Consider the following 115343-nt stretch of genomic DNA (forward strand, 5'->3'; position numbering starts at 1 on the left):
CTGGCGTTGACTTTTGGCACGCTGTTGAGTTCTCAAGGAACGGTCGCTTCCTTTGTACTCACCCTCTCGGGCTTTCCTCCGGGCGCTTCCCTTCGATGTCCCAAACTCTATCAGTGTTTTTCCGGCCCCCTGACCACCGTCCTGCAGGCATGCAGAAGGCGACCCAGAGATAGGATCTGACAAGTTGGTTGCTGCCCGGCCGAGACGCAAGGTTGCGTCGCTCAGCCCCAAGCAGGAGTACGACTGTACACGCGGCCGCGGAGCAGGTGCAAATCGATTTGGGGTATGGTCTAGACCACTTCGGAGTGCTCACGCGGAACCGGCACTTCAGGTGACATACGCTGCTGGACAGTGTGCCGCCCGGTACCTACAGGGACGGCCATTTCGATCTCCACCCCTGGGAGGCTTCCCATGACCACCGTGACGTCCCCGCTCGCAGGACGCGCCATCGGACTGGCAGCCGTGCCGGATCCGGTCTTCTCCGGGGCCATGGTCGGCCCGGGCACAGCGATCGACCCCGTACGTGAGCCTTCCGAGGCCGTCTCGCCCGTGGACGGCGTCATCGTCTCCCTGCACCCGCACGCGTTCGTCGTCGTGGACGAGAGCGGCCACGGCGTGCTCACCCACCTCGGTATCGACACCGTGCAGCTCAACGGCGAGGGTTTCGAGTTGCTCGTGAACAAGGGCGACACCGTCACGCGCGGTCAGGGTGTCGTGCGCTGGAACCCGGCCGCCGTCGAGGCCGCCGGCAAGTCCGCGGTCTGCCCGGTCGTGGCACTCGAAGCCACGGCCGAAGCTCTCTCCGATCTTCGCATCGACGGCGAAGTGAAGGCCGGCGACAGTCTCTTCCTCTGGAAGTGACGTCAGTGCCGTCGTATGACGGCTAGTACGACAACCAACGCGGCGGCGGGGCCCGCCGCTCTATCGGAGACGGGTGAGATGGAGACAACGCTGCGAGGCGTCGGCGTGAGCCACGGTGTGGCCATCGGCGAGGTTCGGCACATGGGAACGGCGGTGCTCGAGCCGCCCGCGAAGCAGATCCCGGCGGAAGAGGCGGGGCGGGAACAGGGGCGCGCCCGCAAGGCCGTGGAGGCGGTGGCGGCGGACCTGATGGCGCGCGGCAACCTGGCCGGTGGCGAAGCCCAGGCGGTGCTCGAGGCGCAGGCCATGATGGCCCAGGACCCCGAGCTGATGGCCGATGTGGAACGGCGGATCGCCGTCGGCAGCACGGCGGAGCGCGGGGTGTACGACGCGTTCGCCTCCTACCGCGAGTTGCTGGCGGGGGCCGGTGAGTACCTCGCAGGTCGCGTGGCCGACCTCGACGACGTGCGGAATCGTATTGTCGCCCGTCTGCTGGGGGTGCCCATGCCGGGCGTCCCCGACAGCGACGAGCCCTACGTCCTGGTGGCCCGGGATCTCGCGCCGGCCGACACCGCGCTGCTGGACCCGACTCTGGTGCTCGGCTTCGTCACTGAAGAGGGCGGTCCGACCAGCCACAGCGCGATTCTGGCGCGGGCGCTCGGTGTGCCGGCCGTGGTGGCGCTGCCGGGTGCCGGTGAGCTCGCCGAGGGCACGATGATCGCCGTCGACGGGAGCACGGGAGAGATCTTCGTGGACCCGAGTGACGAGAAGAAGGCTCAGCTCGAGGCCGCGGCCGCCGAGCGGAAGGCTGCGCTGGCGGCCTCGACCGGGCCCGGTGCGACCGCGGACGGTCACAAGGTGCCGCTGCTCGCGAACATCGGTGGCCCCGCTGATGTGGCGGCCGCCGTCGAGGCCGGCGCCGAGGGAGTCGGTCTCTTCCGTACCGAGTTCCTCTTCCTGGACGACAGCAAGCAGGCGCCGTCCGAGGAGAAGCAGATCGCCGCGTACCGGCAGGTGCTCGAGGCGTTCCCCGAGGGGCGTGTCGTGGTGCGGGTGCTGGACGCGGGTGCGGACAAGCCGCTCGACTTCCTCACTCCGTCCGACGAGCCGAACCCGGCGCTCGGCGTGCGCGGTCTGCGGACGCTGCTCGACCACCCGGAAGTCCTGCGCACCCAGCTGACGGCGCTCGCGAAGGCCGCGGAGGGGCTGCCGGTCTACCTCGAGGTCATGGCCCCCATGGTTGCGGACCGTACGGATGCCCGGGCCTTCGCGGACGCCTGCCGTGAGGCTGGGTTGCGGGCGAAGTTCGGCGCGATGGTCGAGATCCCGTCGGCCGCTCTGCGCGCTCGCTCGATCCTGCAGGAGGTCGAGTTCCTGTCGCTGGGGACGAACGACCTCGCCCAGTACACCTTCGCCGCCGACCGTCAGGTGGGTGCGGTGTCCCGTCTGCAGGACCCGTGGCAGCCCGCCCTGCTCGACCTGGTGGAGCTGTCCGCCGAGGCGGCGAAGGCCGAGGGCAAGAGCTGTGGTGTCTGTGGCGAGGCCGCGTCCGACCCGCTGCTCGCGTGTGTGCTGACCGGTCTGGGCGTCACCTCTCTCTCGATGGGTGCCGCGTCGATTCCCTATGTCCGTGCGACGCTGGCGAAGTACACGCTGGCCCAGTGCGAGCGGGCCGCAGCGGCGGCCCGGGCGACGGACAGTGCCGAGGACGCGCGCAGCGCGGCGCAGGCGGTCTTGTCGGGCGAGTAGGCCGGGCCAGGCCGCCGACGGCTTCGCGCGAGGGGTGCCCCACTGAGGTGGGGCACCCCTCCGGCATTTCAGTGCTGGTGCCCCTGGGCGGGTTTCTCCTCCCCCAGGTCGGGCGGCGCGCAGTAGTCGACGTTGGACTCCGGGGAGATCAGGTCGCCGGATTCGACATCGGTGCAGTAGGCGTCGAAGACCTCTCCTGCGGTGAGGGGTTCGAGTCCGTATGCGCGCATGCGCCAGCCGTAGACGCGGTCCGGTGTGTCCGGGGCACTGGCGCGGATGACGAGTCCGCCAGGGCTCTCGGTGGCAAGGCCGAGGGCCAGGACCGTGGTGAACTCGAGGGCTTCGCTCTCGTCCAGTTCCAGGGCGGCCCCGTCGTCGGTGATGTGGAGGGCGGCGATGAGGGTTTCGGGCGGTCCGGTGACGCTGCAGACGAGGTGGCGGTTGCCGGGCGGGGCCGTGTCGAGGATGCGGACGAGGAGGTCCGCTGCTCGGGCGAAAGCGGCGCGTCCGATGTCCTCGCCGCAGGAGGTGCAGGCGCCCAGGCGGGCGAGGAGGGTGGTCGCGTACTCCCAGGTGGCCTGCCGGACGGCCTCGTCGACGAGGGCGGGGAGCAGGTCGGCCAGCGGTCGGCCGTCATAGGGAAGGGTCGGACCTGTCTCCGCGATCTGCGCGGTGAAGCGGGTGCGGCTCGACGGGGTGTCGGGGTCCAGGCCCTTCTGTGTGCAGAACTCGGCGTACTCCTCGGGGTCGAAGAGGGCCACAGTGGTGTGGCTGCCCTGCAGGGCCCGGGCCCTGAGGAGGGCCTCCACCTGTTTCAGGTAGGTGGCGTGGTCGTCGAAAGTGAAGCTGCGGTACCGCCGCATGGCCCGGAAGTCGTGCTCGTCGGTCAGCAGGCCGATGGTGCCGGCGATCTCGCGGTGCAGGACGCGTCGCATGGTCCGGTTGTCCGTGTGCGCCATTGTTTCCCCCTGTGCGCGATCGATCAATGCTCACTCACAGTAATCGGCGGCACTGACAATGGGGTCGGCTCGGCGATCGGGCGCTCGACGGATGACGAAAGGCGCAGGTCACAGCGGATGTCCGGTGTGACCTGCGCCCTGAACCATGGTGACGGGGAGTGTGCGGTGGAGGTCAGGCGCGTTTGCGGGCCAGCTCCTCGTAGAAGTTCAGCAGGTCGAGGTTGTCGATGGAGCCCGGGTTGACCGCCTTCTCCAGCGGGGTGCCTTGGAGGAGGCGCTTGACGGGGACCTCGATGCGCTTGCCGGTGAGGGTGTGCGGGACGCCGGGCACTTCGATGATCTCGTCGGGGACGTGGCGCGGTGACAGTTGCTCGCGGATCGTCTGCTTGATGCGGTTCAGCAGGGCCTCGTCGAGGGCGGCTCCGGGGGCCAGGTGCACGAAGAGAGGCATCCAGTAGCCGCCGTCGGGCTGTTCGATGCCGATGACGAGGGATTCCTTGATCTCCGGCAGGCGTTCCACGGCTTCGTAGATGTCGGCGGATCCCATGCGGACGCCCTGGCGGTTGAGCGTGGAGTCGGAGCGGCCGTGGATGACGACGGACCCGCGGGAGGTGAGGGTGATCCAGTCGCCGTGCCGCCATACGCCGGGGTAGGTGTCGAAGTAGCTGTCGTGGTAGCGGCTGCCGTCGGGGTCGTTCCAGAAGTGGATGGGCATCGACGGCATGGGGTTGGTGACGACGAGTTCGCCGACCTCGTCGACGAGGGGGCTGCCGCTGGGGTCCCAGGACTGCAGGTCGGTGCCGAGGCACGGGGCCTGGAGCTCGCCGACGTGGACCGGGAGGGTCGGTACGGCTCCGGCGAAGCAGGAGCACACGTCGGTGCCGCCGCTGACGGAGGCGATCCACAGGTCGTCGCGGACCTCGTCGTGGAGCCAGCGGAAGCCGTCGGGCGGCAAGGGCGAGCCGGTGGTGGCGACGCACTGGACGGACGAGAGGTCGAAGTCGCGGGACGGGTGCACGTCGGCCTTGCGGCAGGCCATGACGTAGGCGGCGGAGGTGCCGTAGAGGGTGGCCTTCGTGCGTTCGGCGATCCGCCACTGGGCGCCGGTGTCGGGGTAGCCGGGGCTGCCGTCGTAGAGGACGATCGTGGTGCCGGTGAGCAGGCCGGAGACGAGGAAGTTCCACATCATCCAGCCGGTCGAGGTGTACCAGAAGAAGCGGTCCTCGGGGCCCAGGTCGCAGTGCAGGCCGAGTTGCTTGAGGTGCTCGACCAGGATGCCGCCCTGGGACTGGACGATGGCCTTGGGCAGGCCGGTCGTACCGGAGGAATAGAGCACCCACAGGGGGTGGTCGAAGGGCACCTGCTCGAAGACGGGGTCCGTGTCGGCCGAGGTGAGGGCCGACCAGTCCAGGGCGCCCTCGGGTGCCTCGGTGCCGAGGAGCGGGATGTGGATCACGGCTCGCAGGGTGGGCAGTTCGCGGCGCAGTTCGGCGACGACCTCGCGTCGGTCGTGCTCCTTGCCGCCGTAGCGGTAGCCGTCGACCGTGAAGAGCACGACGGGTTCGATCTGCTGGAAGCGGTCGAGGACGCTGCGGGAGCCGAAGTCGGGCGCGCAGGATGTCCAGACCGCGCCGACGGCGGCTGTGGCGAGGAGGGCGACCACCGCCTGCGGGACGTTCGGGAGGTAGCCGCTGACGCGGTCGCCGGGGTGTACGCCGAGGGCGCGCAGTTCGGCGGCCAGGGAGCCGACCTGGCGGCGCAGCTCGGCCCAGGTGACGGGGCGCGGTTCATGTGTCTCGTCGACGTGCAGGAGGGCCGGTTGGTCGGCGCGGGTGTCGGCCGCGCGCAGGGCGTGTTCGGCGTAGTTGAGGGTCGCTCCGGGGAACCACTGGGCGCCCGGCATCGAGCGGTCGCCGAGCACGCGCGCGTAGGGGTGCGAGAAGCGGACGTCGAACCACTCGGTGACGGCTTTCCAGAAGGTGTCCAGCTCGTCGACGGACCAGCGCTGCAGGGCCGCGTAACCGCCGTCGGCGGGGGCGCCGTGATGTTCGGCGGCCCAGGCCTGGAACCTGGTGATCCGTGCCCGGGCGATGCGCTCGGGATCGGGCTGCCAGAGCGGCTGGAAACTGTCGGTCGACATGGTCGGCTCCCGGACTGTGCGCGTCGTGTGCGTCCTCCGCGCACGGGCTGGGGTGTGCGCGTGAGCGGCTGGCACGGACAATGCCATGTGATCGACTTCGGCACCAGGGTGCGCCCCACATAGTCCGTGTCGTGAAGATGTGGCCCTGGCACGGGTGAACGGCAGTTGAACGATGCCCGTGCGCGGAGCGGTCAGTGGCAGGGTGAGCAGCATGAACGGTCGTGACCTGGTGCGTTCGGTGAAAGCGGTGGCTTCGGTGGGGGCGGCGCAGGGTGTGCGTACCGTACGAGCAGCGTGGCGCAGGCGTCGGGCCGACGCCACCGGGCTGCCGACGCGGGGAGTCGAGCGTGCGCGGGTGCCCGGGCCCGTGGAGGACGCGGAGCCGGGGCCGGGGGGCGGTGTGATCCGCTTCAGCCGGTCGGAGCTGCGGATTCTGGTCGCCGTGAACGGGGCCGTGTTCTGGGGCTGGGACGGGGCGGAGCCCGAGCCGTCGTACGCGCTGGCCGGCCGGTGCCCGGAGCCGGACCCCAGGGCGGTCCTGGAGCCGGACAAGGACGGCGGCTGGCGTGTCGTGGCCGAGCGGGTGACGGTCGTGGTCTCGCGGCACGGCGCGGTGGAGGTGCGTACTCCGGGTGGTGTGACCCTGCGGCGTGATCTGCCGCCGCGGTGGTGGGAGCCGGTGGGCGGCGGCCCGGCGCGGTGGATGCAGCGGTCGGAGGTGGGCGCCGACGCCCGGTTCTTCGGGCTCGGGGGGCGTACCTCGGGTCCTCGGCTGCCGGACGGGGCGTACCGGCTGTGGAACACCGATCCAGGCCGCGCCTTCGCGCCCGGGGACGACCCGTTGTACATCACGATGCCGGTGCAGCTGGTGGTGTCCGACGGCGGTACGCATCTGGCGTTCCACGACAGCTCGTGGGACGGCACCGTGACGCTGCGGGAGGGCGAGGAGGGAGCCGGTTCCGGGCACGACCGTGTCGGGACGAGCGAGCTGCGGATGGACGGCGGTCCGCTGCGCTGCTGGGTGATGGTGGGTACCCCCGCGCGCGTGCTGCTCGCCTGGGCGTCGCTCACCGGGGCGCCCGCGCTGCCGCCGGCGTGGGCGCTCGGGCACCATCACGCGCGGTGGGGGTTCGGCAGCGAGCAGGAGGTGCGGCGGATCGTCGCGGGCTACCTGGAGCACGGTCTGCCGCTGGACGCCGTGCACCTGGACATCGACCACCTCGACACACATCAGGTGTTCACCGTCGACCAGGATCGCTTCCCCAAGCTGCCCGTCCTGGCCGAGGAACTCCGCCGGGACGGCATCAGGCTGGTGTCGATCGTCGATCCGGCCGTGAAGGCCCTGCCCGGCCGGGCGGTGTACGACGGCGGGGCGGCCGCGGACGCGTTCGTGCGGGGCGCCTCGGGGGAGGTGGTGGAGGGTGTCGTGTGGCCTGGGGAGGCAGTTTTTCCCGATTTCACGCACGCGCGTGTGCGGGAGTGGTGGGGCGGTCTCTACGAGGAGCGGCTCGCCCAGGGCTTCTCGGGTTTCTGGCACGACATGAACGAGCCCACGTCGTTCACCGCCTTCGGGGAGTCGACGCTGCCGCGTTCTGCCCGGCACTTTCTGGAGGGGCGGGGCGGTGACCATCGTGAGGCGCACAACGTCTACGCCCTGTGCATGGCCAGGGCAGGCTTCGAAGGGCTGCGGAAGCTCGCGCCCGAGGACCGGCCGTTCCTGTTCTCCCGCTCCGGGTGGGCCGGCATGCAGCGCTACGGGGGGACGTGGTCGGGGGACGTGGCCACCGGCTGGCCGGGGCTGCGGGCGTCTTTGGCACTGGTGATGGGGCTCGGGCTGTGCGGTGTCCCGTACTCGGGGCCGGATGTCGGGGGCTTCGACGGTGATCCGTCTCCCGAGCTGTATCTGCGGTGGTTCCAGCTGGGCGCGTATCTGCCGCTGTTCCGTACGCACGCGAGTCGGCGGGCGGGGCGCAGGGAGCCGTGGGAGTTCGGTGGCGAGGTGCTGGAGCACGCGCGCGTGGCGCTCGTCGAACGCCGGCGGCTGCTGCCGTACTTCATGACGCTGGCGCATCTGGCGCGGCGTACCGGAGCGCCCTATGTGCGGCCTCTGTGGTGGGCGGCTCCTGAGGAGCGGGCGCTGCGGGACTGCGAGGACGTCTTTCTGCTGGGTGACAGCCTGCTGGTGGCGCCGGTGTTGGGCCCGGGCGTCGACCGGCGAGCCGTGCAGCTGCCGCGGGGGCGCTGGTACGACACCGTGACAGGGCAGGCGTACGAGGGGCCGGGGCAGGTGCTCGTCGACGCGCCCCTGTCGCGGATACCGGTGTTGGCACGCGCGGGTGCGGTGCTTCCGGTACGTGGGGAGGACGGCGGGCTGGAGTTGGAGGTGTGGGCGCCCGCCCGGGGAGCGACCGGGGGCGGGCTGGTCGTGCCGGACGGGGGCGAGGGGTGGGACGAGCCGGAGATCGAGCGCTACACCGCTCGGTGGATGGGCTCGCGGGTGGTCGTCGAGCGGGAGGGGGAGGACGGCGGGGGCCCGCCGCCCCACCCGGTGCGCGTCCGCGGGGCCGCAGAGCGCTGAGCTCAGATGTAGCGGCCCTCGAACCAGGCCCGTACGGCCAGGGTGTGCAGGGGGAAGGCGAGTTCCTCGGGCCTGCGCAGGAGGTGCCAGCCCTCCGTTTCGTCCGTGGCGGCGGAGCACGGCAGGCCCTCGGCCGGGCGCTCGGGGAGCAGACCGAACAGCAGCAGGTGTCCGTCGGGTGAGCTCATCGCGTCGACGAGCCGTACGTCACGGCCGGCCGCGTCGATGCCGGTTTCCTCCCGGAGTTCGCGTATGACGGCCTGCCGCCAGTCCTCCCGGTCGTCGATGTAGCCGCCGGGCAGGGCGATGCCCCCGCGCGCGGGGGCGATGGTTCGGGTGATGACGACCAGGGCGGTGCCCTCGGTGTCGTACACGGGCTGGAGGGCCACCGCGACCGGGAGCGGATTGCGGTAGGCCACGGCCCCGCACACCGGGCAGGTGCGGGGCCAGCCGGTGACGCCCTCTCCGTAGGGCGCGCCGCAGCTCGAACAGTGGGAGTTCGGCGCGGAGTTGGAAGCGGAGTGCTGAGTTTCGGACACGCGGCGGACTGTAGCCGATCACGGAGAGGGCGCCTCGGGCAGGCTGCTCAGTGAGCGCTGGTGAGCGACTTCCTGGCCACGGGGAAGTCGAAGTACGTGTCCGGATGGGCCTCGGGCTTGAAGGTGTAGTGCCACCACTCCTCCGGCAGGTTCACGAAGCCGAGGCCTTCCAGGGTGCTCTTGAGCAGCAGCCGGTTGGCGCGCTGTCGGCCCTGGATGCGTGGGTCGAGCGTGTGCGAGAGGGTGTCGAAGCAGTCGAAGCCGGTCCCCATGTCGATCGAGTTGTCTGGGAACCTCTCGCCCTTGGGCGCGAAGCACGGCACCAGGGGCTCCCCGGGGTGGTAGGGCCTGGTCGGCTTCGCCGGGAGTCTGACGAGGGTGACGTCCAGGGTCGAGCCGCGGCTGTGGCCGGATTTCGCCGCGATGTAACCGTCGGCGAACAGCCGGGTCTTGTCGACGTTCGGGTAGAACTCGCCCTTCATCGCCTCGTCGTCGAGGTCCTCGGCCCAGCGGACGAAGTGGTCCACAGCGCGCTGCGGCCGGTAACAGTCGTACACCTTCAGCGTGTAGCCCTGGCGCAGGAGCTTGCGCTGGGCCTTGTGGAGGGCTTCGGCGGCGGGGCGGGTGAGGATGCAGAGGGGCTGTTCGTAACCGTCGATGCGCTCGCCCACGAAGTTGTGCGGGGTGAGGTAGCGCATCTCCTGGATGATCGTCGGGTCCACGCTTCTCAGCGCCACGAAGTCCTTGGGCGCCTTGGGATCGGTGCCGGCCTGGGCGGTCGCGGTGGGGGCGGTCGATGCCAGCAAGGCGGCGAACGTGGTGATCAGGGCACGTGCCACGGTGGTGAGTCGTGTCATGCCCCTGCGTCTATCAGGAGTGGGGGCGCCGTGGAAAGGGGACGCAGGCGGAGCGGCGACTGCCCGCCGGTTTCCGGCTCATGGACTGCCGATCTCCGACCGGCCGTGACACACTTCTGACGTTCCGTCAGATTCAGTCTGCGGGGAGGATGCTGTGGCACGCGCACGAACACCTGTGGTGCCGGGGTGGTTCGCCGGGGCCGGGGACGACTTCCGGCTCCTCGGCACACGCTGCTCGGCGTGCGCCTCGGTCTTCTTCCCCCGCGAGGACCATCACTGCCGCAACCCCGCCTGCACCGGCGGCGAGTTGGCGGAGATCTCGCTGTCGCGGCGTGGGCGCATCTGGTCGTTCACGGACAGCCGGTATCGACCGCCGTCACCCTACGTGACCGATCCGGAACTTTCGTGGGAGCCGTGCGCGTTCATCGCTGTGGAGCTGGAGGCCGAGCGGATCGTGGTGCTGGGACAGGCGGCTCCCGGGATCACCGTCGCCGACCTGGCGGTGGGCCTGGAGGTGGAGGTCGTACCCGGCGTGCTCCATGAGGACGCCGAGACGACTTGGACGACATGGCACTGGCGGCCGACGGGGGTGACGGCATGACGGAAGAGGTGGCGGTGCTCGGCGCGGGCATGCACCCGTGGGGCAAGTGGGGGCGCAACTTCGCGGAGTACGGCGTCGCAGCGGCCCGCGCGGCCCTCGCCGATGCGGGGCTGGAGTGGCGGGACATCGGCGCGATCATCGGCGCGGACACGGTGCGGGGTGGCTATCCCGGGTATGTCGCGGGGGCGACGTTCGCGAAAGCACTGGGTTGGCAGGGGGCCCGGGTCGTCAGCGTGTACGCGGCGTGCGCGTCCGGGGCGCAGGCCATCGACGCGGCGCGGGCCCAGATCCTCGCCGGGCTCGCCGATGTGGCGCTCGTCGTGGGAGCCGATGCCGCTCCCAAGGGATTCTTCCGCCCTGCCGGCGGGGACCGGCCGGACGATCCCGACTGGCTGCGGTTCCGGATTCTCGGGGCGACCAACCCCGTGTACTTCGGGCTGTACGCCCGCAGACGGATGGCTCTGTACGGCGACACATCGGACGACTTCGCCCTGGTGAAGGTGAAGAACGCGGCGATGGGAGCGCTGAACCCCCACGCGCGCTACCGCAGCCGTGTCACCGCCGAGGAGGTCGCCGCCTCCGCCGTCGTCGCCGACCCGCTGCGGCTGCTCGACATCTGCGCGACGTCCGACGGCGGCGCGGCGGTGGTGCTCTCCAGCATGGAGTTCGCCCGCCTGCATGGGCATGCTGAGCCGGTGCGGATCCGGGCCGTGTCGACGGTGACGCCGCGTTACCCGAACACCGTGCTGGACCTGCCTGACATCGCCACGGACTCCGCGACGGCAGTGGATCCGCCGGAGGAGACGTTCCGGAGATCGATCGCCCGCACGGCCTACGAGGAGGCCGGTATCGGGCCGGAGGACCTGTCGCTGGCCGAGGTCTACGACCTGTCCACCGCCCTCGAGTTGCAGTGGTACGAGGACTTGGCGCTGTGCGGTGAGAGCGAAGGCGCGAAGCTGCTCAAAGACGGGGCGACGGCCCTGGGCGGTCGTATACCGGTGAACGTCAGCGGTGGCCTGGCCTCCTTCGGTGAGGCCGTCCCGGCACAGGCGATCGCCCAGGTGTGCGAGCTGACCTGGCAGTTGAGGGGCGAGGCGGGTGATCGACAGGTCGTGGGCGCGCGCGTGGGCATCACAGCGAACCAGGGGCTGTTCGGGCATGGGTCGGCGGTGATCGCGGTGCGGTGAGCCACAGTGGCCCTGGACCGGCACCACTGCTGATGCTGGTCGCACCGCCGCATCGGGCCATGGGTCATACGCTGTGTGATCGCGCCGGAATCCTGCGTGAACGTCTCATGAACTGCGCTTGGGCGTGCTCCGGCGGCGTCAATCATGCTCCCGTGCACTCCTGGACGGACACTCTCCGCTTCGCCTTCCAACCGGTGGTCAATCTGACGACCGGCGCGGTCGCGGGGCTGGAGATACTCGCCCGCCCGGAGACCGGCGACATCCTGGCCGAGGCCCGCCGGAATCCCGGGCTCGACGGCCGGCTTGCGGTGTCGGCGGTCCGCGCGGCGGTGCGCAGGGAGACCCTGCTTCCGCTGTTCGTCAACGTGTTCGCCGGGACCCTCGCGGACCTCGGCGGGCTCCCCTCACTGCACGACGCCGTGCGCGAGGCGGGGCGACTTCCCTGGGAGGTGACGGTCGACGTCTGCCCGCCGTACACGCATGTGCCGCAGCAGGCTCTGCTGGAGGCGGTGGCCGCGTTGCGCGGTCAGGGCTTCCGGATCTGCGCGGACGGTGTCGGGGACGGGGATGTGCCTTTGCGGCTGCTCTCGGACCTCTCGCCCGGCCTGGTGAAGCTGGATGCGTCGCTGCTGGCGCGACCGGCCGTGGTGCGGTCGATGCGGACGCTGTGCGACGAGCTGGGGGCTCTCCTGGCCGTGGAGGGCGTGGAGACCGAAGGGCAGTGCGCGGCGGCTCTGTCGGCCGGGGCGCAGCTGGCGCAGGGCGAGCTGTTCGCGCCCCCGGCGCGCCTGCCCGCCGCGGACGTCTATGTCCCGCCCCGCTCCCCCGCCGAGGTGGCGGCACCGAGGTCCGGGCCGTCGGTGAGGGAGTTCGTCCGACCAGCCGCTCTGCTGCCCGCCACTGCGTCCGCAGGGCAGGTGCGAGCCCTGCTGACCGGGTCACCGGACGTGTCCGGGGTGCTGCTCGTGGACACCGCGGGTGTGCCGGTCCGGTCGGTGCACCGCTCCCGTTTCCTGCTGTCGATGTCGGGGCGCTACGGACATGCCCTGTACGCCGACCGGCCCGCGGCCAAGCTCGGTGACCCGCCGCGGACGGTGGGCGTCGACGCCACCGCCTGGGAGGTGCTGGACGTGGTGGCGGTCGGCGGACGGGACCGCACCTCGGACGACGTGGCCGTGGTGGACGAGTACGAGCGGTGCGTCGGGGTCGTGCGGCTCGCGGACCTCGTGCGAGCGCTGGCCGAGACGCGGGTGGAGGAGGCGGCGGGTCTCAATCCGCTGACGCGGCTGCCCGGCTCGGACGCGATCACCGGCGAGGTGGACCGGCGGATCGCGGCCGGTCGGGCGTTCGCCTTGAGCTGGCTGGACGTCGACCACTTCAAGCAGGTCAACGACGGGGCCGGGTTCGCGGCGGGCGACGAGCTGATCCGGGCGGTGGGCCGGGCTCTGCAACAGGCCGCGACGGACGGTGCGCGTGTGGGGCATATCGGTGGGGACGACTTCCTGGTGCTCGCCGATCCGGACGGTCTCGATCGGCTGGCCGCCTCGGTGCTGGACGCTCCCTGGTCGGCCGGGGGCCGGCCGGTCACGCTGTCGCTGGCGACGGTGCTGTGCACGCCGGGCAGCGTGGCCGACCACCGGCAGGCCGCGGCCTGCCTGGCGCCGTTGAAGAAGGCGGCGAAGGCGCTGCACGGGGCGAGTTGGGTGCTGGGCCGGGCGGGCATGCCGGGCCATGAGACCCGCCGGGGCTCGCAACCGACGCCGATGCCTTCGTCCGCATCCGCGTCCGCGTCGGTGCCTTCGTCGGCACCGGCTTCGGCTTCGGCTTCGGCTTCGGCTTCGGCTTCGGCTTCGGCTTCGGCAGGGTGCGGTATGGCGGTCGAGAGTGGCGCGCAGGGCGTCTGAGGCGCGTGGGAGACGGCTGAACCGCCGTGACCCGACCGGGCTCGCGGGCCGGGCGCCGGGCCCCTGGTCGGCGGTTTCCTGCCGCGGATTCCGGTCGACGGCGACCGGCCGCCCAGGCCCCTCCGCAGCACCCATAGCACCGCGAAACTCCTGCGGTTGAGAAACCGCCAGGTCAGGTGGATCCTGGACAATAGCAAGCGAGGAGTCGGATGCGGCTGGGCTTTCGCCCTTGGACGGAGCCCGGCTGAGGCCGGACACCATCAGCCAAGCCTCGCGCGGAGCACCGATGCCCGCGCGGGTCCGTACAGATCTGAACAACGACCCGACCGGGCGCCGCCAGGCCGAGCAACCGGCCCGTCGGCCCGGCGCGAACCCGGTGGCCGTCGAATGGCCGTCAACCGTTGCGGTCGGCGACCTTGACGCCCTTTGGGTGCCGGTGAACACTTCCGGTGTCAGTCGACATCGCCGTACATACTCGGCGTATTCCGGCACTGCGGCGCGTGGATGCGCCTGCGCCAAGGCCCATTCCCCCACGGGCGATTCGGCTGCGACGGCACGCTCGTCACGGATGCCGGGCGGGGCGCGGGATCTCCCTGCCTTCGGCTGAAGTAGCCACGGGAAACGCACCCTGCAGGTGAGGACCGGGGCGAATCGCCCCGGGCCAGGGCTGAGGAGCCGCCATGACTAACGGAGACATTTTCGTCGGCGAGATGATCGGCACGGCGATCTTGATCCTGTTCGGTGCCGGCGTGTGTGCTGCCGTCACCCTCAGATTCTCGAAAGCGCGAGCCGCTGGGTGGGTGGTGATCGCGTTCGGCTGGGGCTTCGGCGTACTGGCGGGCGCATACACCGCCGCTCCCCTTTCCGGAGGGCACCTCAACCCGGCTGTCACCTTCGGCCTCGCCGTCGACACCGGCGTGTGGGACAAGGTCTGGATCTACGTGCTGGGCCAGATGGCCGGCGCCATGCTCGGGGCCGTACTGGCCTACCTCGTGTACTTCGCCCAGTTCCAGGCCAACGTGCGGAAGACGGGCACCACGGAGGGAACGGAGGACGAACCGGTTCCGACGCTGGGCATCTTCTCCACGATCCCCGAGATCCGGAACCCGGTGGCCAACCTGATCACCGAGATCCTCGCGACCATCGCCCTGGTGTTGCCCCTCCTCGCCCTGGTCGGCAACAACAGGCACGTCGAGGGCATCGGCATCGGCCTGGTCCCGGGCGCCGACGGCATCTACGGATCCGGCATCGTGATCCTCCTGGTCGCCCTCCTGGTCGTCGGCATCGGCCTGTCCCTGGGTGGTCCCACGGGCTACGCCATCAACCCGGCGCGTGACCTCGGCCCGCGCATCATCCACTCCTTCCTTCCGATCCCGAACAAGGGAACGTCCGACTGGGGCTACTCGTGGATCCCTGTCGTCGGCCCACTGATCGGCGGACTGCTGGGTGGCGTCATCTACAACGCAGCCTTCTGAACCAGCCCAAGGGGTAGCCATGACGGAAAACGCCGAAAAGTACGTCGCCGCAATCGACCAGGGCACCACATCGAGCCGCTGCATCGTCTTCAACCAGGCCGGCGCGATCGTCGCCGTGGACCAGCGCGAACACCGCCAGATCTTCCCGAAGCCCGGCTGGGTGGAGCACGACGCCACCGAGATCTGGTCCAAGGTGCAGGCGGTGGTGGCGGGGGCGATCGCCAAGGCCGGTCTGAGAGCCGACCAGCTGAGCGCGATGGGGATCACCAACCAGCGTGAGACGACCCTCCTGTGGGACCGCGCCACGGGCAAGCCGGTGCACAACGCCATCGTCTGGCAGGACACGCGGACGGCGTCGCTGTGCAACCAGCTGGGCGGCTCGGACGGGCAGGACCGCTTCCGTGAGCAGACGGGTCTGCCGCTGGCGACCTACTTCTCCGGGCCCAAGGCGGCCTGGCTGCTCGACAACGTGCCCGACCTCCGGGCGCGTGCCGAACGCGGCGAGATCGCCTTCGGCACGATGGACTCCTGGCTGATCTGGAACCTCACCGGCGGCACGGACGGCGGGCAGCACGTCACCGACGTGACCAACGCCGGGCGCACCATGCTGATGAACCTGGAGACCCTCCAGTGGGACCCCTCGATCCTCTCGGCGATGAACATCCCCGAGGCCATGCTGCCCGAGATCCGCTCGTCCTCCGAGGTGTACGGCACCGCCATCGGCCAGCTCGCCGGCGTGCCTGTGGCCTCCGCGCTGGGCGACCAGCAGGCGGCCGTGTTCGGTCAGGCCTGCTACGACGTGGGCACTGCCAAGAACACCTACGGCACGGGAAGCTTCCTGCTGCTCAACACGGGCAACCGCCCGGTGGCGTCGAAGAGCGGCCTGCTGACGACGATGGGGTACAAGATCGGCAGTGAGGCTCCGGTCTACTGCCTTGAGGGGGCGATAGCGATAACGGGCGCGCTGGTCCAGTGGTTCCGCGACCAGCTCGGCATCATCCGTACCGCCGACGAGATCGAGCCCCTGGCAGCGAGCGTGGAGGACAACGGCGGCTCGTACATCGTGCCCGCGTTCTCGGGCCTGTTCGCACCGTACTGGCGCTCCGATGCGCGCGGTGTCATCACCGGCCTGACCCGGTACGTCACGAAGGCGCACCTCGCACGCGCCGTGCTGGAGGCGACGAGCTGGCAGACGCGCGAGGTCGTGGACGCCATGTACCAGGACTCCGGGGTGCACATCACCACCCTCAAGGTCGACGGCGGCATGACGAAGAACAACCTGCTCATGCAGCACCAGTCGGACGTCCTCGACGTGCCGGTGGTGCGGCCCAAGGTCTCCGAGACGACCTGTCTGGGCGCCGCGTACGCGGCCGGTCTGGCCACCGGTGTGTGGAACGACCTGGACGAGCTCAAGGCGCACTGGCAGAAGGACGTCGAGTGGACGCCGAGCATGGAGGCGTCGGTGCGGGATCGCGAGTACCACAACTGGCGCAAGGCCGTGGAGAAGAGCTTCGGCTGGGAGGAGGGCGACGACAGCTGACCACGCGCGCGTGGAGCGTCGTCTCCGACTGCGGCCCGTACCCCGGTCGGCGGGGGTACGGGCCGCGTTCGCCTGCCGGGCGACGTCAGCCGGTCGCGGCCTCGCGGCGGTCGGCCGCGTACGCCATGGCGTGCTGGACGACGCCGATGAGTGCTTCCTTGACCGACTCGCGGTCGCGGGCGTCGCACATCAGGAGCGGCACGTCCTCGTCGAGGTCAAGGGCCTGGCGGACGTCCTCGATCGGGTAACGGGGAGCGCCTTCGAAGCAGTTGACGCCGACGAGGAACGGGATCGAGCGCCGTTCGAAGTAGTCGATGGCGGCGAAGCAGTCCTCCAGACGGCGGGTGTCGGCCAGCACGACGGCACCGAGCGCCCCCTCGGAGAGCTCGTCCCACATGAACCAGAACCGCTCCTGGCCGGGCGTACCGAAGAGGTACAGCACCAGGTCCTCGCGCAGGGTGATGCGGCCGAAGTCCATGGCCACCGTCGTGGTGTTCTTGCCTTCCACGCCGCTGGTGTCGTCGACCGGGCGCCCGGCCTCGGTGAGCAGTTCCTCGGTGCGCAGCGGCCTGATCTCGCTGACCGCGCCGACGAGCGTGGTCTTGCCCACGCCGAAGCCGCCGGCCACCAGGATCTTGAGCGTGACGGGCTCGACCGGAGGCTTGCCGCGCTCAGAACGCCCGAAGATCATCGATCTCTTCTCCTGCTTGATGGGGGTCGGGCGACGGCGGGCCGTAGCCTCCGCCGCCGGGGGTTTCGATGACGAGTACGTCGCCGGTGACGAGGTCCGCGGAGTCGCTGCCGCCGAGTGCGGTCACCGTTCCGTCGGCGTGCTCCACCCGGTTGGCGCCGAGAGCGCCCGGCTCGCCGCCCGCCATGCCGTACGGGGGGACTCGGCGGTGCTGGGACAGAGTGGAGACGGTCATGGGCTCGAGGAAGCGGATGCGGCGTACGGCGCCGTCCCCGCCGTGCCACCGGCCGGCACCGCCGCTGCCGCGCCGGACCGCGAACTCCTCGAGGCGCACGGGCAGTCGCCACTCCAGGACCTCGGGGTCGGTGAGGCGGGAGTTGGTCATGTGGGTCTGGACGACGGGTGCGCCGGGGAAGCCGTCGCCCGCGCCGGAGCCGGAGGCGACGGTCTCGTAGTACTGGTGGTGTTCGTTGCCGAAGGTGACGTTGTTCATGGTCCCGGAGCCCTCGGCCTGGACGCCGAGCGCCGCGTAGAGGGCGCCGGTGACGGCCTGGGAGGTCTCCACGTTGCCGGCGACCACGGCGGCGGGCGGTTCCGGAGCGAGCAGCGAGCCGGGCGGGACGACGATGGTCAACGGGCGCAGACAGCCGTCGTTGAGGGGGATGTCGTCGGCGACGAGAGTGCGGAAGACGTACAGGACGGCCGCGTTGACGACCGAGAACGGGGCGTTGAAGTTGGTGGGGAGCTGCGCGGACGTGCCGGTGAAGTCGATGGTCGCGGCCCGGTTCTCGCGGTCGACGCGCACGGCCACGCGGATGACGGCTCCCGCGTCGGTCTCGTAGGCGTAGTCGCCCTCGTCCAGGGCGTCGATGACGCGGCGTACGGCCTCTTCGGCGTTGTCCTGGACGTGCCTCATGTAGGCCTGGACGACGTCCAGGCCGTAGTCCTCGATCATGCGGCCGACCTCGTCGACGCCCTTCCGGTTGGCGGCGATCTGGGCGCGCAGGTCGGCGAGGTTGGTCTTCGGGTTGCGGGAGGGGTAGGGCGCTTCGGTGAGGAGGCGCAGGGTTTCGGCCTCGCGGAATCGACCGTTCTCGGCGAGCAGCCAGTTGTCGAAGAGAACGCCCTCTTCCTCGATGGTGCGGCTGCCCGCGGGCATGGAGCCGGGGGCGATGCCGCCGATCTCGGCATGGTGGCCGCGTGAAGCGACGTAGAAGAGGATCGCCGGGTCGCTGTCCGGGTCACTCCCCGTATCACTCTCCGTGTCGATCGACGGTGTCGTGTCGAAGACCGGGGTGATCACGGTGACGTCGGGCAGGTGGGTGCCGCCGTGGTACGGATCGTTGACGGCGTAGGTGTCGCCCGGGCGCATGCCGGGGCCCCGCCGACGGATGACCTCCTTGACGCTCGTGCCCATCGAGCCCAGGTGGACGGGGATGTGCGGGGCGTTGGCCACCAGGTTCCCGTCCGGGTCGAAGAGGGCGCAGGAGAAGTCCAGACGCTCCTTGATGTTGACGGACTGGGCGGTGGACTCGAGGCGGGCGCCCATTTGCTCGGCGATCGACATGAAGAGGTTGTTGAAGACCTCAAGCAGAACCGGGTCGACTTTCGTATCGAGATCGGAACTCTGCGTAATCGCGGCGCGTTCCATGACCAGATGCCCGTCGTCGGTCGCCGCGGCCCGCCAGCCGTCGTCGACGACGGTCGTGGAACCGGCTTCGGCGATGATCGCCGGTCCGGTGACGGTCTCGCCGGGGGGAAGGTCCTCGCGGCGGTGGAGGGGCACGTCGCGCCAGGCGCCACCCGTGTGAAGGCGGACGGTCCGGGGCGCTGCGGAGCCGCGGCCGGGGCTGCCGTCGGGGGCGGCTTCATAGGGAGCGAGAGCGGACAGATCGGGGGGTTCGGTGATGCCGGTGGCTTCGACGGAGAGGGCTTCGACGACGATCGGGCGGTCGAGCGTGAAGGAGTACGTGGCGCGATGACGTTCTTCGAAGGCGTGCCGCATCGTGCCGGGCTCGGTCAGCTCGACGGTGAGGGTGGTGTCGGTGCCGTCGTAGCGGAGTTCCGCGCGGCGGGTGACCTCGATGTGCTCCTCGGGGACGTCCTCGGCGAGGAGTTCGGCGCGGGCCGCCGCTTCCAGATCTTCGGCGGTCTTGCGGACCCCGGGCATCGAGGCGGGTTCCAGGGTGGCCTCGACGGACTGCTCGCGCATGGCGGTGGTGTCGGCGAGGCCGATGCCGAGTGCGGAGAGCACTCCGGCCATGGGCGGTACGAGGACGGTGCGGATACCGAGGGAGTCGGCGACCATGCAGGCGTGCTGACCACCGGCGCCGCCGAACGTGGTGAGGGCGTAACGAGTGACGTCGTGGCCCTTCTGGACCGAGATCCGCTTCACGGCGGACGCGATGTTGGCGACAGCGATCTGCAGGTAGCCCTCGGCGACCTGCTCCGGCGTCCGGTCGTCGCCCGTCTGCTCGCCGATCTCGCGGGCGAGGGCGGTGAAGCGGTCCCGGACGAGCGCCTCGTCGAGCGGCTCGTCGCCGTCCGGTCCGAACACCTTCGGGAAGTGTGCGGGCTGGATCCGGCCGAGCATGACGTTGGCGTCGGTGACGGCGAGCGGCCCCCCGCCTCGGTAGCAGGCAGGCCCCGGGTCCGCGCCAGCCGAGTCCGGCCCTACGCGGTAGCGGGAGCCGTCGAAGTGCAGCACCGACCCGCCGCCGGCGGCGACCGTGTGGATGTCGAGCATGGGGGCGCGCAGCCGGACGCCGGCGATCCGGCTGGTGAAGACGCGCTCGTACGCGCCGGCGAAGTGGGACACGTCGGTGGAGGTGCCGCCCATGTCGAAGCCGATGACCCGGTCGAAGCCGGCGAGCTGCGACATGCGGGCCATGCCGACGATGCCGCCTGCCGGCCCGGACAGAATGGCGTCCTTCCCGCGGAACTGCCCGGCCTCGGTGAGGCCGCCGTTGGACTGCATGAACATCAGCCGTACGCCCTCGAGCTCGTCGGCGACGTGCCGGACGTAGCGGCGCAGCACAGGCGAGAGGTAGGCGTCGACGACGGCGGTGTCCCCGCGCGGGACGAGCTTCATCAGGGGGCTGGCCTCGCTGGAGAGCGAGATCTGAGGAAAGCCGATGCGGGTGGCGAGCTCCCCGACGGCCTGTTCGTGGGCGGGGTGGAGATGGCTGTGCATGCAGACCACCGCGACGGCCCGGATCCCGTCGTCGTACGCCTCCTGGAGCGGCCCGGCGAGGGCGTCCAGATCGGGGGCGCGCAGGACGGTGCCGTCGGCGGCGATGCGCTCGTCGACCTCGACGACCCGTTCGTACAGCAGCTCGGGCAGGTCGATACGGCGCGCGAAGATGCTCGGGCGGTTCTGGTAGGCGATGCGCAGGGCGTCGCGGAAGCCGCGGGTGATGAGCAGGAGGGTGCGCTCGCCCTTGCGCTCCAGGAGGGCGTTGGTCGCGACCGTGGTCCCCATGCGGACGCTCTCGACGGGGTCGCCGGAGCCGGCCAGCAGGGTGCGGACGCCCTCGACCGCGGCGTCTGCGTAGCGTGCCGGGCTGTCCGAGAGCAGCTTGTGCGTGAGCAGCCGGCCGTCCGGGCGCCGGGCGACGACGTCGGTGAAGGTGCCGCCTCGGTCCACCCAGAACTGCCAGCCAGTCACGTCAGTACCCCGCTTCCGCGCTGCTCACAGCGCCCGGAGGCCGTTGATCACGTCGCGCAGAATACTCTCGTCCGGCAGCTCGGCCGGGGGTACGGGCCGGTTCACATGGACGAATTCCGCATCCACGAGATCTCCGACGAGGACCCGTACGACGCCGATCGGCAGGTCGAGTTCCGCTGCGAGTTCGGCGACCGACTGCGGGATGTCGCGGCACAGCTCGACGATGTCCACATGCTCCGGGGAGAGCATGTGGTCCGCTTCCGGATCGTCCGCGTGCGGCTCCGCGACCACGACCGCGATCAGGTCCAGGCGGTGCTGGCCCTGGCTGCTGGTGCGGCCGCGGGTCATGGCGTACGGACGGACGACCGGTCCGGCCTCGTCGTCGAACCAGTGGCTTCTTCCCTGACCGTCAGCGCTCATGTCATCCCACTACCCGCCTGCGGGCAGATCGGTGCGCGGAGCGGCGGCCAGATGCACACCCACACGCTTCACGAGGAGTGTCATCTCGTAGGCGACCTGGCCGACGTCCGAGTCGGCGTCCGAGAGGACGGCGAGGCAGCTGCCGTCGCCTGCGGCCGTGACGAACAGGAAGGCGTCGTCGAGCTCGACGACCGTCTGGCGGACGTTGCCGGCCTCGAAGTGGCGCCCCACGCCCTTGGCGAGGCTGTGGAAGCCGGAGGCGACGGCGGCCAGGTGCTCGCTGTCCTCCCTGGTCAGGTCCTTGGAGACGCCCGTCGGCAAACCGTCGCCGGAGAGCACGAGGGCCTTGCGGATGCTCGCGACACGGTCCACCAGGTCGTCGAGGAGCCAGTTCAGCTCCCCCTTGATGGTCGTGGTGTGGCCGGTCGTCTTCGGTGCGGTCATCGACCGTCCCCCTCTGTCGTTCCTTGTGGTGCTGCGCCGCTGTGGGCGGCATCACCCGCGGCGTTCTCCTCGCGGCCGCGCTGCCAGCCACGCTGGAGCGATGCCATGCGGCTGCGTACTTCCTCGGCGTCGCGCTCGACGGGCTCGGCCCGGTCCTCGATACGCGGCTCCGAGCTCCGCTTCAGCTGCGGGGCCAGGCTGGCCTGCCGGACACGCCGGGGCAGTGGCGCGGTGCCGGAACCGGGCTGTGGTGCGGAGCCGGTCACCTGGGGCGCTGCGCCGGAGCCTGTCTCGTGGCGCGCGGGCCCTCCGGTGGTCTCCGGCGTGGAGCCGGTGCCGTGGTCCGGTCCGGCCGGGCCGCTCGCGGCGATCTCCGCGCGGCGGGTCCGCCTGGGAAGGGCGGACGCCTCCGACCGGTCGCCGGCGGCGCCGCCCGGCGAGGCCGGGGACTCGGTGTGGTCCTCGGTGCGGCCGACCGCGCCGATGCCACGGCGGGTCGAGTCCGTCCCGCGGCGGCGGGCGGGCAGCGGCGGCGGTGCGTCCGGCAGGGCGTCGCCCCGGCGGCTGCCGGTCGAGGAGCTCTCGGTGCGGCGCCGGGCCGGAAGGGCGGACGCGGGTTCGGGTCCCGACCGGCCGATGGATCGGCCGCCCGCGGGCTCCTCGCCCCGGCGGCGTGACGGGAGCGCGGAGCTGGGGCTCGACTCCGTTCGGCCGGTGGCGGTGGTCTCCTCGTCCGTCTTCCCCCGCCGCGGACGCTGCTCGGTGACCGGGCGCCCGTGCGAGCTGACCAACTTGGGGGTGTGGCGGCGGGGCAGCGGGACCGGAGCGCTCAGCTCGTCGTCGCTGTCGGTCCGGTCCCCCGCGCTGGGGGCGTCGGCGCCCTGGTGGCGCGGATCGGTGCTGCGGCCCGCGGTCTCGTCCGGGGCACGGGTGAGGGAGTGACGGGGGCGGAACAGGCCGCCGTGTTCGCTGTCCACGTCCTCGATGGCGCCGGGGAAGTCTCCGATGGCGTCCAGGTCGACCGGGGCCTCCAGCTCGACCGGTCCGTCCAGCAGGGAGGCGGGCAGGCCGGGACGCTGCGCAGACGCCTGGGACAGCGCGGCGCGGCGGCCCTCCTGCGGTTCGCTCTCCGGGGCCAGCTGGGGGCGGTCGAGCCGGAACCCGATGCCGTTGGTGTCCGGGACGTCGTCGGTGAGCAGCGCGTCGGGGATGAAGACCACCGCGGTCGTGCCGCCGTACGGGGAGGGCTGCAGGGAGACCCGGACGTTCTGGCGCTGGGCGAGTCGGCTGACCACGAACAGGCCGAGCCGGTCGGTGTCGGAGAGCTCGAACTCCGGCGTCTCGGCGAGCCGGAGGTTGGCGTCCAGGAGCGCCTCGGCGGCCATGCCGAGGCCACGGTCGTGGATCTCCAGGGTGAAGCCGTTGGCGACGCGCTCGCCCAGGACCTGCACGGCGGTGTGCGGCGGCGAGAACACCGTGGCGTTCTCGAGGAGTTCGGCCACGAGATGCGTGAGGTCGGCGACGGCCGGGCCGCTGATGGCGATCCGCGGCAGGCGGCGGACCTCGATGCGCTCGTAGTCCTCGACCTCGGCGACGGCGGCGCGTACGACGTCCATGAGCTGGACGGGCTTGCGCCACTGACGGGAGGGCGCGGCGCCGGAGAGGATCACGAGGCCCTCGGCGTGCCGGCGCATGCGCGTGGTCAAGTGGTCGAGGCGGAACAGGTCGGCGAGTTCCTCGGTGTCCTCGGTCCGGCGCTCCATGGCGTCGAGCAGGGTGAGCTGCTTGTGGAGCAGGACCTGGCTGCGGCGCGCGAGGTTGACGAAGACCTCGGAGACGCCGGCGCGCAGCTCGGCCTGCTTGACGGCGGCTTCGACGGCGGCGCGCTGCAGGGTGTTGAGAGCCTGGCCGACCTCTCCCATCTCGTTCTTGTCGTATTCGAGGCGCGGGACCTCGGTCTCGACGTCGACCTGCTCGCCCGCGGAGAGACGGCGCATGACGCTGGGCAGCCGCACTCCGGACGCCTCGTGGGCCTCCAGACGCAGCTGCCGCAGATCGCGGATGAGGGTCCGGCCGACGCGTACGGACAGGAAGAGGGAGAGCAGGAGCGCGATCAGGCCGAGTGCGCCGGCGATGACCGCCTTGGCGATGACGCCGACGGCCACGGGGTGGACGCGGTCCTGGTAGCGGTCGTTGGCCTGGTCGTTGAGGGTGCCGAGCTCGTCGAGCACGTTACCGGCGGCGCTGTCCCAGCTCTTCGCGGAGACACCGCGGGGGGTTCCGGCCCCGGAGGAGACGGCGGCTTCCTCGGCCACGCGCAAGGGAGCGGAGGAGGCGTTCTTCCAGAAGCTCTGGTAGCGGTCGCGCTCCGCCACGGGCAGCAGCGGCAGGTTGACGTCGTACATCAAGGTGCGCTGGGCCACGAGGTCGGAGATGTCCCGCTCTTCGGAGTGGGAGATCCTGCCGACGATCAGGGCCGAGCCGAGGAGGGCGTCCTCGCGGGAGAGCAGCTCGCGGGCGCGGGCGAGGTTGACCAGCGCGCGGTACTGCTTGTCCAGTTCGATGTTGTCGACCACGTGCAGGTTGGCGAGGAGGACGTAGCAGGGGTCGACGAGCCGGTTGTAGAGGTCGAGTGCCTGGGTGCGGTTGACGGTGCCGTCCTCGACGCTGCGACGCAGCGACTCGATGCCGTCGAAGGCGTCCAGGACAGCGGTGAGCCGCTCGTCGGTGTCCGCGCCCATCGCGTCGCGCACGTCCGGGTTCCGGGCGTTCTCGCGGATGCTGCCGACGGCCTCGTCGGTCGCGGTCCGGCTGCGCCGGAGCGCGGCGAGCCCGTCGGAGGCGCGGGGGTCGGCGAGGTAGACGAGGGTCTGGCGGCGTTCCTCCTGGAGGACGCGGACGGTGTCCTCGATGGGGTAGCCGATCTTCTCCACCACGGACGACACGTTGAACAGATCGCCCGCCTCACGTCCCGTGAGCACCGTGGCGAAGGCCCAGATCGCGGTCAGGGACACCAGCGGCACGAGAAGCAGCGCCACGATCTTCCGGCGGATGGACTTCCCGCGAAAGCGCATGGCCTCCCCCAGCTCGGGCCCCCGGCTACCGGGGGTACACATGTGCGTCAACAAACGGCGCGAGCCTACTACCGACCCACAGGGAACTCGAAGACCGGTCCGGAACCTGAACTTCCGCGCCAGCCACAAGGCATGGCGAGTTGTCCGGGCATTGCGGGAGTTGTCTCCCCGAAACCGGTGGTCGCGGCGCGGTCCAATCCCCGAACTTCGCCAGGGCGGTTGGCTGAAACTTTTCGGTTCTCGGGAATCTTCGTGAGGAGTTGTTCGTCCTTCTCTACGGGAAACGGGGGCGGAATCGGCCACAGGAGCCGCGTCCCGCATCTGGGCGGCGTAAAACAGCGCAAGCCGGGCAGCCACTGGGAAGCACGGGTCTTCGGATGCGAGCGAGCGGTCTGCTGGCGGTGGGGAGTGACACGGTGATGGGCACGGCGGAACGGCGCGGTGCGCCCAGGGCTGGTGGGGCGCAGCTGAGGGGGCATCGGGATCCCGATGCGATCGATCGCGACCTTCCCGAGGGCGTGGCGGAGCCCTCGGGGCATGAGACGGGGGTTCCGGCTCATGAGGTGGGGCGCGGCGCTCGGGAGCAGCACTACAGGCCTCTGTGGGTCGAGGAGCCCGCGCGGCGGCGCCGCTTGCCGGATCCGGTGCGGACGGCGGCCGTGCGGGCGGTTCTCCTCATAGCCGTGACGCTGATCCAGGCGATGGTGGCCTTCCTGTGCACGATGGCCGGGTCCTGGCTGGCGTTCCCCATGGTGATCAGCAGTGTGGTCAGCACGATCGCGGCCACCTGGGGAGCGCTCGACGTGTGGGTGACGCGCCAGGTCTGGAACCAGCGCCACGGCGTGGTGTCGGTGCCGAGCAGCACGGCGCGAGCCCTGCGGCGCGAGCGGCGCCGGACCCGGCGGCAGGAGCGTGCCGCCGAGCGGGCGCAGGAGCGGATACGCCGGCGGGGTGGGGCCGGGCAGCTGTCCCACTCGTGAGGCACGGCGACAGAGGCGTGGTGAGGGGACCGGCTTCGAGAGCGGCCGCTGGGCCGACGCCCGAGCCGGAGTCCCCGTCACCGTAGGACCGGCTGCGCCTTCTCCTCCCCCGCGAGGCGTGCGAGTTCGCGTCTCGCCCGCATGAGGACGAGGGCGGTCCACGGCGAGGACGGCCGTCGTACGACCGTCCCGCTCGTACCGGGCGAGGAAGCCGCCCGCGGCCCGTGCGCCGTCGGAGAGCTCACCTTCGGGGACGCGGACGGTGTCGCCGTCTCGGTGCCGTCCGGCGAACTGGATGCGGGCGCAGTACTGGGCTGATCAGAAGTAGGCCAGGCGGTCTCGGCCGTGCGTCCGGCGAGCAGGCTGGTCACGGCGACTTCGGCTGCTGGGTGGCGGACGTCCAGTGCTCGGCGCGGTGGCCGCCGACGTGTGCGACATCTCCGACGGCGACGACCTGCGGCAGGGCTGTCACACAGCCGTCGTCGTACAGGACGCCGTCCTGCAGGGCCAGGGGCGAGCCGACGAGCCAGGCGGTGTCGGGGACGGCGCCGATGCCGACGATCACGACGCCCGCGGGAAGGGTGCGGCCGTCGGTGAGGCCCGCTCCGGTGATGGCGGCGGCACCTCACAGTCCGGCTTCGGTCGCGAACTCGGGCCCGCGAGGCTCGCCGAATATCGCGAGACGAAGCACATATGGCGCAACACCCGTCCCACACTCCAGGGTTGGTCCGACTGATCCATGTCGCCCCGAGGCACACCCTTTGAGGAATCCGCCATGAAAGCAACCGCAGAGTCGACCGACCCACAGGGCCGGGACGACGCCGAACTCACCGAGTTCGGCTACAGACCCGAGCTGAAGCGCACCCTCGGCAACTTCCACACCTTCGCCGCCGGGATCAGCTACATCTCCATCCTGACCGGCACGTTCCAGCTGTTCTACTTCGGCTACGGCAGCGGCGGCCCCGCCTACTGGTGGTCGTGGCCGATGGTCTTCGTCGGCCAGTTCATGGTCGCCCTGTGTTTCGCGGAGCTCGCCGCCCGCTATCCCGTGGCGGGCTCCGTCTACAACTGGTCCAAGAAGATAGGCAATCCGCATCTGGGCTGGCTCGCCGGCTGGATGATGCTGATCGCCTCGATCGTGTCCATATCGGCCGTCGCACTGGCCTACCAGCTGACGCTGCCGCAGATCTCGTCGTTCTTCCAGTTCGTGGGAGACGGCACCGGTACGTACGACGTGGCGTCCAACGCGGTCATCCTGGCCGCGGTGTTGATCCTGTTCACGACCCTGGTGAACGCCTTCGGCGTCAAGTTGATGGCAAGGATCAACACGGCGGGCGTGTTCATCGAGTTGATCGCCACCGTCGTATTGATCATCCTGTTCGCGGTCCACATCACCCGTGGTCCGCAGGTCGTCATGGAGACGCACGGCACCGGCGCGGGGTACGGAAACGGCTACCTGGGCGCCTTCCTGGTGGCCTCGCTGGCCTCGGCGTACGTCATGTACGGCTTCGACACCGCTGCCTCGCTCGGTGAGGAGTCGCTGGACCCGACGCGGAACGCGCCGCGCGCCATCATCCGGGCGATCGTGGCGTCCTTCGTGCTCGGCGGCCTGATCCTGCTGCTCGCGCTGATGAGCGTGTCCAGCCTCCAGGGCGAGAAGCTGTCCACGGACGGCCTGCAGTACATCGTGCTGGACGTGCTCGGTCCGACGGCCGGCAAGGCGATGCTGTGGTGCGTGCTGATCGCGGTGACGGTGTGTGCCCTGGCCGTGCACACGGCGGCGGTCCGGCTGGCGTTCGCGATGGCCCGTGACAACAACCTGCCCGCGTCCTCGAAACTGGCCAAGTGCCACCCGAGGTTCCAGACGCCGGTCCTGCCGACCGTGATCATCGGGATCCTGGCGCTGGCCATCCTGGTGGTCAACATCCGCCAGCCGCAGATCTTCACGGTCGTCACCAGCATCGGCATCATCATGATCTACCTGGCCTACCTGGGCGTCACGGTGCCGTTGCTGGTCGCCCGGCTGCGCGGAAAGTGGCAGCCCGCGGGCGAGGGCCGGTTCTCGCTGGGCCGCTGGGGCCTGCCGGTCAACATCCTGGCCGTCCTGTGGGGCGCGGCCATGACGCTCAACTTGATCTGGCCGCGGGCCGCGGTCTACAACGCCTCGGCCCCCTACCACTGGTACCTGCGCTGGGGCGCGGTGCTGTTCGTCGCCGTCATCGCGGGCGGCGGCTTCGCCTACTACTGGTTCGTCCAGCGGCACCGGACGGGAGTGCTCGCGGAGCACCGCTCGGAGGCCGCGGCCACCGCTCCCCTCGCCGCCCCGACGGCCGACTGAAGGACGACCCATGATGGGGTGGCGGGTCGCCGCCGGGTCGGTCATGCCCGACCTCGTCACCGTCGACCCCTGCGATCACGACCATGATGATCGGCGAGAAGCGCGCACATCACCTGCGGGAGGACGCCACATCGTCATGACACAGGACGCTTGAACATCCTCGTCGCCGTGATCTCGCTGTGTACGGCTTCCCCTGCGGGAGCTTCGCGCGGCAGGCCCGGACGCAGGTGCTCCTCGACGCTGATGTACTTCAGGCCCGCCCTCAGGTCGGCGTCGTTGCGCATGCGGATGACCAGGGGGAACTCGGCCAGCGCGGTGGTGTCGAACAGGCCCGTGGTGTACAGGAGCTGTACGCCCAGGGCGTCCGACACCGCCCGCTGGAGTTCCAGCAGGTACGTGGCGTTGGCGCGGCCGATGGGGTTGTCCAGGAACAGCGTGCCGGCGTGCCGGTGCTTGTCGCGGCCCCGGTCGTTCGAGCGCAGCGCCGCCATCGTGCAGTACAGGGCGATGGCGGCGGTGAGGAGCTGGCCGCCGGAGAAGACGTCGCCCATCTGCCCGACGGGGACGCGCTCGGCGCGCAGCACGGCATCGGGCTTGAGGATCTCGACGGCGACGCCCTTGGGCTGCAGGGCCGCGGCGACGCCCCGCAGCAGCAGGGACATGCCGTCGCGGCGCAGGTCGGAGTTCTTCTTGACGGCGGCGCGGGTCGCCTCGTCGATGACCTCGCCGAGCCGCTCGGTGAGGGTGGCCTGGTCGGGCTCCTCGAAGCGGATGCGCAGGAACTCCTGCCCGGACCACTCGCCGAGGCCCTCGGGCAGCCGGGAGAGCCGCTGGGCGGAGCGCAGGGTGGCCAGGGCCGACTCGACCAGGCCGCGCAGGCGGTCCACGATCGAGTCGCGGTTGCGCTCCAGCTGTTCCAGTTCGTCGGTCAGGACGCGCAGCCGGGGCGCGAAGGCGTCCGCCCACTTCTGGGCGTGGTCGGGCAGCGCGGAGGCGGGCAGCTCGCGGATCTGCTGACGGGCCGGAGTGCGGACCTGCTCGTAGCGCGTGGAGTTGGCGTGCCGGACGAGGATGTCGCTGGCCTCGCGGACGGCGGCCTCTGCGGCGGACAGGTCGGCGGCGCAGCCGCGCAGGGAGCGGCGGGCCTCGGCGGCCGCCTGCCGGGCCTCCTCGGGGCTGCCGGGGTAGGCCTCGGGCTCTTCGTGCTCCTCGTCCGTGGCGTGTTCGCGCAGCAGGTCGCGGAGCATGGCGGCGATCTCGTCGAAGCCGCTCGCCGCGTCCTCTGCGGCGCGGTGGGCGTCGAGGAGCTCGGCGTGCGCCTCGCGTGCCTGGTTCAGCGCCTCGGTGTGGGAGGCCAGTTCGGCCGTGGCGGTGCGCAGCAGGGTCTGCGCGTGCTCGGCGTCGCGCGGCCGGCGGTCCTCGGGCAGGTCGGTGTGCGTCTCGCCGTCGTCGGCGGGGGCGAGGCGTTCGGCCTCGCCGCGCAGCCGGCCGAGCTGCTCGCTCGCGGTCGACATGCGGGTCTCCAGGAGCTGCACCAGCTCCTCGGCCCGGGCGGCGGCGGCCTGGCGGCTGGGGCCGTCGGAGCCGTCGGGGGATTCGAGGAGCTGCTCCGCGCGCGTGCGGACCTTGTTGCTCAGCCGGTCCAGCTCCGCGCGGGCCGCGCTCTCGTCGCTCTCGGCGCGGGCCTGCTCGGCGCGCAGGTCGGCGCCCACGCCGACCTTCTCGTACAGCTGGGACGCGGCCCGGTAGGCCTCGCGCAGGGCGGGCAGGGAGGCCTTCGGGGTCTGGGCGTCGTCCTCGGGTACGTCGTCGGGGGCGCCCGCGATCTCGGAGCGCTCGGCGCGCAGCGTGCGGGCGGTGCGGCGGGTGTCGTCGGCGGCGCGCTGGGCGGCACGCCGGTCCTCGTCGGCGGCCCGGGCCCGCTCCAGGAAGGCCTGGGCGCTCGCCTCGGACTCGGCTGCCTCGTCGGCCAGTTCGCGCAGCTTGACCTGCCAGCCGGCCCGCTCGCGCAGCCGGAAGGCGAGCCCGGCGAGGGCGTCGGCGGAGCGGCGGGCCTTCTGGGCGGCCTCCTGCCGTTCGTCCCGGACGCGCGCGGCCTCGGCGGCGACCTCGTCCGCCTCGGCCCGTACGGTGCGGGCCTCGGCCAGTTCGGCCTCCGTCTCCTCGGCGAACTCGCGGGTGTCGCGCGCCGCTTGCGCCAGTTCGGCGAGCCGGCCGGCGGGGCAGCCGGTGCGCCAGGAGGCGAGCCGGGCGGCCAGCTCGCGGTCCTTGCCGAGCCGGGCGGCCAGTCGGCGGATCTCCTCGTCCCGTTCGGTCGCCCGGGCGCGCAGCGCCTGCCGCTCCTCGTCGGCGGCGTGCTCGTCGTGCATGGCCGGGTTCGGCGGCACGAGGAACACGTCACCGCTGTCGGTGTCCGGGGCCGGGGTCGGGGCGAGCAGGGCGGCGGCGGTGCCGACCGCCACGGCGGAACGGGGCAGCAGCGCCGCGTCGCCCAGGGCCTCGCGGGCGCGGGCGTGGGAGTCGGGGTCGGTGATGATCACGCCGTCGACGAGTTCGGGCCGGGCGGCCAGCACGCGCGCGTGGTCGGCCGGGTCGACGGCCTGGGCGAGATAGCGCCAGCCGGGCAGCGCGGGGATGCCGTGCTCGCCGAGGAACTCGACCGTGGCCAGCACGTCCGGGCCGGGCGGCAGCAGCCCGCCGTCACCGAGCGCGCCGAGGATCCGGGAGTCGTCGGCGGCGGCCGTGCGCAGCTCGAACAGCTGCCGCTCGGCGGAGGAGACGGCGTCGTCGAGCAGGTCGCGCAGGTCGTCGGCGAAGCGGTCGAGTTCCTCGGGGCCGAGCGCCTGTTCGCCGGAGGCCGACTGCGCGATCGGCACGCTGTCCGTGCCGTGGCGGGGCTGCGGGATGCCCGGGCGGATCTCCGGGGTCAGGCTGAGCAGTTCCGCCAGCCGCTCCTCGCCCGCCAGCGCCTCGGCGGTGCGGCGCTCGGCCTCGTACGACCGCTCGGCCGCCGTGGCCGCGTCGGCGGCGCGGGCCGCGGTCAGTTCAGCGCGGGTCTCGGTGGAGGCGGCTTCACGCGCGTGCTCCGTGGCCCGGTGGGATGCCTCGCGGGCCGCGTCCCAGGCCGCGACGGCGGTCTTCTCGGCGTCGCTGGCGGCCAGGGCCGCTCGGGCCGGGTCGGCGTCGGGCGCGGAGTCGTCGAGCCAGCCGGCCCGTACCGCCTCGGCGGTCTCCTGCTCGACCTCGGCGAGGCGCTGCTTGAGGTGACCGACCTCGCTGCGGGCGCGCTGCGCCTGCGTGGCGGCGGCGGTGGAGTCCCGGTAGGCCGCGTCGCTGACCTCTTGCAGGGCGGCGGAGCGCTCCTCCTCCTCGTTGGCGTGGCTCTCGGCCTTCTCCGCGGCCGCGTGCAGGGCCCGTACGAGGTCGACGGCGGCCTTGGAGCGGGCGGCCAGCGCGGGCGCCGCGTCCCGCTCGGCCTCCTGGATCGCGGCGGACACGCGGGCGACACGGTCGGAGGCCGCACGGTGGCGCAGCACGGCCTCGGCGGCCTGCCACGCCGAGTACAGGGTGCGGGCGTCGGCGAGCTCGCGCTTCTGCGCGGCGGCGGACTTCTCGGCCCCGGCGAGCGCCAGCGAGGCGTGCCGGTAGGCGAGTTCGGCGGAGATCAGCGCGCTGCGCTCGCGGGCCGCCTCGGCGTGCGTGACGGCGTACGCGGCGGCGGTGACCCGCTGGGCCAGGTCGGCGGCCCGGACCCGCTCCTGCACTCCCCGTGCGGACAGCCTGCGGGCCAGGGTCCTGGTACGGCGCTCGGCTCCGGCGTGGACGTCACGCGCGCGGGAGCGGGCCTCGGCGGCCTCGACGATCCGGCCGAGGAGGTCGACGGACCCGGCGGTGAAGTCGCGTTCGGCGATCAGCTCGGCGCGCCGGCCCAGTTTGTTGCCGAAGCCGCTGACCAGGTCGGCGAGCCCGTCGGTGTCGCGGGTGTCGGTGACGGCACGCAGCAGCAGGTCGGTGAAGTCGGCGTCCTTCTTGACCGCGAAGAGACCCGCGGCCTCGCCTTCGTCGGCGTTCATCTCCCGCTGGTAGCGGAAGAGTTCGGGGTCGAGGCCGAGGTCGCCGAGGTGCTCGATCCAGCGGTCGTGGATCTCCTCCCAGTGCACCTCCAGGTGCGGGTAGGTCTTGCCCGCCTCCGTCAGGGCGTCCCGGAAGCCCTTCATGGTGCGGCGCCGCCCGCGCGCACTGGACTGGCCCTCGACCGGGGCCCGTACGGCGGTGGCCTCCGCCACGGGGAGGTTGTCGAGGCTCAGTCCGGGCCCGGGGCGGAAGGAGTACCAGGCCTCGGCGAACTTCCGCGGGTCGTTGGAGACCTGGCGCCCGCGCCACTCGCTGACCTTGCCGACGACGACGCACTCGCCGGTCAGCACGTGCTGCCACTCCAGCGCGACGTGCCCGCAGTCGTCGGCGAGCAGGAACTTGCGCAGCACGCCGGAGCTGGCGCCGCCGAGGGTGTTCCGGTGACCCGGCAGCATCACGGAGAAGATCAGCTTGAGCAGCACCGACTTGCCGCCGCCGTTCTCCAGGAAGAGCACGCCCGCGGGGGCAGGCCGGCGCGGTGGGCCGACCGGCTCCTCCTCGAAGAACTCCGCCTGCGTGGGCGCGGGGTCGGGCACGATCTCGCCCACCCCCCGCAGGTCAAGCACGGTGTCGGCGTAGCGCGCACCGGCGGGCCCGATCGAGTAGAGGCGGACCCGGGACAGCTCGTACATGGCGGACTCTCGTAAGTCTTCGTGAGATGGGGAGTTCAGGAGGAGTGGAACGGCAGCCCGGCGTCGGCGACCAGTTCCAGGTCGTCGCTCTCCTCGGCGGGCAGCAGCGTCGGCGTGCCGTCGGTGACCGGGACGACGCCCAGTTCCAGCAGCTCGGCCATGGCGGCGCTGCCGGCCATGTCGCGGACCTGGAGCTGGTAGCGGGCGGTCGTGCGGTACGTGCCGCCGTGGTCGTCGCCGGTGCGCTGCAGGAATCCGGATTCGGTGAGGAACGCGACGGCCTTGGCGACGATGCCGGTGGTCGAACCGGCCAGGCGGCGCGCGTCCTTGGTGGCACCGGTCGCGCTGCGCCGCACCCAGATCCGCCAGGCGGCCTCCAGGCCGGGCGCGTCGGTCGCCGGGTCGGTGTTCTCGCCCTGTTCCTCGGCGCGCTCCTCCAGGCGGCGGCAGGCCTGGCGGACGAAGGCGTCGACGCCGTTGACCGTCACGCGGCCGATGTAGCCGTCGTCGGCGAGGTCCTCGGGGCGCGGGAACGCCATGGCGGCGACGGCGAGATGGGCGAGCCCGTGCAGGAACCGGTCGCCGCCGTCGGCGGACGTACGACGCGCGTAGTCGCCCATGCGGACGGCGAACACCGAGTCCTCGGCGGCGGTCACGGCCATGCCGGCGCGCGGGGACACCTCCAGCACGATCAGCCCCAGGCCGGTCGCCACGGCGTCCGCGAGCCGCGCGAACGGCGGGTCCTCGCGGTACCGCCGCAGCAGGTCCGCGTACTCCTGGTCGCGGGCGGGCTGCAGCTTGGGCTGCAGGCCGAACGACACGAGCCGAGCCGCGTCGGCGGCGTCGGCGGGAGTGACGGCGGCGCCGGCCGCGGGGGCCGGTCCGTCCGGCTCGCTCCACTCGACATGCTCGCTCACGGTCGGGACTCCTTGTGCCACTCGTACTGACTCATGCTGCTTCCGTCCGGTCCGCCGCCATCCCCGCCGCGTCCAGCAGCGCGGTACCGACGATCAGATCCGCCCCGCCGAACTCCGGGTCGTCGAGCTCGGTCCCGTCGTCCACGGCGAACAGCAGCTTCTGCTCGCCCTGGCGATAAGCCGTACCGACCGGCGGGCTGGCGGCGTGCACCGCCAGCAGGGCCACCAGATACGGCAGCTCGGGGTCCTGCCGCCGGGCCTGTGCCAGCAGCCCCGACAACCGGCGCGGCGCGTCCGCCGGCAGGTCGAGCAGTTCCTGCGCCGCCGCCATCTGCTCCTCGCTGAACCGGCTGTCGTCCGGCGTGGCGATCAGGTCGGGCTCCGGCATCTCCGCCCCCAAGTGCTCCCGCTCCACCGGCGGCGTGAGCAGTATGTCGACCAGGTCCCCGACCCGGACGGACACCGGCGTGCGCAGCCCGGTGCCGCGGCCGAAGAAGGCGTCGGTGACGCGGACGGCCTGCTCCAGCGGCAGCGGCAGCACGGGCGAGACGAGATGCCCGTACAGGTCAATGCCCGATGTGGTCATCGGTGTGGCGAAGGCCTGCCGGTCCTGCTCGGCGCGGAACAGCGGTCCGGCCTCCAGCAGCCGGGACTGCAACTGCGTGTGCCGGCGGATGCAGTCCTTGACGATGTCGACGAGCTCGGCGGCGCGGCGCTTGTGCTCGGGCTCCTCGGTCTCGTCCCGCGCCTTGCGGATGTTGGTGAGGATCGCGTTCTCGTGGCGGTAGCGGTCGGCGACGTGCTCCAGCGCCTCGGCGATCATGTCGGGCACGGTGCTGAGCCAGTCCACCGCGCGCACGTTGCGCCGGGTCGCGTCCAGGGCGCGGCGCAGCGTCTCCGAGTACTGCACGGTGCGGTAGCGGGCCTGTTCGGCCGCGAGCTGGGCGTCGGCGAGCCGGCCGCGGCTGATCAGCACCTCCAGCTTGACCTCGGCGGCGATCTGCGCGCTGGTGACGTCCGTGTCGAGGGCCCCGACGAGGACGTTGACCGCCTCGTCCGTCGTGCGGAGGTAGACCGTGCCGCCGGGGCCGGGGACCTCCTCGATCAGCTTGAAGTCGTAGTCGCGGCGCACATAGGTGCCGTCCGCCCCGAAGGTTCCATACACGGCGCGGAAGCCGCGGTCGACGCTGCCGACGTTGATCAGGTTCTCCAGGACCCAACGGGCCACCCGCTCGTGCTCGGCGGCGGGCCGCTGCGCGGCCTGGGCGGCGATGCGCGGGATGAGCCGGGCGACGATCTGGTCGTGATCCGCGCCGGTGTCGAAGTCCATGTTCAGGGTGACCAGGTCGATGGCCGCGAGGGCGACCTCCGCCATGCCGTACACCGAGTACTCGCCGGCCAGGTTGGCCTTGCGCGCGTCCAGGTCGTGCAGCGGCGCGGTGCAGGCGAGCGCGCGCAGGCGCCGCGCCAGGCCCTCGTCGGCGGCCGGCCCCGGCGCGGGGCGCGGCCCCGCGCTGAGCTGGGGCGGAACGCTGTCCGTCGATGCAGGCGAAGTCACGGTGCACAGACTAGGTCCTGGGTCTGACAACGACCCAAACGACGCGGTACGCCCCCTGAGCCGACGGCCTCAGCCGTCCTCGCCGACCCGCCGCCGGTACACCTCGACGACCCGCTCCAGCGAGTCGTCGAGGTAGCCGGCGAGCAGACGCTCGGCCGTCCCGCGATTCCCCGCCTGAAGAGCCTCCAGAATCGCGACATTTCGCGCGATGTACGGCTCGTGCAGCCGCTGCGGCTCGTCCACCACGTGGAACGCCAGCCGCAGTTCGGCGAAGACGCTTCGCATCAGCTCGGCGGTGCGCTCGCTCGCGGCGAGAGCGACCAGCTCCCGGTGGAAGTGGATGTTGGCCGTACCCACGCCCTTCCAGTCGCCCTCCCGGGCCGCGGTCCGCCCCTCCTCGACCGCTCCGGCGAGCCCGTCCAGGCCGTACGGCGGCTCACCGAGACCGCGGACCACGGCGCACTCGACGAGCCGCCGGGTGCGGTAGATGTCCTCGACGTCCTCCACGGTCAGGACCCGGACGAAGACACCCCGGTTCAGCTCGTGGACGAGCAGACGCTCGTGCGTGAGCAGCCGGAACGCCTCGCGCAGCGTGTTGCGCGAGACCCCGAGCGCGCCGCCGATGCTGTCCTCCGACAGGCGGGTCCCGGGCGGGAAGTAGCCCTCGGCGATCCGGCTCCTGAGGATGTCCGAGACCCGTTCCGCGGTGCTGGTCCGCCCCAGGAGAGCCCGGTCGTCGGCGAGGTCCTTCAGCTGCTCTGCCATGCCGGAATTCAATCGCAGATCCCAAGAACGAACCAACATGGGTATTGAGGGATCGTTGAACAATCCCCTACGGTGCTACGCACGACGTCGCTCCCCCACCGCGGCGCCGACTGCTTCCGCACGGCACGGCTCACCCCGAAGCACCCTCCGTCCTCCCTCTGTGAGGTGCCCATGAGCACGACCCCTCCACCGCAGGCCCTGACCGACGACACACGCCCCGCGAGCGCCGAACGCACCTCGGACGACGGGGCGCTCGGCTGGCTGCGCGCCCTGGGCCCGCGCGGCCGCCGCGCCTTCGCCGGTGCCTTCGGCGGCTATGCCCTGGACTCGTACGACTACTTCACGCTGCCGCTGAGCATGGTCGCGCTGTCCGCGTACTTCGGCCTGAACAACGGCCAGACCGGCCTGTTCACCACGGTCACGCTGGTCGTCTCCGCGGTCGGCGGCGCCCTCGCGGGCGTCCTGGCGGACCGCGTCGGCCGGGTGAAGGCGCTGATGGTCACAGTGATCACCTACGCGGTGTTCACCGTCGCCTGCGGCTTCGCGCCCAACTACGAGACCCTGCTGGTCTTCCGCGCCCTCCAGGGCCTGGGTTTCGGCGGCGAGTGGGCGGTCGGCGCGATCCTGGTCGCCGAGTACGCCAGCGCCAAGCACCGGGGGCGCACGCTGGGCGCGATCCAGAGCTCCTGGGCCGTGGGCTGGGGCATGGCCGTGATCGCCTACACCGTCATCTTCTCGGTGGCCGGCGACGACCTGGCCTGGCGCATCATGTTCTGGACCGGGGCGCTGCCCGCTCTGCTCGTCATCTGGCTGCGGCGCAGTGTGCACGACGCCCCCGAAGCGGCCGCCGCGCGTGAACAGAGCGCGGAGAAGGGCTCGTTCACGGCGATCTTCAAGCCCGGCCTGCTGCGCGTCACGATCTTCGCCGGACTGCTGTCGACCGGTGTCCAGGGCGGTTACTACACGCTGGCCACCTGGGTGCCGACGTATCTGAAGTCCGAGCGCGACCTGTCGGTCGTCGGCACCGGCGGCTATCTGACGTTCCTCATATCGGGCGCCTTCATCGGCTACCTGACCGGCGGCTACCTGACCGACAAGCTGGGCCGGCGGCGCAACATCTGGCTCTTCGCCCTCCTGTCCGCGCTCTGCATCCTGGCGTACGCGAACATCCCGAGCGGCGCCAACACCCTGCTCCTGGTGCTCGGTTTCCCGCTCGGGTTCTGCATGTCGGCGATCTTCAGCGGCTTCGGGTCCTACCTGAGCGAGCTGTACCCGACGGCGGTGCGCGGGACGGGGCAGGGCTTCACGTACAACACCGGCCGCGCGGTGGGTGCCGTGTTCCCGACGACGGTCGGGTTCCTGGCCGACAGCTGGGGCGTCGGCGGCGCGCTGGTCTTCGGCGCGATCGGGTACGGCATCGCGGCGCTGGCGCTGCTGGGTCTGCCGGAGACGCGCGGGAAGGAGCTCGCGTGAACCGCACGAGCACCGAGGACCGCCCCTTGCTCGTTCTCGACGAGCACGCGCACGCGTGGCGCCCCAAAACGGCCCGGGCCCGCTTCCGGGAGGGCCTGACGGGCCCCACGGCCGGGGTCGCGGCGGGCCACACCCAGGTCAACCTGATCTCGGTGCCCGCCGACTGGGCCTACGACATGCTGCTGTTCTGCCAGCGCAATCCCAAGCCCTGCCCGGTCCTCGACGTCACGGACGCCGGCTCCTGGACGACCGTGCTGGCCGACGGCGCGGACCTGCGCACCGACCTGCCGCGCTACCGGGTGTGGCGGGACGGCGAGCTGGTGGACGAGCCGACGGACGTGCGCGCGTACTGGCGCGACGACCTGGTGTCGTTCCTGATCGGGTGCAGCTTCACCTTCGAGTGGGCGCTGGGCGAGGCAGGCGTGCCGATCCGCCACGTCGAGCAGGGCCGCAACGTCCCGATGTACGTGACGAGCCGCCAGTGCCGTCCGGCGGGGCGGCTGCACGGTCCGCTGGTGGTGTCCATGCGGCCGGTGCCGCCCCGGCATCTGGCGGCGGCGATCCGGGAGAGCAGTCTGCTGCCGGCGGTGCACGGCAGCCCCGTGCACTGCGGCGATCCCTCGGGGCTCGGCATCGACGACCTCGGCCGCCCCGATTTCGGGGACCCGGTGGACGCCGAACCGGACGACATCCCGGTCTTCTGGGCCTGCGGAGTGACCCCGCAGGCGGCCGTGATGGCCTCGCGTCCACCGTTCGCCCTCACGCACGCCCCGGGACAGATGTTCCTCACCGACGCCCGCGACGAGCAGTACCGCGTGGCCTGACAGGAGACACGGCACATGACCTCGATCGACCTGAACGCCGACCTCGGCGAGGGCTTCGGCCGCTGGCGGCTCACCGACGACGAACAGCTGCTGTCCGTCGTCACCAGCGCCAACGTGGCGTGCGGCTTCCACGCCGGGGACGCGGTCACCATGCGCAGGGTGTGCGAGCTGGCGGCCGCGCGCGGGGTCCGGATCGGCGCCCAGGTGTCCTACCGGGACCTGGCCGGGTTCGGGCGGCGCGCGATGGACGTGCCGCCCGCCGAGCTGGCGGCCGAAGTCGCCTACCAGATCGGCGCCCTCGAGGTCTTCGCGCGGGCGGCCGGCGCCCGCGTGGCCTACGTCAAACCGCACGGCGCGCTCTACAACCGGGTCGTGCACGACGAGGAGCAGGCCGCCGCGGTCGTCGACGGCGTGCTCCTCGCGGACGCCACGCTGCCCGTGCTCGGGCTGCCCGGCTCGCGCCTGCTGGAGCTGGCCGGGAAGGCCGGACTGCCGGTCGTCACGGAGGCGTTCGCGGACCGGGCGTACACCGATGCGGGCACCCTGGTGCCGCGCACGCTGGAGGGCGCCGTGGTCACCGACCCGGACGCCGTCGTGGAGCGCTCCCTGGGGATGGCCCGATCCGGCGAGGTCGTCTCCCGCTCGGGCAAGCGCGTCGAGGTGCGCGCGCGTTCCCTGTGCCTGCACGGCGACACCCCGGGCGCGGTGGAGCTGGCGCGCCGGGTGCGCGAGCGCCTGGAGGCCTCAGGGGTCCGGGTGGAGGCCTTCGCATGAGGGTGCTGCCCGTCGGCGAGGACGCCCTGCTCGTCCAGGTCTCCTCGGACGACGAGGCCCAAGCCCTGCACGCGGAGTTGCTGCGGCGTCGCGCGGAGGGCTCGCTCTCGGCCCGCGAGATCGTGCCCGCGGCCCGCACGGTCCTCCTCGACGGCCTCGACGCCCCCGCCCGGCTGGCCGCCGAACTGACCGCCGCACACCTTCCGTCCGCTCCCCCACGCGCGCGTGAGGTCGTGGAGATCCCGGTGCGCTACGACGGTCCGGACCTGGCCGACGTCGCCGCCCGGTGGGGCGTGCCGGAGGAGGAGGTGGCCCGCATCCACGGCGGCACCGAGTTCCGGGTCGCCTTCTGCGGCTTCGCCCCCGGCTTCGGCTACCTCACCGGGCTGCCGCCGCGCTACGACGTCCCGCGCCGGGACACTCCGCGTACGGCCGTCCCGGCGGGGTCGGTCGCCCTGGCGGGCCCGTACACGGGCGTGTACCCGCGCTCGTCGCCGGGCGGCTGGCAGCTGATCGGCACGACGGACGCCGTGCTGTGGGACCACGCGCGCGTGCCGGCCGCTCTGCTGTCGCCGGGCACACGGGTGCGGTTCGTCCCCGAGGCGGGGTCATGACGGACCGTGCGCTCGCCGTCGTCCGGGCCGGGGCCCTCACCACCGTGCAGGATTCCGGCCGCCCCGGCCACGCTCATCTCGGCGTCCCCCGCTCCGGGGCGCTGGACCGGCCCGCCGCGGATCTCGTCAACCGGCTCGTCGGGAATCCGCCCGAGGCGGCCGTGCTGGAGACGACCCTCAACGGCTGTGCCGTACGGACCCGTTCGACCGTCACGGTGGCGGTGGCGGGTGCGCCCTGCCGGGTCACGGTGGACGGACGGCCCGTCGCCTGGGGCGCGCCGGTGCGGGTGCCCGCGGGGGCGCTGCTGGACGTGGGACCCGCGGTGTCGGGCGTACGCGCCTATGTGGGGTTCGCCGGGGGCATCGCGGTCGAGCCGGTGCTCGGCAGCCGGTCGACGGACCTGCTGTCGGGGCTCGGCCCGCCCCCGCTCGCGGACGGCACGGTGCTGCCCCTGGGCCGGCCGGCCGGCGTGCACGCGCACGTGGATCTCGCCCCGCAGCCGGCGCCACCGGCCGAGCTGGTGCTGCGGGTGACCCTCGGCCCGCGCGACGGCTGGTTCACGCCGGAGGCCGTACGCGGCTTCGTCTCCCGCGCCTACCGGGTGTCCTCGGCGAGCAACCGCATCGGACTGCGCACCGAGGGGCCGGCCCTGGAGCGGGCCCGGCCGGGCGAACTCCCCAGCGAGGGCATGGTGCTGGGCGCCGTGCAGGTTCCGCCGGACGGCAGGCCGGTGGTGTTCCTGGCCGACCACCCGACCACCGGGGGCTACCCGGTGATCGCCGTGGTCCGCGCCGCCGACCTCCCGGCCGCCGCCCAGGCGGTTCCCGGCACGCCGGTCCGCTTCGTGGCCGTCCGCCGCCGTTAGGACCTGCGCGACAGGCCCGTCAGGCGGCGTCCGCCTGCTCCGCCACCGACAGGGCGGCGAGGGCGGCGGACACCGCGGCCGAGGCCCTCAGGTCGAGCCGGGAGCTCGTGCCCCGGGCGCGGTGCCGGAGCTCCTCGGCGGCCAGGGTCAGAAGCTGAGGCAGCAGGTCGGTGCACCGGCGCGCCACCCACCCCGTGCCGGCTGTGGCCAGCCACCGCAGGCTCGCCGACTTCGTCGGGAGGGGGAAGCCGGGCTCGGGCGAGGGCGCGGGCCCCGTCGCGAGGCCGTGCTGCGCGAGCAGCGTGTGGAAGCGCAGGGCGAGTTGCCGGTGCCCGCGCTCTCCGGGGTGCAGCCGGTCCGCGCTCCACAGGGCACGGTCGGTGACCCAGTTGCCCTCGCACGCGTGCAGGTGCAGCGCCTCGTACCGCTCGGACAGGGCGTGCACCACCGCGTTCACGGCCCGTTGCCGCCGGGCCAGCGGGCCGGCGAGGGCCCCCGGCAGGCCGAGCATCGTGCCCGGGTCGGGCAGACACGCGGTGAGCAGGACCGCGCCCTGCTCGCTGCAGGCCGCGTACACCTGGTCGAGCCGGGCGGCCACGGCCCGGATGTCGAAGGTGCAGCGCAGGGTGTCGTTGACGCCGACGACGACGGACACGAGGTCGGGCCGCAGGTCCAGCGCGGCGGGCAGCTGCCGCTCCAGCACGTCCCGGGTCTGCGACCCGCTCACCGCGAGGTTGGTGAAGGCGGCCGGCTCCTCGGCGAGCCCGTCCGCGAGCAGCGCGGCCCAGCCGCGCCACACCCCGTCACCGACGGGATCCCCCACGCCCTCGGTGAGCGAGTCACCGAGGGCCACGAACCTCGGTGACCCCTCGAACTTCGGGAGCCCCTCGAACTTCGGCGGCCCCTCGTACTTCGGGGGCCTCATGCCACGCCTCCGGGCACGAACGGCCGGACGGGGACAGCCGCGTCGTGCGCGGCGAGAAACGCGTCGACCGCCGCGTCCCAGCCGAAGCACTCCGCACGCGCGCGTGCCGCCTCGCGCCGGTCCGCCTCCTGGCGTTCCAGCAGCAGGTCCACGGCGTCCGCGAAGGCCTCCCCGTGGTCCGCCGCGACGGCCCCGGCGGAGCCGATCACCTCCGACAGCGCGGACGACGCGCTCGCCACCACGGGCGTGCCGCAGGCCATGGCCTCCAGCGCGGCGAGCCCGAAGGTCTCGGCCGGCCCCGGTGCCAGGGCCACGTCGGCGGAGGCCTGGAGCGCGCCGAGCAGCCCGCGGTCGGAGACATGCCCGAGGAAGGTGACCGGCAGGCCGCTCTCGCGCGCCCGCTGTGCGAGCCGGGCGCGCAGCGGACCGTCCCCGGCCACCACCAGCACGGCCCGGCGCCCGCGCCGCCGCAGCGCCTCCAGGGCGTCCAGCGCCGTGCCGGGCCGCTTCTCCACGGACAGCCGCGAGCACATCACGAGCAGCGTCTCGTCCCCGCGCGCGTGCCCGGCCCGTACCTCCGGGTCGCGCAGGGCGGGGTGGCGCTGCACCAGATCGACGCCGAGCGGGGCCCGGACGACGTTGCGGGCCCCGATCCGCACGAACTCCCGCTCGGCGAACTCGGTGGTGCACACCACGCGCGCGTAGGTGTGGGCCGTACGGACGTTGAGGGCGTCCGCGGCGCGCCGGGCGGCTCCCTCGGGCACACCCCAGGTGCGCAGCACCCCGTCGGCCGTCTCGTGGGAGACCATCACGGCGGGGACCCGGGCCCGCCGTGCCCACTTGCCGGTCCACCTCAGGGTCGTCCGGTCGGACACCTCCAGCCGGTCCGGCGCGAGCTCCTCCAGGAGCCCGGCCACCCGCCGCTTGTCGGCGAGGACGCGGTAGCCGCCGGTGCCGGGCAGCAGCGGCCCGGGGAGGGTGATCACCCGCCCCTGCTCGGTCTCGCGGTCGCTCATGCGCTCGCCGGGGACCACCAGGACGGGTTCGTGTCCCGCCGCCGTGAAGCCCTTTCCGAGCTCGCGCAGCGCGGTGCGCAGTCCGCCGGACGAGGGCGCGACGAAGTTGGCGAGCCGGACGATCCGCAGCGCATGGCGGCTGCTGCCCGCGCGCGGGCCCCTCATGCCGCCACCGCCGTCCGGCGCCCGGCGAGCACCTTCGCGTAGTGCCCGATCAGCTGGTCGCCGACGGCCGCCCAGGTGCGCCCCTCGACCGTGGCGCGTCCCGCGGCGCCGAAGGCGGCCCGCAGCCCGGGATCGGCTGCCAACGACCGCACCGCTTCCCGCACGGCGGTCGCGTCGCGCGGCGGCACGAGCAGCCCGGTGTGCCCGTGGGCGACCAGGTCCAGCGGTCCGCCCGCGGCGGGCGCCACCACCGGCAGGCCGCTGGCCATGGCCTCCTGGACCGTCTGGCAGAAGGTCTCGAAGGGGCCCGTGTGCACGAAGGCATCCAGTGAGGCGAAGATCCGCGCGAGGTCGTCACCGGTGCGCCGGCCGAGGAAGACGGCGCCGGGCAGCGCCTGCTCCAGGCCGGGCCGGCTGGGCCCGTCGCCGACGATCACGACCCGGACGCCCTCCAGGCCGCAGGCACCGGCGAGGAGTTCGACCTGCTTCTCGGGGGCGAGCCGGCCGACGTAGCCGACGATCAGCTCGCCGTTCGGGGCGAGTTCGCGGCGCAGGGCCTCGTCGCGCCGGTCGGGCCGGAAGCGCTCGGTGTCCACGCCGCGCGGCCACAGCTCGACCCGGGGCACACCGTGGGTCTCCAGGTCGTGCAGGGCCGCGCTGGACGGGGCGAGGGTGAGGTCGGCGGCGCCGTGTACGGAGCGGATGCGCCGCCAGGCGGCGGCCTCTCCGGCGCCCATGTACGTACGGGCGTATCCCGCCAGGTCGGTCTGGTAGACGGCGACGGCGGGGATGCCGAGGCGGGCGGCGGCGGCCATGCCGCGCACGCCGAGGACGAAGGGGCTGGCGAGGTGGACCACATCGGCACGCTGCGCGATGAGGGTGGCGGCCAGGCGGCGGCTGGGGAGGGCGACGCGGACCTGGGGGTAGCCGGGGAGCGGGAGGGAGGGGATGTGGACGACGGGGCACGGCGCATGGGCGTCGGGCTTGTTCCCGGGCGCGGGGGCCGGGGCGACGACGACGGGGGCGTGACCGCGATCGACGAGGTGCCGGGCGGTCTGGAGCGCGCAGTGGGCCACGCCGTTCACGTCGGGGGGAAAGGATTCGGTCACGATGACGACACGCATACCCGTGTTGTCGCCGTGCCGGACGTGGCCGCGTCAACGTGGATCTTTCCGGGCGAGGAACGTCCTATGAGCGTTCTGAGGCGCACCCGCGCAGGTCAGGCGGTGTCCATGCCCTCCTGACCCGCGAGTCACCCCATGTTCACCCGGGAGGCGCGAATCCGCCCCGGCATCCCTTCGGAGAGGGGGGTCACACGGCGGTCTCCTCGGGACCGATCCGGCTGCGTACGGCCGTCTGCACCTCGGCCTCCTCGGCCGGGTCGGCGGCGAGCCGGCGCAGTCGCTCGACGACGCGGGCGTCTCCGGTCTCGGCGTGCCGGGCGGCGATCTCCCGGGTGGTCTCCTCGCAGTCCCACAGGCACTCGACGGCGAAGCCGGTGGCGAAGGAGGGATCGGTGGCGGCGAGGGCCCGGGCGGCCCGGCCGCGCAGATGGGAGGAGGCGGTCTCACGGTAGACGTGGCGGAGTACGGGTGCGGCGCAGGCGATGCCGAGCCGTCCGGTGCCGTCCACGAGGGTCCACAGGGTCTGCGCGTCGGGGCCTTCGCCCCGTACGGCCTCCCGTAGCGCCGCGAGGACCAGGTCGCGGTCGTGCGCCCCGCCCCGGCAGGCGAGGACGCGTCCGGCGGCCGCGCCCAGCGCGTCCGGCCGCCGGGCCCAGCCGCGCGCCCGGTCCACGGCGGCGAGCGAGCGCATCCGTTCGAAGGCGTCGACGGCCGCGTCCACGACGAGCGTCGAGCCGGTGGCCACGGCGCCCTCGATCAGCTCGAGGGTTTCGGGATCGTTGCCGTCGGCGAGGTACCTGAGGGCCGTGCACCGGGCCCCGTCGGTGCCGTCCTTCGCCGCCCGGACGATCTCGGCCCGGTCCTCGGGTCCCGCCACGGCGGTGAGGCAGCGGGCGGCCGGCACATGGAGGGCGGCACCCCGCTCGATGCCCTGCTGGGCCCATTCGAAGACGGCCTGCACGCTCCACCCCGGGCGGGGGCCGGAGGGCCGCATCTGCCGCTGCCAGCGGTCGAAACAGCCCGTCTCGTGGGCGGCACGCACGCGTGTGGCGACGGATTCGCGCGGATCCTCGGCCCACAGGCGCCACGGCCGGGGCTCGAAGGCGTCCCGGACGGTGGCGGCCAGTTCGGCTTCGCCCTCCGGATCGGTGGGGAACCGGGCGAGGACGGGCGCGGCGAGGGCGCGCAGGCCCGCGTCGTCGTCCCTGAGGGCCAGTTCGTCGAGGGCCCAGGCCCAGTTGGAGCCGTGGGCGGCGTACCTGCGCAGCAGTTCGAGCGCGTCCCGCCTGCCGTAGGAGGCGAGGTGCCCGAGGACGGCGAGGGCGAGCCCGGTGCGTGACTCGTCGCTGTCGAGGACGTCCTCGGCGCAGAAGAGATGGGCCTCGATCTCGTCCAGCTCGCCGTTGAGGTCGAGGTAGAGGCGGGCGTAGTAGAGGGAGCGGTTCTCCACCTGCCAGTCGTGGCGGGGATCGCGCAGCACACAGTGGTTCAACGCCGCCAGCGCCTCGGGGCGCGGGGCGGTGAGCGCGTGCAACGTGCCGTCGCCGCGGCCCCGCTGGAGCAGGCCGAGCAGCGTACCGCTGGGCGCTATGACCGGATCGAACATGGGAAACAGCCTCACATCAAGCGTCGACGCAACCGGGGACGTGTACTACCTGGCCGCGCGACAACACGTCGGAGTGCCCGCCGTTTCCTGCTTGCTGTAGACCATCTTCCTCTGCCTCTCGTCGGTGGCCCTTGCGGACCGCGTCACGGTCCGCGCGGTGCGGCAACACTTGCCCAGCCATCACGTCCGTGAACCACGTCGTCATGATGACTCGGCACTCTCGTCTGCCGCGACCGAAATTTCGGCGGCCCTGTACCGCCTCCCCCGTTTTTAGTGTCTTTGCTGGTCAGACCTGTCGGTTCAGTGCTCGCCGAACAGTTCGAGCAATTCCGTCCGGCCGAACATCCTTGCGGTGTCGACCGCCGAGGGCGTGCCGGCGGACGGGTCGGCGCCGCCCTCCAGGAGGGCCTTGATGACGTCCGTCTCCCCCTTGAAGACCGCTCCGGCGAGCGGAGTCTGGCCTCGGTCGTTGACCCGGTCGGCCTCGGCACCGCGGTCGAGCAGCGCACGCACCGCCTCGGAGTGGCCGTGATAGGCGGCGAGCATCACGAGCGAGTCGCCGCGGTCGTTGGTGAGGTTGGCCGGAACACCCGCGTCGACATAGGCCACGAGCGCCTCCGTCTGTCCCCGCCGGGCCAGATCGAAGATCTTGGTCGCCAGCTCCACGACCTCGGGGTCGGGGACTTCGGTCATCGGACGGACCGCCTCTCCACTACGCGTCGATTCGGTGCGTACGCCTGCGAAGGGCGCAGCCGTACGAGTGAATCGCCAGGGTACTGGCTCGCGCGGCACATGACCCGATGTGCCCGAGGTAAAGATCAGCACAGACCCGGACAAGCGCAACAGCCCGGCTCCACCGGGCCCGGGGCCACTCCGCCACTCGGGGGAAATCGTCCGAATTTCACCCAGTTGCACCTTTTATCGTATGGATACATCCTGTGAGCCTGGAAGTACTCATGGTGACTGTCCCCGCGAACCAGGAGAACTCAAATGATCCTCTCCATCTCAGGCGTGGTCCTGCTCGGCATCGTCGTCTTCATCTTCTTCCGCAAGGACGGACTGAAGGCGTCGCATGCCGTGGTCGCCATGCTGTTCGGCTTCTATCTGGCCAGTACGGCCATCGCCCCGAGCATCAAGGCGGGCGGGGAGAGCCTGGCGAGCCTCCTCGGCGGAATCAAGTTCTGACGCCCCCGTCCCCCGTACGCATCCCGCCCGTACGCACTCACTGGAGGCAGTAGTGGCCCGGCGCCCCCTCCCCCGCATTCTGAGCAACGGCAGCGCGCAGCTCGCCCGGAGCCGGGAGCTGGCCCGGACGGCCGCCGACAGCGCCACCGACGTCCTCCACCCGCTGATCACGATCACGCGGGGTCTGCGCCGGCTGGCAGCGGCCGGGCGGCGCAGATGGGCCGAGACCCCCAAGGAGCGACGGGGGGCGCTGCTGTTCCTGGTGGCCTCCGTGATCCTGGTCGTGGCCCTGATGCCGTACGGACCGCTGCTCGCCGCCATCACCCTGATGGCGGCGGCGGCCTGGCAGGGCCGGGACCGCTCCCCGGCGGCATCCGACGGGCCCGACGAGTCGCAGAGCGAGCGGCTGAAGTCGCTGTACGAGGCGCTCGTGCCGTACTTCTCCGCAGCCGAGGACCCCGAGCCGCTGTACTCCCACGGCGGCGCGTGGGACAAGGCCTTCCCCACCTACGCGTTCGACGGCGGCGGCCGCATCTCGCAGCTGGTGGTCCGCTACCCGGCGTACTTCACCGACGGCGAGGCCGAGGCCCGCGCCCGGATCGAGCACCTCCTCGCGGCCAAGTCGGGCCGGGGCCGCGAATACCACTTCACGTGGGACGAGGAGGGCAACCAGTTGACGCTCGGCGTACTCCTGCCGCTGCCCGTCGACATCGCCGCCCAGCGTTTCGTCACCACCCCCGGCGAGACGGTGCTCGGCTTCACCGACCCCACCCGGGTCCAGCGCACCCTCCCCCTCACCTGCGGGGAGCGGCAGCGGGACGTACCGCCGGTCGTCTGGCGCACGGGCCTGCGCTCCACCGAGCCGCACCTGCTGGCTCTCGGCCAGCCGGGCAGCGGCACCTCCACCCTGCTGCGGTCCATCGCCCTGCAGGCCCTGCTCCACGGCGACGTGGTGATCGTCGACGGCGGTGGCACCGGCGAGTACGCCTGCCTGACCGGCCGGGACGGCGTCCTGGCCGTGGAGGCCGGGCTCGCCGGGGTCACGGCCAGCCTGGAGTGGGCCGCGACCGAGACGGAGCGCCGCCTCATCGCCGCCAACCGGGCCCACCAGGCGGGCCATCCGCCGCCCGACGACACCAAGCGCCCGCTGTGGATCCTCCTCGACCGCCCGACCGCGTTCACCCACCTGGCCGCGGCGGACGGCCGCAAGGACCCGCAGTCCCTCCTCCAGGTCCCGCTCCGGCACGGCCGCCCGGCGAACGTGACGGTGGTCGTGGCCGACCAGCTGGACAGCATGGACGCCCTCAGCGATCCGGTGCGCCGGCACACCCGCGCCCGCGTGGTGCTGGGCCCGGCGACGGCGGACCAGCTCGAGTCGGTCCTGGGCGCACCCCCGCACACCACTCCGATCGACGAGCTCCCACCGGGCCGGGGCTACGCCCGCCTGGGCTCGGGCCCGGTCCACCGCCTCCAGGTCCCGGCCACGCCGAACCCCTACGACGACGCGACGCCCGACGCCCTCTGCGAGGCGGTCCTGGACCTTCTTCCGCCGCGCACGACCCCGGCGGACGGGGAGACGATCCCGGAGCAGGACCAGCCGGAAGGCGAGCCGGAGGCGCTACCGGTGGAGGAGGAACGGGAGCAGCAAGCGGAGCCGGTACCGGAAACGCCGGAACAGCCGGAAGCAGCGCCCGTCCTGACCAAGGAGCCCGTGCCGAACCCGGTGCCGGTCCTGACCAAGGAGACGTAACCGCGGGGCTGTGGCTGCTGGGGCGCACGGCCCCCGCAGCCACACCCCAGCCGGGCCTAGGCCACAAACGTACGCGGCGCCTCCGCACTCCCCACCGCACCGCTCTCCACGAGCCCCGCCGCCGCGGCCAACCGCACAGCCGCCTCCTCGGCCACCGCCCCGCCCACGGTGAACGGCAAGCGCACATACCCCTCGAACGCCCCGTCCACCCCGAACCGCGGCCCGGATGGCACCCGCACTCCGACGCGCTCCCCTACCTCGGCCAGCCGCGACCCGGACAGGCCCCCGGTGCGCACCCAGAGCGTCAGCCCGCCCTGCGGCACCTCGAACTCCCAGCCGGGCAGCTCCCGCCGCACCGCGGTCACCAGCTCGTCCCGGTTCGCCCGCGCCTGCCCCCGCCGCACCTCCACGGCCTGCTCCCAGCCCCCGGTGCCGAACAGCCAGTTGACGGCCAGTTGCTCCAGCACCGGCGTACCGAGATCGGCATACGCGCGGGCAGCGACCAGACTGCGGATCACGTCCGGCGCGGCCCGCACCCACCCGATCCGCATCCCGGCCCAGAACGCCTTGCTCGCCGACCCCACCGTGATCACCGTGGACCCGGCCGGGTCGAACGCGCACACCTGCCGCGGCATGCGCACCTCCGGATCGAGCCAGAGCTCGCTCATCGTCTCGTCGGCGATCAGGACGGTCCCCGCGGACCGCGCCGCGTCCACCAGCCGCCGCCGCTGGTCCTCGTCGGCGAGCGCCCCGGTCGGGTTGTGGAAGTCGGCGACGACGTACGCGATCCGCGGCGCCGCGTCCCGCAGGACCTGCCGCCAGCGGTCCATGTCCCACCCGGTGAGCCCCTCGGCCATGGCGACGGGCACCAGCCGGGCCCCGGCCTCCCGCATCAGCTGAAGGATGTTGGCGTACGAGGGCGACTCGACGGCGATGCGCTCGCCCCGCCCGGCGAACAGATGGCAGATGGCGTCGATCGCGCCCATCGCCCCGGTCGTCACCATGATCTGCTCGGGCATGGTCGGGATCCCGCGCGCGGTGTAGCGCTCGGCGATCATCGCCCGCAGCGCGGGCAGCCCGGCGGGATAGTCGCCGTGCGTGTGCGCGTAGGGCGGCAGTTCCTCCAGGGCGCCCTGGACGGCCCGGGTGAGCCAGGGCTCGGGAGCGGGGAGCGCGGCGCAGCCGAGGTCGATCATCGAGCCGAGTGCCTCCGGCGGCAGGGGTTCCAGCCCGCGCGCGGGCAGTGGGTTCCCGGCCGGGACGGCGGTCCAGCTGCCGGCACCGCGCCGGGACTCCAGGAACCCCTCGCTGCGCAGCGCCTCGTATGCGGCGGCGACCGTCGTACGGCTGACGGACAGGGAGAGGGCGAGTTCGCGTTCGGCGGGCAGCCGGGCGGCCACCGGGACCCGCCCTTCGAGCACCAGCAGGCGGATGCCGTCGGCGAGCGCGCGGTAGGCCGGCGGCCGGCGCGTGCCGGGCCCCGCCGGACGGTCCTGCTGGGAGTTGAGGAGCCGGGCGAGTTGCGCCGCGCCCACGGCCGAGGTCCACTCCGCCATCGAAATCAGTCCACCTTCCCCGGATTGGCCATGGATGGCCTCTCCATCCAAGCCACAGGGTGTCATGAAGCAGTCCACTACCACCACAGGGGGGCACATCATGTCCACGCGGGGGCGTCTCACCCGGCGGCTCGTCCAGCTCTACGCGGGTCTCGCGCTGTACGGGGCGAGTTCGGCGCTGCTCGTCCGGTCGGGGCTGGGGCTGGAGCCGTGGAACGTGCTGCACCAGGGTCTCGCCGAGCGGACCGGTCTGTCGATCGGTGTCGTGCTGACCCTGGTGGGCGCCGCGGTGCTGCTCGCGTGGATCCCGCTGCGTCAGCGGCCGGGCCTGGGCACGATCTCCAACGTGCTGGTCATCGGCATGGCGATGGACGCGACGCTGGCCCTGGTTCCCGACGCGCACGGCCCGGCGCCGCGCATCACGCTGATGGTGGCGGGGATCGTCCTGAACGGCGCGGCGACCGGCCTGTACATCGCGGCCCGCTTCGGGCCGGGCCCGCGCGACGGCCTCATGACGGGACTGCACCAGCTCACGGGCGTCTCGATCCGCCTGGTGCGCACGGGCATCGAGCTCGCGGTCGTGGCGACCGGCTTCGCCCTGGGCGGCACCGTCGGGATCGGCACCCTGCTGTACGCCCTGGCGATCGGTCCCCTCGCCCAGGTGTTCCTGCGCGTGTTCGCCGTGCCGCCGGCATCCGGTGGCAGCACGACCGTTGCCACGAGTCAACCCCGAGGGGCGATACTGCGTCCGTGACCCCGCGGATACGCCATCCCTACCTCGACCATCCCGGCCCGATCGCCTTCGCCCACCGGGGCGGGGCCGCCGATGGCCTGGAGAACACCGTGCGGCAGTTCCGGTGTGCCGTCGAGGCCGGCTACCGGTACATCGAGACCGACGTCCACACCACCCGGGACGGCAAACTCGTCGCCTTTCACGACGCGACCCTGGACCGGGTGACGGACGGCGCGGGCCGGATCGCCGACCTGCCGTGGCAGGAGGTACGGCACGCGCGCGTGGCGGGCCGGGAACCGCTGCCCCTCTTCGAGGAACTTCTGGAGACCTTCCCCGACGTGCGGTGGAACGTGGACGTCAAGGCGGAGGCGGCCCTGCTGCCCTTCCTCGACCTGGTCGGGCGGACGGACTCCTGGGACCGGATCTGCCTCGGCTCGTTCTCCGAGGCGCGTGTGGTGCGCGCCCAGCGGCTGGCCGGCCCCCGCCTGGCCACGTCGTACGGCACGCGGGGCGTGCTCAACCTGCGGCTGCGCTCCTGGGGGCTGCCGGCCGCGGTGCGCCGCTCGGCGGTGGCCGCTCAGGTCCCCGAGATCCAGTCCGGCATCCAGGTCGTGGACCCGCGCTTCGTGCACGCCGCCCACGCGCGCGGGCTCCAGGTGCACGTGTGGACGGTCAATGACGCCGAGAGCATGCACCGGCTCCTCGACCTGGGCGTGGATGGCATCATGACCGATCACATCGACACGTTGCGCAAGGTCATGGAGGACCGCGGCGTCTGGGTCTGAGACCCCGGGCCCGTCCCCTCTGCGCGTTCACGGGGAAGCGAGGGCACGGGTGGGCAACGACACCGTGCGGATTCCGCCGGCCGACGGGGCGGCGGGGCTCAGACGCGAACAGCGCGGCTGGTACTTCTACGACTGGGCCTGCTCCGTCTACTCGACGAGCGTGCTCACGGTGTTCCTGGGCCCCTATCTGACCTCGGTCGCCAAGTCGGCGGCCGATGCCGACGGGTACGTCCACCCCCTCGGCATCCCGGTGCGCGCCGGGGCCTTCTTCGCGTACTCGGTGTCCCTGTCGGTGATCGTGGCCGTGCTGGTGATGCCCCTGGTGGGCGCCGCCGCCGACCGCACCGGCCGCAAGAAGCCCCTCCTCGCGGCGGCCGCCTACACCGGGGCCACGGCCACGACGGCCATGTTCTTCCTGGACGGTGACCGCTACCTGCTGGGCGGGGCCCTCCTGGTTGTCGCGAACGCCGCGCAGTCCGTGGCGATGATGCTCTACAACTCCTACCTGCCGCAGATCGCTCCGCCCGAGCAGCGGGACGCGGTCTCCTCCCGGGGCTGGGCCTTCGGCTACGCGGCGGGCTCGCTGGTCCTCGTCGCGAACCTGGTGCTCTACACCGGGCACGACAGCTTCGGTCTCTCCGAGAGCACGGCGGTCCGCATCTGCCTGGCGTCGGCCGGCCTGTGGTGGGGCGCGTTCGCCCTCATCCCGCTGCGGCGGCTGCGCGATCGCAGGACCGCCGGACGGGAGACGGCCCTCCCGGGCTTCCGGCAGCTCGCGGCGACCGTCCGCGACATGCGCCGCCACCCGCTGACGCTCGCCTTCCTCCTCGCGTACCTCGTCTACAACGACGGCATCCAGACGGTGATCTCCCAGGCCTCGGTCTACGGCTCCGAGGAACTCGGTCTCGAGCAGTCCACCCTCATCGGCGCCGTGCTGCTGGTGCAGGTGCTGGCGGTGGCCGGCGCGCTGACCATGGGCCGGCTGGCCCGGGTGTACGGGGCCAAGCGCACGATCCTCGGCTCGCTGGTCGCGTGGACGGTGACGCTGGCGGCCGGGTACTTCCTGCCGGCCGGGGCGCCGGTGTGGTTCTTCGTCCTGGCCGCCGGGATCGGCCTGGTCCTCGGCGGCAGCCAGGCGCTGTCCCGGTCCCTGTTCTCCCATCTGGTCCCGCCGGGCAAGGAGGCCGAATACTTCTCGGCGTACGAGATCAGCGACCGCGGCATGAGCTGGCTCGGGCCGCTGCTGTTCGGGGTCACCTACCAGCTGACCGGGAGCTACCGGGACGCGATCATCTCGCTGGTGGTCTTCTTCGTTCTCGGGTTCGCCCTGCTCGCACGGGTCCCGGTGCGGCGTGCGATCGGCGAAGCGGGGAATCCGGTTCCTGACAGGATTTAGCACTCAGAGCGAAAGGGCTGTAGTGTACGCGTTTGGCCTGCCAGGCGTACCGTTACTGCGCGTCAAAGATGCCGAAACGCTGGGTTATATCTGCTATCAGATGTGACAAACCGGGCGCTGGTGGGTACAACAAGGGCGGCTACGACGGCGACGCATGACCCGGAACGGGACTCGGAACGGGAATCTTTACCGCCGACCGGACGTTGACCGGATGACGACGACAGCGACACCTGTCCTGTGGGCGACAAGCCCGGGAGGCACGATTCATGAGTGAGCGAGCTCTTCGCGGCACGCGCCTCGTGGTGACCAGCTACGAGACGGACCGCGGTATCGACCTGGCCCCGCGCCAGGCCGTGGAGTACGCATGCGAGAAGGGGCACCGCTTCGAGATGCCCTTCTCGGTCGAGGCGGAGATCCCGCCGGAGTGGGAGTGCAAGGTCTGTGGGGCCCAGGCACTCCTCGTCGACGGCGATGTCCCTGAAGAGAAAAAGGGCAAGCCCGCGCGTACGCATTGGGACATGCTGATGGAGCGGCGCACCCGTGAGGAACTCGAAGAGGTCCTCGAGGAGCGCCTGGCGGTTCTGCGCTCCGGTGCGATGAACATTGCTGTTCATCCCCGCGACAGCCGCAAGTCGGCATAGTCCCGCAAGGGCCTGGCCGAAGTAACAGCGCATCACAAAGACCGGGGGCGCCGTACGAGAGTACGGCGCCCCCGGTCTTTCTGCGTGTCCGGTGCCCGGGTGCGGGTGCCCGGAACGGCTCAGTGCGTGAGCGGCGGGCGGGGCGGCTGCGGGGCGTCCCCCGGCTCGTCCCTGATGACCTCGCCCTGGACGACCTTGCCGTCGGGCTGGTGCATACGGGCCTGCTGGAAGGCACCCCCCAGGGTCCCCGGGCGGGCCTCCCGGAGCTTGCGCTCGAAGGTGCGCTCCGCCGAGCGGCTCACGACCTTCTGGACCGGCGGCAGCAGCAGGAGCAGGCCCACCGCGTCCGAGACCAGGCCGGGGATCATCAGGAGCAGACCGCCCAGCATCATCAGGCCGTTGCCCTCGCTGTCGGGCCGGGCCGCCTCGGGCATCACACCGCTCTGCTGCTGTTGCAGCGCCTCGGAGAGCTTGCGGAAGGCCCGCCGGCCGGCCCGCTTGATGACGACCGACCCGAGGACGAGACCCGCCAGCAGGACGAGGAGGACCACCAGCCCGCTGGTCGCCCCCGCGACCAGCGTGAGCAGCCAGATCTCCAGCACGAGCCACGCGGCGAAACCCAGCGGCAGGAACGTACGCAGCCGGGAGCGCCGGGGCCGGGCAGGGGACACGGGAGTCTGTGCGCCAGTCGTCATGCCTCCAGTGTGCCTGGCCCCGGCTCAGCACGGGATAAGGCCACCATCAGCTGTTTCTGTGAGCGGCCGCCTCGACGGCGGCGCGCGCCTACGGCTTCGAGGGCTTGCCGCCGCGCCCCATGACCTTGCCGACCCGCTCCCCCACGCCCCACGCCGTGACGCGCCACAGCGCCTCGACGAGGATGTCGCGGCTCATCTTGGAGTCGCCGAGTTCGCGCTCGACGAACGTGATGGGCACCTCGACCACGTGGTAGCCGGCCTTGACCGCGCGGCGGGCGAGATCGACCTGGAAGCAGTACCCCTGGGAGGCGACCTCGTCGAGGCCGAGGCCCTTCAGGGTCTCGCTGCGGAAGGCACGGTAGCCGCCGGTGATGTCGCGCAGCGGCAGATCGAGCGCCAGCCGGGAGTAGAGGCTGCCGCCCCGGGAGATCACCTCGCGGGACTTCGGCCAGTTCACCACCCGGCCGCCCGGCACCCAGCGCGAGCCCAGCACCAGGTCGGCGCTCTTCAGGGCGGTGAGCAGACGGGGCAGTTCCTCGGGCTGGTGGGAGCCGTCGGCGTCCATCTCGATCAGCACGCCGTAGTCGTGCTCCATGCCCCAGTGGAAGCCCGCGAGGTAGGCGGCGCCCAGGCCTTCCTTGCCCTTGCGGTGCAGCACGTGGACATGGTCGTCCTCGACGGCCAGCTCGTCGGCCAGCTTGCCCGTGCCGTCCGGGCTGTTGTCGTCGGCCACGAGTACGTGCGCCTCGGGGACGGCCTTGCGTACCCGGCCGACGATGCTCTTGATGTTCTCCGCCTCGTTGTAGGTCGGAATGATCACCAAGGCCATGCCGAGCGGGCCGAACTTCCTCACCTGGGCTTCTGCCGCGAGGGTTCCGTCGCCGTCGTTCACTACTGCCCCTTCATGTCCATACGCAGAGGTCCACCATAGTGGGCCCGGCCTGCGATGACGTGACAGGACGTTCGAATCGTGGTGTCCGATCCGCAAGACCCGGGCAAGAGCGGGCCTCCGGGTGCGCGCGTACGGCGGATGGGGGCCCGGCGCCCTTCGGGCCGACCTGGGATCCGCTGGCTGCGGATCGACCGAAAGCCGTTGTCTACTGAGCGCGCGGGCCCCACCCGGGTCACACCTCCCCGACCGTCCGGAACGTTCCCTCGGCGCTGCGCCGGCCTGAGCCTGGCTCCCAGTGGCGGTGCCCCGGTGCGGCACACCGTCCCTGACCCGGCGGCGCCGCGGCGAGTGCTCGGACGTTCCCCGGTCGGGCGTCCGGTGGTGGACTCGGCCGAACCTACCGGCCTCCTGCGGCCGCCTGTCAACAGCCGTTCGACCTGCGCATCTCGCGGCAATGCCCTGGTCAGGGCCGAGGATGCGCAGGTCGCGCGCCGGGGGCGCGGCGCACGACTTCATGCGCGCCACCCCCGTAGATCACTCGCCCGGCCGTACGAAGACCGTGCGTCCGCCCACCACGGTGCGCAGACAGACGGGCAGGTCGCGGCCGGGAGTGAGGTCGGGCAGACCCGGGGTGCCGGAGCGGGGATCCGTCGACCAGCGGGCGACGCGGTCGTCCGGGGCCTGGACGACGAGTTCGCCGGTGCGCCAGAGGGCGTAGTCGGCGGGGGCGCCCGGGACCAGAACGCCCGCGTCGTCCCGTCCGACGGCCCGCCAGCCGCCCCGCGTGTGCGCCGTGAACGCGGCGCGCACCGAGACACGGTGCTCCGGTGTGCGGTGGAAGGCGGCGGCCCGGACGGTGCCCCACGGGTCGAGCGGGGTGACCGGGCTGTCGGAGCCGAAGGCGAGCGGGACACCGGCCCGCAACAGGGCCGCGAAGGGGTTCAGGCCGCGGGCCCGCTCCGCGCCCAGGCGCTGCGCGTACATGCCCTCCTCGCCGCCCCACAGGGCGTCGAAGGCGGGCTGCACCGAGGCGGTGAGGCCGAGTTCGGCGAAGGCGGCGACGCATTCCGGGGTGAGCATCTCGGCGTGCTCGACGCGGTGCCGGGCGGCCCGGATCCGGTCGAGCCCGAGCTTCTCGGCGGCGGCTCGCACACCCTCCACCACGGCGTCCACGGCGGCGTCGCCGATGGCGTGGAAACCGGCTTGCAGACCCGCCTCGGTGCAGGCCACGACGTGTGCCGCGACCGCGGCGGCATCCAGGTAGGCGATGCCGGTGTGTCCGGCGTCGGCGTACGGCTGGTGCAGACAGGCCGTGTGCGAGCCCAGGGCGCCGTCGACGAACAGGTCCCCCGCGGCGCCGATCGCGCCCAGCTCCCGCGCCTTGGCGACGTCCTGCTCGGCCCAGTAGCCGACGACCCGCGGCCCGGGCTCCTCCCCCGCGAGGCGCAGCAGGCCGGTGAAGTCGTCCTCGGAGGAGATCTCCGGCCCGGCGCACTCGTGGAGCGTGCCGATCCCGAGCGAGACGGCGTGCGCGAGCGCGGCACGCTGGGCGTCGGTGCGCTGCTGCGGCGTGACGGCGGCGAACGCGGCGGCGCGCACGGCGTGATGGGCGTCGGCGGTGAGCGGTCCGTCCGCACGGGTGACATCGGGGACCAGGTCGAGCAGGGCCGTGCTGACGACCGCCGAGTGGACGTCGATCCTGCTGAGGTACAGGGGCCGGTGCCCGGTGGCCTCGTCGAGCTCGGCCCGCGTCGGGGGCCGGCCTCCGGGCCAGCGGGCGGCGTCCCAGCCGTGCCCGAGCAGGACGCGGTCGCCCGGACGCGCGGCGGCGAAGTCCCGTACGAGGGCGAGGGCGGCTTCGAGGGAGGGGGCACCGGACAGATCGAGGCCGGTGAGGGCGAGCCCCGTGGCAGTGGTGTGCACATGCGCGTCCGTGAACGCCGGAGTCACCAACGCTCCATCAAGATCGACCACCTCGTCGACCCCGTCCGCGAAGGCGTCGGCGGCCCCCTCGGACCCCACCCAGGCGATCTGTCCCCGCTCCACGACCATCGCGGTGGCGAAGGGGTCGGCGGGGCTGTGGACCTCTCCACGGCGGAGAAGAACGGTCTTGGGCGGGGCGGTGGACTCACTCATGGAGCACAGTCTCACAGGCCGAACTGCAACGCCCGACAAGGGGCGCGGGGAACTGCGCGATCAGCCACACGCGACGCGCAACCGCCGAACCACCGGTCAGATCCGCGGCGGCCGCGCCTCGTACGGCGTCGACAGCACCACCGTCGTCCGCGTGGACACCCCGGCCAACGACCGCAACCGGGCCAGCAGCTCCTCCAGCTCGTGCGGCGTCGCCACCCGCACCTTGAGGATGTAGTTCTCGTCGCCCGCGACACTGTGGCACGCCTCGATCTCGGGCACGCCGGCCAGCCGGTCCGCGATGTCGTCCGGCGCACTCGGATCGAACGGTTTCACCGAGATGAACGCCGTCATCGGCAGCCCCACGGCCTCCGGGTCGACGACCGCGGCATAGCCCCGGATGACACCCCGCTGCTCCAGCCGTCGCACCCGCTGGTGCACGGCCGACGTGGACAGCCCCGTGGCCTTGCCCAGGTCGGTGTAGCTCATCCGCCCGTCCTTGACGAGCAGCTGCACGATCTGTCGGTCCAGCTCCTCCATGGCGCTAGAACCTACAGTGCGGTTGATCTCCTCGGATACCTGAGCAGCCCAGGTCATACCCGCTTCGTGATGTGGCCGGAAGCCGACCGTCAGCCGTCCGGGGGACAAACCCGCCGCAGTGGACACCTGCACGGGGCATGTGACGAACGCCACAGGCCTCGAACAGTCTCCGTGATGTTCTCGTGATTACCGCCCAAGGGGGACGGGAAGTGCTTGCTGTGGTCGAGGCCGCAGTGCCTGATACGGCCCAGCCCGAGGGGGAGAACCCAATGCAGAGTCTTAAGCGCCCTGGTCGCACCGCACCCAAGCGGCAGCAGCTCGTCGTCGAGCCCGAGCCGGAGGGCGTCGAACCCGACGCCTTCGACGACGAACTCGACGCCTACGACACGTTCGAGATGTTCCGGGTCGTCTGCCCGGACTGCGCGCAGCCCATCGCCCTGCTGGCGGACGAGGAGGTTCTGCCGGAGCACGCGCTGTGCGCCTCGCCGTGGAACCCCTTCGGACTCACGGTCTGCGCCGGAACCGGCCGCATGGCCACGGACGCGCGCCCCGCGGACGAGTCCGCGGAACCTCAGGAGCAGGACACCGCCCTCCTGTTGACGCTCCCTCAGGGGCTCGACTGGCGGACCCAGCCTTTCTCGCACGTCGGCGGCCCCGGCTCGCGCCCCATCAGGGTCCCGGTCATGCGCCGCCAGGCGGCCTGAGCGCGGGCCCTTCCCGCCCGCTCGCTCCCGTAGCTGCCCCGCACCACGGCTCGCAGACGGCCGTGGTGCGGTTCAGTGCGCCCGGAGCCGTGCGCGGCACAGAACGAACGCCCGATTCCACCATCCGGTGACCTGTCCGGGCTTTGCCGCGTTGCCCTGGTATGACCCCCATCTCCTCAGCGACCGGGCGTCAGCGCCTCCTGTACGTCCCGCCGCCCGCAGAATCGGTTCGGCCGACTCCGCCCCGCTATCAGGACCCACCGATCTACCGCGACTTGATGCGGACCTGGGCCGAAGGCGGCCGCACCCTGCCGGGTCGGCACGACCCGGAGTGGATGCGGCTCGCGGCCCCTTGGCGGGGCCTCGACCAGTTCAGCGTCCCTCTGGACCCACGAGATGGCGGGCGATGACCATCCGCTGGATCTGATTGGTGCCCTCCACGATCTGCAGCACCTTGGCCTCGCGCATGTAGCGCTCGGCCGGGAAGTCGGCGGTGTAGCCGTAGCCGCCGAGGATCTGCACGGCGTCGGTGGTGACCCGCATCGCCGTGTCGGTGCAGTGCAGCTTGGCCATGGCGGCCTGCCTCGCGAACGGCCGGCCCGCGTCCTTCAGCCGTGCCGCCGCGAGGTAGAGCGCACGGCCCGCCTCGATCTGCGTCGCCATGTCGGCGAGCATGAACCGCAGCCCCTGGAAGTCGGCGATCGGCTTTCCGAACTGGCGCCTTTCGGCCGCGTAGGTCAGCGCCTCGTCGAGCGCGGCCTGCGCCACGCCGATCGCGCACGCGGAGATGCCGAGCCGGCCCGAGTCGAGCGACGACAGGGCGATCGCGAAGCCCTGCCCCTCCTCGCCGATGCGCCGGTCGTCCGAGACGCGGACGCCGTCGAAGTGGACCTGCGCGGTGGGCGAGCCCTTCATGCCCATCTTCTTCTCCGGCACCGCGGCGCTCAGTCCCTCCGCGTCGCCGGGCACCAGGAACGCGCTGATCCCGCGCGGGCCCTCCTCGCCGGTGCGGGCCATCACCGTGTAGAAGTCGGCGATCCCGCCGTGCGTGATCCAGGCCTTGGTGCCGGTGATCACCCATCCGTCGCCGTCCCGCACGGCCTTGGTGCGCAGGGCCGCCGCGTCCGAGCCGGAGTGCGGCTCGGAGAGGCAGTAGGCACCGAGCAGGCCACCGCCGAGCATCGCGGGCAGGTGCTCGATCTGCTGCTCCTTGGTGCCGTACGCGGCGAGCGCGTACGAGGCCAGGGAGTGCACGCTGACGCCGAGACCGACGGTGAGGCGGGCCGCGGCGAGCTCCTCCAGGACCTGGAGGTAGACCTCGTAGGGCTGGTCGCCGCCCCCGTACTCGGAGTCGTACGGCAGGCCGAGCAGGCCGGAGCGCGAGAGCAGGGTGAAGAGTTCGCGCGGGAAGCGGCCGGCGTCTTCCTCCTCGGCCGCCTTCGGGGTGATCTCCTGCTGTGCGATGTCGCGGACGAGCGAGATCAGGTCCCGGGCCTCCTCCGTGGGCAGTTGTCGGTCCACCGGCTGCGGGGCGCGGTCGGGCATGGCGACGCTCTCCTCCCTGTCGGGCACTGGCGGTCGGGCCCATGGGTGGGGGCGGCGCCGCCGGGTCGTTCTGGTGCCTGGCCGATGCTTGCAGTCCCGGGTCTCGGAAGCTGCTGACCAGCGGCTGTGCGCTGTGAGTATGCCCGATCGGAGGCATCTCGTCACCAGTTAACGACCGCTTACTTCAAGAAATGCCCGAGCGCATCCGGAGCGGCGAAATTGGTCCGAACCATTGACCCAACTGGTCTAGTCCTCCTACTGTTTCGCTCCACCGATTCACCGCGTTCATGCCAATCGGCACGCGTTCCCCTCTCCCCACGAGGAGACACCGGATGCACACCCCCCACCGTTCCCGCTTCCGGGCCATCGTGTCCGCGGCCTGTTGCGCCGTCCTCGGCGCCGGTCTGCCGGCCGGCGCGGGCACCTCCGCCACCGCGGCGACCTCGGCTCAGGAGGCCGCCGCCGGTTCGAAGGTCACTCCCGCCGCCAAGGCCGCAGGATCCAAGGTCATCGGGTACTTCACCGAATGGGGCACCTACGACCGCAAGTACTACGTGAAGAACATCGAGACGTCCGGATCCGGCGCCAGGCTCACCCACATCAACTACGCCTTCGGCAACGTCACCGGCGGCAAGTGCGCCATGGGCGACGCCTACGCAGCCACCGACTGGGCCTACACCGCCGCCGAGTCCGTCGACGGCAAGGCCGACACCTGGGACCAGCCCCTGCGCGGCAACTTCAACCAGCTGCGCAAGCTGAAGCAGAAGCACCCGAACCTCAAGGTCCTGTGGTCCTTCGGCGGCTGGACCTGGTCGGGCGGCTTCGGCGAGGCCTCGAAGAACCCGGCCGCCTTCGCCCAGTCCTGCTACGACCTGGTCGAGAATTCCAAGTGGGCCGACGTCTTCGACGGCATCGACATCGACTGGGAGTACCCGAACACCTGCGGCGCCACCTGCGACACCAGCGGCAAGGCGTCCTTCCGGAACCTGATGCAGGCGCTGCGGGCGAAGTTCGGCTCGCGGAACCTCGTCACCGCGGCGATCACCGCCGACGCCACCCCGGGCGGCAAGATCGACGCGGCGGACTACGCGGGCGCCGCCCAGTACGTCGACTGGTACAACCCGATGACGTACGACTTCTTCGGCGCCTGGGACGCCGCCGGCCCGACGGCCCCGCACTCGCCGCTCACCTCGTACTCCGGCATCCCGAAGGCGGACAACCACAGCTCGGCGACCATCGCCAAGCTCAAGGGCCTCGGCATCCCCGCCTCGAAGCTGCTGCTCGGCATCGGCTTCTACGGCCGCGGCTGGACCGGCGTCACCCAGGCGGCTCCCGGCGGCACCGCGACCGGCCCCGCGGCGGGCACGTACGAGCAGGGCATCGACGACTACAAGGTGCTCAAGACCAAGTGCCCGGCGACGGGGACGGTGGCCGGCACGGCGTACGCCAAGTGCGGCAGCAACTGGTGGAGTTACGACACCCCGGCGACCATCGGCACCAAGATGAACTACAAGAACCAGCAGGGCCTGGGCGGAACGTTCTTCTGGGAACTGAGCGGCGACACCGCAGGCGGTGAGCTGATCAAGGCGATCCGGTAGGGCGGAGAGCGGGGCGGGGCGGCGGTCCGGTGACGGCGGACCGCCGCTCCTTGTTCACGCGCCCCGGCGGGCGGGCTGCGGGGCCGGGTGGGCGGGGTCGAGTTCCTCGATCGCGCGCAGGGCGCCACCGAGGGTCTTCACCAGCAGCTCGCGCATGGTGTCGCGCGGCAGTTCGGGGCGGTCGATCCATTCGAGCGTGGCGCCCTCGACGCTGCACACCCAGGCCAGCAGGCCCATCCGCGCCAGCGAGGTGATGTCGACACGGCCGTACGCGCCCTCGGCGATGGTGGTCACGACGGCCTCGCGCACCCCGTCGCGGATGGCGTGCACCTCGGTGTCGAAGCCGACGCCGCCGCTCACGATCGTGCGGTACGCGGCCTGGTTGTGCTCGGCGTAGCGAAGATAGCTGTCGATGGTGCGCTGGACCCGGTCGACCGGGGGCAGTTCGAGACCGCTCGCCGCCAGCGTGATCAGCTCGGTGACCGAGTCCTGGATGATGGCCAGGTAGTAGCCGCGCTTGGACTGGAAGTAGTAGTAGATCAGTCCCTTGGCGACGTGCGCCTGCCGGGCGATGTCGTCCATCGACAGGGCGTCGTAGGACGTGTCGGCGAACAACCTCCGCCCGATGGCGATGAGTTCGGCACGGCGCGCCATCGAGCGCTCGGTGCCGCGGGCCCTGGGGCGCGCGGCAGGCTGGGGGCTGATATTCAATTTCGACCCTGGTCTCAACGGGCGGGGCGGGACCTCCGCAGTATGGCAGGCCTCACCCCCCGGAAGCGGGTCAGGTCACAGCAGCCCGAGCTGGGTCACGAGCATCGCGACGACCATCACGAGGGCCCAGCCCATGACGTGCTCGACGATCTTCGGGCCGTCGTCCTGAGGGCCGCCGGTACGGACGCGTGGGGCGGTGGCTGAGTGCGCTGTCATGGCTTCTCGCTGGGTCGGTGGTGCGGACGGACTCCCCCCGGAGTTCTGTCCACCTTGCCACCGGGAGTGGCTTTTGCGGCCGAGAGCTTGGTCACACGCGTACGCCCACGGCCGCCAGCGCCGTGCGCTGGGCCGCACTCGGACGCGCCGGGAAGTACAGGTAGCAGACGCCGCCGGTGCCCGAGACGACCTTGCCGGAGGCGTTGTACCGCTTGGTCCTGAGCCAGATGTTCTCCCACTCGCGCCGCCGGTAGACGCGCCGTACGGCCTCGTTGCTCTCCGAGGCCGGGTCGTTGGCGATCACGTCGCCGTCGGCGGTGAAGCCGACGACGGTCATGAGGTGCCCGGCGGTGCCGTACCCGGCACCGGTCAGCTCCTCCTTCAGGAACGACTGGGACGTTATGGCCGGGATCCCCGCGGCGATCAGCGTCTCGAGTTCGGTGAGCGAGCCGAGCCGGGTGACGACGCCCTGGAGGTCCTTGAACGTGGCCGCGTACGCGGCGTTGAACGGCCAGTTGCCGCAGCCCGCGTACTGGTAGTCGTAGGTGAACCGGGCCGCGTGGCACACCTGCGGGTCGGCGTACGCGGGATCGACCCACTCCAGCTGCCCCTCGGTGAGCCTGCCGCCCCAGTACTCGATGATCATCTGGGAGGACGTCGGGCTGCACCAGGCCTCGCCGCCGTTGTCGTACTCGGGGTACTGACCCTTGTGGGTCTCCTGCGAGTAGCGCGGTACGGCCAGCTCCTTCGCGAGGCCGGGTGCGGACGCCGGGACGGTGAACCGGTCGGGCACGTCCGAGCCCATGGCGCCGAGCCGCCACACCGTGGGCGTGGCCTTGGTGCCGGGCTTGCGGTACAGGGTCAGGCGCAGCCGGTACGAGGCCAGGCGCAGGCCGCCCGACGGGTCGTCGATCGCCAGGGTGTCGGTCCAGACGGTGCTCTTGTCGTCGCTCTGGTCGTCGACCGAGGTGCGCCGGATGTCCTGGTCGCCGGCTGCCCAGCGGCCCATCACGTACCAGGGGGTGCTGGTGCCGTCGGTGTAGGTGCCCTTGATCTCGACCTGGATCCAGGTGCCGGCGGGGGTGCGCGCGTTCCAGGAGACGATCGCCTCGGTCGCGGGGACGGCGAGCCGGTGGACGGGGGACGTCCAGGTGCCGTAGTCCCACGAGGCGGTGGTGCCGGTGTGCGGATCCGTGTAGTCGGCGGTTCCGGCGGGCTTCGCGATCACCAGGCCCGGGCGGGTGCCCGCGACGGCCCGGGTGCCCTTGGCGGTGCCGCCGTACCAGTCGCCGTAGGAGACCCAGGCCCGGTTGTCGACGGTGCGGGCCGGGACCACCCGGGCGGGGTCTGCGGTGTCGGTCGTCACGGGGACCTCGGGGTCGGCGGCCGCCGGACCCGCGCCCGCGGTGACGGCGGCGGCGACCGCGGCGGCCAGGACGGTTCTGCGGGACGGCTGTTCGGCTCTGCGCATGGCGGGGACCCCCGGATGTCGGAGTCGGGCAGGGGCGGGGCAGGTCCGCGCACGGTCGGTCGCATCCGTGCGTGCGCCACATATGAGCACAGCACGCCGTGTCGTGCCAGCACTTCGACGCGTGCCGCGCCCACCAATATTGGCGTCGACCAGTGGCACCCGCGGAGGACCCCGTCGTTAGAGTGCTGAGCGAGATGAATCCGTCCTTCCGCCCCGCACCGGGCCCCGCCGTCCGCGACCTGGCCGCCCGGGTCCGCCGCCTCTCCCCCTCCTGCGGCCCGGTCCGGCTCGTCGGCGTCGACGGGCACGCCGGGTCCGGAAAGAGTACGTTCGCCGAGCAGTTGGCCGCGGCGCTGGACGGTGCGCCGGTGCTGCGCCTCGACGACATAGCCAGTCACGACGCGCTCTTCGACTGGACCGGGCGGCTGCTGGACCAGGTGATCGAACCGCTCTCCCACGGCCGGACCGGCCACTACGCCCCTTACGACTGGCGGGCCCGCCGCTTCGGCCCGCCACGACCACTGCCGCCCGTTCCGGTGCTCCTCGTGGAGGGCGTCGGCGCGGGACGCCGGGCACTGCGCTCCCACCTGGCCCTGCTGCTGTGGATGGAGCTGCCGCGCGAGGAGGCCTGGGCGCGGGGGCGGTCGCGGGACGGGGAGGAGCAGCGGGAGTTCTGGAACGGATGGGTTCCGGCAGAGCGCCGGCATTTCGCAGACGACCCCTCGCGACCGTTCGCCGACCTTCTGGTGCGGCAGCGAGACGAGGGATATGAGGTACTGCCGGGACCTGCTGGGACCGTTGGACCGGACCAGCCCCTCACGCACGGTGACGGACCGCCCGCAGTGTGCTGAACTTGTGAAGGGCCTTGCGGGGCAACTTGCCGGAGTGCTTCAACTCGGCTTGACCGTTGGGCCGGACAGGTCTTACGTTCTCAATGTGCGGCATCGGAGCCGCCCACAGACGCGAAGCCCCCGGTTGTTCCCCCGTGATCGGGGGCTTCGTTCTGTCTTCTTCCGGTTTTCCGGCCGCCGCGGGGTGCCGAGCGCTCACCCTGGGTCACCGTCCGCGCGTGCGCCGCATCCGCTCCCACCTCGCCGAACGGCCCGTGCGGCACCCTACGGGGGCGCCGCTCCCGCAGGTACGATGCCCTCGTTGCGACCTACGGACGGTTGCTTCGCGCACTGTGCAACTCCGGTCCGTGGCACAGCGGTTCGAGCAGGGCAGCCGGCTGGGGGACGGCTCGTTGGCATACCGACGGGGGCACGGTTTGTGGGGGACGTGATGGACTTCGGCACGCAGGGCCCTCAGGCCCCGGCCGACCTCGCATGGCTGCGAGGCGTGGACGCCTACACCATGGGCGCGTATCCGCAGGCGGAGGAGGAGTTCCGCGCCGCCGTGCGGATGGACTCCGGGATGGCCGACGGCTGGCTCGGGCTGCACGCGCTGCGCGTCGACACGGCGACCGCGCTGCTGCGGATGTTCCGGCACCGGGACCGCTTCGGGGAGCAGCGCTCCCGCTACCGCCGTACGCTCAACTCCTGGTACTGGCTCGGCTGGTGGGTGCAGCCCGTGCTGGAGAGCCCCCGCGATCTGCTGCTCGCGCACGCCTCCCACTGGCTGGACGGCCGCCACGTCCCCGAGCTGGACCGGGCCCTCGCCGGGCTGCCGCCCGTGGACACCGACCACCAGGTCCGCTTCCTGCACTCCTGCCGCGCCTATCTGGTCAAGGACTGGGAGCAGCTGGTCCGCCACACCGATCCGCTGCTCGACGATCCGCTGCTCGGCATCGAGGCGGGTCTGTTCGGCGGCATGGCCCGGGTCCGCCTGGAGATGTACGGCCAGGCCGAGCCCCTGCTGTCCGCCGCGCTGATGCGCTGCCGCAGCGAGCAGCCCCAGCGCAAGGAGCTGCGTTACTGGCTGGCCCGGGCGCACGAGGGCACCGGCCGCAGCGCCGCCGCGCTCCCCCTGTACCGGGCCGTGCACCGCGTCGACCCGGCCTTCATGGACACTTCCGCCCGGCTCGCCGCCATCGCCGAGGGCGACGGATACGACGACGTCACGGACCTCGCGGCGATCACGCTCACCGGCGCGGGCCAGGACGCCGTGGACGGGCCGGACGGGTTCGATCCGCTCTTCGGCATCGAGGGGCGCGACCTGAGGCTGCCCGACCTCGAGCCGCCGATCGCTCCCCTGCCGCCGGTGACCGTCCCGCCGGTCCGCGAGAGGTCCGGGCCCACGCCCTCCCTGCCCGCCGGGCCGACCGACCCGGCGTTACTGGAGGAGGCACTCGCCGAGCTCGAGCGCATGGTGGGTCTGGAGCCGGTGAAGCGCCAGGTCAAGGCGCTGTCGGCGCAGCTGAACATGGCCCGGCTGCGGGCCGGGCAGGGTCTTCCGGTCCAGCCGCCGAAACGCCACTTCGTCTTCTCCGGCCCCTCCGGCACCGGCAAGACCACCGTCGCCCGCATCCTCGGCCGCGTCTTCTACGCCCTCGGGCTGCTCGGCGGCGACCATCTCGTGGAGGCCCAGCGGGCCGATCTGGTCGGCGAGTACCTCGGGCAGACGGCCGTGAAGGCGAACGAACTGATCGACTCGGCCCTCGGGGGCGTCCTCTTCGTCGACGAGGCCTACTCGCTGTCCAACTCGGGCTACGGCAAGGGCGACGCGTACGGCGACGAGGCCCTGCAGGTGCTGCTGAAGCGCGCGGAGGACAACCGCGACCATCTCGTGGTGATCCTGGCCGGCTACCCGGAGGGCATGGACCGTCTGCTCGCCGCGAACCCGGGGCTGTCGTCCCGTTTCACCACCCGCGTCGACTTCCCCTCGTACCGTCCGCTCGAACTCACCGAGATCGGCAAGGTGCTCGCCGCCGAGAACGGCGACCTGTGGGACGACGAGGCCCTCGACGAGCTGCGGTCCATCGCGGGACATGTGGTGGACCAGGGGTGGCTCGACGAGCTGGGCAACGGGCGGTTCCTGCGGACGCTGTACGAGAAGAGCTGCGCGTACCGGGATCTGCGGCTGTCGGTGTATCCCGGAGTGCTGGGGCGGGACGATCTGGCGACCCTGCGGCTGCCGGATCTGATGCAGGCGTACGGAGAGGTCTTGTCTGGGCGGGGGCCGCAGGATCCGTCGGCCAGGTGAGTTCGTCGGCCGCGGGTCGGTGGGGGCTGGTCGCGCAGTTCCCCGCGCCCCTGAGTGAGTGCCCTGAAGGCCGGTCGAGCTGCACCCACCTGTCTGGGGCGCGGGGAACCTCGCGACCGGCCCCCACGCGCCCGCAGCTACGGTGCTAGGTCGCCAGCACCTCTTCACCGGACCTCGGCTCGGTCAGCCGCACCTCGTGCACCTCACGATGCGCGGGATCCCGCACCTCCCCCACCAGCAGCTCCAGCACGTCCTCCAGCGCGACCAGCCCGAGGACCTTCCCGGACCCGTCGGCCACCTGGGCCAGGTGCGTCGCCGCCCGCCGCATCACCGTCAGCGCGTCGTCGAGCGGCAGCTCGGACCGCAGGGTCGTCATGGGACGCCACAAGTGCTGTGGGACGGCCCGGTCCGAGTCCTCCAGGTCGAGGACGTCCTTGACGTGCAGGTAGCCCATGAACGCGCCCTGGTCCGCGGCGACCGGGAACCTGGAGTAACCGGTACGGGCCGTGAGCTCGACGATCCGCCCGGGGGTGACCGACGGGCTGACCGTCACCAGGGACTCCCGCTTCAGCAGGACGTCCGTCACCGGGCGGGAGCCCAGCTCCAGGGCGTCCTCGAGGCTTTCGGCCTCCTCGGGGTCGAGCAGGCCGGCCTGGCCGGCGTCCTCCACCAGCCGGTTGAGCTGCTCGCTGGTGAAGACGGCCTCGACCTCGTCCTTGGGCTCGACGTGGAAGAGCCGCAGGATGCCCTGCGAGACCGCGCCGAGGGCGGCGGTGATGGGCTTGCAGAAGCGCGCGAACCAGACCAGGCCGGGGCTCAGCCACAGCGCGGCCTTCTCCGGCGCCGCCATCGCCAGGTTCTTCGGGACCATCTCGCCGATGACGAGGTGGAAGAAGACCACGGCGGCGAGGGCGATGACGTAGGTCAGCGGATGGATCATGCCTTCCGGCAGGTGGATCCGCTCGAAGACCGGCTCGAGCAGATGCGCGACCGTCGGTTCGGCGACCGCGCCGAGGGTCAGCGAGCAGACCGTGATGCCGAACTGGGCCGCCGCCATCATCTGCGGCAGCCGCTCCAGCCCGTAGAGGACCTGCCGGGAGCGGGCGGTGCCGAGCGGTTCGATCTGGCTGCGGCGTACCGAGACGAGCGCGAACTCGGCACCGACGAAGAAGCCGTTGGCGAGCACGAGCAGCGCGGCGAAGAGAAGCTGGAGCACGCTCATCGGACGGCCTCCGCCATGGAGACCACCGGGGCCGTCCGCACGAGCCGGACCCGTTCCGCGCGGTAGTGGCCGACCTGGCGCACCGAGAGCCGCCAGCCGGGCAGCTCCGCCTTGTCACCGACGGCCGGGATCCGGCCCAGCAGGTCGGCGATCAGGCCCGCGACCGTCTCGTACGGTCCCTCGGGCACGTCGAGGCCTATGCGCTGCAGGATGTCGACCCGGCAGCTGCCGTCGACGTCCCAGGCGGGCCTGCCGTCCTCCGGCGGCACGGCGGCCAGCTCGGGCAGGTCGTGTCCGTCGTGTTCGTCGCGGACCTCGCCGACGATCTCCTCGACGATGTCCTCCAGCGTGACCACACCGGCGGTGCCGCCGTACTCGTCGACGACGACCGCGATGGGCTGCTCGCTGCGCAGGCGGGTGAGGAGCGGCCGTACGGGCAGCGTCTCGGGGACGAGCAACGCCGGGCGGGCGATGTGGCCTACGGGGGTGCGCAGCCGGTCCTGGACGGGCACGGCGAGGGCGTCCTTGAGGTGGGCCATGCCGACGACCTCGTCGATCTTCTCCCGGTAGACCGGGAAGCGGGACAGGCCGGTGGCGCGGGTCAGGTTGACGACGTCCTCGGCGGTGGCGGAGGACTGCAGGGCGCTGACCTTCACGCGCGGCGTCATCACGTGCTGCGCGGTGAGCTCGCCCAGCGACAGGGTCCGGACGAACAGGTCGGCCGTGTCCTGCTCCAGGGCGCCGGCCCGGGCCGAGTGGCGGGCCAGGGAGACGAGTTCGCCGGGGGTGCGGGCGGAGGCCAGCTCCTCGGCGGGTTCGAAGCCCAGGGCGCGCACGAGCCGGTTCGCGACGGCGTTGAGGCCGGCGATGACCGGGCGGAACAGCCGGGCGAAGACATGCTGCGGGCCCGCGACGAAGCGCGCGACCTGCAGCGGCCTGGACACCGCCCAGTTCTTGGGCAGGAGCTCGCCGATCACCATCTGCACGGCGGAGGCCAGCAGCATGCCGACCACGACCGTGACACCGGAGACGGCTCCCTCGGGAACGCCGATCGCGGTGAACGGGCCGTGCAGCAGCTCGGCGAGCGCCGGTTCGGCGAGCATGCCGACGACGAGCGAGGTGATGGTGATGCCGAGCTGGGTGCCGGAGAGCTGGAAGGACAGTTCCTTGAGCGATTCGACGACACGGTGGGCGCGCCGGTCGCCCTCGGCGGCGGCCTTCTCGGCCTCGGGCCGCTCGACCGTCACCAGTCCGAACTCGGCCGCCACGAAGAATCCGTTGGCGAGAATCAGCAGGAACGCGGCTGCCAGGAGCAGCAGGGGGGTGGTCATGATGCCGCCGCCTCCGCACGGTCGCGGACTGGGTCCGCGCTATGTCGGCAGGGGGCGGCGCAGGTACTGCAGGACGATCCGTCCATCGCCGGAGGGGGTCACTCCTCGGTTAGCAGGAGCCTCTGCGCACCGGTCGGGCAGCAGAGGCGGAGGCGCATCCATCACGCCTCCGCCACCAGATTAATCAAGACACGGCCCGGTGCGGCAGTGGCGACCGCCCGGAGGATCCCCCGAGTCAGCCCTGATGCCGCTCGGGGCCCGCTCCGGAGTGGGCCTCGGCGAGCGCCCGCAGGGCCCGGGCATCGGCGATCGCACGCTGCTTGGCCAGGCCCGGCTGGATGCCCAGAGCAGGCAGGCTGGTGCCGTCGCTGAGGTTGAGGAACACCCAGGGGTCGCCGGGCCGGAGGGTCACCTGGAGGATCTCCGCCCACTCCAGCCGGCGCTTGTTCGTGAGATTGACGACAGTGACGCCGTCTTCGTCGACGACGACCTTGGGACGCGCCAGGAGGAGCAGGACGGCGTCCAGCAGGAGCGCCGTGAAGATGAAGCTGACGCGCTCGCCGGGGCTGAGCTGCTTCAGCAGCATCGCGACCGCCGTGATCACCACGAAGATGGCGACGGCCGCGGTGAGCAGCACCACGCGGGTGCTGCCCGGCCGGAATGTGACGGGCAGAGGGGGCAGATCGGACATCGGATCGCGCCTCTCAGAGACGGCAGGCGTGGATGGCCGTGGTCAGGATGGCCCGGGCGCCGATGTCGTACAGGTCGTCCATGATCCGCTGGGCTTCCTTGGCCGGGACCATCGCGCGGACGGCGACCCAGCCCTCGTTGTGCAGCGGGGAGACGGTCGGGGACTCCAGACCGGGCGTGAGGGCGACGGCCTTCTCCAGCTGCTCGACGCGGCAGTCGTAGTCCATCATCACGTAGGTCCGGGCGACCAGGACGCCCTGGAGGCGGCGCAGGAACTGCTGCACCTTGAGGTCGTCGGCGTCCGCGCCGGTGCGGCGGATCACGACGGCCTCGGACTGCATGATCGGCTCGCCGGCGACCTCCAGGCCCGCGTTGCGCAGCGAGGTGCCGGTCTCGACGACGTCGGCGATGACCTGGGCGACGCCGAGCTGGATGGCGGTCTCGACGGCGCCGTCGAGGTGCACGACGGAGGCGTCGATGCCGTGCTCGGCGAGGTGCGCCGCGACGATGCCCTCGTAGGAGGTGGCGATCGTCTTGCCCGTGAGGTCCGCCAGGCCGCTGATCGTGCCGGGCTTGGTGGCGTAGCGGAAGGTGGAGCGGGCGAAGCCGAGGGCGAGGATCTCCTCGGCTTCGGCGCCGGAGTCGATGAGCAGGTCCCGGCCGGTGAGGCCGATGTCCAGCTGCCCGGAGGCGACGTAGATCGCGATGTCGCGGGGGCGGAGGTAGAAGAACTCGACCTCGTTCACCGGGTCGACGATCCGCAGTTCCTTGGACTCCCGGCGCTGCTGGTAGCCGGCCTCATGCAGCATCTCCGCCGCAGGGCCGGACAGGGAACCCTTGTTGGGGACGGCGATGCGCAGCATGAGGTCGGCTTCCTTTGCGTGGTGTCGTACGGGAACGGGGTGCGGCTTACAGGTGGGCGTAGACGTCGTCGAGGGAGATGCCGCGGGCGACCATCATCACCTGGACGTGGTACAGCAGCTGCGAGATCTCCTCGGCGGCTGCCTCCTTGCCCTCGTACTCGGCGGCCATCCACACCTCGGCGGCCTCTTCGACGACCTTCTTGCCGATGGCGTGGACGCCCTTCTCGACCAGTTCTGCGGTGCGGGAAGTGGCGGGATCGCCCTGGGCGGCCTTGTGCTGGAGCTCGGTGAAGAGCTCCTCGAACGTCTTCTTGGACATGGTGACGCTCAGCCTATGCCACACGCGCCGTCCGTCAGCGCCAGGGTTCGGATACTGAGCGGAGGGTGGCCGCGGTCGCCACCGCCGCCGTCACCGCCTCGTGCCCCTTGTCCTCGTTCGAGCCCTCGATGCCGGCCCGGTCCAGGGCCTGCTCCTCGGTGTCGCAGGTCAGCACGCCGAAGCCGACGGGGACGCCGGTGTCGACGGAGACCTGGGTGAGGCCCTGGGTCACGCCCTGGCACACGTACTCGAAGTGGGGGGTTCCGCCGCGGATGACGACGCCGAGGGCGACGATCGCGTCGTAGCCGCGGCCCGCGAGGACCTTGGCGACGACCGGGAGCTCCCAGCTGCCGGGGACCCTGAGCAGGGTCGGCTCGTCGATGCCGAGGTCGTGCAGGGCGCGCAGGGCGCCGTCGACCAGACCGTCCATCACCTTCTCGTGCCACTGTGCCGCGATGACGGCGACCCGGAGGTCACCCACATTGCGTACGGACAGTTCCGGTGCACCCTTGCCGCTCACGTCTCTCCTCTGTGCTCTCTTACTGGTTGCCGCAGGCCGGCACGGTGGTCGTGTCCAGCCAGGGCAGGTCGTGGCCCATCCGGTCCCGCTTGGTGCGCAGGTAGCGGAGGTTGTGCTCGCCGGCGCTCACGGGCATCGGCACACGGGCCTTGACCGCGATGCCGTGGCGGACGAGCGCGTCGGTCTTGTCGGGGTTGTTGGTCAGCAGCCGGACACTCCGCACGCCGAGGTCGGCGAGGATCTGCGCACCGGCGGCGTAGTCGCGGGCGTCGGCCGGCAGGCCGAGTTCGAGGTTGGCGTCGAGGGTGTCGCGGCCGCGCTCCTGGAGTTCGTAGGCGCGCAGCTTGGACATCAGGCCGATGCCGCGGCCCTCGTGTCCGCGCAGGTAGACGACGACGCCCCGGCCCTCGTCCTGGATGCGGGCGAGGGAGGCGTCCAGCTGGGGGCCGCAGTCGCAGCGGGCCGAGCCGAAGACGTCGCCGGTGAGGCATTCGGAGTGGACGCGGACGAGGACGTCCTGGCCGTCGCCGATCTCGCCGTGCACGAGGGCGACGTGCTCGACACCGTCGACGGTGGAGCGGTAGCCGAACGCGGTGAAGGTGCCGTGGGCGGTGGGCAGTTGGGTCCTGGCCTCGCGGCGGACGGTGGGCTCGCTGCTGCGGCGGTAGGCGATCAGGTCCTCGATGGAGATGATCGTCAGGCCGTGCTTGCGGGCGAAGGGGATCAGCTCGGGCAGGCGCAGCATGGTGCCGTCCTCGCCGGCGATCTCGACGATCGCGCCGGCCGGGCGCAGGCCCGCGAGGCGGGCGAGGTCGACGGCGGCCTCGGTGTGGCCGTTGCGGGTGAGGACCCCGCCCGGCCGGGCGCGCAGCGGGAAGATGTGGCCGGGGCGGACGAAGTCCTCGGGACCGGAGACGCCGTCGGCGAGCAGCTGGAGCGTGGTGGCGCGGTCGGAGGCGGAGATGCCGGTGCTCACGCCGTGTGCGGCGGAGGCGTCGACGGAGACCGTGAACGCGGTCTTCATCGACTCGGTGTTGTCCTCGACCATCTGCGGGAGCTTCAGCCGGTCCAGCTCGTCGCCCTCCATGGGGGCGCAGATCAGGCCGCGGCACTCACTCATCATGAAGGCGACGATCTCGGGGGTCGCCTTCTCGGCGGCGATGACGAGGTCGCCCTCGTTCTCCCGGTCCTCGTCGTCGACGACCACGACGGGGCGGCCGGCCGCGATGTCGGCGATCGCCTGCTCGACGGGGTCGAGCGCGAAGCTCTCGACGTCGTCGGTGCCGTACAGGACAGTTGCGGCGTTCATGCCGGCGCTCCTTCCAGGGTGGGCTGCGTGGCCTGACGCGAGCGCAGCCACCAGTCGCGCAGGCCCCACAGGACGAGCGCGCCGTAGATGACGTAGACGAAGCCGGAAAAGGCGTAGCCGTTGGCGAAGTTGAGGGGCACGCCGACGAGGTCGACGAGCAGCCAGGCGAACCAGAACTCGACCATGCCGCGCGCCTGGGCGTACATGGCGACGATGGTGCCGACGAAGATGTAGGCGTCCGGCCAGGGGTCCCAGGACAGGGTCGGGTACGCCTTGAAGAGCAGCGCCACCGCGACCGTGCCCGCGGCGGCCGCCGCGGCCATCACCGCGCGCTCGCGCCAGGTGGCGAACCGGACGGCGATGTGGCCGTCCTCGCCCTGCCCCTTGCCGCGCTGCCACTGCCACCAGCCGTAGACGGCGACGAGCACGACGACCGCCTGCTTGCCCGCGCTGCCGGTCAGATGGCCGAAGAAGGCGCCGAAGAGGATGAGTCCGGCCAGGAACTGCACGGGCCAGGTCCAGATGGAGCGCCGCCAGCCGAGGGCGAGGGCGGCCAGGCCGAAGAGGTTGCCGACCATGTCGGACCAGAGGATGTGCTGGCCGAAGAGGACGAACGCCTCTGAGTTCAGCGAGTTCACCGGGTCGCCCCCTGCGCACGATCGCCCAGCATCCGCTCGACGTACTTGGCGATGACGTCCACTTCGAGGTTGACCGGGTCGCCGGGCTGCTTGTGTCCGAGCGTGGTCAGGTCGAGGGTGGTGGGGATGAGGCTGACGGTGAAGTGGTCGGGGCCGGCGTCGACGACGGTGAGGCTGATGCCGTCGACGGTGATGGAGCCCTTCTCGACCACGTACCGGGTGAGGTCCGCGGGGAGGGAGATCTTGACGATCTCCCAGTGCTCGGAGGGCTTGCGCTCCAGGATCTCGCCGGTGCCGTCCACATGGCCCTGCACGATGTGCCCGCCGAGGCGTTCGCCGACGGCCATGGGGCGTTCGAGGTTGACGCGGGAGCCGGCCTTGAGGGCGCCGAGGCTGCTGCGGTTCAGGGTCTCGGCCATGACGTCGGCGGTGAATTCGTCGCCCTCGTGGTCGACGACCGTCAGGCAGACGCCGTTCACCGCGATCGAGTCGCCGTGCTTGGCGCCTTGGGTGACGACCGGTCCTCGCAGGCGGAAGCGACAGGCGTCGTCGAGGGTCTCGACGGCGGTGACCTCGCCCAGCTCTTCGACGATTCCGGTGAACACTTCCCGGGTCCTCCTGCCTCTTCGGGCACGGACTCCGGGGCTGTCGATGACGACAGAAGATACGAGCAGGAACACCGGGGACGACGCCGGACGGAGCCCGTCACGAGGACGGACTTCTTCGGCGGCGCGCACGAATGCCCGCTCGCCGCGCACTGCCTCCCATCCGGACTTTAACCGTCGGTCCAGGAATTTCACCTGGTCAACCGGTCGCTGGAGGCGACCGGGTCGCGGACTGTAACCGCCGGTTCGGACTTTCACCGACCCCGGAGTGCGCTGCTACTGGTACAGGGCCAGTGTGCCACGCCTGATCGACATGCAAAGGGGAGGAGTGTGTGGGCTGCCTCACAGACGGTGCCTCCGTCATTCCCCAGCGCGACGAGTGCTCCAACTCCCGCACCGGTGGACTCCCTTGAGGTCCCACATTGGTACACACCTATTGACGATGTGGTCTAGTCCTTTCTAGGGTCAACGCCTGGCTCGGCTCAACCCCACTGACCGGCCCGGCGGCGGTGACGACGGCCCTTGCCCGCCGTCGGGCCTTCCCACGCCGTGCGCACGGCGCTCTGGCAGGGTGAGTCGTATGACCACGACGATCGCCGACGAGTTCGAGATCCACCGGCGCCGGATGTTCTCGCTCGCCTACCGGCTGCTGGGCTCCGCCGAGGAGGCCGAGGACGCGGTCCAGGACACGTATCTGCGCTTCAGCGGAGCCGACCGGGCCGGGATCGAGCAGCCGGCGGCCTGGCTCGCCAAGGTCGTCACGAACCTCTGCCTGAACCGGCTGACCTCCGCGCGGGCCCGCCGCGAGCAGTACGTCGGGACCTGGCTGCCCGAGCCGGTGGTCACCGGGGACGGCACGCTCGGGCCCTTGGAGTCGGCCGAGCAGCGGGACGCCGTGTCGATGGCGATGCTGGTGCTGCTGGAGCGGCTGACACCGACCGAGCGGGCGGTGTACGTGCTGCGGGAGGCGTTCGGGTACGGGCACCGGGAGATCGCGGGGGTGCTGGATCTGAGCGAGGCCAACTGCCGCCAGCTGTACCGGCGGGCCGCGCAGCGGGTGGGTGAGCCGCAGGCACGGTTCGAGCCCGCGTCCGAGCAGCAGGAGGAACTGGTCACGTCGTTCATCACTGCGGCCCGCGAGGGTGACCTGGCCGGGCTGGAGAAGCTGCTCGCGACCGAGGCGACGTGGTGGAGCGACGGCGGCGGCAAGGTCACCGCAGCGCGGTGGCCGATCGAGGGCGGGCAGAGGATCGCCCACTTCCTGGCGGGCGGGGGCCCGAAGTTCGCGGCGGGCCTGGACTTCACGCCGGTGGAGGTCAACGGGGCGACCGGGCTGGCCACCTGGGCCGGCGACACCCTGGTGGGGCTGGCGGCGTTCGAGGTGCGCGACGGGCTGGTCACGGGGGTGCGGGCCGTGGTGAACCCGGAGAAGCTGGCGTTCGCGCGGCGTCAGCTCACCCGGGCGTAGGACCGCCGGGCGCGTCTGTCACATTCCGCAGGGGGTGTTCGGTCCTAGCTGGCGTGGGGCGCTCCGTCCGGGAGCGCCGGGCGTCGGAAGGGACTGAACAGCATGACCACGATCCTGGTGACCGGCGGTACCGGAACGCTCGGCCGGCTCGTCGTCGAGCGGCTGCGCGCGGACGGGCACGAGGTGCGGGTACTCAGCCGGCACAGTGAGCCGTACGCGGTCGATCTGCGCAAGGGCGGTGCCGGGCTGGACGCGGCGGTCGCCGGTGTGGACACGATCGTGCACTGCGCGTCGTCGCAGAAGGGCGATGAGGAGGCGGCGGCGAACCTGATCAGGGCCGCACGCGGGGCGCGTGTGCCCCACCTCGTGTACGTCTCCATCGTCGGCGTCGACCGGGTGCCGTTCCGCTACTACAAGAGCAAGCTCGCGGTGGAGAGGCTCGTCGAGGAGTCGGGGCTCGGCTGGACCGTGCTGCGGGCGACCCAGTTCCACGACCTGCTGGTCATGATGCTCCAGGGGCTGTCGAAGCTGCCGGTGCTGTTCCTGCCGGCCGGCCTTCGGGACCAGCCGGTCGAGGTCGCCGAGGTCGCGGACCGGCTGGCCGAGCTGGCGGCGGGTGTGCCTGCGGGGCGGGTCGAGGACATGGGCGGGCCCGAGGTGCGGACGTTCGAGTCGCTGGCCCGCGCGTATCTCAAGGCGACCGGGCGACGGCGGGCGGTGGTGAACGTGCCGCTGTGGGGGGCGGCGTACCGGGGCTTCCGGAGCGGGGGGCATCTGACGCCGGAGCGGGCCGTGGGCACGGGGTCGTTCGAGGAGTACCTGGCGAGGCGGTTCGGGAGCGGTCAGGTGCGGGCGGAGAGCGGGCGGAGCGGGGAGCGTCGGCCGGGGGCGTAGGCACGGCACAGGGGCGGAGCGGGAAACAGTGGCCAAGGGGCCCAGACACCCGGGCGGAGCCGGAAACAGCGGCCACGGGCCCAGGCACCCGGGTGTGACAGCCAGGGCGTCGCTCCCTACCAACCCGGGGACGGCTGCGGCAACCGCTCCCCCGGCGTGAACAGTTCCTCCTGGGCGCGGTCCCGAGCCGTCAGCAGCGCGCCGCGCAGGACCGCGCCGCCACCCAGGGCGGTCGTACGTACCTCCGTCGGCAGCGGTGTCATCCGGGCGATGCGGTCCCGCACGCGTGCGGCGAGTTCCTCGCCGCCGGCCTCACCGACCTCACCCCCGAGCACCACGCACCCGGGGTCCAGGATCGCGACCACCGACGCGACTCCGACGGCCAACCGATCGGCGAGGGCGTCGAGGAAACGGGCGGCGGGCGGGTGCTCCTCGGGGGATCCGGGCACCGGACCGGCCGCGGCTCCCTCCTCCCGGATCTGGGCCACCGCCCCCCGCACCACACCGGCCGCCGCCCGCACGACCCCCACCTGCGACACCCCCTGCCCCGGCTCCACCGGCACCCCGTACTCGGCGGCGAGCTCCACGACCGCCGCCGACGAGGCCAGCGAATGGAAGCCGCCCTCGCAGTCCGTCGAGGACGGCAGCGCGGTGGTGCCCGGGACGGGAAGGAAGCCGATCTCGCCGGTGCCGCCGGAGGCGCCGCGCCGGAGGGCGCCGTCGAGGACGACGGCCGCTCCCGTTCCGTGGCCCAGCCACAGCAGGACGAACGTGTCCCGGTCCCGGGCCGCCCCGTCGCGCTGCTCGGCCACCGCCGCGAGGTTGGTCTCGTTCTCCACGCTGACGCGGGCCTCGGGCAGGCGCTCCTGGAGGGTGGCGACGAACCGGCGGTGCCACTCCGGCAGCCCGGTGGAGTCGCGGAGTTCGCCGCTGGACGGGTCGATCAGGCCGGGCGCCCCGATCCCCACGGTGTGCAGGCGGCCGGCACCGGCCTCCTTCGCCACGTGCTCGACCAGCGTGACCGCCTGCTCCACGGCGGGGCCGGTCCCCGTGTCGCCCCCGATGGGCACCGACGCCTCGGCCAGCACCCGCCCGACCAGGTCCGCGACGGCCACGGAGACGCCTTCGGTGCGGACGTCGAGGGCGGCCAGGTGCGCCCGGTCGGCGACGATGCCGTAGACCTTCGCGTTGGGGCCGCGCCGCTGCTCCCCCGCTTCGCCGACGACCGCGATCAGTCCGGCGGCGGTGAGGCGTTCGACGAGGTCGGCGACGGTCGGCCGGGACAGACCGGTCAGCTGCTTCAACTGCCCTGCCGTCAACGGGCCTTCCTGCTGGAGCAGACGCAGGGCGAGCCGGTCGTTGATGACCCGGGCGGTGCTCGGGGATGCGGGCATGCCGGGATCCTTCCAGATCGGCGGGCCGTCGGCCGTGGCCCGCCGGTAAACCCTCTTATTATCAGGCAGGGTTCCTGATAGTTTACGCCCGCACCGGACACGAGCACGGCAGAGACCTGGAGGGGGACCGCAGAATGGGCAACGTGGTCGACGAACAGCGCGAGGTGAAGCGGTCCCGGTACGCCGTGGCCGCCGTCTTCGCCGTGCACGGCGCCGTGACCGGCTCGTTCGCGACCCGGGTGCCGTGGATCCAGGACCACGCGGACGTGAGCGCGGGCCAGTTGGGGATCGCGCTCGCCTTCCCCGCGCTCGGCGCGTCCGTGGCGATGCCTCTCGCCGGCAGCATCAGCCACCGCTTCGGTGCCCGCAACGCGCTGCGCGGGCTGATCGCCCTGTGGACGCTGTCGCTGGTCCTGCCGTCCCTCGCCCCGAACCTCATGACGCTCTGCCTGGCCCTGTTCACCTACGGCGCGACGGCGGGCATGGCGGACGTGGCGATGAACGCGCTGGGTGTCGAGGTCGAGAACCGTCTCGGCCGGTCGATCATGTCCGGCCTGCACGGCATGTGGAGCGCGGGCGCCCTGATCGGCTCGGCGGCCGGCACGCTCGCCGCGCACCTCGGCTCGGACGCCCGGCTGCACCACGTCCTGGCCGCCGGGGTCCTCACCGTCGTCGGCGTGCTGTCCTGCCAGTGGGTGCTCGACCTGCAGCCCGCCGAGGACGAGGAGCCGCCGCCGCGCTTCGCGCTGCCGCCCCGCTCGGCGCTGCTCATCGGCGCGATCGGGTTCTGCGCGGTGTTCGCGGAGGGCGCCAGCCTGGACTGGTCGGCGGTCTATCTGCGCGAGCAGCTGGAGACCTCGGCCGGACTCGCGGCGGCGTGCACGACGGGCTTCACTCTGACCATGGCCGTCGCCCGGCTTGCCGGTGACAGGGTCGTGGACCGCTTCGGCGCCGTGCGGACCGTGCGGGCGAGCGGTGTGTTCGCCGTCCTCGGCGGGCTGCTGATCGTCGTCGCGGACCATCCGGCGGTGGCCATGAGCGGGTTCGCGCTGATGGGGCTCGGCATCGCCGTCGTGGTGCCGCTGTGCTTCGCCGCGGCCGGCCGCAGCGGGTCCAACCCGAGTCTGGCCATCGCGGGCGTGGCGACCATCACCTACACCTCGGGCCTGATCGCGCCGAGCGCGATCGGCATGCTGGCGCAGGCGACCAGCCTGATGGTGTCGTTCTGCCTGGTCACCGCGCTGTCGTGCGGCCTGGTGGCGTTCGCGGGCGTGCTCCGCCCCGGCGAGCGGACGAAGATCGGCCGGACGGACGCGGCGGTCCCCGACCCGCGGCCCTGAACGGACCCGCCCCCGTCATCAGCACGGTGGGCGCACCCCGACAATGGTCCGGACACTCGCACGCTCGACGAAAGCGAAACCGCACCATGGATCTCGGCGTCCGCTGGAAACTGCACGGCGACGGACGCACCCCGGCGCCCGGCGCGGTGGTCCGCCCCGACGAGCGGCTCTCCTGGCCCCGCACGGCCGGACTCGGCGCCCAGCACGTGGTGGCCATGTTCGGCGCGTCCTTCGTGGCCCCGGTCCTGATGGGCCTGGACCCGAACCTCGCGATCATGATGTCGGGCGTCGCGACCGTCGTGTTCCTGCTCGCTACCCGCGGCAGCGTGCCCAGCTACCTGGGCTGCTCGCTGTCCTTCGTCGGCGTGGCGGCGGTCATCCGGGCGCAGGGCGGCAGCAGCGCGACCGTGACCGGAGCGGTGTTCGTCGTCGGGGGCGCGCTGTTCCTGGTGGGGCTCGCCGTGCGGCGGTTCGGGGCGCGGATCATCCACGCCGCGATGCCGCCGGTCGTGACCGGCGCCGTGGTGATGCTGATCGGCTTCAACCTGGCGCCGGTGACGGCCTCGACGTACTGGCCGCAGGACCAGTGGACGGCCCTGCTGGTGATGCTGTTCACCGGTCTGGCGGTCGTCTGTCTGCGGGGCTTCTGGTCCCGGATCGCGATCTTCCTGGGACTGGTCTTCGGGTACGGCATCTCCTGGGTGTTCGACCTCGTCTTCGGCAAGATCCACTCGGTGGACGCGAGCGGCAAGCTGACCGACCACTGGCGGCTCGACCTCTCCGGCGTGGGCCGGGCCGACTGGATCGGGCTGCCGACCCTGCACGCCCCGTCCTTCGAGTGGTCGGCGATCCTGGTCGCCCTGCCGGTCGTCATCGCACTGGTCGCGGAGAACGCCGGGCACGTGAAGGCGGTCGGTGAGATGACCGGCGACTCGCTGGACGACAAGCTCGGCACGGCGATCGCGGCCGACGGCGTCGGCTCGATGCTGTCCACCGCGGTCGGCGGCCCGCCCAACACCACGTACTCCGAGAACATCGGCGTGATGGCCGCGACCCGCGTGTATTCGACGGCCGCGTACTGGGCCGCGGCCGGCTTCGCCCTGCTGTTCGGCATCTGCCCGAAGTTCGGCGCGGTCGTGGCGGCGATCCCGGGCGGCGTGCTCGGCGGCATCACCGTCATCCTCTACGGCATGATCGGCCTGCTCGGCGCGCAGATCTGGCTCAACGCCAAGGTGGATCTGCGCAATCCGCTGAACCTGGTCCCGGCCGCCGCGGGCATCATCATCGGCGTCGGCAACGTCTCCATGAAGTTCACGGACACGTTCTCGCTGAGCGGCATCGCCCTCGGCACGGTGGTCGTCATCACCGGCTACCACGCCCTGCGGGCCTTCGCCCCGGCCCACTTGAAGACGCAGGCGCCGCTGCTGGACGAGGGCACCTCCTCCTACGACGACGCCAAGTCGTAGGCGTACGACGCCGTGAACGTCCCCGGCCTGCCCTTGCAGCCGTCCGACTCCCCCGGCAGCTTCACCCACAGGTAGGCGTCGATCCGGGACTCACCGGTGCTCAGGGTCGGGGTCCGGCCGAGCCCCCGGCCCGCCGGGTCGCACCACTCGCCGTCGGCCGGGGCGCCGTTGCCGTTGCGGCTGGTGTCGATGACGGCGCCGAGGCCGGCCGGGCCGCCGAGCGCGTCGAGGACCCGCCGGTCGTAGGCGACCTCGTCGGCGGTGGTGTGGAAGTTGGAGACGTTGCTGAAGATGCCGTCGGAGGACTCGGGCGAGGCGGCGCCCGCCTGCCTGAGCCAGGCCGCCTGTCGGCCGGGCGCGTTCCAGCCCGAGTGCCCCGCGTCGAAGTACACACGGGCCCGGGGGTTGGCGGCCTTCAGCACGCGGCCGGCCCGGGCCAGGGAGGCGAAGCGGTCCGCGCGTTCACCGGCGGAGAGGCACGCGGACTGGGCGACCGAGTCCGGCTCCAGGACGACGATGACCTCGCCGGAGCCCAGCCCGGCCGCGAACCGGTCGATCCAGGCGTCGTAGGCGTCCAGGTCGGGCGCCCCGCCCTGGGAGTGGCCGCCGCAGTCCCGGCCGGGAACCGCGTACGGCACGACGACCGGCACCCGGCCCAGCGCGGCACCGCCCGACGTCACCGCGGCGACCCGGGCGGTGACGGTCTGCGGTGAGTAGTCGGCGAACCAGACGGCCGCGGGCTGCTCGGCGATACGGGACGCGATGACCGCGTGCCGGGGGTCGCCGGAGTGGGAGCGGACCCAGTCGAGCACCTGGGAGTCGGGGTGGCGGTAGAGCCGTCCGGCCGCGGTGCTGGTGCGCTCCGGCCTCTTGGCGGTCCTCGACGGCGTGGGGCTCTGCGTCCGTCGCGCGGACGGAGAGGGCGAGGGGGAAACGGACTCGGTGGTGGCCGGCGCGGACGGCGACGGCACGGCCGGCAGGGGCGCCAGGCGGGGCGAGGCCGACACCTCGGGGGGCCGGGCCTGGTCCGGGGCCCGTTTGTCGTCGAACGCGGACAGGACGCCCGCGACCGCGCCGGCGGCGACCACGACGGAGGCCGCCACGACCATCGCGCCGCGCCGGGCGGCGCGCCTGCGCCCGGCCCTGCGGGCGGCCAGGCGTTGCGCACGCGAGCCTGACACGGTGCTGCTCCCCCTCCCCCTGCGGCGGGCGGTGTTCCCCCGTTTCGGGGAAGCGCCGGGCCCGCCGGCACTCCCGCCAGCCTAGAGCTGCGACTCTGCCCGCATGCCGCGATGCGAACAACTCCCCCCAGCCGTGGACACTCCGGTCGACGCAGTCATCTCCCGTATGCGCGCCCTCGACGCGGCGCTGCATCCGCGGGACGGGGTCGCAGTCTTCAACCGCGTCTACCTCGCGGTGACGGAGGCGGTGGACCGGTACGTCGACACCGGGCGGTTCGTGGACGCCCACGCCGCGATCACGCTGGACGTGCGGTTCGCGCAGCGGTACCTGGCGGCCGTCGAGGCGGTGGCGGACGAGCGGCGTCCGCCCGCCTGCTGGCGGCCGCTGTTCCAGTTCCGCCGCCATCCCGGGGTACGGCCGTTGCAGTTCGCGCTGGCGGGCATCAACGCGCACATCGGGCACGATCTCGCGCTGGCCGTCGTGGACACCTGCCGTACGCTCGGCTGCGCTCCCGTCGATCTGGAGGACGAGTTCGACATGGTGGGCGATCTCCTCCTCTCGCTGGAGGAGCGCATCCGCGAAGAGCTGATGCCGGGCCCCGACCTGTTCCGGATCGCCGACCCGCTGGCCCACCTGCTCGGCTCCTGGAGCCTGGACCGCGCCCGGGACGCCGCGTGGACGGCGGCCCGGGCCCTGTGGGCACTGCGTGAACTCCCCGATGTCGCGGGTGAGTTCACCGACCGCCTGGACACGGCGGTGGGCTTCGCGGGGCGCATGCTGCTCACACCCCTGACCGAGCCGGGGGTGTGGCAGAGCGACAGGCCCTAGTCCTCCGGCAGCTCGACGGGCGCGATCTCGTCGTAGACGTCGCCGGGGCCCGGGTTGGTCGGGTCGGTCGTGCCGCCGAGGTGGTGCATGACGCCCCAGACCGCGTTGAGGGCGGTCTGGATGGCGCCCTCGGCCCAGCCGGCCGTCCAGGAGATGTCGTCGCCGGCGAGGAAGATGCCCCGCTTGTCCTCGGGCAGCCGGTCCTGCATGAAGTGCGTGAACAGGCGCCGCTGGTAGCGGTAGTGGCCGGGCAGGTTGGCCTTGAACGCGCCCATGAAGTAGGGCTCGTTCTCCCAGGAGACCGTCACCGGGTTGCCGATGATGTGCTTGCGGATGTCGACCTTGGGATAGATCTCGCCGAGCGACTTCAGCATGACCTCCATCCGCTCGTTCGCGGACAGCGGCAGCCACTTCAGGCTGTCGTCGCACCAGGTGTAGGAGAGGCAGATGACGGCGGGCTTGCCCGGACCGTCGTCGAGCAGGTAAGTGCCGCGCGTCATACGGTCGGTGAGCGTCATCGACATGACGTCCCGGCCGGTCTCCTCGTCCTTGTCCAGCCAGAAGGGCCGGTCGACAGGAACGAACAGCTTGGAGCTCTCCATGTAGTGGGTGCGCTCGATCGCCGTCCAGTGGTCGATCGGGAAGAGCGAGTCGTCGCAGGCGATCTTCGACAGCAGCATCCAGGACTGGGCGGTGAAGATCGCCGCCTGGAAGGTGCGGATGTCGCCGTCCGCGTCGGTCACCGTGATGCGGTTGCCGGCAGTGCGGTGCAGTCGGGTCACGGCCGGGCGGGGCTCGCCGCCCTCGTGCAGGCTCGCGAGCGAGGTGCCCTGGGCCCAGTGGACGATCTTCTGCGGCTCGCGCTCCCACAGGCGCAGCGGCAGCTGCTGGGAGCCGCCGACGATGCCGCGGTGGTGGTCGTCGGCCTCGGTGTAGACGACGCGCAGGATCTCCAGGATGGAGTTGGGGAAGTCGGTGTCCCAGCCGCCCGTGCCGAAGCCGACCTGCCCGAAGATCTCGCGGTGCCGGAAGGACTTGAACGCCTCGGAGTCGCAGAGGAAGCCGTAGAAGGTCTGGTTGTCGAGCTTCTCGACGAGCCGGGACCAGATCTCGCGGATGCGCGGCACGTCCCGCTCGCGCAGGGCGCGGTTCATGTCGGAGAAGTCGGCGCCCTCCTCCAGGCAGCGGTTCCACGCCTCGGCGACGTCCCGGTAGACCTGGGGCAGGTCGCCGACCGTCTCGGCGTAGTGCGACTCGCCCTTGAGGTCGACGACGGTCGACGGGGTGGCCTCGGCGAGGGGGTTGGGGAACGGCCGCGTCTCAAGGCCGACGAGGTCGATGTAGTGCTGCAGGGCCGTGGAGGACGGCGGGAAGCGCATCGCGCCCATCTCGGCGGTGAGGGACTCGTCGCACCCGTCGAAGCCCACCGTCCGCAGCCGGCCGCCGATCTGGTCGGCCTCGTACACGACCGGCTTGAGGCCCATCTTCATCAGCTCGTAGGCGGCGACGATGCCGGACAGGCCGCCGCCGATGACCGCGACCTCCGTGCCGTGCCCGGTCGCGGGTATCTGCCCGAGGCCCGCCGGGTGGGCGAGGAAGTCGTCGTACGCGTACGGGAAGTCCGGGCCGAACATGGTGATCGGCGGCTGCTGCGCGTCAGCGTGCTCGACGGCGTTGGGCACGGTGGACGTCATGGGGTACGGACTCCTTGCACGGGTACGAACGGGGCGGTTCAGGTTCAGGGGGTTCAGACGAGCGGGCCGTACAGGCCGGGCCGCCGGTCCCGCAGATACGGGTTGTTCTCGCGCGACGCGGCGAGGAAGGCCGGGTCGACGTCCGCGAGCACGAGTTCCTCGCCGCGTCCGGCCCGGGTCCGGGCGACCCCGTCGGGTCCGGCGAGCGTGGACAGCCCGACGAACTCGAACTCGCCCTCCCGGCCGACCCGGTTGACGTACGCGACGTACATCTGGTTCTCGAAGGCGCGCACCGGGATCATCGACTCGGCGACGAACTGGAACGGGTGCATCTGCGCGGTCGGGACGACGAGCAGGTCGGTGCCGGCCAGGGCGTGGGCGCGGACGTTCTCCGGGAACTCCACGTCGTAGCAGATCAGGATGCCGACCCGGAGGCCGTCGATCTCGGCCTGGACGACGGGCAGGTCGCCCGGTGTGAAGTGGTCGCGCTCGAAGCAGCCGAAGAGGTGCGTCTTGCGGTGGTTGGCGAGCCGGGTGCCGTCGGCGGAGATCAGCTGGGCTGAGTTGAACACGGCGTCGCCGGCCCGCTCGGGGTAGCCGTAGGCGATCGCCAGGCCGTGGCGCGTCGCGATCTCGGCGACGGCGTCCGCGCAGTCACCGTCGGCGGGCTCGGCGAGCCGGCCGATGTCGTCGCCGATCGCGTACCCGGTGAGGAACAGCTCGGACGTGACCAGCAGCCCGGCGCCCGCGGCGGCGGCCCGGCCCGCGGCCTCGTCGAGGACCTTCAGGTTCTCGACGGTGGAGCCGGGCCGGCCGGAGCTCTGGAGCAGGGCGGTGCGCATGCGTGTTCCTCACCGGACGGAAGGGTGGTTGGAGGGGCCACATAGACGGTACGGGCGGCTGACCAGGGCGGACAAGAAGGAGCCGTTGCGCGCCGGTGAACGGTTCGTTGCGTGCGCGCGGGGCAGCGCGGCGATTCGTTGCGCGCCTCGGGTCGGACCCCGGCTCCTCCTCGGAGCGCAGCTTCCGTGCGGTCTCCCCCGCCGCCCGGCGGAGACGGGGTCCCGCCCTGGGCGCGATGTTCTCTGCCCTCCGCGCCGGGAGAGTAAGGGCTGTCCACTCGACCTGCGGAAAGGAACGAAATGAAGCGCCGTACGAAGATCGTCGTGCTCGGCTCCGCCCTGCTGCTCACGGCCGGGGCGGCCTCGGCCGCGACCGCGTCGGACGCACCTCGGCCGCGTGAGGCCGCCGCGCTCACCGGCGAAGCCAAGCTGTACCGCTCGGCCGGGGACGACATCACGTTCTCGTTCGACGCGCATCTGGCGGCGGAGGACACCTCCGACCCGACGAAGGCCACCGGCACCTTCGAGTTCAGCCACTACCTGAACGGCGAGGGCGCCCGGGCGAAGGCGAAGGTCGACTGCCTGCTGACCGGCGGCAAGGTGGCCGTCGTGTCCGGCGTGATCACCGACTCCGACCTGCCGGGCGCCGAGGGCAAGCGGGTCGGCGTCACCGTCCACGATGCCGGCCGGCACGACCGCCTCGGCTACAGCTGGGCGTCCACGGGCAGCCCCGTCGACACCAAGGAGCTGCCCAAGTGCGTGAGTTCCGCCCCCTTCGAGAAGGTCGAGAAGGGGACGGGCGACTTCACCGTCGTGCCCTGGCAGCCCGACCTCTAGCCAGCGCGAGCGCCGTCACCAGATAGGGGATCGCCAGCACCGCGAAGACGGTGCCGTGGGCCATGTCCGTGCCGAGCAGCGCGTACACGCCGAACGCGGCGACCGTGGCCAGCTCGGTGCCCAGGCCCGCCACGGAGGTGAGCGTGGCCCGGCGGGACTCGTCGATGCGGTGCTGGAGACGGACGTCGGCGAGCACTTCGGCCAGCTGGAACCCCGCGAAGGCGAGGCTCACGAGGCCGACGCCGGGCAGGGAACGGGCCATGGCGCCCGCGGCCAGGGCGAGGGCGGAGCCGGCGAGCAGCAGCGCGAGCCCGGTCGTGCCGAGGCGTTCGGCCGGTCCGGTCAGGAGGCTGCCGGCGGTGACGCCCGCCCAGATCAGCATGATCAGGTAGGGCACCGTCGCCTCGGCGACGCCGATGTCCCGGACCAGCAGCGGGGTGTACTCGTCGAGCGCGCCCCACACCGCGGCCACGGCGGGGACCAGTAGCAGGGCGCCGCGCACCGACCGGTTTCCGCGGACCTCGGCGAGTCCGGCCCGCAGGGTCGACGTCCAGCTGTCGTCGGCGCTCTCCGTCCGCACCCGGTGCTCCGGGAACCGGGTCGCGACGAGGGCGGTCAGCACACAGGCCAGGAAGCTCGCGGCACCGACCGCCGTGTAGCCGCCCTGGGCGAAGACGGGCCCCGCGAGGCCGGTGGCGGCCACGGTGCCCAGCAGGCGCGCGGCGCGGGCCCGGCCCATGACCCGCGCGTAACGGTCGGCGGCACCGAGCCGGTCCAGCTCGTCGTAGACCAGTGCTTCCAGCGCGCCGGAGCCGAGGGCCCCGCCCGCACCCCACAGGACGAAGCCGGCCGCGAAGGCCCCGTACGACGGGACCGCCACCCACAGCGCGAAGCCGGCGGCGGTCAGCAGCGGGCCGATCCACAGCAGCCTCCGACGCGACATGGCGTCGGCCCAGGCGCCGGAGGGCACTTCCAGCACCACCGACGTGATCGACCACAGGGCGAACAGGGAGGAGATCTGCCAGAGCGACATGCCGGTGTCGGCGAACAGCAGCGCGTACACCGGGTAGAGCAGGACGAAGTCGTCGAGGAACGCGTAGCCGTACAGCGTGCCCGTCAGCCGGCGGACAGCGGTCGCGGGCACGCGCGGAGGTGAGAGTGTCATGGGGCCTTCCCGAAAGGACTGTTCGGACGCCGGGGGTACGGCGGCCGAGGCGGTCCTCGGGAGGCACGGCTGGTGGATCAATGTCGCCAGGTCATGACACCCAGGTTAGGTGTGTCGCCCGGATCGGGCCACGGACTTACGTGGGTGAACCCGACGAGAAGCGCCGCAGCAGCGGCGAGAGGACGAGCACGGACTTGGTCCGCTCGACGAACGGCTCGCCGGCGATCCGCTCCAGGACCCGTTCGAAGTGGCGCATGTCGGAGGCGAAGACCTGGGCGATCGCGTCCGCGTCCCCGGTGACGGTGGACGCGGCCACGACCTCCTGGTAGCGCTCCAGGCCCCGCTGAATGGTCTCCGGGGAGGTGTTGCCCCGGCAGTAGATCTCGACGAACCCCTCGGTCTCCCAGCCGAGGGCGCCCGGGTCCACCCGTACGGTGAAGCCGGTGATGGCTCCGGTGGCCCGCAGCCGGTCTACGCGCCGTTTCACGGCGGGCGCGGACAGGCCGACGATCTGGCCGATGTCGGCGTAGGAGCGGCGGGCGTCCTCGGCGAGGGCGTGCACGATGCGTTCGTCGAGATCGTTCAGCACAGTGGGTTGATCACTTTTCGGATGGCGCGAGTCGGGATCGGCGGTAGCCGTACCCGAAGTAGAACACGAGACCGGCGGCCATCCAGACACCGAAGACCACCCAGGTCACGGTCGACAGACTGCCCATCATCCAGATGCAGAAGGCGAAGCCCAGCGCCGGCAGGACCGGGGAGAGCGGCACCCGGAAGGTGCGGGGCAGGTCGGGCTTGGTCCGGCGCAGCACCACGACGGCCACGTTGACGAGGGCGAAGGCGAACAGGGTGCCGATGCTGGTGGCGTCGGCGAGCTGCCCGAGCGGGATCGCGGCGGCCAGGACACCGCAGAACAGGGACACGATCAGGGTGTTGGCGCGGGGGGTGCCGGTCTTCGGGTGGACCTTGGCGAACACCTTCGGCACCAGACCGTCGCGGGACATGGCGAACAGGATGCGGGTCTGGCCGTACAGCACGGTCAGCACCACGCTCGCGATGGCGATGACGGCGCAGAACGCCAGCAGCGTGCCCCAGAAGGTCTGTCCGGTGACCTCGCGCATGATCTGAGCGAGGGCGGCCTCGGAGTCGGTGAAGTTCTTCCAGGGCTTCGCGCCGACCGCGACGGCCGCGACGAGGACGTACAGCGCGGTGATGATGACCAGCGACAGCATGATCGCGCGCGGCAGGTCGCGCTGGGCGTTCTTCGCCTCCTCACCGGCGGTGGAGGCGGCGTCGAAGCCGATGTAGGAGAAGAACAGCGTGGCGCCGGCCGCGCTGACACCGGCCATCCCGAGCGGCATGAAGTTCTCGTAGTTGCCGGAGCGGAAGCCCTGGACGCCGATGGCGCAGAACAGCACCAGTGCGGCGATCTTCACGATGACCATGACGGTGTTGGCACGGGCGGACTCACGGGCGCCGCCCAGCAGGAACGCCATCGCGAGCAGTACGACGATCAGCGCCGGCAGGTTGAACACGCCGCCGTCGCCGGGCGGGGCGGACAGGGCGGCCGGGATGGTGACGCCGATGGTCCCGTCGAGCAGTTCGTTGAGGTACTCGCCCCAGCCGACCGCGACGGCCGCGACCGACACGCCGTACTCCAGGACCAGGCACCAGCCGCATATCCAGGCGATCAGCTCGCCCATCGTTGCGTACGCATACGAGTACGAGGAGCCGGAGACCGGGATGGTGCCGGCCAGTTCGGCGTAGGACAGGGCCGAGAACAGGGCGGTGAGGCCGGCGATGACGAAGGAGAGCGTGACGGCCGGGCCGGCCTTGGGGACGGCCTCGCCGAGGACGACGAAGATGCCGGTGCCGAGGGTGGCACCGATGCTGATCATGGTGAGCTGCCACAGCCCGAGGGTGCGGCGCAGCGACCCTCCCTCGCCCTGGCCACCCTCATCGACCAGGCGTTCCACGGGCTTGCGGCGCATGAGGCGCGCGCCGATGCCGGGGGGCGCGGGGGCGGCTGTCTGGCCTGGGTTCTGCGGGGGTGCGCCTTGGTCGAGCACGCGCTGGCTCCTTTTCGCTGCCGGTCAGGGCGGCAGGGACCGCGGGCGCCCTTGAGCAGGGACCCACCGAGCGGAGTCCCCGCCACGCCACGTACGAGGCGACAGCCTACGAGCAACGGCGTTGCTGTCGAAATGCAGCAACCTTGCGCGTACCTGCAAGATCATTGCGTTCCGCGGGACTGGGCGGGTGTTCGTTGCGGGGCGGCTGTCGACCGTTGCACAGGGGCCGTCACAGGGCCTTCACGAGGAACACGCAGGGGTCGGCCCGCTCCTGCCGTATCCCGTCGGGGTCCAGGTGGGCCCAGCGGTCGAGGTACGCCACGGTGGGCAGGTATCCGAGCCGGGCGTAGAGCGCCGCCGCGCGGGGGTTGCCGTCCCCGACGCCGAGGCCCATGACCTCGATCCCGCGCTCGCGCGCCAGCCGCTCGGCGGTGTGCACCAGGGCGGTGCCGATGCCGTGGGAGCGGAGCGGGGCGGGCCAGACGAGGAGACCGTTGATCTCCGGGCAGCCGGGCTGCGCGGCCCGCACCTCGGGCGCCTCGCACCCGGTCCAGCGGACCTCCGCGTGGCCCACCGGCCTGCCCTCCAGCCACGGGATCAGATACGTGCTCTCCTCTGCCCGCTGCCGCGCGAAGCGGGCCGCATGGCTGCCGTCGGCGCTGTGCGACGGCATGTGGCGCTCCAGCTCCTCGACGTCCTCGGCCCTGCACTCGGCGATCTCCATGCGCCGACGGTAGGCCCGCGCACGCGAAACGGCCCCCGATTTTCCCGCTGGGCGGGTCGACGGGGGCCGTACGACGGGGTGTCGGGGCCGTCAGCTCCAGCTGGCGTGCAGGGGCTTGCCCTCCGCGTAGCCCGCGGCGCTCTGGATGCCGACGATCGCCTTCTCGGCGAACTCCTCCAGGGAACCCGCACCGGCGTAGGTACAGGAGGAGCGGACGCCCGCGATGATCGAGTCGATCAGGTCCTCGACGCCCGGGCGGGCCGGGTCGAGGAACATGCGGGAGGTGGAGATGCCCTCCTCGAACAGCGCCTTGCGGGCGCGGTCGTACGCCGACTCCTCCGAGGTGCGGTTGCGCACGGCACGGGCGGACGCCATGCCGAAGGACTCCTTGTACGGGCGGCCCTGGGCGTCGTGCTGGAGGTCGCCCGGGGACTCGTAGGTGCCCGCGAACCAGGAGCCGACCATCACGTTGGACGCACCGGCCGCGAGGGCCATGGCCACGTCGCGCGGGTGGCGGACACCGCCGTCGGCCCAGACGTGCTTGCCGTACTTCTTCGCCTCGGCGGCGCACTCCAGGACGGCGGAGAACTGCGGCCGGCCGACGCCGGTCATCATGCGCGTGGTGCACATGGCGCCGGGGCCGACACCGACCTTGACGATGTCCGCGCCGGCCTCGATCAGGTCGCGCACACCCGCGGCGGCGACCACGTTGCCCGCGACGATCGGCACCTGCGGGTCGAGGTCGCGCACCAGCTTCAGGGCGCTGATCATCGACTCCTGGTGACCGTGCGCCGTGTCGATGACGAGCGCGTCGACGCCCGCGTCCAGCAGCTCCTGGGCCTTGCCCGCGACGTCGCCGTTGATGCCGACCGCGGCGGCGATGCGCAGCCGCCCCTGCGCGTCGGTGGCCGGCTGGTAGAGCGTGGCGCGCAGGGCGCCCTTGCGGGTCAGGATGCCGGCGAGCGTGCCGTCCTGGTTGACCGCGGGGGCGTAGCGGCGGTTGGCGTGGTCGAGGGTGTTGAAGGCCTCGCCCGGGTCCTGGTCCGCGTCGATGAGCAGCAGGTCCCGGGACATGACCTCGGCGAGCTGCGTGAAGCGGTCGACGCCGGAGAGGTCGGAATCGGTGACCACGCCGATGGGCTTGTGGTTCTCGTCGACGACGACACCGGCGTTGTGCGCCCGCTTGGGCAGCAGCCCCAGCGCGTCAGCGACGGTCTGGTGCGGGGACAGGATGATCGGGGTGTCCAGCACCAGATGGCGGCTCTTCACCCAGGAGACGACCTCGGTGACCACCTCGATCGGGATGTCCTGGGGTATCACCACGAGGCCGCCGCGGCGGGCCACAGTCTCGGCCATGCGGCGGCCGGCGATGGCGGTCATGTTGGCGACGACGAGCGGGATGGTGGTGCCCGTGCCGTCCGGGGAGCTGAGGTCGACGGCCTGCCGCGAGCCCACCGAAGAGCGGCTCGGCACCATGAAGACGTCGTCGTACGTCAGGTCGTACCCGGGCTGGATGTCATTGAGGAAACGCACGTGCTGCACATCCCAGTCGATCAGAGGTGACCCCCGAACCGGTCGGCCAGGGGGAAAGAGCACGTACTTCATTCTCCCACGCCGGATGCCCCAACCATCCCCAGCGGATCATCCAGGCTGGTCAGGGGGCCTCTCGGAGGATTCTCCAAGGCCGAGTGTCACGAACAGCCCCGGGCCCCGGTCCGTGGCCTCGGCGAAGATCTCCTCGGCGACCTGCCACTCGTCGGGCCGCGTCTCGGCGTACGCGCGCCAGCCCTGGACGACGACCAGCAGCCCCCGCTCCCCGGCCCCGTCGGGCCAGAGGGCGGGGTCGGACAGGCAGTCGGCGAGAGCGTCCCAGTTCCGGCCGAACCAGTCGGGCAGGGCCAGGACACGGGCGCAGCGGTCCATGAGGCCCGCCTTGTCCGTGACCCCGTCCAGGTCCAGGACGACCACGATCCGGCCCGCCGGATCGTCGGTCACCCCGCGCGACTCCCTGACCATGTGTCAGACCCCGTCCGGGTCGGACCTGTTGAGCGCGGACTTCGGCGCCGGGCCGGCCGTCATCAGGTAGTCCGCGGCGGACGTGTCCGTCACCAGGCTGGTGACGAGCCCGGACCGCAGCACCGCGTCGATCGCGGGCCCCTTGCGCTGCCCGCCGGCGATCGCCACGACCTCGGGGATCCGGCGGAGCTGGTGGGCCTTCACCGTGATGCACCGCTCGCCCAGGTCCCGGCCGACCCGGCGGCCCTCGGCGTCGAAGAGGTGCGCGGACATCTCGGCGGCGACACCGAGGGAGGCGTAGTGCGCGCGCTCCTCGTCACTGAGCATGTCGTGCACCGTGGAGATGCCCGGCTCCCAGGAGCCGATGGAGACACAGGCGACGGTGACCTTGTCGAAGTGCTCGAAGGCCCGGGCGATCCCCGTCTGGTTGCGCAGCGCCGTGGCCGTGGCCGCGTCGGGCAGCAGCATCGGGGCGTAGATGGGATGGGCGTCGCCGCCGGACACCTGGGCGGCGCGGCGTACGGCCTCGACCGAGCCGCGCTCGGCGGTCCCGGCGTCGTACACGCCCGTCAGCTGCACGACCGTGCACGGGGGCAGCCGGTCGAGCGCCGCCGCCATGTGGATGGTGGAGCGGCCCCAGGCCAGGCCCAGCACATCACCTTCGTTGACCAGTTCGCCGAGCAGGTCGGCGGCCACCTCTCCCAGGTTCTCGGGGTCGGGTGACTCCTCGGCCTCGGCCGGGGACTCGACCACGACAGCGTGCCTGAGGCCGTAGCGGGCGCGGAGCGCGTCCGAGCGCTCGGCGTCCAGCTCCGCAGGCACACGGATCTCGATACGTACGAGATCCCGTTCGAGGGCGGTCTCCAGGACCCGGGCCACCTTGAAGCGGCTGACGCCGAACTCCTCCGCGATCTGGATCTTGGACTTGCCCTCGAGGTAGAAGCGGCGGGCCATGGCCGCCGCCTGCACCAGCTCAGCGGGTCCCATCCGCATGGCTGACCGGCCCGCCGACATACCCGACACGGCGATCTCCTCACTGCTGTTCACACTCTGGATTCGCCGTTCATCCTTGCAGATCCGGCGCGGTTGATCAGCCCTGATGAGAGCCGTTCACTTTGCTGTGGCTCAGTGGTCGCAGGCCCAGGAGGCCTTCGCCGTCGCCGCCTCCGCCTGCGTGCGTAGTGCACGTACCGCCTCGGCCGGGTCGTTTGCCCCGTAGACCGCCGATCCGGCCACGAAGACGTCGGCTCCGGCGTCCGCGCACCGCTCGATGGTGGAAGCGGAAACTCCGCCGTCGACCTGGAGCCAGAGCTCCAGTCCGTGCTTGCTGATCAACTCGCGGGTGCGGCGAATCTTCGGAAGCATGATGTCGAGAAAGGCCTGTCCCCCGAAGCCCGGTTCGACCGTCATGATCAGCAGCATGTCGAGCTCGGGGAGCAGGTCCTCGTACGGCTCGATGGGGGTCGCGGGCTTCAGCGCCATGGAGGCGCGGGCGCCCTTGGCGCGGATCTCCCGGGCGAGCCGGACCGGAGCGGCGGCGGCCTCGACATGGAAGGTGACGGAACCGGCCCCCGCTTCCACGTACTGGGGCGCCCACCGATCGGGGGCCTCGATCATCAGATGACAGTCCAGCGGGGTGTCCGTCGCACGGGCGAGCGACTCCACGACCGGCACACCGAGCGTGAGGTTCGGGACGAAATGGTTGTCCATGACGTCGACGTGGAGCCAGTCGGCTCCTTCCACGGCCTTCGCCTCGTCCGCGAGGCGGGCGAAATCTGCGGACAAGATGCTGGGGTTGATCTGCGCGGCCATGCCCTAAGACTGCCATGCCCTCCGAGGCTTGTGGGCATCGGTCCCGGTTGGCCAGGGTGGTTCGTCGGCTGCGGACCGTTTGTGGCTGGTCGCGCAGTTCCCCGCGCCCCTCACGGGGCGCTTTCGCGGAGGGGGTTGCCGTGAGACACGGTGTCGCACACCTCGTCTGCGGGCGGCGGGCCAAGTGGCTGGTCCTGGGCCTGTGGGTGGTCGTGCTCTTCGTGGCGGCCCCCCTCGCCATGAAGCTGACCGACGCGCAGGACAACGACGCGGCGTCCTGGCTTCCGGGGTCCGCGGAGTCGACGCAGGTGCTGCAGATCTCCGAGGACTTCCGGCCGGAGCAGATCCCGGCGGTGGTGGTCTACGCGCGGGAGAGCGGCCTGACGGCGCAGGACCGGGCGGAGATCACCGAGGACGTGCGGCAGCTGAAGCAGCTGCGCGACCACGGCATCATCGGTGAGCAGACGCGGGGGCCGGTGTTCGACCGGCCGACCGATCCGCGGGCGGCACAGGTCTTCGTACCGATCCTGATGGACGAGGAGGGCTGGGAGCGGATCTCACCCGCGGTGGACTCCATCAGGGACGACGTCGGCACGGGCGGCGACGGGCTGGCCGTGCACATCACGGGCCCGGGCGGCACCTCCGCGGACTTCTCGGAGGCCTTCGAGGGCATCGACTCGACCCTGCTGTTCTCGGCGATGGCCGTCGTCATCGTCATGCTGCTCATCACGTACCGCAGCCTGACGCTGTTGCTGGTCCCCCTGGTCGCGGTCGTCTGCGCGCTGTTCGCCGCCCAGGCGCTGATCTACCTGCTGGCCGAGCACGGGGGCCTGACGGTCAACGGCCAGAGCGCCGGCATCCTCACGGTGCTGGTCTTCGGGGCGGGGACGGACTACGCCCTGCTGCTGGTGGCCCGCTACCGGGAGGAACTGCGCCGGCACGAGGACCGGCACGAGGCGATGGCCCTGGCGCTGCACCGGGCCGGCCCGGCCGTGATCGCCTCCGGCGCGACGGTCGTGCTGAGCATGCTGGTGCTGCTGGCCGCGGAGATGAACTCCACGAGCGGCCTGGGCCCGGTGGCCGCGATCGGCGTGGCCGTCGCCCTGGTGGCGATGATGAGCCTGTTCCCGGCCCTGCTGGTGATCTTCGGCCGCTGGATCTTCTGGCCGGTGGTCCCGCACTACGGCACGCCCGACCCGACCGAGCGCGGCATCTGGGCCCGCACGGGCCGTCGTATCTCGCACCGGCCGCGGATGGTCTGGGCCGCGACGGCGCTCGCGCTGGCGGTCTGCTCACTGGGCCTGATCCAGCTGCGCGCGGAAGGCATCGGCAACGCGGACGCGTTCACCGGGAAACCGGATTCGATCACCGGCCAGGAGGTGTCGGCGCGCTACTTCCCGGCGGGCAGCGGCGACCCCCTGGTCATCGTCAGCAACCAGGCGCAGGCCGTGCAGGTGGGCCGCGCGGTCGCCGGGACGCAGGGCGTGGTCCCCCAGTCCCTCGGCCTGCCGCCCGGCACCAAACCGGCCTTCGAGGGCAAGGTCCTCTTCGAGGCCACCATGACCGCCCCGGCGGACAGCGAGGCCGCCAAACAGACCGTCGAGCGGGTGCGGGACGCCGTGCACGCGGTGCCGGACGCCGATGCCAAGGTCGGCGGCGGTACGGCGGCCCTGCTGGACATGGACAAGGCGACCACGCACGACAACATGCTGATCATCCCGCTGGTGCTGGTGGTCGTCCTGCTGATCCTGTGCGCCCTGCTGCGCGCCCTGATCGCCCCGCTGCTGCTGGTCGCGACGGTGATCCTGTCGTTCGCCGCGGCGCTCGGCATCAGCGCGCTCGCGTTCCGGTACGTCTTCGACTACGCGGGGGAGTCGACCGACTTCCCGCTGTTCGTCTTCGTGTTCCTGGTCGCCCTGGGCATCGACTACAACATCTTCCTGACCACCCGCATCCGCGAGGAGGCGACCCGCCAGGGCACCAGAGCGGGCGTGGTCACGGGCCTCGCCGCCACCGGAGCGGTCATCACCTCCGCCGGCCTGGTCCTGGCCGGGACCTTCGCCGCCCTCGGCACCCTCCCGATGGTCGCCTTCGCCGAGATCGGCTTCACGGTCGCCCTCGGCGTCCTCATCGACACGTTCATCGTGCGCTCGGTCCTCGTGACGTCGCTGTTCCTCGACGTGGGGCCCAAGGTGTGGTGGCCGCACCGGCTGGCGAGGGAGGACGGCGGTGCGGCTCGGGAGAGTGTCGGGGCGGGGGTCAGCCGGTCCGGCGAATGAGCGCCAGGTACATCGCGTCGGTCCCGTGCAGATGCGGCCACAGCTGCACGTCGGGCCCCTCGCCCAGGTCCGGTACGCCGGGCAGCAGCGGACGGGCGTCCACGAGCTCCGTGTCCGGGTGCTGCTTGAGCGCGTCGGCGACGACGGCCCGGGTCTCGGCGAGGTGGGGCGAGCAGGTCGCGTAGCCCACGACACCGCCGACCCGCACCGATTCCAGGGCGGTCCGCAGCAGCCCGCGCTGCAGCGGCGCGAAGCCCTCCAGGTCCTCCGGCCGGCGCCGCCAGCGCGCCTCGGGGCGGCGGCGCAGGGCACCGAGGCCGGTGCACGGCACGTCGACCAGCACCCGGTCGAAGCTGCCGGGCCGCCACGCCGGGCGCGTCCCGTCCGCGGCGATCACCTGATACGGCCCGGGATTCCCGGCCAGCGCCTTCGCGACGAGGCCGGCGCGATGGGTCTGCTTCTCGGAGGCGACCAGCAGGGCGCCCCGCCCGGCGGCCAGCGCGCCGAGCAGCGCCGCCTTGCCGCCGGGCCCCGCGCACCCGTCCAGCCACCGCCGGTCGGGGCCGTCCAGGGGCGCGTTGGCGAGGGCGATCGCCACGAGCTGGCTGCCCTCGTCCTGCACGCCCGCACGCCCGTCCCGCACGGCCGCGATGGCGCCCGGCTCCCCGCCCTCGGTCAGCCGGACGGCATAGGGCGACCAGCGCCCCTGTACCGCGGCGTCCTCGTCGAGTAGTTCCTCCGCGGTGGCCCGCCCGGGCCGTGCCACGAGGGTCACCTCGGGCCGCTCGTTGTCGGCGCGCAGCAGTTCCTCGACGCCGTCGCGCCCGCCGCCCAGGGAGTCCCACAGCGCGGAGACGACCCACCGGGGATGGGAGTGCACGACGGCGAGATGGTCCTCGGGATCGTCGTCGTAGGGCGGCGCGACCCGCTCCAGCCAGCCGTCCAGATCGTCCTGCGCGACCTTGCGCAGCACGGCGTTGACGAACTTGGCCCGCCCGTCGCCGAGCACGACCCGCGCGAGTTCGACGGTGGCGGACACGGCCGCGTGCGTCGGGATCCGCGTGCCGAGCAGCTGGTGCGCGCCGAGGCTCAGCACGTCCAGCACGGGCGGGTCGACCTCGCCGAGCGGCCGGTCCACGCAGGACGACAGGATCGCGTCGTACGTCCCCTGCCGCCGCAGCGTTCCGTACACCAGCTCGGTGGCGAGCGCCGCGTCCCGGGCGTCGAACGTCTCGGATCCCTCCTTCTCCCGCGCCTTGCGCAACAGGGGCGGCAGAACGAGGTTGGCGTAGGCGTCCCGCTCGTCCACGGCCCTCAGGGCCTCGAAGGCGAGGATGCGGACGGGGTCCTTCTTGGGCCGGCGGTAGGGCTTGCCTGACGTGCGGGCCCGACGGGGCTGTTCGCTCACGAAAAAGGTGCTCCGGGTATGAGATGAAGTGCGCCGCCCAGCCTACGCCGCCGGGAGCAGGGGGGAACCGGCAGCGGGGCATCGAGCCGCGTGGTCAGCCCCGCCCGGCGTCAGCCTCCGAGCCGCTCGCCCTCGCCGATCCGCACCCCGCGCGCCCAGTCCGCCGCCCGCATCGGCTTCTTGCCCTGGGCCTGCACCCACAGCAGCTCGACACCGTACGAGCCGGTGCCGACGTACACGTTGTTCTTCCCGGCGGCGATCTGCCCCGGGGCGAGGTCCGTCCGGGCGGGCACGGGGGTGACCTGGATGAGCTTGAGCCGCTCACCGCGGAACGTGGTCCAGGCGCCGGGAGCCGGGGTGCAGCCCCGCACCATCCGGTCGACACGCAGCGCGGGCGCGCTCCAGTCCAGGTGCGCGTCCTCGACGTTGACCTTCGGGGCCAGGCTGATCCCGTCGGCCGGCTGCGGTACGGCCTTCAGGGTGCCGTCCTCGATCCCGTCCATGGTCGCCGCGAGCAGCCCGGAACCGGCGAAGGCCAGCCGCGTCAGCAGGTCCCCGCTGGTGTCGGTGGCCCGGATCTCCTCGGTCACCGTCCCGTAGACGGGTCCGGAGTCGAGCCCTTCCTCGATCAGGAAGGTCGACGCCCCGGTGATCTCGTCGCCGGCCATGATGGCGTGCTGCACGGGCGCCGCACCGCGCCAGGCAGGCAGCAGGGAGAAGTGCAGATTGACCCAGCCGTGCGCGGGGATGTCGAGGGCCACACGGGGCAGCAGCGCCCCGTAGGCGACGACGGGGCAGCAGTCCGGCCCGATCTCCCGCAACCGCTCCAGGAACTCGGGGTCCTTCGGCTTCGCCGGCTTCAGCACCTCGATCCCGGCCTCCTCCGCCCGCTCGGCGACGGGCGACGCGACGAGCCTGCGCCCCCGCCCGGCCGGCGCGTCGGGCCGCGTGACGACAGCGGCCACCTCGTGCCGCCCGGAGGCGAGAAGAGCGTCCAGAGCGGGAACGGCGACCTCGGGTGTACCGGCGAAGACGAGCTTCATGGGGTGGTGGGGGCCTCTCGGGCTGGGGTGGAAGACGAGCAGCACACAAGTCTAGAAGCCCCGGGCAGGAAAGCCGCCGACGGCGCCCAGCCCCCACGGGGGAGCTCAGCCTCTCGGCCAACAGCTTCGGGCGGTGCGCGGGTGGGAGACTCACGCAACAGGCCGAAGGCCGAGGCGCACACCCCGCGCAAACAGGCGCACGCATATGCCCCCACGCCCCCACACCGTGACCCGCGGAGCGGATCCGCGTTGGTCAAGACAGAGTTGACCACAACGGGCCGCGATCGCGGCCCATTCCTTTCAACGCCGGTTCGAGAGGCTTGTTCATGGCCGACCACGCAACCCACGACGCCCAGGCTCGGGCCAGCCTGCACTTGCTGGTGCGGGACATCGAGCGGGTCCGCCGGCAGGTGGACGCACTGCGCACACTCACCGCCCAGCTGGGCAACGTCTACCGCCCGCGCCGCTCCGGCCCCTCCACGGGCTTCGTCGTCTACGGACGCGCCCCCGCCCCGACCGTACGTCTCGCCCAGGAGCTGCGGGACAGTGTCGAGACCCTGGTCACGGCGGCCGTGGACTTCGACCGCTCACTCGGCTTCTCGTGGGACGCGGTGGGCTCCGCACTCGGAGTCACCAAGCAAGCGGTCCACCGCCGTTACGGCGCGCGCCGGGCCACGGCCCAAGCGGCCACGCCCGAGCCGGAGCGCACGCCGGAGCCGACGGTCGGCCGCCCGGTGACCACCGGCCTGCCGACGGTTCCGACGGTCCCCGCGGCCCGCTCCATGCCCACGCAGCCGACGGCCGGCAGCCCCGCACTCCGCGACGAGGCACGGCCCACGGCCTTCCCCGGCCCGCGCAACGGCTGACGCACCCTCTGCTCTGCCCTCTCGGAACCACTCCGGGAGGGCAGCCGCGTGTCCGGGCGATGCCCCACCCTCCAGCCGCACCCGCTGCGGCCGGCCGCGGCTCACCCGATGTCGGGCGGATCGACCCGCACCCACACACCGACGCCGCTGCCACTCCCCCGAGCCATCCGGGCAGCCTGCGCGGCCTTGAGTGCGGCGGCCAGCGCGGCTCCCCTCCCCGGCGGCACCCGCAGCAGCGCCCGCTCCCAGTGCTCCCCGGGCGGCGGCGCCCCCGCCCGCCGAGGCCGCCCGGCGGCGGGGACGGGCAACGGCACCGGCCCCAGCACCTCGGCCTCGGGCGGCAGTTCGGCCGCCCGGAGGAAGTCCGCCACCGCCTCCGGCGGGCCCGACACGGCCGCCATCCGCGACACCGGCGGGAATCCCAGCTCGGCCCGCTCGGCGAGTTCCCGCACCGCGTGACCGACCGGATCCCACCGGACGAGCGCCTGCACGGGCCGCAGCGTCGGCTCGGCGACGACCACCACCGTGCCGCCGGACGACTGCGGCCGGACGAGGGACGCGGCCGCGATCCACCGCCGCAACGCGTCCTCCCCGGCCCGCAGATCGGGCCGCCCGAGCATGGCCCACCCGTCCAGCAGCAGCGCCGCCGCGTATCCGCCCTCGGCGACGGGCTCGGCTCCGGGCGTGCTCACGACCAGCGCGGGCGCCCCCGGCACCGTGTCCAGCACGTGTTCCCGCCCAGAAGTGCGTACCGGTACGGCGGGGAAGGCCCGGCCGAGTTCCTCGGCGGTCCGCCGCGCCCCCACGACCGAGGCGCGCAGGCGGAAGGATCCGCAGTCAGGGCAGTGCCAGGCGCTCTCCTCGCGCCCGCACCACCCGCAGTTCAGGGCACCGCCGTCCGGCGCCTCCAGCGGCCCGGAGCAGTGCCGGCACCGCGCGGGCGCCCGGCAGTTGGCACACGCCATGCGCGGCACGTATCCCCTGCGGGGTACCTGCACCAGCACCGGGCCCTGCCGCAGGCCGTCCCTGACGGCCTGCCAGGCGAGGCTCGGCAGCCGGGCGGCCCGGGCGGCCTCGTCCCGGGCGAGATCCTGGTCCCCGACGGTCCGTACGAGCGGAGCGGCTGCCCGCACCTGGTCCCGGCCTGCGACGAGCGGCCGCGCCCAGCCGCTTTCGACGAGCTGCGCGGCCTCCACGGTGCAGCCCCAGCTCCCCAGCAGGAAGCCGCACTTGTCCTGGGCTGCCCGCAGCAGGAGCACCTCGCGGGCATGGGGCTGCGGGGCGTGCTGCTCGCTGTGGCTGTCGTCCCCGTCGTCCCAGAGGGCGACCAGGCCGAGGTCCTGGACCGGTGCGAACATCGCGGCCCTGGTGCCGATCACGGCCCGTACGGAGCCGCGCCGCACCGCGAGCCACTGCGCGTAGCGCTTCTCCGGGCCGGCGTCGGCGGTGAGCACCGCGTGCCGGCCCTTTCCCAGCAGGGAGGTCAGGGCGGCGTCGACCCGCGCGACCGCCCGCCCGTCGGGCAGGACCGCGAGGGCCCCGCGCCCGGAGGCCAGCGTCGCGGCGACGGCCCGGGCCAGCTCCTCGCTCCACTGCGGCCCCGGCAGCGCGTTCCACACGGCCCGGGGCGCTCCGCCGGCGGCCAGCGACTCCAGGAAGGCCGCTCCCCGCTCGAACCGCTGCCAGGATCCCGGCTCGGGCGCCGGGGGCGGTGGCAGCGGGTCGGGTGAGGGTCGCTGCTCGGCTCGTGCGTTACGCGGCGGTACGGCGAGTTGCAGGACGTCGGCGAGGCTGCCCGCGTACCGGTCGGCGACCGCCCGGGCCAGGCCCAGCAGTTCCTCGCTCAGCACCTGCTCGGGCGACACGACCTGGGCCAGGGCGGCCAGCGGTCCGGAGTAGTCGGACTCGGGCAGCCGCTCGACGAGGAATCCGTCGATCAGCCCGCCGCCCTCGCGCCGCCCCTCCCGCACGCGGTGCCGCCCGGCCCCGAACCGCACCCGCACCCGCACGCCCGGCTGGGCGTCCGCGTCCAGCTCCTCGGGCACGGCGTAGTCGAAGTACCGGTCGAGATGGAGCACGCCCTTGTCGACGAGGACGCGCGCGACGGGGAGCTCCTTGGCGAGCGCCGCTCCCCGCCAGGTGCGCGGCTTGGCCCGGGGCGTCTTGGCCTTGCGCACACTGTCCCGGATGAGCGCGAGCTGCTCGGGCGGCGCACCCTCCGCCCCGCCGCCCGCCTCTTCGTTCTCGCTGCTCACGCTTGCATTCTTACCAAACGCCACTGACAACCGACGGCGCCCGGGAGGACTCCGGGGACACGGCGAGGCCCGACTCCCCGAGGGAGCCGGGCCTCACGCGGTTGCCCTGGGGGCGGGACTTACTGCCCCGCGGCCTTGCGCAGCGCGTCCACGCGGTCCGTCCGCTCCCACGTGAACTCGGGAAGCTCGCGTCCGAAGTGGCCGTACGCCGCGGTCTGGGCGTAGATCGGGCGGAGCAGGTCGAGGTCGCGGATGATGGCGGCCGGGCGGAGGTCGAAGACCTCGTCGATCGCCTTCTCGATCTTCTCCGTGTCGATCTTGGCGGTGCCGAAGGTCTCGACGAACAGACCCACCGGCTCGGCCTTGCCGATCGCGTACGCGACCTGGACCTCGCAGCGGGTGGCCAGGCCCGCGGCGACCACGTTCTTCGCGACCCAGCGCATCGCGTACGCCGCGGAGCGGTCGACCTTGGACGGGTCCTTGCCGGAGAAGGCACCGCCGCCGTGACGGGCCATGCCGCCGTAGGTGTCGATGATGATCTTGCGGCCGGTCAGGCCGGCGTCGCCCATCGGGCCGCCGATCTCGAAGCGGCCGGTGGGGTTGACCAGGAGACGGTAGTTCTCCGTGTCGAGCTTGATGCCCTCGTCCAGGAGCGCCTTCAGCTCCGGCTCGACCACGAACTCCTTGATGTCCGGAGCCAGGAGCGAGTCCAGGTCGATGTCGGAGGCGTGCTGGGAGGAGACGACGACGGTGTCCAGGCGGACCGCCTTGTCGCCGTCGTACTCGATGGTGACCTGCGTCTTGCCGTCCGGGCGCAGGTAGGGGATCGTGCCGTTCTTGCGCACGTCGGACAGGCGCTTCGACAGGCGGTGGGCCAGGAAGATCGGCAGCGGCATGAGCGTCGGCGTCTCGTCCGTCGCGTAGCCGAACATCAGGCCCTGGTCGCCGGCGCCCTGCTTGTCGAGCTCGTCGTCGTCGCCCTCGACACGGGTCTCGTACGCCGTGTCCACGCCCTGGGCGATGTCCGGGGACTGCGCGCCGATCGACACCGACACGCCGCAGGAGGCGCCGTCGAAGCCCTTCTTGCTGGAGTCGTAGCCGATTTCGAGGATCTTGTTCCGGACCAGCGTCGCGATGTCCGCGTACGTCTTGGTCGTGACCTCGCCGGCCACGTGCACCAGGCCGGTCGTGATCAGGGTCTCGACGGCGACCCGGGAGGACGGGTCCTCGCGCAGGAGCGCGTCGAGAATGGTGTCGCTGATCTGGTCAGCGATCTTGTCGGGGTGACCCTCGGTCACGGACTCCGAGGTGAAAAGGCGACGGGACACAACGCTCCCTGAGGTTGCAGCGGCTGCTGGCTGATCATTGGCGGACGGCGGGGGCTGCACCCGGCGCCGTCCGTGGAACAGTTTACGGGTCACGCTTCGGCCACGGCCCCCCTGTCTCGCCACTCGGGAGTGCTGTGACCTGCGGCACGGGCATTCTGCCCAATGCCGAGCGACGTTGGCCAGAGCCGCCACGCCCCGATCCACCCGCTTTCAAGCGGATATACGGAGACAGAGACCTCAGCGCAGGCGCTCGGCGACCAGATCCCAGACGGTTTCGGCCAGCGCCTCCTTGGGGCCGTGGGCCACCGCGGTCTCGCTGCCGTCGGCGCCGAGCACGACCGCCTCGTTCTCCTCGGAACCGAAGGTCTTGCGCTCCCCCACCTCGTTCACGACCAGCAGATCGCAGCCCTTGCGCTTGAGCTTGGCGCGGCCGTTGGCGAGGACGTCGTCCGTCTCCGCGGCGAAGCCGACGACCACCTGTCCGGCGCGGGCCCGGTCGGCGGAGATCTCCGCGAGGATGTCCGGATTCCGCACCAGAGTGATGGGCTCCGGTTCCTGGCCGTCCTTCTTCTTGATCTTCCCCGCCGCGTACGCCGCCGGGCGGAAGTCCGCCACCGCGGCCGCCATCACCACGGCGTCGGCGTCAGGGGCGGCCCGCAGCACCGCCTCGCGCAGCTGCACGGCGGTGCCGACCGGGACGATGTCGACGCCCGCCGGGGCCGGCAGGGTGCTGTTGGCCGCGATCAGCGTGACCCGGGCGCCGCGGGCGGCGGCGGTGCGGGCGAGGGCGTAGCCCTGCTTGCCGGAGGAGCGGTTGCCGAGGAAGCGGACGGGGTCCAGGGGCTCGCGGGTGCCGCCGGCGCTGACGACGACATGCCGGCCCTTGAGGTCGGGCTCGGTGACGCCCCGGGCCAGCACGCGGCGGCAGACCTCGAAGATCTCGCCCGGGTCGGGGAGCCGGCCCTTGCCGGTGTCGACGCCGGTGAGGCGGCCCACGGCCGGCTCGATGACGAGGGCACCGCGGCGGCGCAGCGTCGCCACGTTCTCCTGGGTGGCCGGGTGCTCCCACATCTCCGTGTGCATGGCGGGGGCGAAGACGACCGGGCAGCGGGCGGTGAGCAGCGTGTTGGTGAGGAGGTCGTCGGCGAGGCCGTGGGCCGCCTTGGCGAGCAGGTCGGCGGTGGCGGGGGCGACGACGACCAGGTCGGCGTGCTGCCCGATGCGGACGTGCGGGACCTCGTGCACGTCGTCCCACACCTCAGTGGAGACCGGGTTGCCGGAGAGCGCGGACCAGGTGGCGGCGCCGACGAAGTGCAGCGCGGAGGCGGTGGGCACCACGCGCACCTCGTGCCCCGACTCCGTCAGCCGCCGCAGCAGCTCACAGGCCTTGTACGCGGCGATGCCCCCGCTGACCCCCAGAACGACCTTCGGCTTGTCCACGTCTCTCCCCGGACCTCGGCAACCGGCACACCGTACGACTCCATGACACACCACAGGCCCGGCAGTCGGCCTGCCGGGCCTGTGGATAAGTCAGCGTCAAGCTGTAAATCCTACTTACTGCGCCGGGCCCTCGACGGCCTCGGACGTCAGGAGCCCCGCGTTGATCTCGCGGAGGGAGATCGAGAGCGGCTTCTCGTGGACGTGGGTGTCGACGAGCGGACCGACGTACTCGAGGAGACCCTCGCCGAGCTGCGAGTAGTACGCGTTGATCTGGCGGGCACGCTTGGCCGCGTAGATCACGAGGCTGTACTTCGAGTCGGTGGCCTCGAGGAGCTCGTCGATCGGCGGGTTGATGATGCCCTCGGGCGCGGAGATGGAAGAGGACACGCTCTACCTTCCGATGGATGGGAAAGAATTTGTCGGGGTGATCAGCCGACCGGAACGATCAGCGATGGTCACACGACGTCCATCAAGGCTAGCAGCTCGCGTGCTACGTCCTCGACGGAGGTGTTGACCAGGGTGGTGTCGAACTCCGGCTCGGCCGCGAGTTCGATCTTCGCCGCCTCGAGCCGGCGCTCGATCACCTCGGGCGGTTCGGTACCCCGCCCGGTGAGTCGGCGCACGAGCTCCTCCCAGGAGGGAGGAGCCAGGAACACCAGCTGGGCCTCGGGCATCGACTCCCGGACCAGGCGAGCGCCCTGCAGGTCGATCTCGAGGAGTACGGGTTCGCCGTTCTCCAAGCGCTCCTGCACGGCCGCACGCGGCGTGCCGTAGCGGTTGCCGGCGAACTCGGCCCACTCCAGCAGTTCCCCGTTGGCGATCAGCTTGTCCATCTCGTCGTCGGAGACGAAGAAGTAGTGGACTCCGTGCTTCTCGCCGGGCCGGGGCCCCCGGGTCGTCGCCGACACGGAGAGCCAGACCTCGGGGTGTTCCTTGCGCATATGGGCGACGACCGTGCTCTTGCCGACCCCGGAGGGGCCGGAGAGCACGGTCAGCCGCGGACGTACGTCCGGGGGTACGGGGGACGTCCCCCGGGGTGTTGCAGCCATGCAGCGATTATCCAGCAATCCTGGAGTGCCCGGGACTCGCTTCCCCGGACTACCCGGTTCAGGAGCCGGTGCTGCCGAACTCGCGCTCCAGGGAGGCGATCTGGTTGGAACCGAGGCCACGCACGCGGCGGCTCTCGGAGATACCGAGTCGCTCCATGATCTGCTTGGCGCGGACCTTGCCCACGCCCGGCAGCGACTCGAGGAGGGCGGAGACCTTCATCTTGCCGATGACGTCGTTCTCCTGGCCCTGCTTGATGACCTCGTGAAGGGAGGCGCCGGAGTGCTTGAGTCGATTCTTGACCTCGGCCCGCTCCCGGCGAGCCGCGGCGGCCTTTTCGAGCGCGGCTGCGCGCTGTTCAGGGGTAAGGGGCGGAAGAGCCACGCCTACGTCACCTCGGATGTCGAACTGTCGGATACGGACCGGTGAGGAACCTAGTCGCCCCACACCTGGGGAGCCACGAGCAACACGCTCGCCCGTTGACTCTCGTCGGAGACTAGCGGGCAAGTCCGCCAGAGTCAGCGAGAACAGCGGAAAAGTCCTGGTCAGCCTTCATCTGAACGGACATTTAGGACATACTGCCCTGGATTTGAGGATGTATTCAGACTCAAGCGGACCCCGGACCACTCATCGGAGGTCTCACGAGAAGGTCTGGACCGCCTCACGAGGACGTCACGGCGTGACGGATCTCCTCCGCGAAGCGCTCCGCGGCGTCACGCAGAGCGACCGCGTCGGGACCGTGGCGTAGCACTCCCCGGCTGACGTTCGGCACGACGTTGCGCACCGCCGCCCCGAAGACCCCGGGAAGATCGGCCGGCGTGGCGCCCTGGGCGCCGATGCCGGGCGCGAGGAGCGGGCCGTTGATGTCCAGCTCGTACGTCGACAGATCACCGAGGGTGGCGCCGACGACCGCGCCGAAGGATCCCAGGGGCTCCTCCCCCGCGTTCTCGGCGGACAGGTGCGCGAGCATGGTCGCTGCCACGTTCCGGCCGTCGGACCGTACGGCGTGCTGGACCTCGCCGCCCTCCGGGTTGGACGTGAGCGCCAGCACGAACAGTCCCGCGCCGTTCTCCCGGGCCAGCGCCACGGCCGGGCTGAGCGATCCGTAGCCGAGGTACGGCGAGACCGTCAGGGCGTCGGAGAAGAGCGGCGCGTCCTTGTGCAGGAAGGACTCGGCGTAGGCGGCCATGGTGGAGCCGATGTCGCCGCGCTTGGCGTCCATGACGACCAGCGCACCGGCCGCCCGGGCCTCGGCGACCGACTTCTCCAGGACGGCGACGCCGCGCGAGCCGAAGCGCTCGAAGAACGCGCTCTGCGGCTTGAGCACGGCCACCCGGTCGGCCACCGCCTCGACGACCGTGCGGCTGAACCGCTCCAGGCCCGCCACGTCGTCGTTCAGGCCCCACTCGGCGAGCAGGGAGGCGTGCGGGTCGATGCCGACGCACAGCGGGCCGCGCTCGTCCATGGCCCGGCGCAGGCGCGCGCCGAAGGGTTCGAGACCACTCATGCCGTCTTCCTCACGTCGGCGCCCACCGCGTCGGCGAGCGTGGCGTACGGGCTCGTGGCCAGGCGTGCGGCGAGCCCCTTGTGGAGGCCGCGAGCGTAGAACGGCCCCTCGTAGATGAAGGCGCTGTAGCCCTGGACCAGCGTGGCACCGGCCAGGATGCGCTGCCAGGCGTCCTCGGCGTTCTCGATGCCGCCGACGCCCACCAGGGTGATCCGGTCGCCCACGCGCGCGTAGAGGCGGCGCAGGACCTCCAGGGAGCGCTCCTTCAGGGGCGCCCCGGACAGGCCGCCGGTCTCCTTGACCAGGGAGGGGTCGGACTTCAGGCCGAGTCCGTCGCGCGCGATGGTGGTGTTCGTTGCGATGATCCCGTCCAGGCCCAGCTCCGCGGCGAGGTCGGCGACGGCGTCGACGTCCTCGTCGGCGAGGTCCGGCGCGATCTTGACCAGGAGCGGGACCCGCCGCGCGGACACCGTACGGTCGGCGGCCTCGCGGACGGCGCTCAGCAGGGGGCGGAGCGCCTCCGTCGCCTGCAGGTTGCGCAGCCCCGGCGTGTTCGGGGAGGAGACGTTGACGACCAGGTAGTCGGCGTAGGGCGCCAGCCGCTCGGCGGACTTCACGTAGTCCGCGACGGCCTCCTCCTCCGGTACGACCTTGGTCTTGCCGATGTTCACCCCGACGACCGGCTTGAAGACCGGCGTGCGGGAGGCCAGGCGGGCGGCGACGCGGAGGGAGCCGTCGTTGTTGAAGCCCATGCGGTTGATCAGCGCCCGGTCCTTGACCAGGCGGAACAGCCGCTGCTTGGGGTTGCCGGGCTGCGGTTCGCCGGTCACCGTGCCGATCTCGACGTGGTCGAAGCCGAGCATGGCCATGCCGTCGATGCCGACGGCGTTCTTGTCGAAGCCCGCGGCGAGCCCGAAGGGGCTGTGCATGCGCAGTCCGAGGGCCTCGGTGCGCAGCTCCTTGTGGCGGGGCGCGAGGGCGGCCGCGAGGAACGTGCGCAGCACGGGCACGCGGGCGGCCAGGCGGATCCAGCGGAAGGCCAGGTGGTGGGCCTGCTCCGGGTCCAGCCGCTTGAAGACGAGACGGAAGAAGATCTTGTACATGGTGTCCTCACGAAGACATGGCGTCCTCACGAAGAGGGGGACACCGTTTCCGGTGTCCCCCTCGGGGCTGCTAGTCGCGGGCCGCGGTCAGGTGTTCCGCGTGTTCCTGGAGCGATCGGACGCTCACGTCGCCGCGGTTGAGGGCGTCGATGCCCTGGACCGCCGCCGCGAGCGCCTGGACCGTCGTCAGGCAGGGCACGGAGCGTGCCACGGCCGCCGTACGGATGTCGTAGCCGTCGAGGCGGCCGCCCGTGCCGTACGGGGTGTTGACGATGAGGTCGACCTCGCCGTCGTGGATGAGCTGGACGATGGTCTTCTCGCCGTTCGGGCCGGTGCCCTCGGACTGCTTGCGCACGACCGTGGCGTTGATGCCGTTGCGCTTGAGGACCTCCGCCGTGCCGGACGTGGCGAGCAGCTCGAAGCCGTGGGCGACCAGCTCGCGGGCCGGGAAGATCATCGAGCGCTTGTCGCGGTTGGCGACCGAGATGAACGCGCGGCCCTTGGTGGGCAGCGGACCGTAGGCGCCGGCCTGCGACTTGGCGTACGCCGTGCCGAAGACGGAGTCGATGCCCATGACCTCGCCGGTGGAGCGCATCTCCGGGCCGAGGACCGTGTCGACGCCGCGGCCGTGGATGTCACGGAACCGCGACCACGGCATCACGGCCTCCTTGACGGAGATCGGCGCGTCCAGCGGCAGTTCACCGCCGTCGCCGGTGGCCGGGAGCAGGCCCTCGGCGCGCAGCTCGGCGATGGTCGCGCCGAGCGAGATCCGGGCGGCGGCCTTGGCCAGCGGCACCGCGGTCGCCTTCGAGGTGAAGGGGACGGTGCGCGAGGCGCGCGGGTTGGCCTCCAGCACGTAGAGGATGTCGCCCGCGAGCGCGAACTGGATGTTGATCAGGCCGCGTACCCCGACGCCCTTGGCGATGCCCTCCGTGGAGGCGCGCAGGCGCTTGATGTCGAAGCCGCCGAGCGTGATCGGGGGCAGGGCGCACGCCGAGTCGCCGGAGTGGATGCCGGCCTCCTCGATGTGCTCCATGACGCCGCCGAGGTAGAGCTCCTCGCCGTCGTAGAGGGCGTCGACGTCGATCTCGATCGCGTCGTCGAGGAACCGGTCGACCAGGACCGGCCGCGAAGGGCTGATCTCGGTCGATTCGGCGATGTAGGACTCCAGCCGGGTCTCGTCGTAGACGATCTCCATGCCGCGTCCGCCGAGGACGTAGGACGGGCGGACCAGGACCGGGTAGCCGATCTCGTCGGCGATGGACTTGGCCTCGGTGAAGGTGGTGGCGGTGCCGTGCTTGGGGGCCGGGAGACCGGCCTCCTGGAGGACCCGGCCGAAGGCGCCCCGGTCCTCGGCGGCGTGGATGGCCTCCGGGGAGGTGCCGACGATCGGCACGCCGTTGTCCTTCAGCGCCTGCGACAGGCCCAGCGGGGTCTGGCCGCCGAGCTGCACGACGACGCCCGCGACCGGTCCGGCCTGCTGCTCGGCGTGCACGATCTCGAGCACGTCTTCCAGCGTCAGCGGCTCGAAGTAGAGGCGGTCGGAGGTGTCGTAGTCCGTGGACACGGTCTCCGGGTTGCAGTTGACCATCACGGTCTCGTAGCCCGCCTCGCTCAGGGCGAAGGAGGCGTGGACGCAGGAGTAGTCGAACTCGATGCCCTGGCCGATGCGGTTCGGGCCGGAGCCCAGGATGATGACGGCGGGCTTCTCGCGGGACGCGACCTCCGTCTCCTCGTCGTAGGAGGAGTAGAAGTACGGCGTCTTCGCGGCGAACTCGGCGGCGCAGGTGTCGACCGTCTTGTAGACCGGACGGACGCCGAGTGCGTGCCGGACCTCGCGGACGACGTCCTCGCGCAGGCCGCGGATGTCGCCGATCTGCGTGTCGGAGAAGCCGTGCCGCTTGGCCTCGGCGAGCAGGTCGGGCGTGAGCTCGGCGGCGGCCGCGAGCTCGTCCGCGATCTCCTTGATCAGGAAGAGCTGGTCGACGAACCAGGGGTCGATCTTCGTGTACTCGAAGATCTCCTCGGGCGTGGCGCCGGCGCGGATGGCCTGCATGACGGTGTTGATGCGGCCGTCGGTGGGGCGGACCGCCTGCTCCAGGAGCTGGGACTTGTCGCCGGGCTCACCGACGAAGGTGAACTGGCTGCCCTTCTTCTCCAGCGAGCGCAGCGCCTTCTGGAAGGCCTCGGTGAAGTTGCGGCCGATGGCCATGGCCTCGCCGACCGACTTCATGGTGGTGGTGAGGGTGGCGTCCGCGCTGGGGAACTTCTCGAAGGCGAAACGCGGGGCCTTGACCACGACGTAGTCGAGGGTGGGCTCGAAGGAGGCCGGGGTCTCCTGCGTGATGTCGTTGGGGATCTCGTCCAGCGTGTAGCCGACGGCGAGCTTGGCGGCGATCTTGGCGATCGGGAAGCCGGTCGCCTTGGAGGCGAGGGCGCTGGACCGGGAGACCCGCGGGTTCATCTCGATGACGATCACGCGACCGTCCTCGGGGTTCACCGCGAACTGGATGTTGCAGCCGCCGGTGTCGACGCCGACCTCGCGGATGATCGCGATGCCGACGTCGCGCAGCACCTGGTACTCGCGGTCGGTCAGCGTCATCGCGGGCGCCACGGTGATCGAGTCACCGGTGTGGACGCCCATGGGGTCGAAGTTCTCGATGGAGCAGACGACCACGACGTTGTCGTTCTTGTCGCGCATCAGCTCCAGCTCGTACTCCTTCCAGCCGAGGATGGACTCCTCCAGGAGCACCTCGGTGGTCGGCGAGAGCGTGAGGCCCTGCCCGGCGATGCGGCGCAGCTCCTCCTCGTCGTGCGCGAAGCCGGAGCCGGCGCCGCCCATGGTGAAGGACGGGCGGACGACGACCGGGTACCCGCCGAGCTCCTCGACGCCCTTGAGGACGTCGTCCATGGAGTGGCAGATGTACGAGCGGGCCGACTCGCCGTGCCCGATCTTCTTGCGGACCTCCTCGACGACCTCCTTGAACAGGTCGCGGTCCTCGCCCTTGTTGATGGCCTCCACATTGGCGCCGATCAGCTCGACGCCGTACTTCTCCAGGACGCCGTTGCCGTGCAGCGAGATCGCGGTGTTCAGCGCCGTCTGGCCGCCCAGGGTCGGCAGCAGCGCGTCGGGACGCTCCTTGGCGATGATCTTCTCGACGAACTCGGGGGTGATCGGCTCGACGTAGGTGGCGTCGGCGATCTCCGGGTCGGTCATGATCGTCGCCGGGTTGGAGTTCACCAGGACGACCCGCAGGCCCTCGGCCTTGAGGACGCGGCACGCCTGGGTGCCGGAGTAGTCGAACTCGGCGGCCTGGCCGATGACGATCGGGCCGGAGCCGATGACCAGGACGGACTGGATATCGGTGCGCTTAGGCACGCTGGCCCTCCATCAGGGATACGAAGCGGTCGAACAGGTAGGCGGCGTCGTGCGGGCCGGCTGCCGCTTCGGGGTGGTACTGGACGCTGAAGGCGGGGCGGTCGAGGAGCTGCAGCCCCTCCACCACGTTGTCGTTCAGACAGACGTGGGACACCTCGGCGCGGCCGAACGGGGTCTCGGAGACCTTGTCGAGCGGGGCGTCGACGGCGAAGCCGTGGTTGTGCGCGGTGACCTCGACCTTGCCGGTCGTGCGGTCCTGCACCGGCTGGTTGATGCCGCGGTGGCCGTACTTCAGCTTGAAGGTGCCGAAGCCGAGCGCGCGGCCCAGGATCTGGTTGCCGAAGCAGATGCCGAAGAGCGGCGTGCCGCGCTCCAGGACGCCCTGCATCACGGAGACGGGGTGGTCGGCGGTGGCCGGGTCGCCCGGGCCGTTGGAGAAGAACACGCCGTCCGGGTTCACCGCGTAGACGTCCTCGACGGTCGCGGTCGCCGGGAGCACGTGCACCTCGATGCCGCGTTCGGCCATGCGGTGCGGGGTCATGCCCTTGATACCGAGGTCGACGGCGGCGACGGTGAACTTCTTCTCGCCGATGGCCGGGACGACGTACGGCTCGGTCGTGGCGACCTCGGCGGAGAGGTTGGCGCCCTTCATCTGCGGGGCTTCCTGGACGCGGACCAGCAGTGCGGCGTCGTCCTGGATCGTGTCACCGCTGAAGATGCCGACGCGCATGGCGCCACGCTCGCGCAGGTGGCGGGTGAGGGCGCGGGTGTCGATGCCGCTGATGCCGACGACGCCCTGGGCGTCCAGCTCCTCGTCCAGAGTGCGCCGGGAGCGCCAGTTGGACGGCACGCGCGCGGGGTCGCGCACGACGTAGCCGGAGACCCAGATCTTCCTGGATTCCATGTCCTCGTCGTTCACGCCCGTGTTCCCGACGTGCGGTGCGGTCATCACCACGACCTGGCGGTGGTACGACGGGTCGGTGAGGGTCTCCTGGTAGCCGGTCATGCCGGTGGAGAACACCGCTTCGCCGAAGGTCTCCCCCACGGCCCCGTAGGCACGGCCGCGGAAGATCCGGCCGTCCTCCAGGACGAGTACGGCGGGAGTCCTGGCAGCTCCCCTTGTGGAGGTGGTCATCGTTCGACGCCTTCCCTGGTGTTCGTTTCGATCATGGAGTTGATGGCTTCGACCCACTCGTTGTGCTCGGCCGCGTGGTCGGAGCGGAACCCGGAGTCGATCAGCCGGTCGCCGTGCTTCCAGGTGACGACGAGCAGGCCGCCCTCGGTGAGCACCTTGCCGGCGATGCCCTTGTCCAGCCGGGCTTCGCGCAGCGCCTCGGCCGGGACGAAGAAGTCGTCCGCCCCGGGGCGTACGACGTCCAGCCCGGCGTCCGTCAGCGTGAGCTCGGCTCGGCTGCGGGTGCCCAGGCCGTGCGCCACGATGCGGTCGAGCCACTGCCCGGCGGTGGTGGAGCCGTGGTAGCGGCCGCTCATGGAGAGCGTCGCGGGGCCCGGGTCGTCCGGCGTGACGGGCAGCTCGGGCAGGTCGCCCTGGAGGGTGCCGCGCCACTTCCAGCCCTCGCGCATCAGCCAGTAGACGAGCGCGACGAACAGGGCGAGGCCGACGACCCAGCCGATACGGGCGGCCCAGTCGGTCACTTGCGCCGATTCCTTCTCGGCGGCCAGCAGGAGTACAGGTGTCACGTGAGCTTCCCGTCGACGAGCGTGGCCTTGCCCCGCAGCCACGTGTGCGTCACACGGCCCGGCAGCTCACGACCCTCGTAGGGGGTGTTGCGGCTGCGCGAGGCGAAGCCCGCGGGTTCCACCAGCCCACGGTATGCCGTGTCGACCAGGGTGAGGTTGGCGGGCTCACCTGCCGAGACGGCACGGCCGTGGCCCGCGGCCTGTCCGATCTGCGCGGGCTTGACGGACATCCGGTCGGCGACGCCGGCCCAGTCCAGCAGGCCCGTGTCGACCATGGTCTCCTGCACCACCGACAGCGCGGTCTCCAGGCCGACCATGCCCATGGCGGCCGCGGCCCACTCGCAGTCCTTGTCCTCGTGCGGGTGCGGGGCGTGGTCGGTGGCGACGATGTCGATCGTGCCGTCGGCGAGCGCCTCGCGCAGGGCCATCACGTCCCGCTCGGTGCGCAGCGGCGGGTTGACCTTGTAGACCGGGTTGTAGGTGCGGACCAGCTCGTCGGTGAGGAGCAGGTGGTGCGGGGTGACCTCGGCGGTGACCTGGATGCCGCGGGACTTGGCCCAGCGGACGATCTCGACGGAGCCGGCGGTCGACAGGTGGCAGATGTGGACGCGGGAGCCGACGTGGTCGGCGAGCAGGACATCCCGGGCGATGATCGATTCTTCGGCCACCGCGGGCCAGCCCCCGAGCCCCAGCTCGGCGGAGACGATGCCCTCGTTCATCTCGGCGCCCTCGGTCAGCCGCGGCTCCTGCGCGTGCTGCGCGACGACACCGCCGAAGGCCTTCACGTACTCCAGGGCGCGGCGCATGATCACGGCGTCGTGGACGCACTTGCCGTCGTCGGAGAAGACGGTGACGCCGGCGGCCGACTCGTGCATGGCGCCCAGCTCGGCGAGCTTCTTGCCCTCCAGGCCGACGGTGACGGCGCCGATGGGCTGGACGTCGCAGTAGCCGTGCTCCTGGCCGAGCCGCCAGACCTGCTCGACGACACCGGCGGTGTCGGCGACCGGAAAGGTGTTGGCCATGGCGAACACGCTGGTGTAGCCACCGGAGGCGGCGGCGCGCGTGCCGGTGAGGACGGTCTCGGAGTCCTCGCGGCCGGGCTCGCGCAGATGGGTGTGCAGGTCGACCAGGCCCGGCAGCAGCACCTTGCCCCCGGCCTCGACGACCTCCGCGCCTTCGGCGGCCAGCCCGCTGCCCACCCGCGCGATCGTCCCGCCGTCGATCAGCACGTCCTGCGGCTCGCCGCCGAGCACCTTCGCACCACGGATCAGGATCTTGCTCATCTGTCTTACTTCTCCTCGGTACGGGGGTGGGTGACGGCGGGCTCGTTGCCCCCGAGCAGCAGGTACAGGACGGCCATCCGGATGGAAACTCCGTTGGCGACCTGCTCGACGACGGTGCAGCGGTCGGAGTCGGCGACCTCGGCGGTGATCTCCATGCCGCGGACCATCGGGCCGGGGTGCATCACGATGGCGTGCTCGGGCATCCGCGCCATGCGGTCGCCGTCGAGGCCGTAGCGACGGGAGTACTCGCGCTCGGTCGGGAAGAACGCGGCGTTCATGCGCTCGCGCTGGACGCGCAGCATCATCACCGCGTCGGACTTGGGCAGCGTGCTGTCGAGGTCGTAGGAGACCTCGCAGGGCCAGGTCTCGATGCCGACCGGCAGCAGG

96 protein-coding genes, 1 pseudogene and 1 riboswitch (1 of these 98 running past the window's edge) are annotated in these 115343 nt (G+C 71.9%); of the genes and pseudogenes, 33 read left to right on the forward strand and 64 right to left on the reverse strand.

The window, feature by feature from the left end; translation table 11 throughout:
- Window positions 1-411: 411 nt before the first annotated feature.
- Window positions 412-861: a PTS glucose transporter subunit IIA gene (locus AB0G20_RS26105; RefSeq protein ID WP_248508314.1), complete on the forward strand. Its 450-nt coding sequence runs from the start codon at window positions 412-414 to the stop codon at window positions 859-861.
- 78 nt (window positions 862-939) lie between these two features.
- Window positions 940-2610 carry a phosphoenolpyruvate--protein phosphotransferase gene (ptsP, locus tag AB0G20_RS26110; protein ID WP_361306554.1) on the forward strand — a complete coding sequence of 557 codons (1671 nt, stop codon included), beginning with the start codon at window positions 940-942 and terminating at the stop codon, window positions 2608-2610.
- Between the two features lie 68 nt (window positions 2611-2678).
- Here the strand turns inward: ptsP and AB0G20_RS26115 are convergent, their stop codons facing one another.
- Window positions 2679-3569: a hypothetical protein gene (locus AB0G20_RS26115; RefSeq protein WP_361306556.1), complete on the reverse strand. Its 891-nt coding sequence runs from the start codon at window positions 3567-3569 to the stop codon at window positions 2679-2681.
- A gap of 172 nt (window positions 3570-3741) precedes the next feature.
- On the reverse strand, window positions 3742-5709 hold the full coding sequence (locus AB0G20_RS26120; protein WP_361306558.1) for an acetoacetate--CoA ligase: 1968 nt from the start codon (window positions 5707-5709) through the stop codon (window positions 3742-3744).
- A 211-nt stretch (window positions 5710-5920) separates the two neighbouring features.
- Here AB0G20_RS26120 and AB0G20_RS26125 point away from each other — a divergent pair, with 211 nt between their 5' ends.
- Window positions 5921-8287 carry a TIM-barrel domain-containing protein gene (locus AB0G20_RS26125; RefSeq protein ID WP_361306560.1) on the forward strand — a complete coding sequence of 789 codons (2367 nt, stop codon included), beginning with the start codon at window positions 5921-5923 and terminating at the stop codon, window positions 8285-8287.
- A gap of 2 nt (window positions 8288-8289) precedes the next feature.
- On the opposite strand, the gene AB0G20_RS26130 is transcribed toward AB0G20_RS26125, so the two are convergent.
- Window positions 8290-8826: an NUDIX domain-containing protein gene (locus tag AB0G20_RS26130; RefSeq protein WP_361306562.1), complete on the reverse strand. Its 537-nt coding sequence runs from the start codon at window positions 8824-8826 to the stop codon at window positions 8290-8292.
- Window positions 8827-8873: 47 nt separating this feature from the next.
- Window positions 8874-9683, reverse strand: coding sequence for a M15 family metallopeptidase (locus tag AB0G20_RS26135; protein WP_361306564.1), 810 nt, complete (start codon window positions 9681-9683; stop codon window positions 8874-8876).
- 175 nt (window positions 9684-9858) lie between these two features.
- On the opposite strand from AB0G20_RS26135, the gene AB0G20_RS26140 reads away from it, so the two are divergent.
- The 5 genes from AB0G20_RS26140 (at window position 9859) to glpK (ending at window position 16390) form a co-directional block, all read left to right on the forward strand.
- Window positions 9859-10284 carry a zinc ribbon domain-containing protein gene (locus AB0G20_RS26140; RefSeq protein WP_361306864.1) on the forward strand — a complete coding sequence of 142 codons (426 nt, stop codon included), beginning with the start codon at window positions 9859-9861 and terminating at the stop codon, window positions 10282-10284.
- Window positions 10281-11471, forward strand: a complete 1191-nt coding sequence (locus AB0G20_RS26145; protein WP_361306866.1) for a lipid-transfer protein — start codon at window positions 10281-10283, stop codon at window positions 11469-11471. The genes AB0G20_RS26140 and AB0G20_RS26145 overlap by 4 nt, the downstream gene beginning before the upstream one ends.
- A gap of 152 nt (window positions 11472-11623) precedes the next feature.
- On the forward strand, window positions 11624-13375 hold the full coding sequence (locus AB0G20_RS26150) for a GGDEF domain-containing protein (RefSeq protein WP_361306566.1): 1752 nt from the start codon (window positions 11624-11626) through the stop codon (window positions 13373-13375).
- A 680-nt stretch (window positions 13376-14055) separates the two neighbouring features.
- Window positions 14056-14850, forward strand: coding sequence for an MIP/aquaporin family protein (locus tag AB0G20_RS26155; protein ID WP_361306568.1), 795 nt, complete (start codon window positions 14056-14058; stop codon window positions 14848-14850).
- Window positions 14851-14869: 19 nt separating this feature from the next.
- Window positions 14870-16390, forward strand: a complete 1521-nt coding sequence (gene glpK, locus AB0G20_RS26160; protein WP_361306570.1) for a glycerol kinase GlpK — start codon at window positions 14870-14872, stop codon at window positions 16388-16390.
- 85 nt (window positions 16391-16475) lie between these two features.
- On the opposite strand, the gene AB0G20_RS26165 is transcribed toward glpK, so the two are convergent.
- The 5 genes from AB0G20_RS26165 to AB0G20_RS26185 are packed head-to-tail and all read right to left on the reverse strand — an operon-like array spanning window position 16476 to window position 24686.
- Window positions 16476-17081: an ATP/GTP-binding protein gene (locus AB0G20_RS26165; protein WP_361306572.1), complete on the reverse strand. Its 606-nt coding sequence runs from the start codon at window positions 17079-17081 to the stop codon at window positions 16476-16478.
- A complete protein-coding gene (locus AB0G20_RS26170; protein WP_361306574.1) occupies window positions 17062-20748 on the reverse strand; it encodes a hydantoinase B/oxoprolinase family protein in 3687 nt (1228 codons plus the stop codon). The genes AB0G20_RS26165 and AB0G20_RS26170 overlap by 20 nt, the downstream gene beginning before the upstream one ends.
- Window positions 20749-20772: 24 nt before the next feature.
- On the reverse strand, window positions 20773-21168 hold the full coding sequence (locus AB0G20_RS26175) for a DUF742 domain-containing protein (RefSeq protein WP_031138790.1): 396 nt from the start codon (window positions 21166-21168) through the stop codon (window positions 20773-20775).
- 9 nt (window positions 21169-21177) lie between these two features.
- On the reverse strand, window positions 21178-21612 hold the full coding sequence (locus AB0G20_RS26180) for a roadblock/LC7 domain-containing protein (RefSeq protein ID WP_361306576.1): 435 nt from the start codon (window positions 21610-21612) through the stop codon (window positions 21178-21180).
- On the reverse strand, window positions 21609-24686 hold the full coding sequence (locus AB0G20_RS26185) for a nitrate- and nitrite sensing domain-containing protein (protein ID WP_361306578.1): 3078 nt from the start codon (window positions 24684-24686) through the stop codon (window positions 21609-21611). The genes AB0G20_RS26180 and AB0G20_RS26185 overlap by 4 nt, the downstream gene beginning before the upstream one ends.
- Window positions 24687-25105: 419 nt before the next feature.
- On the opposite strand from AB0G20_RS26185, the gene AB0G20_RS26190 reads away from it, so the two are divergent.
- Complete coding sequence (locus AB0G20_RS26190) at window positions 25106-25666, forward strand: hypothetical protein (protein WP_361306580.1); 561 nt, start codon at window positions 25106-25108, stop codon at window positions 25664-25666.
- Between the two features lie 77 nt (window positions 25667-25743).
- Here the strand turns inward: AB0G20_RS26190 and AB0G20_RS26195 are convergent.
- A pseudogene (locus tag AB0G20_RS26195) lies at window positions 25744-26282 on the reverse strand (FAD-dependent oxidoreductase); the annotation flags it as partial.
- 159 nt (window positions 26283-26441) lie between these two features.
- Between AB0G20_RS26195 and AB0G20_RS26200 the strand changes: the two are divergent.
- The gene (locus AB0G20_RS26200) at window positions 26442-28004 is read left to right on the forward strand and encodes an amino acid permease (protein WP_361306582.1); all 1563 of its coding nucleotides are present in this window, start codon (window positions 26442-26444) and stop codon (window positions 28002-28004) included.
- Between the two features lie 134 nt (window positions 28005-28138).
- Here the strand turns inward: AB0G20_RS26200 and AB0G20_RS26205 are convergent, their stop codons facing one another.
- The 4 genes from AB0G20_RS26205 to AB0G20_RS26220 form a co-directional block, all read right to left on the reverse strand.
- The gene (locus AB0G20_RS26205) at window positions 28139-32770 is read right to left on the reverse strand and encodes a hypothetical protein (protein ID WP_361306584.1); all 4632 of its coding nucleotides are present in this window, start codon (window positions 32768-32770) and stop codon (window positions 28139-28141) included.
- Between the two features lie 35 nt (window positions 32771-32805).
- Window positions 32806-33687 carry a hypothetical protein gene (locus AB0G20_RS26210; protein ID WP_361306586.1) on the reverse strand — a complete coding sequence of 294 codons (882 nt, stop codon included), beginning with the start codon at window positions 33685-33687 and terminating at the stop codon, window positions 32806-32808.
- A gap of 31 nt (window positions 33688-33718) precedes the next feature.
- On the reverse strand, window positions 33719-35245 hold the full coding sequence (locus AB0G20_RS26215; protein WP_361306588.1) for a hypothetical protein: 1527 nt from the start codon (window positions 35243-35245) through the stop codon (window positions 33719-33721).
- 69 nt (window positions 35246-35314) lie between these two features.
- Window positions 35315-36010: a GntR family transcriptional regulator gene (locus AB0G20_RS26220; protein WP_361306590.1), complete on the reverse strand. Its 696-nt coding sequence runs from the start codon at window positions 36008-36010 to the stop codon at window positions 35315-35317.
- A gap of 171 nt (window positions 36011-36181) precedes the next feature.
- On the opposite strand from AB0G20_RS26220, the gene AB0G20_RS26225 reads away from it, so the two are divergent.
- Genes AB0G20_RS26225 through AB0G20_RS26245 form a run of 5 tightly spaced genes read left to right on the forward strand, consistent with a single transcriptional unit; the run spans window position 36182 to window position 40561 of the window.
- Complete coding sequence (locus AB0G20_RS26225) at window positions 36182-37483, forward strand: MFS transporter (RefSeq protein ID WP_361306592.1); 1302 nt, start codon at window positions 36182-36184, stop codon at window positions 37481-37483.
- Window positions 37480-38307 carry a putative hydro-lyase gene (locus tag AB0G20_RS26230; protein WP_361306594.1) on the forward strand — a complete coding sequence of 276 codons (828 nt, stop codon included), beginning with the start codon at window positions 37480-37482 and terminating at the stop codon, window positions 38305-38307. The genes AB0G20_RS26225 and AB0G20_RS26230 overlap by 4 nt, the downstream gene beginning before the upstream one ends.
- 15 nt (window positions 38308-38322) lie before the next feature.
- A complete protein-coding gene (locus tag AB0G20_RS26235; protein WP_361306596.1) occupies window positions 38323-39081 on the forward strand; it encodes a 5-oxoprolinase subunit PxpA in 759 nt (252 codons plus the stop codon).
- On the forward strand, window positions 39078-39695 hold the full coding sequence (locus tag AB0G20_RS26240) for an allophanate hydrolase subunit 1 (protein WP_361306598.1): 618 nt from the start codon (window positions 39078-39080) through the stop codon (window positions 39693-39695). The genes AB0G20_RS26235 and AB0G20_RS26240 overlap by 4 nt, the downstream gene beginning before the upstream one ends.
- A complete protein-coding gene (locus AB0G20_RS26245; protein ID WP_361306600.1) occupies window positions 39692-40561 on the forward strand; it encodes a biotin-dependent carboxyltransferase family protein in 870 nt (289 codons plus the stop codon). The genes AB0G20_RS26240 and AB0G20_RS26245 overlap by 4 nt, the downstream gene beginning before the upstream one ends.
- A gap of 19 nt (window positions 40562-40580) precedes the next feature.
- On the opposite strand, the gene AB0G20_RS26250 is transcribed toward AB0G20_RS26245, so the two are convergent.
- From AB0G20_RS26250 to AB0G20_RS26270, 5 genes are all read right to left on the reverse strand, one after another.
- Window positions 40581-41486, reverse strand: a complete 906-nt coding sequence (locus tag AB0G20_RS26250; RefSeq protein ID WP_361306602.1) for an SGNH/GDSL hydrolase family protein — start codon at window positions 41484-41486, stop codon at window positions 40581-40583.
- Complete coding sequence (locus tag AB0G20_RS26255) at window positions 41483-42667, reverse strand: glycosyltransferase (protein WP_361306604.1); 1185 nt, start codon at window positions 42665-42667, stop codon at window positions 41483-41485. The genes AB0G20_RS26250 and AB0G20_RS26255 overlap by 4 nt, the downstream gene beginning before the upstream one ends.
- Window positions 42664-43791 (reverse strand): glycosyltransferase family 1 protein, encoded by a 1128-nt coding sequence (locus AB0G20_RS26260; protein WP_361306606.1) that lies wholly within the window; start codon window positions 43789-43791, stop codon window positions 42664-42666. Before AB0G20_RS26260 ends, AB0G20_RS26255 begins: the two co-directional genes overlap by 4 nt.
- Window positions 43792-43978: 187 nt before the next feature.
- Complete coding sequence (locus AB0G20_RS26265; protein ID WP_361306608.1) at window positions 43979-45397, reverse strand: HEAT repeat domain-containing protein; 1419 nt, start codon at window positions 45395-45397, stop codon at window positions 43979-43981.
- 300 nt (window positions 45398-45697) lie between these two features.
- On the reverse strand, window positions 45698-46090 hold the full coding sequence (locus AB0G20_RS26270) for an ankyrin repeat domain-containing protein (RefSeq protein ID WP_361306610.1): 393 nt from the start codon (window positions 46088-46090) through the stop codon (window positions 45698-45700).
- A 297-nt stretch (window positions 46091-46387) separates the two neighbouring features.
- On the opposite strand from AB0G20_RS26270, the gene AB0G20_RS26275 reads away from it, so the two are divergent.
- Both AB0G20_RS26275 and AB0G20_RS26280 read left to right on the forward strand, forming a co-directional pair.
- Window positions 46388-46582: a hypothetical protein gene (locus AB0G20_RS26275; RefSeq protein ID WP_030843336.1), complete on the forward strand. Its 195-nt coding sequence runs from the start codon at window positions 46388-46390 to the stop codon at window positions 46580-46582.
- Window positions 46583-46634: 52 nt separating this feature from the next.
- Window positions 46635-48332: a hypothetical protein gene (locus AB0G20_RS26280; protein ID WP_361306612.1), complete on the forward strand. Its 1698-nt coding sequence runs from the start codon at window positions 46635-46637 to the stop codon at window positions 48330-48332.
- 56 nt (window positions 48333-48388) lie between these two features.
- Here AB0G20_RS26280 and AB0G20_RS26285 read toward each other — a convergent pair whose 3' ends face one another.
- Entirely contained in the window at window positions 48389-49888 is a 1500-nt protein-coding gene (locus AB0G20_RS26285) for a PLP-dependent aminotransferase family protein (RefSeq protein WP_361306614.1), read from the reverse strand.
- A gap of 100 nt (window positions 49889-49988) precedes the next feature.
- Between AB0G20_RS26285 and AB0G20_RS26290 the strand changes: the two genes are divergently transcribed.
- The 4 genes from AB0G20_RS26290 to AB0G20_RS26305 all read left to right on the forward strand — a co-directional run bounded on the left by AB0G20_RS26290 (window position 49989) and on the right by AB0G20_RS26305 (window position 53443).
- Window positions 49989-50642: a hypothetical protein gene (locus AB0G20_RS26290; RefSeq protein ID WP_361306868.1), complete on the forward strand. Its 654-nt coding sequence runs from the start codon at window positions 49989-49991 to the stop codon at window positions 50640-50642.
- Window positions 50639-51406 (forward strand): glycerophosphodiester phosphodiesterase, encoded by a 768-nt coding sequence (locus tag AB0G20_RS26295; protein WP_361306616.1) that lies wholly within the window; start codon window positions 50639-50641, stop codon window positions 51404-51406. Before AB0G20_RS26290 ends, AB0G20_RS26295 begins: the two co-directional genes overlap by 4 nt.
- Before the next feature lie 49 nt (window positions 51407-51455).
- Window positions 51456-52802 (forward strand): MFS transporter, encoded by a 1347-nt coding sequence (locus tag AB0G20_RS26300; protein ID WP_361306618.1) that lies wholly within the window; start codon window positions 51456-51458, stop codon window positions 52800-52802.
- Between the two features lie 266 nt (window positions 52803-53068).
- Window positions 53069-53443 (forward strand): RNA polymerase-binding protein RbpA, encoded by a 375-nt coding sequence (locus AB0G20_RS26305; RefSeq protein WP_030247095.1) that lies wholly within the window; start codon window positions 53069-53071, stop codon window positions 53441-53443.
- 119 nt (window positions 53444-53562) lie between these two features.
- Here the strand turns inward: AB0G20_RS26305 and fxsA are convergent, their stop codons facing one another.
- The 4 genes from fxsA to AB0G20_RS26325 form a co-directional block, all read right to left on the reverse strand.
- A complete protein-coding gene (fxsA, locus tag AB0G20_RS26310) occupies window positions 53563-54138 on the reverse strand; it encodes an FxsA family membrane protein (protein ID WP_361306620.1) in 576 nt (191 codons plus the stop codon).
- Between the two features lie 88 nt (window positions 54139-54226).
- On the reverse strand, window positions 54227-55030 hold the full coding sequence (locus AB0G20_RS26315) for a polyprenol monophosphomannose synthase (RefSeq protein WP_361306622.1): 804 nt from the start codon (window positions 55028-55030) through the stop codon (window positions 54227-54229).
- Between the two features lie 534 nt (window positions 55031-55564).
- Complete coding sequence (locus AB0G20_RS26320; RefSeq protein ID WP_361306623.1) at window positions 55565-57166, reverse strand: amidohydrolase; 1602 nt, start codon at window positions 57164-57166, stop codon at window positions 55565-55567.
- A gap of 96 nt (window positions 57167-57262) precedes the next feature.
- Complete coding sequence (locus tag AB0G20_RS26325) at window positions 57263-57703, reverse strand: Lrp/AsnC family transcriptional regulator (protein WP_004002750.1); 441 nt, start codon at window positions 57701-57703, stop codon at window positions 57263-57265.
- A gap of 269 nt (window positions 57704-57972) precedes the next feature.
- On the opposite strand from AB0G20_RS26325, the gene AB0G20_RS26330 reads away from it, so the two are divergent.
- Window positions 57973-58407, forward strand: a complete 435-nt coding sequence (locus AB0G20_RS26330) for a hypothetical protein (protein ID WP_361306624.1) — start codon at window positions 57973-57975, stop codon at window positions 58405-58407.
- Between the two features lie 372 nt (window positions 58408-58779).
- Here AB0G20_RS26330 and AB0G20_RS26335 read toward each other — a convergent pair whose 3' ends face one another.
- Window positions 58780-59952: an acyl-CoA dehydrogenase family protein gene (locus AB0G20_RS26335; protein ID WP_361306625.1), complete on the reverse strand. Its 1173-nt coding sequence runs from the start codon at window positions 59950-59952 to the stop codon at window positions 58780-58782.
- 332 nt (window positions 59953-60284) lie between these two features.
- Between AB0G20_RS26335 and AB0G20_RS26340 the strand changes: the two genes are divergently transcribed.
- Entirely contained in the window at window positions 60285-61550 is a 1266-nt protein-coding gene (locus AB0G20_RS26340) for a glycoside hydrolase family 18 protein (RefSeq protein ID WP_361306626.1), read from the forward strand.
- Window positions 61551-61604: 54 nt separating this feature from the next.
- On the opposite strand, the gene AB0G20_RS26345 is transcribed toward AB0G20_RS26340, so the two are convergent.
- The 3 genes from AB0G20_RS26345 to AB0G20_RS26355 form a co-directional block, all read right to left on the reverse strand.
- On the reverse strand, window positions 61605-62261 hold the full coding sequence (locus AB0G20_RS26345; protein WP_361306627.1) for a TetR/AcrR family transcriptional regulator: 657 nt from the start codon (window positions 62259-62261) through the stop codon (window positions 61605-61607).
- Window positions 62262-62336: 75 nt separating this feature from the next.
- A complete protein-coding gene (locus AB0G20_RS26350; RefSeq protein ID WP_361306628.1) occupies window positions 62337-62477 on the reverse strand; it encodes an SCO1431 family membrane protein in 141 nt (46 codons plus the stop codon).
- Between the two features lie 91 nt (window positions 62478-62568).
- On the reverse strand, window positions 62569-63948 hold the full coding sequence (locus AB0G20_RS26355; RefSeq protein WP_361306629.1) for a peptidase C39 family protein: 1380 nt from the start codon (window positions 63946-63948) through the stop codon (window positions 62569-62571).
- Window positions 63949-64142: 194 nt separating this feature from the next.
- Here AB0G20_RS26355 and AB0G20_RS26360 point away from each other — a divergent pair, with 194 nt between their 5' ends.
- Window positions 64143-64799, forward strand: a complete 657-nt coding sequence (locus AB0G20_RS26360; RefSeq protein ID WP_361306630.1) for a hypothetical protein — start codon at window positions 64143-64145, stop codon at window positions 64797-64799.
- Window positions 64800-65229: 430 nt separating this feature from the next.
- Window positions 65230-67089 carry an AAA family ATPase gene (locus AB0G20_RS26365; protein ID WP_361306631.1) on the forward strand — a complete coding sequence of 620 codons (1860 nt, stop codon included), beginning with the start codon at window positions 65230-65232 and terminating at the stop codon, window positions 67087-67089.
- A 145-nt stretch (window positions 67090-67234) separates the two neighbouring features.
- On the opposite strand, the gene AB0G20_RS26370 is transcribed toward AB0G20_RS26365, so the two are convergent.
- The 9 genes from AB0G20_RS26370 to AB0G20_RS26410 form a co-directional block, all read right to left on the reverse strand.
- Window positions 67235-68311, reverse strand: a complete 1077-nt coding sequence (locus AB0G20_RS26370) for a hemolysin family protein (protein WP_361306632.1) — start codon at window positions 68309-68311, stop codon at window positions 67235-67237.
- Window positions 68308-69642 (reverse strand): hemolysin family protein, encoded by a 1335-nt coding sequence (locus AB0G20_RS26375; protein WP_361306633.1) that lies wholly within the window; start codon window positions 69640-69642, stop codon window positions 68308-68310. The genes AB0G20_RS26370 and AB0G20_RS26375 overlap by 4 nt, the downstream gene beginning before the upstream one ends.
- Before the next feature lie 235 nt (window positions 69643-69877).
- A complete protein-coding gene (locus tag AB0G20_RS26380; RefSeq protein ID WP_361306634.1) occupies window positions 69878-70333 on the reverse strand; it encodes a PH domain-containing protein in 456 nt (151 codons plus the stop codon).
- A 13-nt stretch (window positions 70334-70346) separates the two neighbouring features.
- Complete coding sequence (gene hisG, locus AB0G20_RS26385; RefSeq protein WP_248508267.1) at window positions 70347-71195, reverse strand: ATP phosphoribosyltransferase; 849 nt, start codon at window positions 71193-71195, stop codon at window positions 70347-70349.
- Between the two features lie 46 nt (window positions 71196-71241).
- Window positions 71242-71514: a phosphoribosyl-ATP diphosphatase gene (locus AB0G20_RS26390; protein ID WP_003988914.1), complete on the reverse strand. Its 273-nt coding sequence runs from the start codon at window positions 71512-71514 to the stop codon at window positions 71242-71244.
- Window positions 71515-71548: 34 nt separating this feature from the next.
- Window positions 71549-72034, reverse strand: coding sequence for a 6,7-dimethyl-8-ribityllumazine synthase (ribH, locus tag AB0G20_RS26395; protein ID WP_030038615.1), 486 nt, complete (start codon window positions 72032-72034; stop codon window positions 71549-71551).
- A 19-nt stretch (window positions 72035-72053) separates the two neighbouring features.
- Window positions 72054-73343: a bifunctional 3,4-dihydroxy-2-butanone-4-phosphate synthase/GTP cyclohydrolase II gene (locus AB0G20_RS26400; RefSeq protein ID WP_361306635.1), complete on the reverse strand. Its 1290-nt coding sequence runs from the start codon at window positions 73341-73343 to the stop codon at window positions 72054-72056.
- The gene (locus AB0G20_RS26405) at window positions 73340-73981 is read right to left on the reverse strand and encodes a nicotinamide mononucleotide transporter family protein (RefSeq protein WP_361306636.1); all 642 of its coding nucleotides are present in this window, start codon (window positions 73979-73981) and stop codon (window positions 73340-73342) included. The genes AB0G20_RS26400 and AB0G20_RS26405 overlap by 4 nt, the downstream gene beginning before the upstream one ends.
- Window positions 73978-74586 carry a riboflavin synthase gene (locus AB0G20_RS26410; RefSeq protein ID WP_361306637.1) on the reverse strand — a complete coding sequence of 203 codons (609 nt, stop codon included), beginning with the start codon at window positions 74584-74586 and terminating at the stop codon, window positions 73978-73980. Before AB0G20_RS26410 ends, AB0G20_RS26405 begins: the two co-directional genes overlap by 4 nt.
- 145 nt (window positions 74587-74731) lie before the next feature.
- Window positions 74732-74862, reverse strand: a riboswitch (FMN riboswitch).
- A 304-nt stretch (window positions 74863-75166) separates the two neighbouring features.
- Between AB0G20_RS26410 and AB0G20_RS26415 the strand changes: the two genes are divergently transcribed.
- Window positions 75167-76054, forward strand: coding sequence for an RNA polymerase sigma-70 factor (locus AB0G20_RS26415; protein WP_361306638.1), 888 nt, complete (start codon window positions 75167-75169; stop codon window positions 76052-76054).
- 102 nt (window positions 76055-76156) lie between these two features.
- Complete coding sequence (locus AB0G20_RS26420) at window positions 76157-76948, forward strand: NAD(P)H-binding protein (protein ID WP_361306639.1); 792 nt, start codon at window positions 76157-76159, stop codon at window positions 76946-76948.
- Window positions 76949-77064: 116 nt separating this feature from the next.
- On the opposite strand, the gene AB0G20_RS26425 is transcribed toward AB0G20_RS26420, so the two are convergent.
- Window positions 77065-78342, reverse strand: a complete 1278-nt coding sequence (locus AB0G20_RS26425) for an ROK family transcriptional regulator (RefSeq protein WP_361306640.1) — start codon at window positions 78340-78342, stop codon at window positions 77065-77067.
- A gap of 134 nt (window positions 78343-78476) precedes the next feature.
- On the opposite strand from AB0G20_RS26425, the gene AB0G20_RS26430 reads away from it, so the two are divergent.
- Both AB0G20_RS26430 and AB0G20_RS26435 read left to right on the forward strand, forming a co-directional pair.
- Window positions 78477-79682 (forward strand): MFS transporter, encoded by a 1206-nt coding sequence (locus AB0G20_RS26430; protein ID WP_361306641.1) that lies wholly within the window; start codon window positions 78477-78479, stop codon window positions 79680-79682.
- Window positions 79683-79768: 86 nt separating this feature from the next.
- Window positions 79769-81148, forward strand: coding sequence for a solute carrier family 23 protein (locus AB0G20_RS26435; RefSeq protein WP_361306642.1), 1380 nt, complete (start codon window positions 79769-79771; stop codon window positions 81146-81148).
- Here AB0G20_RS26435 and AB0G20_RS26440 read toward each other — a convergent pair.
- Window positions 81127-82257 (reverse strand): glycoside hydrolase family 6 protein, encoded by a 1131-nt coding sequence (locus AB0G20_RS26440; RefSeq protein WP_361306870.1) that lies wholly within the window; start codon window positions 82255-82257, stop codon window positions 81127-81129. The genes AB0G20_RS26435 and AB0G20_RS26440 overlap by 22 nt on opposite strands.
- A gap of 175 nt (window positions 82258-82432) precedes the next feature.
- Between AB0G20_RS26440 and AB0G20_RS26445 the strand changes: the two genes are divergently transcribed.
- A complete protein-coding gene (locus tag AB0G20_RS26445; RefSeq protein WP_361306643.1) occupies window positions 82433-83158 on the forward strand; it encodes a DUF5995 family protein in 726 nt (241 codons plus the stop codon).
- On the opposite strand, the gene AB0G20_RS26450 is transcribed toward AB0G20_RS26445, so the two are convergent.
- Both AB0G20_RS26450 and AB0G20_RS26455 read right to left on the reverse strand, forming a co-directional pair.
- The gene (locus tag AB0G20_RS26450; RefSeq protein ID WP_361306644.1) at window positions 83155-84852 is read right to left on the reverse strand and encodes an NAD(P)/FAD-dependent oxidoreductase; all 1698 of its coding nucleotides are present in this window, start codon (window positions 84850-84852) and stop codon (window positions 83155-83157) included. The genes AB0G20_RS26445 and AB0G20_RS26450 overlap by 4 nt on opposite strands.
- A gap of 53 nt (window positions 84853-84905) precedes the next feature.
- Window positions 84906-85694 carry a carbon-nitrogen hydrolase family protein gene (locus AB0G20_RS26455; RefSeq protein WP_361306645.1) on the reverse strand — a complete coding sequence of 263 codons (789 nt, stop codon included), beginning with the start codon at window positions 85692-85694 and terminating at the stop codon, window positions 84906-84908.
- Between the two features lie 300 nt (window positions 85695-85994).
- On the opposite strand from AB0G20_RS26455, the gene AB0G20_RS26460 reads away from it, so the two are divergent.
- Entirely contained in the window at window positions 85995-86531 is a 537-nt protein-coding gene (locus AB0G20_RS26460; protein ID WP_361306646.1) for a Repetin, read from the forward strand.
- Here the strand turns inward: AB0G20_RS26460 and AB0G20_RS26465 are convergent.
- The 8 genes from AB0G20_RS26465 to rpe form a co-directional block, all read right to left on the reverse strand.
- On the reverse strand, window positions 86500-87696 hold the full coding sequence (locus tag AB0G20_RS26465) for an MFS transporter (RefSeq protein WP_361306647.1): 1197 nt from the start codon (window positions 87694-87696) through the stop codon (window positions 86500-86502). The genes AB0G20_RS26460 and AB0G20_RS26465 overlap by 32 nt on opposite strands.
- Window positions 87697-87832: 136 nt before the next feature.
- Window positions 87833-88285, reverse strand: coding sequence for an Lrp/AsnC family transcriptional regulator (locus tag AB0G20_RS26470; protein ID WP_003988931.1), 453 nt, complete (start codon window positions 88283-88285; stop codon window positions 87833-87835).
- A 10-nt stretch (window positions 88286-88295) separates the two neighbouring features.
- Entirely contained in the window at window positions 88296-89765 is a 1470-nt protein-coding gene (locus AB0G20_RS26475) for an amino acid permease (protein ID WP_361306648.1), read from the reverse strand.
- A 229-nt stretch (window positions 89766-89994) separates the two neighbouring features.
- The gene (locus tag AB0G20_RS26480; RefSeq protein WP_361306649.1) at window positions 89995-90489 is read right to left on the reverse strand and encodes a GNAT family N-acetyltransferase; all 495 of its coding nucleotides are present in this window, start codon (window positions 90487-90489) and stop codon (window positions 89995-89997) included.
- Window positions 90490-90579: 90 nt separating this feature from the next.
- Window positions 90580-92022: a GuaB1 family IMP dehydrogenase-related protein gene (locus AB0G20_RS26485; RefSeq protein WP_361306650.1), complete on the reverse strand. Its 1443-nt coding sequence runs from the start codon at window positions 92020-92022 to the stop codon at window positions 90580-90582.
- Window positions 92023-92130: 108 nt separating this feature from the next.
- Entirely contained in the window at window positions 92131-92484 is a 354-nt protein-coding gene (locus AB0G20_RS26490) for a barstar family protein (RefSeq protein WP_361306651.1), read from the reverse strand.
- A gap of 24 nt (window positions 92485-92508) precedes the next feature.
- Window positions 92509-93552, reverse strand: a complete 1044-nt coding sequence (locus AB0G20_RS26495) for a sugar-binding domain-containing protein (protein WP_361306652.1) — start codon at window positions 93550-93552, stop codon at window positions 92509-92511.
- 78 nt (window positions 93553-93630) lie between these two features.
- Window positions 93631-94317 (reverse strand): ribulose-phosphate 3-epimerase, encoded by a 687-nt coding sequence (gene rpe / locus AB0G20_RS26500; RefSeq protein WP_031138926.1) that lies wholly within the window; start codon window positions 94315-94317, stop codon window positions 93631-93633.
- 140 nt (window positions 94318-94457) lie between these two features.
- On the opposite strand from rpe, the gene AB0G20_RS26505 reads away from it, so the two are divergent.
- Complete coding sequence (locus AB0G20_RS26505; RefSeq protein WP_361306653.1) at window positions 94458-96596, forward strand: MMPL family transporter; 2139 nt, start codon at window positions 94458-94460, stop codon at window positions 96594-96596.
- Here the strand turns inward: AB0G20_RS26505 and AB0G20_RS26510 are convergent.
- Both AB0G20_RS26510 and fmt read right to left on the reverse strand, forming a co-directional pair.
- Window positions 96577-98004: a transcription antitermination factor NusB gene (locus AB0G20_RS26510; protein WP_361306654.1), complete on the reverse strand. Its 1428-nt coding sequence runs from the start codon at window positions 98002-98004 to the stop codon at window positions 96577-96579. The two genes, AB0G20_RS26505 and AB0G20_RS26510, sit on opposite strands and share 20 nt — an antisense overlap.
- A 110-nt stretch (window positions 98005-98114) precedes the next feature.
- Window positions 98115-99047: a methionyl-tRNA formyltransferase gene (gene fmt / locus AB0G20_RS26515; RefSeq protein WP_361306872.1), complete on the reverse strand. Its 933-nt coding sequence runs from the start codon at window positions 99045-99047 to the stop codon at window positions 98115-98117.
- Between the two features lie 326 nt (window positions 99048-99373).
- Between fmt and AB0G20_RS26520 the strand changes: the two genes are divergently transcribed.
- Entirely contained in the window at window positions 99374-99913 is a 540-nt protein-coding gene (locus AB0G20_RS26520; RefSeq protein ID WP_361306655.1) for a hypothetical protein, read from the forward strand.
- A 101-nt stretch (window positions 99914-100014) separates the two neighbouring features.
- On the opposite strand, the gene AB0G20_RS26525 is transcribed toward AB0G20_RS26520, so the two are convergent.
- From AB0G20_RS26525 to AB0G20_RS26585, 13 genes are all read right to left on the reverse strand, one after another.
- Window positions 100015-102168: a primosomal protein N' gene (locus AB0G20_RS26525; RefSeq protein ID WP_361306656.1), complete on the reverse strand. Its 2154-nt coding sequence runs from the start codon at window positions 102166-102168 to the stop codon at window positions 100015-100017.
- Window positions 102169-102287: 119 nt separating this feature from the next.
- The gene (gene metK / locus AB0G20_RS26530) at window positions 102288-103496 is read right to left on the reverse strand and encodes a methionine adenosyltransferase (protein ID WP_248508244.1); all 1209 of its coding nucleotides are present in this window, start codon (window positions 103494-103496) and stop codon (window positions 102288-102290) included.
- A gap of 237 nt (window positions 103497-103733) precedes the next feature.
- Window positions 103734-104936, reverse strand: coding sequence for a bifunctional phosphopantothenoylcysteine decarboxylase/phosphopantothenate--cysteine ligase CoaBC (gene coaBC, locus AB0G20_RS26535; protein ID WP_361306657.1), 1203 nt, complete (start codon window positions 104934-104936; stop codon window positions 103734-103736).
- 114 nt (window positions 104937-105050) lie between these two features.
- Entirely contained in the window at window positions 105051-105323 is a 273-nt protein-coding gene (gene rpoZ / locus AB0G20_RS26540) for a DNA-directed RNA polymerase subunit omega (protein WP_030247008.1), read from the reverse strand.
- A gap of 68 nt (window positions 105324-105391) precedes the next feature.
- Complete coding sequence (gene gmk, locus AB0G20_RS26545) at window positions 105392-105985, reverse strand: guanylate kinase (protein ID WP_361306658.1); 594 nt, start codon at window positions 105983-105985, stop codon at window positions 105392-105394.
- 58 nt (window positions 105986-106043) lie between these two features.
- A complete protein-coding gene (locus tag AB0G20_RS26550; RefSeq protein WP_003977346.1) occupies window positions 106044-106367 on the reverse strand; it encodes an integration host factor in 324 nt (107 codons plus the stop codon).
- Between the two features lie 277 nt (window positions 106368-106644).
- Window positions 106645-107490: an orotidine-5'-phosphate decarboxylase gene (gene pyrF, locus AB0G20_RS26555; protein ID WP_361306659.1), complete on the reverse strand. Its 846-nt coding sequence runs from the start codon at window positions 107488-107490 to the stop codon at window positions 106645-106647.
- On the reverse strand, window positions 107487-108593 hold the full coding sequence (locus tag AB0G20_RS26560; RefSeq protein ID WP_361306660.1) for a quinone-dependent dihydroorotate dehydrogenase: 1107 nt from the start codon (window positions 108591-108593) through the stop codon (window positions 107487-107489). The genes pyrF and AB0G20_RS26560 overlap by 4 nt, the downstream gene beginning before the upstream one ends.
- A gap of 70 nt (window positions 108594-108663) precedes the next feature.
- Window positions 108664-111972 carry a carbamoyl-phosphate synthase large subunit gene (gene carB / locus AB0G20_RS26565; protein WP_361306661.1) on the reverse strand — a complete coding sequence of 1103 codons (3309 nt, stop codon included), beginning with the start codon at window positions 111970-111972 and terminating at the stop codon, window positions 108664-108666.
- Window positions 111965-113107: a glutamine-hydrolyzing carbamoyl-phosphate synthase small subunit gene (gene carA / locus AB0G20_RS26570; RefSeq protein WP_361306662.1), complete on the reverse strand. Its 1143-nt coding sequence runs from the start codon at window positions 113105-113107 to the stop codon at window positions 111965-111967. Before carA ends, carB begins: the two co-directional genes overlap by 8 nt.
- Window positions 113104-113673 (reverse strand): hypothetical protein, encoded by a 570-nt coding sequence (locus AB0G20_RS26575; protein WP_361306663.1) that lies wholly within the window; start codon window positions 113671-113673, stop codon window positions 113104-113106. Before AB0G20_RS26575 ends, carA begins: the two co-directional genes overlap by 4 nt.
- On the reverse strand, window positions 113670-114956 hold the full coding sequence (locus tag AB0G20_RS26580; RefSeq protein ID WP_361306664.1) for a dihydroorotase: 1287 nt from the start codon (window positions 114954-114956) through the stop codon (window positions 113670-113672). Before AB0G20_RS26580 ends, AB0G20_RS26575 begins: the two co-directional genes overlap by 4 nt.
- A gap of 5 nt (window positions 114957-114961) precedes the next feature.
- A protein-coding gene (locus AB0G20_RS26585) for an aspartate carbamoyltransferase catalytic subunit (RefSeq protein ID WP_031138961.1) crosses the window boundary here: on the reverse strand, window positions 114962-115343 show its final stretch. 596 nt of this gene lie beyond the right edge of the window; the window shows 382 of its 978 coding nt (coding positions 597-978); its start codon lies off the right edge, out of view; its stop codon occupies window positions 114962-114964.

This window comes from Streptomyces sp. NPDC024017 (genome assembly GCF_040638895.1).
Taxonomy (GTDB): Bacteria; Actinomycetota; Actinomycetes; order Streptomycetales; family Streptomycetaceae; genus Streptomyces.

Coding starts and splice junctions, on each gene's coding strand:
- AB0G20_RS26105 (WP_248508314.1), top strand. CDS start 412: ATGACCACCGTGACGTCCCCGCTCGCAGGACGCGCCATCGGACTGGCA.
- ptsP (WP_361306554.1), top strand. CDS start 940: ATGGAGACAACGCTGCGAGGCGTCGGCGTGAGCCACGGTGTGGCCATC.
- AB0G20_RS26115 (WP_361306556.1), bottom strand. CDS start 3,569: ATGGCGCACACGGACAACCGGACCATGCGACGCGTCCTGCACCGCGAG.
- AB0G20_RS26120 (WP_361306558.1), bottom strand. CDS start 5,709: ATGTCGACCGACAGTTTCCAGCCGCTCTGGCAGCCCGATCCCGAGCGC.
- AB0G20_RS26125 (WP_361306560.1), top strand. CDS start 5,921: ATGAACGGTCGTGACCTGGTGCGTTCGGTGAAAGCGGTGGCTTCGGTG.
- AB0G20_RS26135 (WP_361306564.1), bottom strand. CDS start 9,683: ATGACACGACTCACCACCGTGGCACGTGCCCTGATCACCACGTTCGCC.
- AB0G20_RS26145 (WP_361306866.1), top strand. CDS start 10,281: ATGACGGAAGAGGTGGCGGTGCTCGGCGCGGGCATGCACCCGTGGGGC.
- AB0G20_RS26155 (WP_361306568.1), top strand. CDS start 14,056: ATGACTAACGGAGACATTTTCGTCGGCGAGATGATCGGCACGGCGATC.
- glpK (WP_361306570.1), top strand. CDS start 14,870: ATGACGGAAAACGCCGAAAAGTACGTCGCCGCAATCGACCAGGGCACC.
- AB0G20_RS26165 (WP_361306572.1), bottom strand. CDS start 17,081: ATGATCTTCGGGCGTTCTGAGCGCGGCAAGCCTCCGGTCGAGCCCGTC.
- AB0G20_RS26175 (WP_031138790.1), bottom strand. CDS start 21,168: ATGAGCGCTGACGGTCAGGGAAGAAGCCACTGGTTCGACGACGAGGCC.
- AB0G20_RS26180 (WP_361306576.1), bottom strand. CDS start 21,612: ATGACCGCACCGAAGACGACCGGCCACACCACGACCATCAAGGGGGAG.
- AB0G20_RS26185 (WP_361306578.1), bottom strand. CDS start 24,686: ATGCGCTTTCGCGGGAAGTCCATCCGCCGGAAGATCGTGGCGCTGCTT.
- AB0G20_RS26190 (WP_361306580.1), top strand. CDS start 25,106: ATGGGCACGGCGGAACGGCGCGGTGCGCCCAGGGCTGGTGGGGCGCAG.
- AB0G20_RS26200 (WP_361306582.1), top strand. CDS start 26,442: ATGAAAGCAACCGCAGAGTCGACCGACCCACAGGGCCGGGACGACGCC.
- AB0G20_RS26205 (WP_361306584.1), bottom strand. CDS start 32,770: ATGTACGAGCTGTCCCGGGTCCGCCTCTACTCGATCGGGCCCGCCGGT.
- AB0G20_RS26220 (WP_361306590.1), bottom strand. CDS start 36,010: ATGGCAGAGCAGCTGAAGGACCTCGCCGACGACCGGGCTCTCCTGGGG.
- AB0G20_RS26225 (WP_361306592.1), top strand. CDS start 36,182: ATGAGCACGACCCCTCCACCGCAGGCCCTGACCGACGACACACGCCCC.
- AB0G20_RS26235 (WP_361306596.1), top strand. CDS start 38,323: ATGACCTCGATCGACCTGAACGCCGACCTCGGCGAGGGCTTCGGCCGC.
- AB0G20_RS26240 (WP_361306598.1), top strand. CDS start 39,078: ATGAGGGTGCTGCCCGTCGGCGAGGACGCCCTGCTCGTCCAGGTCTCC.
- AB0G20_RS26245 (WP_361306600.1), top strand. CDS start 39,692: ATGACGGACCGTGCGCTCGCCGTCGTCCGGGCCGGGGCCCTCACCACC.
- AB0G20_RS26250 (WP_361306602.1), bottom strand. CDS start 41,486: ATGAGGCCCCCGAAGTACGAGGGGCCGCCGAAGTTCGAGGGGCTCCCG.
- AB0G20_RS26255 (WP_361306604.1), bottom strand. CDS start 42,667: ATGAGGGGCCCGCGCGCGGGCAGCAGCCGCCATGCGCTGCGGATCGTC.
- AB0G20_RS26260 (WP_361306606.1), bottom strand. CDS start 43,791: ATGCGTGTCGTCATCGTGACCGAATCCTTTCCCCCCGACGTGAACGGC.
- AB0G20_RS26265 (WP_361306608.1), bottom strand. CDS start 45,397: ATGTTCGATCCGGTCATAGCGCCCAGCGGTACGCTGCTCGGCCTGCTC.
- AB0G20_RS26270 (WP_361306610.1), bottom strand. CDS start 46,090: ATGACCGAAGTCCCCGACCCCGAGGTCGTGGAGCTGGCGACCAAGATC.
- AB0G20_RS26275 (WP_030843336.1), top strand. CDS start 46,388: ATGATCCTCTCCATCTCAGGCGTGGTCCTGCTCGGCATCGTCGTCTTC.
- AB0G20_RS26285 (WP_361306614.1), bottom strand. CDS start 49,888: ATGGCGGAGTGGACCTCGGCCGTGGGCGCGGCGCAACTCGCCCGGCTC.
- AB0G20_RS26290 (WP_361306868.1), top strand. CDS start 49,989: ATGTCCACGCGGGGGCGTCTCACCCGGCGGCTCGTCCAGCTCTACGCG.
- AB0G20_RS26305 (WP_030247095.1), top strand. CDS start 53,069: ATGAGTGAGCGAGCTCTTCGCGGCACGCGCCTCGTGGTGACCAGCTAC.
- fxsA (WP_361306620.1), bottom strand. CDS start 54,138: ATGACGACTGGCGCACAGACTCCCGTGTCCCCTGCCCGGCCCCGGCGC.
- AB0G20_RS26320 (WP_361306623.1), bottom strand. CDS start 57,166: ATGAGTGAGTCCACCGCCCCGCCCAAGACCGTTCTTCTCCGCCGTGGA.
- AB0G20_RS26325 (WP_004002750.1), bottom strand. CDS start 57,703: ATGGAGGAGCTGGACCGACAGATCGTGCAGCTGCTCGTCAAGGACGGG.
- AB0G20_RS26330 (WP_361306624.1), top strand. CDS start 57,973: ATGCAGAGTCTTAAGCGCCCTGGTCGCACCGCACCCAAGCGGCAGCAG.
- AB0G20_RS26335 (WP_361306625.1), bottom strand. CDS start 59,952: ATGCCCGACCGCGCCCCGCAGCCGGTGGACCGACAACTGCCCACGGAG.
- AB0G20_RS26340 (WP_361306626.1), top strand. CDS start 60,285: ATGCACACCCCCCACCGTTCCCGCTTCCGGGCCATCGTGTCCGCGGCC.
- AB0G20_RS26350 (WP_361306628.1), bottom strand. CDS start 62,477: ATGACAGCGCACTCAGCCACCGCCCCACGCGTCCGTACCGGCGGCCCT.
- AB0G20_RS26355 (WP_361306629.1), bottom strand. CDS start 63,948: ATGCGCAGAGCCGAACAGCCGTCCCGCAGAACCGTCCTGGCCGCCGCG.
- AB0G20_RS26360 (WP_361306630.1), top strand. CDS start 64,143: ATGAATCCGTCCTTCCGCCCCGCACCGGGCCCCGCCGTCCGCGACCTG.
- AB0G20_RS26365 (WP_361306631.1), top strand. CDS start 65,230: ATGGACTTCGGCACGCAGGGCCCTCAGGCCCCGGCCGACCTCGCATGG.
- AB0G20_RS26370 (WP_361306632.1), bottom strand. CDS start 68,311: ATGAGCGTGCTCCAGCTTCTCTTCGCCGCGCTGCTCGTGCTCGCCAAC.
- AB0G20_RS26375 (WP_361306633.1), bottom strand. CDS start 69,642: ATGACCACCCCCCTGCTGCTCCTGGCAGCCGCGTTCCTGCTGATTCTC.
- AB0G20_RS26380 (WP_361306634.1), bottom strand. CDS start 70,333: ATGTCCGATCTGCCCCCTCTGCCCGTCACATTCCGGCCGGGCAGCACC.
- hisG (WP_248508267.1), bottom strand. CDS start 71,195: ATGCTGCGCATCGCCGTCCCCAACAAGGGTTCCCTGTCCGGCCCTGCG.
- AB0G20_RS26390 (WP_003988914.1), bottom strand. CDS start 71,514: ATGTCCAAGAAGACGTTCGAGGAGCTCTTCACCGAGCTCCAGCACAAG.
- AB0G20_RS26400 (WP_361306635.1), bottom strand. CDS start 73,343: ATGAACGCCGCAACTGTCCTGTACGGCACCGACGACGTCGAGAGCTTC.
- AB0G20_RS26415 (WP_361306638.1), top strand. CDS start 75,167: ATGACCACGACGATCGCCGACGAGTTCGAGATCCACCGGCGCCGGATG.
- AB0G20_RS26420 (WP_361306639.1), top strand. CDS start 76,157: ATGACCACGATCCTGGTGACCGGCGGTACCGGAACGCTCGGCCGGCTC.
- AB0G20_RS26425 (WP_361306640.1), bottom strand. CDS start 78,342: ATGCCCGCATCCCCGAGCACCGCCCGGGTCATCAACGACCGGCTCGCC.
- AB0G20_RS26430 (WP_361306641.1), top strand. CDS start 78,477: ATGGGCAACGTGGTCGACGAACAGCGCGAGGTGAAGCGGTCCCGGTAC.
- AB0G20_RS26435 (WP_361306642.1), top strand. CDS start 79,769: ATGGATCTCGGCGTCCGCTGGAAACTGCACGGCGACGGACGCACCCCG.
- AB0G20_RS26440 (WP_361306870.1), bottom strand. CDS start 82,257: ATGGTCGTGGCGGCCTCCGTCGTGGTCGCCGCCGGCGCGGTCGCGGGC.
- AB0G20_RS26445 (WP_361306643.1), top strand. CDS start 82,433: ATGCCGCGATGCGAACAACTCCCCCCAGCCGTGGACACTCCGGTCGAC.
- AB0G20_RS26450 (WP_361306644.1), bottom strand. CDS start 84,852: ATGACGTCCACCGTGCCCAACGCCGTCGAGCACGCTGACGCGCAGCAG.
- AB0G20_RS26455 (WP_361306645.1), bottom strand. CDS start 85,694: ATGCGCACCGCCCTGCTCCAGAGCTCCGGCCGGCCCGGCTCCACCGTC.
- AB0G20_RS26460 (WP_361306646.1), top strand. CDS start 85,995: ATGAAGCGCCGTACGAAGATCGTCGTGCTCGGCTCCGCCCTGCTGCTC.
- AB0G20_RS26465 (WP_361306647.1), bottom strand. CDS start 87,696: ATGACACTCTCACCTCCGCGCGTGCCCGCGACCGCTGTCCGCCGGCTG.
- AB0G20_RS26480 (WP_361306649.1), bottom strand. CDS start 90,489: ATGGAGATCGCCGAGTGCAGGGCCGAGGACGTCGAGGAGCTGGAGCGC.
- rpe (WP_031138926.1), bottom strand. CDS start 94,317: ATGGCCGCGCAGATCAACCCCAGCATCTTGTCCGCAGATTTCGCCCGC.
- fmt (WP_361306872.1), bottom strand. CDS start 99,047: ATGAAGCTCGTCTTCGCCGGTACACCCGAGGTCGCCGTTCCCGCTCTG.
- AB0G20_RS26520 (WP_361306655.1), top strand. CDS start 99,374: ATGGCCGACCACGCAACCCACGACGCCCAGGCTCGGGCCAGCCTGCAC.
- gmk (WP_361306658.1), bottom strand. CDS start 105,985: ATGGCTGCAACACCCCGGGGGACGTCCCCCGTACCCCCGGACGTACGT.
- pyrF (WP_361306659.1), bottom strand. CDS start 107,490: ATGAGTGGTCTCGAACCCTTCGGCGCGCGCCTGCGCCGGGCCATGGAC.
- AB0G20_RS26560 (WP_361306660.1), bottom strand. CDS start 108,593: ATGTACAAGATCTTCTTCCGTCTCGTCTTCAAGCGGCTGGACCCGGAG.
- carA (WP_361306662.1), bottom strand. CDS start 113,107: ATGACCACCTCCACAAGGGGAGCTGCCAGGACTCCCGCCGTACTCGTC.
- AB0G20_RS26580 (WP_361306664.1), bottom strand. CDS start 114,956: ATGAGCAAGATCCTGATCCGTGGTGCGAAGGTGCTCGGCGGCGAGCCG.